This window comes from Klebsiella sp. P1954 (assembly GCF_018199955.1).
Taxonomy (GTDB): Bacteria; Pseudomonadota; Gammaproteobacteria; order Enterobacterales; family Enterobacteriaceae; genus Klebsiella; species Klebsiella pneumoniae.
Map to the genome: position 1 here is coordinate 1,017,658 of NZ_CP073373.1, position 115,343 is coordinate 1,133,000.

100 protein-coding genes, 1 tRNA gene and 2 pseudogenes (1 of these 103 running past the window's edge) are annotated in these 115,343 nt (G+C 57.5%); 55 read left to right on the plus strand and 48 right to left on the minus strand.

All coding sequences use genetic code 11. The annotated features are described in order from the left end of the window. Positions 1 to 412: 412 nt before the first annotated feature. From efeB to efeU, 3 genes are read right to left on the minus strand one after another with little or no spacing between them, the layout of a single operon-like run. Positions 413 to 1,696 carry an iron uptake transporter deferrochelatase/peroxidase subunit gene (efeB, locus tag KB890_RS05140; RefSeq protein WP_004179304.1) on the minus strand — a complete coding sequence of 428 codons (1,284 nt, stop codon included), beginning with the start codon at positions 1,694 to 1,696 and terminating at the stop codon, positions 413 to 415. Between the two features lie 4 nt (positions 1,697 to 1,700). Next, positions 1,701 to 2,828, minus strand: coding sequence for an iron uptake system protein EfeO (efeO, locus tag KB890_RS05145; protein ID WP_004157740.1), 1,128 nt, complete (start codon positions 2,826 to 2,828; stop codon positions 1,701 to 1,703). Between the two features lie 51 nt (positions 2,829 to 2,879). Further along, on the minus strand, positions 2,880 to 3,710 hold the full coding sequence (gene efeU, locus KB890_RS05150; RefSeq protein WP_004179299.1) for an iron uptake transporter permease EfeU: 831 nt from the start codon (positions 3,708 to 3,710) through the stop codon (positions 2,880 to 2,882). A gap of 270 nt (positions 3,711 to 3,980) precedes the next feature. On the opposite strand from efeU, the gene KB890_RS05155 reads away from it, so the two are divergent. Continuing rightward, complete coding sequence (locus KB890_RS05155; protein ID WP_002898911.1) at positions 3,981 to 5,165, plus strand: NupC/NupG family nucleoside CNT transporter; 1,185 nt, start codon at positions 3,981 to 3,983, stop codon at positions 5,163 to 5,165. A 31-nt stretch (positions 5,166 to 5,196) separates the two neighbouring features. Here the strand turns inward: KB890_RS05155 and KB890_RS05160 are convergent, their stop codons facing one another. Further along, on the minus strand, positions 5,197 to 5,631 hold the full coding sequence (locus KB890_RS05160; protein WP_004150827.1) for a DUF3574 domain-containing protein: 435 nt from the start codon (positions 5,629 to 5,631) through the stop codon (positions 5,197 to 5,199). Between the two features lie 134 nt (positions 5,632 to 5,765). Further along, positions 5,766 to 7,274, minus strand: a complete 1,509-nt coding sequence (gene putP, locus KB890_RS05165; protein WP_004147889.1) for a sodium/proline symporter PutP — start codon at positions 7,272 to 7,274, stop codon at positions 5,766 to 5,768. A 421-nt stretch (positions 7,275 to 7,695) separates the two neighbouring features. On the opposite strand from putP, the gene putA reads away from it, so the two are divergent. Further along, positions 7,696 to 11,658 (plus strand): trifunctional transcriptional regulator/proline dehydrogenase/L-glutamate gamma-semialdehyde dehydrogenase, encoded by a 3,963-nt coding sequence (putA, locus tag KB890_RS05170; RefSeq protein ID WP_020323713.1) that lies wholly within the window; start codon positions 7,696 to 7,698, stop codon positions 11,656 to 11,658. A 185-nt stretch (positions 11,659 to 11,843) separates the two neighbouring features. Next, complete coding sequence (locus KB890_RS05175; RefSeq protein ID WP_020323716.1) at positions 11,844 to 12,239, plus strand: lysozyme inhibitor LprI family protein; 396 nt, start codon at positions 11,844 to 11,846, stop codon at positions 12,237 to 12,239. Here the strand turns inward: KB890_RS05175 and rutR are convergent. After that, positions 12,236 to 12,874, minus strand: a complete 639-nt coding sequence (gene rutR / locus KB890_RS05180; protein WP_002898883.1) for an HTH-type transcriptional regulator RutR — start codon at positions 12,872 to 12,874, stop codon at positions 12,236 to 12,238. The genes KB890_RS05175 and rutR overlap by 4 nt on opposite strands. A gap of 284 nt (positions 12,875 to 13,158) precedes the next feature. Here rutR and rutA point away from each other — a divergent pair, with 284 nt between their 5' ends. The 7 genes from rutA to rutG are packed head-to-tail and all read left to right on the plus strand — an operon-like array spanning position 13,159 to position 18,581. After that, positions 13,159 to 14,250: a pyrimidine utilization protein A gene (rutA, locus tag KB890_RS05185; protein ID WP_004179293.1), complete on the plus strand. Its 1,092-nt coding sequence runs from the start codon at positions 13,159 to 13,161 to the stop codon at positions 14,248 to 14,250. Continuing rightward, positions 14,250 to 14,960, plus strand: coding sequence for a pyrimidine utilization protein B (gene rutB, locus KB890_RS05190; protein WP_004224061.1), 711 nt, complete (start codon positions 14,250 to 14,252; stop codon positions 14,958 to 14,960). Before rutA ends, rutB begins: the two co-directional genes overlap by 1 nt. Then, positions 14,953 to 15,345 (plus strand): pyrimidine utilization protein C, encoded by a 393-nt coding sequence (gene rutC, locus KB890_RS05195; RefSeq protein ID WP_020323714.1) that lies wholly within the window; start codon positions 14,953 to 14,955, stop codon positions 15,343 to 15,345. The genes rutB and rutC overlap by 8 nt, the downstream gene beginning before the upstream one ends. Continuing rightward, positions 15,342 to 16,145 carry a pyrimidine utilization protein D gene (rutD, locus tag KB890_RS05200; protein ID WP_020323712.1) on the plus strand — a complete coding sequence of 268 codons (804 nt, stop codon included), beginning with the start codon at positions 15,342 to 15,344 and terminating at the stop codon, positions 16,143 to 16,145. The genes rutC and rutD overlap by 4 nt, the downstream gene beginning before the upstream one ends. Next, positions 16,142 to 16,732 (plus strand): malonic semialdehyde reductase, encoded by a 591-nt coding sequence (locus tag KB890_RS05205; RefSeq protein ID WP_004179287.1) that lies wholly within the window; start codon positions 16,142 to 16,144, stop codon positions 16,730 to 16,732. The genes rutD and KB890_RS05205 overlap by 4 nt, the downstream gene beginning before the upstream one ends. 10 nt (positions 16,733 to 16,742) lie before the next feature. Further along, entirely contained in the window at positions 16,743 to 17,237 is a 495-nt protein-coding gene (gene rutF / locus KB890_RS05210) for an NADH-dependent FMN reductase RutF (protein ID WP_004176611.1), read from the plus strand. A 21-nt stretch (positions 17,238 to 17,258) separates the two neighbouring features. Further along, positions 17,259 to 18,581 (plus strand): pyrimidine utilization transport protein G, encoded by a 1,323-nt coding sequence (rutG, locus tag KB890_RS05215; protein ID WP_004211313.1) that lies wholly within the window; start codon positions 17,259 to 17,261, stop codon positions 18,579 to 18,581. Positions 18,582 to 18,987: 406 nt separating this feature from the next. On the opposite strand, the gene KB890_RS05220 is transcribed toward rutG, so the two are convergent. Together KB890_RS05220 and KB890_RS05225 are read right to left on the minus strand one after the other, a co-directional pair. Next, the gene (locus KB890_RS05220; protein WP_020323709.1) at positions 18,988 to 19,926 is read right to left on the minus strand and encodes a DMT family transporter; all 939 of its coding nucleotides are present in this window, start codon (positions 19,924 to 19,926) and stop codon (positions 18,988 to 18,990) included. A gap of 163 nt (positions 19,927 to 20,089) precedes the next feature. Further along, the gene (locus KB890_RS05225; RefSeq protein ID WP_002898708.1) at positions 20,090 to 20,263 is read right to left on the minus strand and encodes a con-10 family general stress protein; all 174 of its coding nucleotides are present in this window, start codon (positions 20,261 to 20,263) and stop codon (positions 20,090 to 20,092) included. An 87-nt stretch (positions 20,264 to 20,350) separates the two neighbouring features. Between KB890_RS05225 and KB890_RS05230 the strand changes: the two genes are divergently transcribed. The 3 genes from KB890_RS05230 (at position 20,351) to KB890_RS05240 (ending at position 21,543) form a co-directional block, all read left to right on the plus strand. After that, positions 20,351 to 20,482, plus strand: a complete 132-nt coding sequence (locus tag KB890_RS05230) for a hypothetical protein (protein WP_020323707.1) — start codon at positions 20,351 to 20,353, stop codon at positions 20,480 to 20,482. Positions 20,483 to 20,698: 216 nt separating this feature from the next. Next, positions 20,699 to 21,295 carry an NAD(P)H:quinone oxidoreductase gene (wrbA, locus tag KB890_RS05235; RefSeq protein ID WP_002898704.1) on the plus strand — a complete coding sequence of 199 codons (597 nt, stop codon included), beginning with the start codon at positions 20,699 to 20,701 and terminating at the stop codon, positions 21,293 to 21,295. A 20-nt stretch (positions 21,296 to 21,315) separates the two neighbouring features. After that, positions 21,316 to 21,543 (plus strand): YccJ family protein, encoded by a 228-nt coding sequence (locus KB890_RS05240; RefSeq protein WP_002898701.1) that lies wholly within the window; start codon positions 21,316 to 21,318, stop codon positions 21,541 to 21,543. A gap of 68 nt (positions 21,544 to 21,611) precedes the next feature. On the opposite strand, the gene agp is transcribed toward KB890_RS05240, so the two are convergent. Continuing rightward, complete coding sequence (gene agp / locus KB890_RS05245) at positions 21,612 to 22,859, minus strand: bifunctional glucose-1-phosphatase/inositol phosphatase (protein WP_022631254.1); 1,248 nt, start codon at positions 22,857 to 22,859, stop codon at positions 21,612 to 21,614. A 152-nt stretch (positions 22,860 to 23,011) separates the two neighbouring features. On the opposite strand from agp, the gene KB890_RS05250 reads away from it, so the two are divergent. Continuing rightward, positions 23,012 to 23,461, plus strand: coding sequence for a winged helix-turn-helix transcriptional regulator (locus KB890_RS05250; RefSeq protein ID WP_004141456.1), 450 nt, complete (start codon positions 23,012 to 23,014; stop codon positions 23,459 to 23,461). Between the two features lie 115 nt (positions 23,462 to 23,576). After that, the gene (locus tag KB890_RS05255; RefSeq protein WP_004214503.1) at positions 23,577 to 24,365 is read left to right on the plus strand and encodes an SDR family NAD(P)-dependent oxidoreductase; all 789 of its coding nucleotides are present in this window, start codon (positions 23,577 to 23,579) and stop codon (positions 24,363 to 24,365) included. Between the two features lie 20 nt (positions 24,366 to 24,385). On the opposite strand, the gene KB890_RS05260 is transcribed toward KB890_RS05255, so the two are convergent. Next, a complete protein-coding gene (locus tag KB890_RS05260; RefSeq protein ID WP_002898602.1) occupies positions 24,386 to 24,607 on the minus strand; it encodes a hypothetical protein in 222 nt (73 codons plus the stop codon). 256 nt (positions 24,608 to 24,863) lie between these two features. Here KB890_RS05260 and KB890_RS05265 point away from each other — a divergent pair, with 256 nt between their 5' ends. Then, on the plus strand, positions 24,864 to 24,986 hold the full coding sequence (locus KB890_RS05265; RefSeq protein WP_002898600.1) for a small membrane protein: 123 nt from the start codon (positions 24,864 to 24,866) through the stop codon (positions 24,984 to 24,986). A gap of 118 nt (positions 24,987 to 25,104) precedes the next feature. On the opposite strand, the gene KB890_RS05270 is transcribed toward KB890_RS05265, so the two are convergent. Both KB890_RS05270 and KB890_RS05275 read right to left on the minus strand, forming a co-directional pair. Further along, complete coding sequence (locus KB890_RS05270) at positions 25,105 to 26,496, minus strand: APC family permease (RefSeq protein WP_019705941.1); 1,392 nt, start codon at positions 26,494 to 26,496, stop codon at positions 25,105 to 25,107. A gap of 353 nt (positions 26,497 to 26,849) precedes the next feature. Continuing rightward, positions 26,850 to 28,271: a glutamine synthetase family protein gene (locus KB890_RS05275; protein ID WP_002898595.1), complete on the minus strand. Its 1,422-nt coding sequence runs from the start codon at positions 28,269 to 28,271 to the stop codon at positions 26,850 to 26,852. 225 nt (positions 28,272 to 28,496) lie between these two features. On the opposite strand from KB890_RS05275, the gene puuD reads away from it, so the two are divergent. From puuD to KB890_RS05295, 4 genes are all read left to right on the plus strand, one after another. Further along, positions 28,497 to 29,249, plus strand: a complete 753-nt coding sequence (puuD, locus tag KB890_RS05280; protein ID WP_020802183.1) for a gamma-glutamyl-gamma-aminobutyrate hydrolase — start codon at positions 28,497 to 28,499, stop codon at positions 29,247 to 29,249. Between the two features lie 25 nt (positions 29,250 to 29,274). After that, positions 29,275 to 29,832 (plus strand): HTH-type transcriptional regulator PuuR, encoded by a 558-nt coding sequence (puuR, locus tag KB890_RS05285; protein ID WP_002898590.1) that lies wholly within the window; start codon positions 29,275 to 29,277, stop codon positions 29,830 to 29,832. A 320-nt stretch (positions 29,833 to 30,152) separates the two neighbouring features. After that, the gene (gene puuC / locus KB890_RS05290; RefSeq protein ID WP_020323708.1) at positions 30,153 to 31,640 is read left to right on the plus strand and encodes an aldehyde dehydrogenase PuuC; all 1,488 of its coding nucleotides are present in this window, start codon (positions 30,153 to 30,155) and stop codon (positions 31,638 to 31,640) included. Positions 31,641 to 31,642: 2 nt separating this feature from the next. Next, complete coding sequence (locus KB890_RS05295; protein WP_002898585.1) at positions 31,643 to 32,923, plus strand: NAD(P)/FAD-dependent oxidoreductase; 1,281 nt, start codon at positions 31,643 to 31,645, stop codon at positions 32,921 to 32,923. Here KB890_RS05295 and KB890_RS05300 read toward each other — a convergent pair. After that, positions 32,920 to 33,882, minus strand: a complete 963-nt coding sequence (locus tag KB890_RS05300) for a LysR substrate-binding domain-containing protein (RefSeq protein ID WP_014907871.1) — start codon at positions 33,880 to 33,882, stop codon at positions 32,920 to 32,922. The genes KB890_RS05295 and KB890_RS05300 overlap by 4 nt on opposite strands. Before the next feature lie 82 nt (positions 33,883 to 33,964). Between KB890_RS05300 and KB890_RS05305 the strand changes: the two genes are divergently transcribed. The 5 genes from KB890_RS05305 to KB890_RS05325 all read left to right on the plus strand — a co-directional run bounded on the left by KB890_RS05305 (position 33,965) and on the right by KB890_RS05325 (position 40,862). Next, positions 33,965 to 35,050: a tartrate dehydrogenase gene (locus tag KB890_RS05305; protein ID WP_020323711.1), complete on the plus strand. Its 1,086-nt coding sequence runs from the start codon at positions 33,965 to 33,967 to the stop codon at positions 35,048 to 35,050. Between the two features lie 553 nt (positions 35,051 to 35,603). Continuing rightward, the gene (locus KB890_RS05310; protein ID WP_020324394.1) at positions 35,604 to 37,211 is read left to right on the plus strand and encodes a BCCT family transporter; all 1,608 of its coding nucleotides are present in this window, start codon (positions 35,604 to 35,606) and stop codon (positions 37,209 to 37,211) included. Between the two features lie 36 nt (positions 37,212 to 37,247). Continuing rightward, the gene (gene yeaW, locus KB890_RS05315; protein WP_002898571.1) at positions 37,248 to 38,372 is read left to right on the plus strand and encodes a carnitine monooxygenase, oxygenase subunit YeaW; all 1,125 of its coding nucleotides are present in this window, start codon (positions 37,248 to 37,250) and stop codon (positions 38,370 to 38,372) included. Positions 38,373 to 38,390: 18 nt separating this feature from the next. Then, on the plus strand, positions 38,391 to 39,839 hold the full coding sequence (locus tag KB890_RS05320; protein ID WP_004150833.1) for an NAD-dependent succinate-semialdehyde dehydrogenase: 1,449 nt from the start codon (positions 38,391 to 38,393) through the stop codon (positions 39,837 to 39,839). A gap of 57 nt (positions 39,840 to 39,896) precedes the next feature. After that, complete coding sequence (locus tag KB890_RS05325) at positions 39,897 to 40,862, plus strand: PDR/VanB family oxidoreductase (RefSeq protein WP_004183612.1); 966 nt, start codon at positions 39,897 to 39,899, stop codon at positions 40,860 to 40,862. A 37-nt stretch (positions 40,863 to 40,899) separates the two neighbouring features. Here KB890_RS05325 and ptsP read toward each other — a convergent pair whose 3' ends face one another. Further along, the gene (gene ptsP / locus KB890_RS05330; RefSeq protein WP_004179266.1) at positions 40,900 to 43,401 is read right to left on the minus strand and encodes a phosphoenolpyruvate--protein phosphotransferase; all 2,502 of its coding nucleotides are present in this window, start codon (positions 43,399 to 43,401) and stop codon (positions 40,900 to 40,902) included. A 309-nt stretch (positions 43,402 to 43,710) separates the two neighbouring features. Here ptsP and KB890_RS05335 point away from each other — a divergent pair, with 309 nt between their 5' ends. Genes KB890_RS05335 through KB890_RS05355 form a run of 5 tightly spaced genes read left to right on the plus strand, consistent with a single transcriptional unit; the run spans position 43,711 to position 48,673 of the window. Further along, positions 43,711 to 44,787 carry a PTS fructose transporter subunit EIIC gene (locus tag KB890_RS05335; RefSeq protein WP_004183610.1) on the plus strand — a complete coding sequence of 359 codons (1,077 nt, stop codon included), beginning with the start codon at positions 43,711 to 43,713 and terminating at the stop codon, positions 44,785 to 44,787. 20 nt (positions 44,788 to 44,807) lie between these two features. Beyond that, the gene (locus KB890_RS05340; RefSeq protein ID WP_004179264.1) at positions 44,808 to 45,128 is read left to right on the plus strand and encodes a PTS fructose-like transporter subunit IIB; all 321 of its coding nucleotides are present in this window, start codon (positions 44,808 to 44,810) and stop codon (positions 45,126 to 45,128) included. 49 nt (positions 45,129 to 45,177) lie between these two features. Beyond that, on the plus strand, positions 45,178 to 47,475 hold the full coding sequence (locus KB890_RS05345) for a formate C-acetyltransferase (protein ID WP_004183609.1): 2,298 nt from the start codon (positions 45,178 to 45,180) through the stop codon (positions 47,473 to 47,475). Then, positions 47,441 to 48,316 carry a [formate-C-acetyltransferase]-activating enzyme gene (locus KB890_RS05350; protein WP_004179261.1) on the plus strand — a complete coding sequence of 292 codons (876 nt, stop codon included), beginning with the start codon at positions 47,441 to 47,443 and terminating at the stop codon, positions 48,314 to 48,316. The genes KB890_RS05345 and KB890_RS05350 overlap by 35 nt, the downstream gene beginning before the upstream one ends. 15 nt (positions 48,317 to 48,331) lie before the next feature. Next, entirely contained in the window at positions 48,332 to 48,673 is a 342-nt protein-coding gene (locus KB890_RS05355) for a PTS fructose-like transporter subunit IIB (RefSeq protein ID WP_004179260.1), read from the plus strand. Positions 48,674 to 48,686: 13 nt separating this feature from the next. Here the strand turns inward: KB890_RS05355 and KB890_RS05360 are convergent, their stop codons facing one another. Next, positions 48,687 to 49,454 (minus strand): phytanoyl-CoA dioxygenase family protein, encoded by a 768-nt coding sequence (locus KB890_RS05360; protein WP_004179258.1) that lies wholly within the window; start codon positions 49,452 to 49,454, stop codon positions 48,687 to 48,689. Positions 49,455 to 49,715: 261 nt separating this feature from the next. Between KB890_RS05360 and KB890_RS05365 the strand changes: the two genes are divergently transcribed. Further along, entirely contained in the window at positions 49,716 to 50,549 is an 834-nt protein-coding gene (locus KB890_RS05365; RefSeq protein ID WP_004183598.1) for a helix-turn-helix transcriptional regulator, read from the plus strand. Here the strand turns inward: KB890_RS05365 and KB890_RS05370 are convergent. From KB890_RS05370 to KB890_RS05390, 5 genes are all read right to left on the minus strand, one after another. After that, the gene (locus tag KB890_RS05370) at positions 50,546 to 51,466 is read right to left on the minus strand and encodes a GGDEF domain-containing protein (protein ID WP_020806235.1); all 921 of its coding nucleotides are present in this window, start codon (positions 51,464 to 51,466) and stop codon (positions 50,546 to 50,548) included. The genes KB890_RS05365 and KB890_RS05370 overlap by 4 nt on opposite strands. Before the next feature lie 243 nt (positions 51,467 to 51,709). Then, positions 51,710 to 52,738, minus strand: coding sequence for an ABC transporter ATP-binding protein (locus tag KB890_RS05375; RefSeq protein WP_020324400.1), 1,029 nt, complete (start codon positions 52,736 to 52,738; stop codon positions 51,710 to 51,712). 1 nt (position 52,739) lies between these two features. After that, entirely contained in the window at positions 52,740 to 54,314 is a 1,575-nt protein-coding gene (locus tag KB890_RS05380) for an ABC transporter permease (protein WP_022631252.1), read from the minus strand. Positions 54,315 to 54,335: 21 nt separating this feature from the next. After that, positions 54,336 to 55,352 carry an iron ABC transporter substrate-binding protein gene (locus KB890_RS05385; protein ID WP_004179245.1) on the minus strand — a complete coding sequence of 339 codons (1,017 nt, stop codon included), beginning with the start codon at positions 55,350 to 55,352 and terminating at the stop codon, positions 54,336 to 54,338. 64 nt (positions 55,353 to 55,416) lie between these two features. After that, positions 55,417 to 56,114, minus strand: a protein-coding gene (locus tag KB890_RS05390; protein ID WP_095033700.1) for an IS1-like element IS1B family transposase whose coding sequence is annotated in 2 segments (ribosomal slippage) — positions 55,417 to 55,865 and positions 55,865 to 56,114 — 699 coding nt in all. Because the reading frame shifts where the segments join, the coding sequence is not laid out codon by codon here. A 414-nt stretch (positions 56,115 to 56,528) separates the two neighbouring features. Between KB890_RS05390 and KB890_RS27540 the strand changes: the two are divergent. Together KB890_RS27540 and KB890_RS27545 are read left to right on the plus strand one after the other, a co-directional pair. Next, positions 56,529 to 57,140, plus strand: a pseudogene (locus tag KB890_RS27540) (CSS-motif domain-containing protein); the annotation flags it as partial. Positions 57,141 to 57,302: 162 nt separating this feature from the next. Next, positions 57,303 to 58,064 (plus strand): annotated as a pseudogene (locus KB890_RS27545) (EAL domain-containing protein); the annotation flags it as partial. Between the two features lie 43 nt (positions 58,065 to 58,107). On the opposite strand, the gene KB890_RS05400 reads toward KB890_RS27545, so the two are convergent. The 4 genes from KB890_RS05400 to KB890_RS05415 form a co-directional block, all read right to left on the minus strand. Beyond that, entirely contained in the window at positions 58,108 to 58,449 is a 342-nt protein-coding gene (locus tag KB890_RS05400) for an STAS domain-containing protein (protein WP_004179242.1), read from the minus strand. Between the two features lie 64 nt (positions 58,450 to 58,513). Beyond that, complete coding sequence (locus KB890_RS05405; protein ID WP_020324392.1) at positions 58,514 to 60,940, minus strand: glycogen/starch/alpha-glucan phosphorylase; 2,427 nt, start codon at positions 60,938 to 60,940, stop codon at positions 58,514 to 58,516. Positions 60,941 to 61,243: 303 nt separating this feature from the next. Then, positions 61,244 to 61,331 (minus strand) — tRNA-Ser (locus KB890_RS05410). A 119-nt stretch (positions 61,332 to 61,450) separates the two neighbouring features. Then, entirely contained in the window at positions 61,451 to 63,103 is a 1,653-nt protein-coding gene (locus KB890_RS05415; RefSeq protein WP_022631251.1) for an ABC transporter substrate-binding protein, read from the minus strand. A gap of 269 nt (positions 63,104 to 63,372) precedes the next feature. On the opposite strand from KB890_RS05415, the gene yccA reads away from it, so the two are divergent. Beyond that, a complete protein-coding gene (gene yccA, locus KB890_RS05420) occupies positions 63,373 to 64,032 on the plus strand; it encodes an FtsH protease modulator YccA (RefSeq protein WP_002898458.1) in 660 nt (219 codons plus the stop codon). Between the two features lie 88 nt (positions 64,033 to 64,120). After that, positions 64,121 to 64,450: a sulfurtransferase TusE gene (gene tusE / locus KB890_RS05425; RefSeq protein WP_002898457.1), complete on the plus strand. Its 330-nt coding sequence runs from the start codon at positions 64,121 to 64,123 to the stop codon at positions 64,448 to 64,450. Here tusE and yccX read toward each other — a convergent pair. The 3 genes from yccX to KB890_RS05440 are packed head-to-tail and all read right to left on the minus strand — an operon-like array spanning position 64,447 to position 66,137. Beyond that, positions 64,447 to 64,728, minus strand: a complete 282-nt coding sequence (yccX, locus tag KB890_RS05430) for an acylphosphatase (RefSeq protein ID WP_004150835.1) — start codon at positions 64,726 to 64,728, stop codon at positions 64,447 to 64,449. The genes tusE and yccX overlap by 4 nt on opposite strands. 48 nt (positions 64,729 to 64,776) lie before the next feature. Next, positions 64,777 to 65,565 carry an AraC family transcriptional regulator gene (locus KB890_RS05435; RefSeq protein ID WP_004183586.1) on the minus strand — a complete coding sequence of 263 codons (789 nt, stop codon included), beginning with the start codon at positions 65,563 to 65,565 and terminating at the stop codon, positions 64,777 to 64,779. Positions 65,566 to 65,582: 17 nt separating this feature from the next. Beyond that, positions 65,583 to 66,137 (minus strand): YbhB/YbcL family Raf kinase inhibitor-like protein, encoded by a 555-nt coding sequence (locus KB890_RS05440; RefSeq protein ID WP_020324397.1) that lies wholly within the window; start codon positions 66,135 to 66,137, stop codon positions 65,583 to 65,585. 190 nt (positions 66,138 to 66,327) lie between these two features. Here KB890_RS05440 and rlmI point away from each other — a divergent pair, with 190 nt between their 5' ends. Together rlmI and hspQ are read left to right on the plus strand one after the other, a co-directional pair. Then, positions 66,328 to 67,530 (plus strand): 23S rRNA (cytosine(1962)-C(5))-methyltransferase RlmI, encoded by a 1,203-nt coding sequence (gene rlmI, locus KB890_RS05445; RefSeq protein WP_020324398.1) that lies wholly within the window; start codon positions 66,328 to 66,330, stop codon positions 67,528 to 67,530. 59 nt (positions 67,531 to 67,589) lie between these two features. After that, entirely contained in the window at positions 67,590 to 67,907 is a 318-nt protein-coding gene (hspQ, locus tag KB890_RS05450) for a heat shock protein HspQ (RefSeq protein ID WP_002898441.1), read from the plus strand. 30 nt (positions 67,908 to 67,937) lie between these two features. Here hspQ and KB890_RS05455 read toward each other — a convergent pair whose 3' ends face one another. Beyond that, positions 67,938 to 68,351, minus strand: coding sequence for a CoA-binding protein (locus tag KB890_RS05455; RefSeq protein WP_004144085.1), 414 nt, complete (start codon positions 68,349 to 68,351; stop codon positions 67,938 to 67,940). A gap of 154 nt (positions 68,352 to 68,505) precedes the next feature. Here KB890_RS05455 and mgsA point away from each other — a divergent pair, with 154 nt between their 5' ends. Further along, the gene (gene mgsA, locus KB890_RS05460; protein ID WP_002898432.1) at positions 68,506 to 68,964 is read left to right on the plus strand and encodes a methylglyoxal synthase; all 459 of its coding nucleotides are present in this window, start codon (positions 68,506 to 68,508) and stop codon (positions 68,962 to 68,964) included. An 11-nt stretch (positions 68,965 to 68,975) separates the two neighbouring features. On the opposite strand, the gene helD is transcribed toward mgsA, so the two are convergent. Beyond that, complete coding sequence (gene helD / locus KB890_RS05465; protein ID WP_020324408.1) at positions 68,976 to 71,030, minus strand: DNA helicase IV; 2,055 nt, start codon at positions 71,028 to 71,030, stop codon at positions 68,976 to 68,978. Between the two features lie 124 nt (positions 71,031 to 71,154). Between helD and KB890_RS05470 the strand changes: the two genes are divergently transcribed. Together KB890_RS05470 and yccS are read left to right on the plus strand one after the other, a co-directional pair. After that, positions 71,155 to 71,601, plus strand: a complete 447-nt coding sequence (locus tag KB890_RS05470) for a YccF domain-containing protein (protein WP_002898425.1) — start codon at positions 71,155 to 71,157, stop codon at positions 71,599 to 71,601. A 17-nt stretch (positions 71,602 to 71,618) separates the two neighbouring features. Further along, complete coding sequence (gene yccS / locus KB890_RS05475; protein WP_004147856.1) at positions 71,619 to 73,754, plus strand: YccS family putative transporter; 2,136 nt, start codon at positions 71,619 to 71,621, stop codon at positions 73,752 to 73,754. Between the two features lie 13 nt (positions 73,755 to 73,767). Here the strand turns inward: yccS and KB890_RS05480 are convergent, their stop codons facing one another. Next, entirely contained in the window at positions 73,768 to 74,364 is a 597-nt protein-coding gene (locus KB890_RS05480) for a TfoX/Sxy family DNA transformation protein (RefSeq protein ID WP_004179217.1), read from the minus strand. 348 nt (positions 74,365 to 74,712) lie between these two features. Between KB890_RS05480 and sulA the strand changes: the two genes are divergently transcribed. Next, complete coding sequence (sulA, locus tag KB890_RS05485; protein ID WP_004893150.1) at positions 74,713 to 75,222, plus strand: SOS-induced cell division inhibitor SulA; 510 nt, start codon at positions 74,713 to 74,715, stop codon at positions 75,220 to 75,222. Positions 75,223 to 75,574: 352 nt separating this feature from the next. Continuing rightward, entirely contained in the window at positions 75,575 to 76,645 is a 1,071-nt protein-coding gene (ompA, locus tag KB890_RS05490; protein ID WP_002898408.1) for a porin OmpA, read from the plus strand. A gap of 131 nt (positions 76,646 to 76,776) precedes the next feature. Here the strand turns inward: ompA and matP are convergent, their stop codons facing one another. Then, the gene (gene matP, locus KB890_RS05495) at positions 76,777 to 77,229 is read right to left on the minus strand and encodes a macrodomain Ter protein MatP (protein ID WP_002898404.1); all 453 of its coding nucleotides are present in this window, start codon (positions 77,227 to 77,229) and stop codon (positions 76,777 to 76,779) included. A 185-nt stretch (positions 77,230 to 77,414) separates the two neighbouring features. On the opposite strand from matP, the gene KB890_RS05500 reads away from it, so the two are divergent. Further along, the gene (locus KB890_RS05500) at positions 77,415 to 79,172 is read left to right on the plus strand and encodes an AAA family ATPase (protein ID WP_020324406.1); all 1,758 of its coding nucleotides are present in this window, start codon (positions 77,415 to 77,417) and stop codon (positions 79,170 to 79,172) included. A gap of 69 nt (positions 79,173 to 79,241) precedes the next feature. Then, on the plus strand, positions 79,242 to 79,760 hold the full coding sequence (gene fabA, locus KB890_RS05505; RefSeq protein ID WP_002898398.1) for a bifunctional 3-hydroxydecanoyl-ACP dehydratase/trans-2-decenoyl-ACP isomerase: 519 nt from the start codon (positions 79,242 to 79,244) through the stop codon (positions 79,758 to 79,760). Positions 79,761 to 79,828: 68 nt separating this feature from the next. Here fabA and rmf read toward each other — a convergent pair whose 3' ends face one another. The 6 genes from rmf to rlmKL all read right to left on the minus strand — a co-directional run bounded on the left by rmf (position 79,829) and on the right by rlmKL (position 87,750). Next, complete coding sequence (rmf, locus tag KB890_RS05510) at positions 79,829 to 79,996, minus strand: ribosome modulation factor (RefSeq protein ID WP_002898396.1); 168 nt, start codon at positions 79,994 to 79,996, stop codon at positions 79,829 to 79,831. 255 nt (positions 79,997 to 80,251) lie between these two features. After that, on the minus strand, positions 80,252 to 80,815 hold the full coding sequence (gene pqiC / locus KB890_RS05515; protein ID WP_002898392.1) for a membrane integrity-associated transporter subunit PqiC: 564 nt from the start codon (positions 80,813 to 80,815) through the stop codon (positions 80,252 to 80,254). After that, the gene (gene pqiB / locus KB890_RS05520; RefSeq protein ID WP_002898390.1) at positions 80,815 to 82,452 is read right to left on the minus strand and encodes an intermembrane transport protein PqiB; all 1,638 of its coding nucleotides are present in this window, start codon (positions 82,450 to 82,452) and stop codon (positions 80,815 to 80,817) included. The genes pqiC and pqiB overlap by 1 nt, the downstream gene beginning before the upstream one ends. Further along, entirely contained in the window at positions 82,442 to 83,710 is a 1,269-nt protein-coding gene (gene pqiA, locus KB890_RS05525; RefSeq protein ID WP_004147849.1) for a membrane integrity-associated transporter subunit PqiA, read from the minus strand. The genes pqiB and pqiA overlap by 11 nt, the downstream gene beginning before the upstream one ends. Positions 83,711 to 83,724: 14 nt before the next feature. After that, positions 83,725 to 85,632, minus strand: a complete 1,908-nt coding sequence (locus KB890_RS05530; RefSeq protein WP_020324390.1) for an ABC transporter ATP-binding protein — start codon at positions 85,630 to 85,632, stop codon at positions 83,725 to 83,727. 12 nt (positions 85,633 to 85,644) lie between these two features. Further along, entirely contained in the window at positions 85,645 to 87,750 is a 2,106-nt protein-coding gene (gene rlmKL, locus KB890_RS05535) for a bifunctional 23S rRNA (guanine(2069)-N(7))-methyltransferase RlmK/23S rRNA (guanine(2445)-N(2))-methyltransferase RlmL (RefSeq protein WP_014907888.1), read from the minus strand. A gap of 99 nt (positions 87,751 to 87,849) precedes the next feature. On the opposite strand from rlmKL, the gene KB890_RS05540 reads away from it, so the two are divergent. After that, the gene (locus KB890_RS05540; protein WP_004179196.1) at positions 87,850 to 88,959 is read left to right on the plus strand and encodes a YcbX family protein; all 1,110 of its coding nucleotides are present in this window, start codon (positions 87,850 to 87,852) and stop codon (positions 88,957 to 88,959) included. Here KB890_RS05540 and zapC read toward each other — a convergent pair. Then, positions 88,956 to 89,498, minus strand: coding sequence for a cell division protein ZapC (gene zapC / locus KB890_RS05545; protein WP_020324401.1), 543 nt, complete (start codon positions 89,496 to 89,498; stop codon positions 88,956 to 88,958). The genes KB890_RS05540 and zapC overlap by 4 nt on opposite strands. Positions 89,499 to 89,667: 169 nt before the next feature. Next, the gene (gene pyrD, locus KB890_RS05550) at positions 89,668 to 90,678 is read right to left on the minus strand and encodes a quinone-dependent dihydroorotate dehydrogenase (RefSeq protein ID WP_002898303.1); all 1,011 of its coding nucleotides are present in this window, start codon (positions 90,676 to 90,678) and stop codon (positions 89,668 to 89,670) included. A gap of 249 nt (positions 90,679 to 90,927) precedes the next feature. On the opposite strand from pyrD, the gene ssuE reads away from it, so the two are divergent. The 5 genes from ssuE to ssuB are packed head-to-tail and all read left to right on the plus strand — an operon-like array spanning position 90,928 to position 95,172. Further along, a complete protein-coding gene (ssuE, locus tag KB890_RS05555; RefSeq protein WP_002898296.1) occupies positions 90,928 to 91,503 on the plus strand; it encodes an NADPH-dependent FMN reductase in 576 nt (191 codons plus the stop codon). Beyond that, complete coding sequence (locus tag KB890_RS05560; RefSeq protein WP_004224027.1) at positions 91,496 to 92,458, plus strand: sulfonate ABC transporter substrate-binding protein; 963 nt, start codon at positions 91,496 to 91,498, stop codon at positions 92,456 to 92,458. The genes ssuE and KB890_RS05560 overlap by 8 nt, the downstream gene beginning before the upstream one ends. Continuing rightward, positions 92,455 to 93,600, plus strand: a complete 1,146-nt coding sequence (ssuD, locus tag KB890_RS05565; protein ID WP_014907889.1) for an FMNH2-dependent alkanesulfonate monooxygenase — start codon at positions 92,455 to 92,457, stop codon at positions 93,598 to 93,600. The genes KB890_RS05560 and ssuD overlap by 4 nt, the downstream gene beginning before the upstream one ends. Before the next feature lie 10 nt (positions 93,601 to 93,610). Beyond that, complete coding sequence (gene ssuC / locus KB890_RS05570) at positions 93,611 to 94,402, plus strand: aliphatic sulfonate ABC transporter permease SsuC (RefSeq protein ID WP_004141755.1); 792 nt, start codon at positions 93,611 to 93,613, stop codon at positions 94,400 to 94,402. Beyond that, positions 94,399 to 95,172: an aliphatic sulfonates ABC transporter ATP-binding protein gene (gene ssuB / locus KB890_RS05575; RefSeq protein WP_020324393.1), complete on the plus strand. Its 774-nt coding sequence runs from the start codon at positions 94,399 to 94,401 to the stop codon at positions 95,170 to 95,172. Before ssuC ends, ssuB begins: the two co-directional genes overlap by 4 nt. A 204-nt stretch (positions 95,173 to 95,376) precedes the next feature. On the opposite strand, the gene pepN is transcribed toward ssuB, so the two are convergent. Further along, positions 95,377 to 97,992 (minus strand): aminopeptidase N, encoded by a 2,616-nt coding sequence (gene pepN, locus KB890_RS05580; protein ID WP_020324405.1) that lies wholly within the window; start codon positions 97,990 to 97,992, stop codon positions 95,377 to 95,379. A 326-nt stretch (positions 97,993 to 98,318) separates the two neighbouring features. Here pepN and pncB point away from each other — a divergent pair, with 326 nt between their 5' ends. Continuing rightward, positions 98,319 to 99,521, plus strand: a complete 1,203-nt coding sequence (gene pncB / locus KB890_RS05585) for a nicotinate phosphoribosyltransferase (RefSeq protein WP_002898217.1) — start codon at positions 98,319 to 98,321, stop codon at positions 99,519 to 99,521. Positions 99,522 to 99,563: 42 nt separating this feature from the next. Here the strand turns inward: pncB and KB890_RS05590 are convergent, their stop codons facing one another. The 4 genes from KB890_RS05590 to dpaL all read right to left on the minus strand — a co-directional run bounded on the left by KB890_RS05590 (position 99,564) and on the right by dpaL (position 104,635). Beyond that, complete coding sequence (locus tag KB890_RS05590) at positions 99,564 to 100,730, minus strand: M20 aminoacylase family protein (protein WP_004147828.1); 1,167 nt, start codon at positions 100,728 to 100,730, stop codon at positions 99,564 to 99,566. An 18-nt stretch (positions 100,731 to 100,748) separates the two neighbouring features. Then, on the minus strand, positions 100,749 to 101,987 hold the full coding sequence (locus KB890_RS05595; RefSeq protein ID WP_004141764.1) for a Zn-dependent hydrolase: 1,239 nt from the start codon (positions 101,985 to 101,987) through the stop codon (positions 100,749 to 100,751). 24 nt (positions 101,988 to 102,011) lie between these two features. Then, on the minus strand, positions 102,012 to 103,301 hold the full coding sequence (locus tag KB890_RS05600; RefSeq protein WP_004176676.1) for an aromatic amino acid transport family protein: 1,290 nt from the start codon (positions 103,299 to 103,301) through the stop codon (positions 102,012 to 102,014). A gap of 122 nt (positions 103,302 to 103,423) precedes the next feature. Further along, positions 103,424 to 104,635: a diaminopropionate ammonia-lyase gene (gene dpaL / locus KB890_RS05605; RefSeq protein ID WP_071604878.1), complete on the minus strand. Its 1,212-nt coding sequence runs from the start codon at positions 104,633 to 104,635 to the stop codon at positions 103,424 to 103,426. 311 nt (positions 104,636 to 104,946) lie between these two features. On the opposite strand from dpaL, the gene KB890_RS05610 reads away from it, so the two are divergent. The 4 genes from KB890_RS05610 (at position 104,947) to KB890_RS05625 (ending at position 110,033) form a co-directional block, all read left to right on the plus strand. Further along, positions 104,947 to 105,408 carry an Lrp/AsnC family transcriptional regulator gene (locus tag KB890_RS05610; protein WP_002898209.1) on the plus strand — a complete coding sequence of 154 codons (462 nt, stop codon included), beginning with the start codon at positions 104,947 to 104,949 and terminating at the stop codon, positions 105,406 to 105,408. Between the two features lie 175 nt (positions 105,409 to 105,583). Then, positions 105,584 to 106,984: an asparagine--tRNA ligase gene (gene asnS / locus KB890_RS05615; protein ID WP_002898206.1), complete on the plus strand. Its 1,401-nt coding sequence runs from the start codon at positions 105,584 to 105,586 to the stop codon at positions 106,982 to 106,984. 591 nt (positions 106,985 to 107,575) lie between these two features. Continuing rightward, on the plus strand, positions 107,576 to 108,655 hold the full coding sequence (ompK35, locus tag KB890_RS05620; RefSeq protein WP_004141771.1) for a porin OmpK35: 1,080 nt from the start codon (positions 107,576 to 107,578) through the stop codon (positions 108,653 to 108,655). Between the two features lie 187 nt (positions 108,656 to 108,842). Next, the gene (locus KB890_RS05625; protein WP_002898202.1) at positions 108,843 to 110,033 is read left to right on the plus strand and encodes an amino acid aminotransferase; all 1,191 of its coding nucleotides are present in this window, start codon (positions 108,843 to 108,845) and stop codon (positions 110,031 to 110,033) included. Between the two features lie 68 nt (positions 110,034 to 110,101). On the opposite strand, the gene KB890_RS05630 is transcribed toward KB890_RS05625, so the two are convergent. The 4 genes from KB890_RS05630 to mukB form a co-directional block, all read right to left on the minus strand. Then, complete coding sequence (locus KB890_RS05630; RefSeq protein WP_002898200.1) at positions 110,102 to 110,749, minus strand: MBL fold metallo-hydrolase; 648 nt, start codon at positions 110,747 to 110,749, stop codon at positions 110,102 to 110,104. Positions 110,750 to 110,762: 13 nt separating this feature from the next. After that, on the minus strand, positions 110,763 to 111,314 hold the full coding sequence (locus tag KB890_RS05635; protein ID WP_002898198.1) for a YcbK family protein: 552 nt from the start codon (positions 111,312 to 111,314) through the stop codon (positions 110,763 to 110,765). 302 nt (positions 111,315 to 111,616) lie between these two features. Continuing rightward, positions 111,617 to 113,407, minus strand: a complete 1,791-nt coding sequence (gene ldtD / locus KB890_RS05640) for a L,D-transpeptidase (RefSeq protein ID WP_020324391.1) — start codon at positions 113,405 to 113,407, stop codon at positions 111,617 to 111,619. Between the two features lie 200 nt (positions 113,408 to 113,607). After that, positions 113,608 to 115,343, minus strand: the end of a protein-coding gene (gene mukB, locus KB890_RS05645; protein WP_004176682.1) for a chromosome partition protein MukB. It continues 2,713 nt past the right edge of the window; the window shows 1,736 of its 4,449 coding nt (coding positions 2,714-4,449); the start codon falls outside the window, past its right edge — the gene reads right to left on this strand; its stop codon occupies positions 113,608 to 113,610.

The following is a 115,343-nucleotide window of genomic DNA, read 5'->3' on the forward strand; positions in this document are numbered from 1 at the left end:
CATTGCTTGCCGGTAGAACTGACAACGAGTCGCGGCTACGCGCACCGCGTACCCTGCCAAGGTTGTAATAATGCGAAGCGGAGAGAGAAAGAGTAAGAAAATCGCTGCCGGAAGCGAGGCTTCCGTGCTGAAGAGTACGGTCTGAGGTTTTACGTTGTCCGGTACGGGACCTTACCATTCGCGATCTCCATAGTGAAACGTCACACTGCCGGGAACTACCGCGTATGTAATAAGTACATCAAAAAAGATTCTTAATGCAACTTATTTTTCACAATGACGCAACAAATAGTTCTTAAGCAAGTGTAGGAGACTATCGGTCATTTGTATTACAGAAATATAACACATGGCAGGAAATATAAGAAAAATGAGAAAAACAGCAGAAAACGCCCTGCCCTTACGGGCAGGGTCGGTATCAGGCCTGCAGCAGCGACTCTCCCAGATAGTGTTTTTCATCCACTACGCCGGGTAAAACAAAGAAGTAGCCCCCGCCGATCGGTTTGACATACTCCTCCAGCGCCTCGCCGTTAAGCCGTTTCTGCACCGTCAGAAAACCCTTTTCCAGATCGTGCTGATAGCAAACGAATAACAGCCCCATATCCAGTTGTCCGGCGTTAGTAACCCCCAGCGAATAGCTGTAGCCGCGGCGCATCATCAGGCTGGACTGGGTTTCCGGCGTGCGGGGATTGGCCAGACGAATATGGCTATCCAGCGCAATGACTTCGCCGTTAGGATCTTTACTGTAATCCGGGGTATCGTGTTCGTTTTTCATCCCCAGCGGCGCACCGGTGTGCTTGTCGCGACCAAAGATCGTCTGCTGCTCCTTGAGCGGCGTCCGATCCCAGAACTCGACGTGAAACTGGATAATTCGCGCCGCCTGATAGCTGCCGCCCACGGTCCAGGTCGGCTCGTCCTGATCGGCTGTCACCCACACTACCTTATCCATCAACGCGCTGTCGTGGCTCGCCGGGTTAGCGGTGCCGTCCTTAAACCCCAACAGGTTGATAGGGGTCTCTTTGCCTTTGCTGCGCGCCGCGCTGTCGGAGATAAACCCTTCCCGCTTCCAGCGCACGCTGAGCAGATCCGGCGTATGTTTGATGACATCACGCAGGGCGTGGATCACCGTATCCTGAGTATTGGCGCAGATCTGCAGCAGCAGGTCGCCATGGCACAGCGCGGCATCCAGCGAATCGTTGGGGAAGCGGGTCATCGGCTGCAGCTTTTTCGGTGCTTTATCCGCCAGGCCAAAACGCTCATCAAATAGCGAATGGCCGACCGAGACGGTGATGGTCAGGTTATCTGGCGCAATCCACGGCCCCAGGATGCCGGAATCCATCGGCGGCAGCCGCGGATTCGGCGTGTCCGGCGCCGGGCCGCCCTGGGTTAAAAAGGCGATACGCTGGGTCAGCAGTCGAAACAGCCGCTCGAGGTCGGCTTTATCAGCCGCCAGCACATCGAAGGCCACCAGCATCATCGAAGCCTGCTGCGGCGTCAGAATGCCCGCCTGATGCCGGCCATAGAATGGCTGCTTTTCCTGGCGCGCGTCGGGTGTGAGCGTCCCCGGGGAACTTTCCGCTTTTGCCGCATGCGCTACCGGGCAGCCACCGGTGATGGCCAGCGCGCCGCCAAGCGCGCCGATCCCTTTCAGTAAGCGACGACGTGACGGCTCGTTCACGTCGTGGGGTTTCTGCTGTGCCATCGACTTAGTCCAGCCCCAGGATCCCGCGCAGCTGAGCCAGATCTTCCGCCAGGGTGGTGATCGGCCCTTTCAGCGCATTACGGTCGGCGGTGGTCAGCTTATCGTAGGTCTCGAAACCGTCTTTGGTGCGATATTTGCTGAGGATGCTGTCCACTTTCTTAAAGTTGGCGTCCACTTTCGCCAGCAGCGCGCTGTTCTCTTTTTGCAGCTGCGGGCGCAGCAGGTCGACAATTTTCTGCGCGCCGTCAATGTTGGCCTGGAAGTCCCACAGATCGGTATGGCTGTAGCGATCTTCTTCACCGCTGATCTTGCTGGCCGCGACTTCCTCAATTAATCCTGCCGCGCCGCCCACGACTTTTGACGGCGGGAACGCCAGCTCGCTGATACGCTTTTGCAGCTCCAGCACATCGCTGTTCAGCTGATCGGCATATTTTTCCATCCCTTTGACGCTGTTATCGCCAAACAGCGCTTTTTCCAGACGGTGGAAACCGGTAAATTTCGGATCTTCCGCTTTTTTCTCGAAGTCGTCTTCGCGGGCGTCGATGCTGCCGTCAAGGTCAGAGAACAGCTCGGCAATGGGCTCGATGCGCTCGTAATGCTGACGCGTCGGGGCGTACAGCGCTTTCGCTTTTTCGATATCGCCGGCTTTCACCGCGTCGGTAAAGGCTTTGGTGCCGCTAACCAGCTGCGCGGTTTCCGCCGTCACATAGGCTTTATAGGCGGTGATCGCGTCGCCGAGGCTCAGCACCGCATCCGCTTTCGCCGCGTCTTTGGTGGCGGCGCCGGTGACGATCAGTTTGCCTTTCGGGTTGGTGAGCAGGCCACAGGTCATGTCATATTCGCCCGGCTGCAGGTTCGCGGTGAGCTTCTGAGTAAAGCCCGGCGCGATGTTTTCGCGCTCTTCCACCACCATCACCCCTTTCAGAATCTCCCACTCCAGCGCTTTCTGGCTGTGGTTCTGAATAATAAACTGGGTTTTACCCGCGTTAACGGTCACCTGCATCGGCTCGCACTGCTTGTCGTTGACGGTGACTTTGACCTGCGGGATATCCGCAGCCTGAGCACCGAATGCAGAGCTGAGCAGCGCGGCCACGGTCACCCGCAGCGCATTACGGCGAAAATGAATCATCATGATCATCCCTTTCGGTAAGTAGAGTGTCGCTTATAAGCTCGCAGCGCCCGGTCAGGCAGCCCGCGAGGCAGTGGTATTATTCCGCGGCGGCAGGGCAAACAGCACCAGCGCCGGGATCAGATAAAGCAGATAGACAGCCACTTCGCTGACGCTCGGCGTCTCCTGATAACCGAAGATCCCTTCCAGCAGCGTGCCGAACAGCGTATGCGTCGACAGCAGGTTGCTCAGATCGAAGGCGGTATCCTGGAACAGGTTCCACAGGCCCGCCTCGTGGAAGGCGCGGATCGCTCCCGCGGCCAGGCCAGCGGCCACCAGCAGAATAAACAGGCTGGTCCATTTGAAGAACACGCCAAGGTTAAGGCGGATACCGCCCCAGTAGATCAGGAAGCCCAGCACGATAGCGGTAGCCAGACCCAGCAGCGCCCCCAGCGGCGGCCAGATGCCGACATCCTGCTGGAAGGCCGCCAACAGAAAGAAGACCGACTCCAGCCCCTCACGGGCGACCGCGAAAAAGACCATCATCACCAGCGCCCAGCCGTGGTGATTACCGCGCTGCAGCGCCTTGTCCACGGCCTGCTCCAGCTGCTGCTTGACGTTGCGTGAGACATTGCGCATCCAGAAGACCATCCACGTCAGGATCACCACCGCAATGACCGCGACGATCCCTTCGAACAGCTCCTGTTCACGCTGAGGAAATTCACCGGTGGTTTCGTTGATAAAAATGCCTAAGCCAAGACATAGCGCCGCCGCGAGGATCACGCCAATCCACATCACGCCAATCCAGTTGCCGCGCTGGGTGCGTTTCAGATAGCTGGCGATCAGGCTGACAATCAGCGCCGCCTCCAGGCCTTCGCGTAACATAATGAGAAATGGGACAAACATGCCAATACCCTTAAATGTAAAGCACCGTCAACGAATGCAAAAACAGGTAATATTTATGATAGTGATTATCATTACAATGCTCAGAAACACAAGCGAAATGTGCAGAGAATGATGATCAGTTGTAAATAAATCGCTGACAAATAATGACTTATGAAAATATTCGCCTGTTATGAAGGGAAAGAATAAGCAAAGGATTTTTTACGCCAGATATTTACCCGCCGTAGCGGCTATGGCTAAATGGCGGCCTTATTGACTTGCGAAAAGAACAACATGACTGCATTTTTTCATTTCCTGCTGGCGCTGGCGGTGATCCTCGCCCTGGCCTGGCTTGTCAGCTACGACAGACAAAAAATTCGTATTCGTTATATTCTCCAGTTGATTATTATCGAAATAGCGCTCGCTTTCTTTTTCCTGCACGCCGAAAGCGGCCTGTGGCTGGTAAAAAATATTTCCGGCTTTTTTGCTTCGCTGTTAGGCTTTGCCGCCGAAGGGACCAATTTCGTCTTTGGCGGCATGAGCGAAAAAGGCTTAGCCTTTATTTTCCTGGGCGTCCTGTGTCCGATTGTGTTTATTTCCGCGCTGATTGGTATTCTCCAGCACTGGCGGATCCTGCCGATTTTTATTCGCGTGATTGGCACCCTGCTGTCGAAAGTAAACGGCATGGGTAAGCTGGAATCTTTCAACGCCGTCAGCTCGCTGATCCTCGGCCAGTCGGAGAACTTCATTGCCTACAAGGGCGTACTGGGCGACCTCTCCTCACGGCGACTGTTCACTATGGCGGCGACGGCCATGTCGACCGTATCGCTGTCGATTGTCGGCGCCTATATGACCATGCTGGACGCCAAATATGTCGTCGCAGCGCTGATCCTCAATATGTTCAGCACCTTTATCGTGCTGTCGGTAATTAACCCGACGCGGCCGGGCAGCGAGCAGGAAATAAAACTCGAGAAGCTGCATGAATCGCAGAGTTTCTTTGAAATGCTCGGGGAATATATTCTGGCCGGCTTTAAAGTGGCGATGATTATTCTGGCGATGCTGATCGGTTTTATCGCCCTGATCAGCGCCATTAACGCGCTGTTCGCCACCCTGTTTGGTCTCAGCTTCCAGCAGATCCTCGGCTACGTCTTTTATCCGCTGGCGTGGCTTATCGGCATCCCGCTGAGCGATGCGCTAAACGCCGGCAGCATCATGGCCACCAAACTGGTCGCTAACGAATTTGTGGCGATGATTGAGCTGCAAAAGATTGCCGCCAGCATGACCCCTCGCGGGCTCGGCATTCTCTCGGTATTCCTGGTGTCGTTTGCCAACTTTGCCTCGATCGGCATTATCGCCGGGGCGATCAAAGGCCTGAATGAACCGCAGGGCAATATCGTCTCCCGCTTCGGCCTGCGGCTGGTGTATAGCGCCACGCTGGTAAGCCTGCTTTCCGCCAGCTTCGCCGGGCTCGTGCTGTAAAACAAACGGCGGGGCTGCCCCCGCCGTTTACTCAGAACTGCACGCAGACCGGCTGGTCGACACGCATCACCGACTCCTGCGCGAAGCGTGATTTATAGCCCTGGCGCAGAGCCTCAATACCCGCCTCGCTCTGCGCGTCATGCCCATGGATCACCATCAGCGCCTTGCTCTGCTCCCGCACCACCTGACCATTCTGGCCAAGCCACTGGCCGTGGGCATCAAACACCGTCAGCCCGTCGCGAAAGCGCGGCGTGACGTCACGGTCGACAAACTGTTGCCACTCTTCAGCGGTGATGTCTTTCCCCGCCGGGCGGCTCAGACCGAAGTAAAGCGTGGTTTGCACCATGGACTTATCCGCCGGGCAGACGCCGGGCTTCGGCGCGCTGGTCGATGAACTTCCACCCGCCACGCAGCCGCTGAGTAACCCTGCCAGCACCAGCGCCATTGCACCCTGTCTGAACGTCATCTTTGCTATCCTCATTGTTATTAGTCAGGAAATATCAGCGGATTTTCAGATAATTAGCAAGGGTTATAATATTCCGGCACGGCACCAGGCAATAAAAAGCCCGCCAGCGGCGGGCTCGTGAGCATTAGATGATCTTACTCAGCCGTGGCGCGTACCGGCGGCGGCGTATGGTAGTGGGCATCCGCTTCGGCAAAGCGCTGCTGCATGCTGGCCGACGGCGCTTTATCCAGCAGGCTAAAGACCACAATCCCGATGCTGCCGAAGACAAAGCCCGGAATGATTTCATACAGGCCCAGCCAGCCAAACTGCTTCCAGACGATCACGGTCAGGGCGCCAATCACCATCCCGGCCAGCGCGCCGTTACGGGTCATGCGCGACCACATTACCGAGAACAGGACCACCGGGCCAAAGGCGGCGCCGAAGCCAGCCCAGGCGTAGCTCACCAGACCCAGCACGCGGTTTTCCGGATTGGCCGCCAGGGCAATGGCCACCAGGGCAACCACCAGCACCATCATACGGCCCACCCACACCAGCTCTTTCTGACCGGCGTTTTTACGCAGGAAGGCTTTATACAGGTCTTCGGTAATTGCGCTCGAGCAGACCAGCAGCTGACAGCTCAGGGTGGACATCACCGCCGCCAGAATCGCCGACAGCAGGATCCCGGCAATCCACGGGTTAAACAGGATTTGCGCCAGTTCGATAAACACGCGCTCGGCGTTCTGGTTAACCGCGCCCGCCAGGCTCGGGTTGTTATTGAAGTAGGCGATGCCAAAGAAGCCGACGGCCACCGCCCCGCCGAGGCAGAGGATCATCCAGGTCATACTAATGCGACGTGCGTGAACGATGCTGTGGTGCGAATCCGCCGCCATAAAGCGCGCCAGAATATGCGGCTGACCGAAATAACCCAGCCCCCAGCCCATCAGCGAGATAATCGCCACGAAGTTCAGCCCTTTCAGCATGTCGATATTTTCGATGCTCTTCTGCTTAATCACTTCCAGCGAATCGCCAAAGCCGCCGACGGAAATAATCACGATCACCGGGGTGAGGATCAGCGCGAAAATCATCAGGCTGGCCTGCACGGTATCGGTCCAGCTAACCGCGAGGAAGCCGCCGACGAAGGTATAGATAATCGTCGCCGCCGCCCCGGCCCACAGTGCGGTTTCATAACTCATGCCGAAGGTGCTTTCAAACAGACGCGCCCCCGCGACAATTCCTGAAGCGCAATAGATGGTAAAGAACAGCAGAATAACCAGCGCCGAAATAATTCTCAGCACCCGGCTTTTATCTTCAAAACGGCCGGTAAAATAATCGGGCAGCGTCAGGGCGTTATTATTCACCTCGGTATGCACGCGCAGGCGACCGGCCACCAGCTTCCAGTTAATCCACGCCCCCAGCGTTAAGCCAATGGCGATCCAGCTTTCGGAAATCCCGGAGAGAAAAATCGCCCCTGGCAGGCCCATCAGCAGCCAGCCGCTCATATCCGACGCCCCTGCGGAAAGCGCGGTCACAAATGGCCCCAGACTCCTTCCCCCGAGAATATAATCATCGAAGTTTTTGGTCGAACGCCAGGCAATAAACCCTATCAATACCATACCAAAAATATAAACAATAAATGTCACCAGCATCGGTGTGCTAATAGCCATGCAAAGTCTCCAGAATTTTTATCGACAGCGTCCAACTTCGTCGTTTTTTTCCACTACCGGAACGGGGTAATGGCGCATTGTTTAATTGGGCGACCGTATCCTGACGGAAGCTTCGGTTTTTCACAAACGATTTAACACAGCATTTACACGAAAAACCGACGGCGCAAAACGTCAATTTGTTAGAGGTTGCACTCTCTCACGTTTTTAAAGGTTGCACCAAACAAAAGTGTTAACTCACGCATACAAATACCCTATGAGCCCGGGGTTAAATTTCTGCTATTTTAGGGGTTATTTTTAACAAATTAGCCATTTCACGGCTTCCGTCACAAGCCACAATTAACAAGGTTGCACAAAGTTGCAACATAGTGGATATTTCCATGCAACCGCATAAGCCTAACGATAAATGACAGGAGTTTTGAGCATGGGCACCACCACCATGGGTGTTAAGCTTGACGACGCAACCCGCGAGCGCATTAAATCCGCCGCGAGCCGTATTGACCGCACGCCGCACTGGCTGATTAAGCAGGCCATCTTTAATTATCTGGAAAAACTGGAGAACGACGAGACGCTGACTGAGCTGCCGGCCCTGCTCTCCGGGGCCGCCAACGAAAGCGATGACGCCAGCGAACCAACGGAAGAGCCCTATCAGCCGTTCCTCGAATTCGCCGAGCAGATCCTGCCGCAGTCGGTGAGCCGCGCGGCGATCACCGCCGCCTGGCGACGTCCGGAAACCGACGCGGTACCGATGCTGCTGGAGCAGGCCCGTCTGCCGCAGCCGCTGGGCGAACAGGCGCACAAGCTGTCGTATCAGCTGGCGGAAAAACTGCGCAACCAGAAAACCGCCAGCGGCCGCGCCGGCATGGTGCAGAGCCTGCTGCAGGAGTTCTCCCTCTCTTCACAGGAAGGGGTGGCGCTGATGTGCCTGGCGGAAGCCCTGCTGCGTATTCCGGATAAAGCCACCCGCGATGCGCTGATCCGCGACAAAATCAGCAACGGCAACTGGCAGTCGCACATCGGCCGCAGCCCGTCGCTGTTCGTCAACGCCGCCACCTGGGGGCTGCTGTTCACCGGAAAACTGGTGTCGACCCATAACGAGACCAGCCTCTCCCGCTCCCTGAACCGCATCATCGGCAAGAGCGGCGAACCGCTGATCCGCAAAGGCGTGGATATGGCGATGCGCCTGATGGGCGAGCAGTTCGTCACCGGGGAAACCATCGCCGAAGCGCTGGCCAACGCCCGCAAGCTGGAAGAAAAAGGGTTCCGCTACTCCTACGATATGCTCGGCGAAGCCGCCCTGACCGCCGCTGACGCCCAGGCCTATATGGTCTCTTATCAGCAGGCGATTCATGCCATCGGCAAAGCCTCCAACGGCCGCGGCATTTATGAAGGTCCGGGTATCTCCATTAAGCTCTCCGCGCTGCACCCGCGCTACAGCCGCGCGCAGTATGACCGGGTGATGGAAGAGCTTTACCCGCGGCTGAAATCGCTGACCCTGCTGGCGCGCCAGTATGACATCGGCATCAATATTGACGCCGAAGAGGCAGACCGTCTGGAGATCTCCCTCGACCTGCTGGAAAAACTGTGCTTCGAGCCGGAACTGGCCGGCTGGAACGGGATTGGCTTCGTGATTCAGGCCTACCAGAAGCGCTGTCCGTTTGTCATTGATTACCTGATTGACCTCGCCACCCGCAGCCGCCGTCGCCTGATGATCCGTCTGGTGAAAGGCGCCTACTGGGATAGCGAAATTAAACGCGCGCAGATGGAAGGTCTCGAAGGCTATCCGGTATACACCCGCAAGGTTTACACCGACGTCTCCTACCTCGCCTGCGCTAAGAAGCTGCTGGCGGTGCCGAACCTGATTTACCCGCAGTTCGCCACCCATAACGCCCATACTCTGGCGGCTATCTACCAGCTGGCGGGCCAGAACTACTACCCGGGCCAGTATGAGTTCCAGTGCCTGCACGGTATGGGCGAACCGCTGTACGAGCAGGTGGTGGGCAAGGTCGCCGACGGCAAACTGAATCGGCCGTGCCGGATCTACGCCCCGGTGGGCACCCACGAGACGCTGCTGGCGTATCTGGTGCGTCGTCTGCTGGAGAACGGCGCCAATACCTCTTTCGTCAACCGTATCGCGGACAATACCCTGCCGCTGGACGAGCTGGTAGCCGACCCGGTCAGCGCGGTAGAAAAACTGGCGCAGCAGGAAGGCCAGGCCGGCCTGCCGCATCCGAAAATCCCGCTGCCGCGCGATCTCTACGGCAGCGGCCGGAGCAACTCCGCCGGTCTCGATCTGGCGAACGAGCACCGTCTGGCCTCCCTCTCCTCTTCCCTGCTCAACAGCGCGCTGCATAAATGGCAGGCATTGCCGATGCTGGAGCAGCCGGTGGCCGAAGGCGAGATGCAGCCGGTGGTTAACCCGGCAGAGCCGAAAGATATCGTCGGCTACGTCCGCGAAGCCAGCGACGCTGAAGTGCAGCAGGCGCTGACCAGCGCTATCAACAATGCGCCGATCTGGTTCGCCACTCCGCCGCAGGAGCGCGCCGCCATTCTTGAGCGCGCCGCGGTGCTGATGGAAAGCCAGATGCCGACCCTGATGGGGATCCTGGTGCGCGAGGCGGGTAAAACCTTCAGCAACGCCATCGCTGAAGTGCGCGAAGCCGTTGACTTCCTGCACTATTACGCCGGCCAGGTGCGCGACGATTTCGATAATGAAACTCACCGCCCGCTGGGTCCGGTGGTCTGTATCAGCCCGTGGAACTTCCCGCTGGCGATCTTCACCGGCCAGATTGCCGCCGCGCTGGCGGCCGGCAACAGCGTGCTGGCGAAACCTGCCGAGCAGACGCCGCTTATCGCCGCCCAGGGCGTGGCGATTCTGCTGGAAGCCGGCGTGCCGCCGGGCGTTATTCAACTGCTGCCGGGTCGCGGGGAGACCGTGGGCGCCGCGCTAACCTCCGATGAGCGCGTACGCGGCGTGATGTTCACCGGCTCCACCGAAGTGGCCACCCTGCTGCAGCGCAATATCGCCAGCCGCCTCGATCCCCAGGGCCGCCCGACGCCGCTGATCGCCGAAACCGGCGGGATGAACGCGATGATCGTCGATTCGTCGGCGCTCACCGAGCAGGTAGTGATCGACGTGCTGGCTTCCGCGTTCGACAGCGCCGGCCAGCGCTGCTCCGCCCTGCGCGTGCTTTGCCTGCAGGAAGAGGTCGCCGATCACACCTTAACCATGCTGCGCGGCGCCATGAGCGAGTGCCGGATGGGCAATCCGGGGCGCCTGACCACCGATATCGGTCCGGTTATCGATGCGGAAGCGAAAGAGAATATCGAACGCCATATTCAGGCGATGCGCGCCAAAGGCCGCACCGTCTACCAGGCGGTGCGTGAGAATAGCGAAGACGCCCGCGAATGGCGTCACGGGACCTTCGTGCCGCCGACGCTTATCGAACTCGACAGCTTCGACGAGCTGAAAAAAGAGGTCTTCGGCCCGGTACTGCACGTGGTGCGCTACAACCGTAACGAGCTGGACAAACTGGTCGAGCAGATTAACGCCTCTGGCTACGGCCTGACCCTCGGCGTGCATACCCGTATCGACGAAACCATCGCCCAGGTCACCGGCAGCGCCAAGGTGGGCAACCTGTACGTCAACCGCAATATGGTTGGCGCGGTGGTCGGCGTGCAGCCGTTCGGCGGCGAAGGGCTGTCCGGTACCGGTCCGAAAGCCGGCGGTCCGCTGTATCTGTACCGTCTGCTCTCCAGCCGTCCACAGGACGCGGTTGGCGTAACCTTCGCCCGCCAGGATGCGGAGCGTCCGCTGGACGCCCAGCTGAAAACGCTGCTGGAAAAACCGCTGCAGGCGCTGCAGCAGTGGGCCGCGGGCCGTCCTGAGCTGCAGGCGCTGTGCCAGCAGTACAGCGAGCAGGCGCAAAGCGGCACTCAACGCCTGCTGCCGGGGCCAACCGGCGAGCGCAACACCCTGACGCTGATGCCGCGCGAGCGCGTGCTGTGCGTAGCGGATAACGAACAGGATGCGCTGATCCAGCTGGCGGCTGTGCTGGCGGTGGGTTGTGAAGTACTGTGGCCGGACAGCGCCCTGCAGCGCGATCTGGCGAAGAAACTGCCGCGGGAGGTCAGCGAGCGCATTCGCTTTGCCAAAGCGGAGCAGTTGCCTGCCCAGGCCTTCGACGCGGTTATCTACCACGGCGATTCCGACCAGCTGCGCGAGCTGTGCGAGCAGGTGGCGGCGCGCGACGGGGCGATTGTCTCCGTGCAGGGTTTCGCCCGCGGCGAAACCAATCTGCTGCTGGAGCGGCTGTATATCGAGCGTTCGCTGAGCGTTAACACCGCGGCGGCAGGCGGTAACGCCAGCCTGATGACCATCGGCTAAAACGGGCTCCCCGGTGGCGCTGCGCTTACCGGGGCTACCTTCCACCGCCAAAGGGTAGCCCGGATAAGGTGCGGTGCGCCGCCATCCGGGCAATCAGTCTGCGCTGCGATCAGCTAATGACAGCCGACGTCAGCTGTGTTTAATTAAGGCTCCCGGACGGGAGCCTTTTTTATGGGAGCAGAACAATGAAACGCACGTTATTTGCCGTGCTGGCCCTGCTGGCCAGCGGCGCGGCGCTGGCGGACGAGTGCAGCAGCGCCAACACCCAAACCGAAATGAATCAGTGCGCGGCCGCGCAGTATCAGGCGGCCGATAAAAAACTGAACGACACCTGGCAGCAGGCCCTGCAGCGGGCGGTGGGTAAACAACAGACATTACTGAAGCAGGCGCAGCAGGCATGGATCGCCTTACGCGACGCCGACTGCGCCTTTCTCGCGTCCGGCGCCGAAGGCGGCAGCATGCAGCCAATGCTGGTCAGCCAGTGCATGACCGATAAGAGCGTGGAGCGGGAGTCTTTCCTCGCCTCGCTGCTACAGTGCGAGGATGGCGATCAAAGCTGCCCGCTGCCGCCCGCCAATTAACGGACGCGAATGCCTTCGATAATCATCCGCTGGACATTATCGACCGTTTGTTCAAAAAAGGCCGCATCCTGCAGCGTGGCGCCGGTGACCGCCTCCACCTGGGTGGCGAAGTCGGCGTAATGCTGGGTGGTAGCCCAGATCATAAAGATTAAATGCTGTGGATCGACCGGCGCCAGCTTGCCGCGGTCGATCCAGCCGGAGACTATCGCCGATTTTTCGTCGACCAGCGCTTTCAGATCCCCGGTCAGTTCGCCCATCAGCAGCGGCGCCCCCTGCAGCATCTCGAGGCAGAAGAGCTTCGAGGCCTGGGGGTGATCGCGGGACACCTCCAGCTTCAGGCGAATATATTCGCGGATCGCCACCAGCGGGCTGATATCCTCACGAAAGGCCTTCAGTGGCGCCAGCCAGATGGCGAGGATCTGCTGCAGGACAGCCACATACAGCGCCTCTTTCGAAGGGTAGTAATAGAGCAGATTGGTTTTCGATACCCCGGCGCGCTCAGCCACCTGCTCCAGCCGCGTACCGTGAATACCAAATTGCGAAAATGCCTCCAGCGCGGCGGCCAGGATGGCCTCCTTTTTGGCGCTGACCGCTTGTGAACGTTTGCCGCTTTTCTTCACCGCGCCCTGTGCCATACATCCTCTCCTTCAGTTGACGCCACCAGCATAGCAAAAGCCCTGCGCCGACACGACCCCATGCACCCTGATTGCGCATGACTGCCGTTTTTTCGTGCACTGATTTTGACCATCCAGTCCACTTTTTTATCGTCCTTTTTAGCAACTCAAAAGTAACACATTAATAACATTAGCATTTATAAAACTGGCATCGCCTTTGCTTTACCTTTTCTGCGAGGTGGTCCAGGGAGAGGCAGGATGCCGCACCATCGCAACCCATCTTCCATGACTGCAGAGAGGTAGGTATGAAAATTGGTGTTTTCGTTCCCATTGGCAACAACGGCTGGCTGATCTCCACCCATGCCCCGCAGTATATGCCGACCTTTGAACTGAATAAGGCCATCGTGCAGAAGGCCGAGCACTACCATTTCGACTTCGCGCTCTCCATGATCAAACTGCGCGGCTTCGGTGGGAAAACTGAATTCTGGGATCACAACCTGGAGTCCTTCACCCTGATGGCCGGCCTGGCCGCGGTGACCTCGAAGATCCAGATCTACGCCACCGCCGCCACCCTGACGCTGCCGCCGGCGATTGTCGCCCGGATGGCCTCCACTATCGACTCCATCTCCGGCGGCCGGTTTGGCGTCAATCTGGTGACCGGCTGGCAAAAACCGGAATATGACCAGATGGGCATGTGGCCGGGAGATGACTATTTCGCCAGCCGCTATGACTATCTCACCGAATACGTCCAGGTGCTCCGTGACCTGTGGGGCACCGGGCGCAGCGATTTCAAAGGTGACTACTTCACCATGAACGACTGCCGGGTCAGCCCGCGCCCGTCGCAGCCGATGAAGGTGATCTGCGCCGGGCAGAGCGATGCCGGGATGGCCTTCTCCGCCCAGCATGCGGACTACAACTTTTGCTTTGGCAAAGGGGTCAACACGCCAACGGCCTTTGCCCCGACCGCCGCACGCATGATGCAGGCGGCGGAAAAAACCGGCCGCGACGTGGGGTCCTATGTGCTGTTCATGGTGATCGCCGACGAAACCGACGAGGCGGCGCGCGCCAAATGGGAACATTACAAAGCGGGCGCCGATGAAGAAGCGCTGGCGTGGCTCACCGAGCAGAGTCAGAAAGATACCCGCTCCGGCAGCGATACCAACGTGCGTCAGATGGCCGACCCCACCTCGGCGGTCAACATTAACATGGGCACCCTGGTCGGATCGTATGCCAGCGTCGCCCGTATGCTTGATGAAGTAGCGAGCGTGCCCGGCACCGACGGCGTGCTGCTGACCTTTGATGATTTTCTTGCCGGCATTGACGCCTTTGGCGAACGCATTCAGCCGCTGATGCGCTGCCGGAACCACATTGCTTCTGTTACCCGTGAGGTGGCCTGATGATTACCCTTCCCGCTCGCCCGGAATCCCTGACCTTCGCGCCGCAGCAGAGCGCGCTGATTGTGGTCGATATGCAGAACGCCTACGCCAGCCAGGGCGGTTATCTGGATCTCGCCGGCTTTGACGTCTCCGCTACCCGGCCGGTTATCGACAATATTAATACCGCCGTCGCCGCCGCTCGCGCCGCGGGTATGTTGATTATCTGGTTCCAGAATGGCTGGGATGACCAGTATGTTGAAGCCGGCGGCCCGGGCTCGCCGAACTATCACAAATCCAACGCGCTGAAAACGATGCGTCAGCGTCCGGAGCTGCAGGGCAAGCTGCTGGCGAAAGGCGGCTGGGATTATCAGCTGGTGGACGAGCTGACGCCGCAGGAAGGCGATATCGTGTTGCCGAAACCGCGCTACAGCGGCTTCTTTAACACCCCGCTCGACAGCATTTTGCGCAGCCGCGGCATACGCCACCTGGTGTTCACCGGGATCGCCACCAACGTCTGCGTCGAATCGACGCTGCGCGATGGCTTCTTTCTCGAATACTTCGGCATCGTGCTGGAGGATGCCACCCATCAGGCCGGCCCGGCCTTCGCCCAGCAGGCGGCGCTGTTCAATATTGAAACCTTTTTCGGCTGGGTCAGCGACGTCGAGAGCTTCTGCCACGCGCTCTCCCCCGCCACCCCGCTGGCTTTAGCCAAGGAGAAACGTTATGCCTAAACAGGTGATTATTCCGCCAGGCACCACCGCGCCGATTGCCCCCTTTGTTCCGGGGACGCTCGCCGACGGGGTGGTCTACGTCTCGGGCACCCTGCCGTTTGATAAGCAAAACAATGTGGTGCACATCGGCGACCCAAAGGCGCAAACCCGCCACGTGCTGGAGACCATCAGGAGCGTTATCGAAACGGCGGGCGGGAGTATGGCGGATGTGACTTTCAACGGCATCTTTATCACCGACTGGACAAATTACGCCGCGATTAACGAGGTCTACGCCGAGTTCTTCCCCGGCGATAAACCGGCGCGCTTCTGCATTCAGTGCGGACTGGTGAAGCCCGATGCGCTAGTGGAAATCGCCAGCGTCGCCCATATCGGGACCCCGACATGATGAGGCTCAATATTGCTCCGGCACCATGGTCCGGCGCGCCGGTGGTGGTCCTCAGCGCCGGTCTGGGCGGGGGCGGCGGCTACTGGCTGGCGCAGCGCGCGGCGCTGGAGGAACAGTATCAGCTGGTGAGTTATGACCATAACGGGACCGGGGAGAACGCCGGTCCGCTGCCCGCCGGCTACAGCCTGGCGACGATGGCCGGGGAGCTGTTCAGCGCTCTGCAGGCGGCGGGGATCGCCCGCTTCGCGCTGGTGGGCCACGCCCTGGGGGCGCTGATTGGCCTGCAGCTGGCGCTCGATCGCCCCGAGGCGGTGAGCGCCCTGGCGCTGGTCAACGGCTGGCTGTCGCTGTCGCCGCATACCCGCCGCTGCTTCCAGGTGCGCGAGCGTCTGCTGCATGCCGGCGGCGCGCAGGCGTGGGTCGAAGCGCAGCCGCTATTTCTCTACCCGGCGGAATGGATGGCCGCGCGCCTGCCGCGCCTCGAAGCGGAAGATGCGCTTGCCATCAGCCATTTTCAGGGCAAAGAGAATCTGCTGAAGCGGCTACAGGCCCTGAAGCAGGCTGATTTTTCACGCCGTGCGGCGGCCATCGCCTGCCCGACGCTGATTATCAGCGCCGCTGACGACCTGCTGGTCCCCGCCTCCTGCTCCCGCGTGCTGCAGACGGCGATCCCCGGCAGCCAGCTCGTGGAAATGCCGTGGGGCGGCCATGCCTGTAACGTCACCGACGCCGATACCTTTAATACCATTTTACGCGACGGGCTGTCCGCTATGCTGCCGGTCGCCAGGGAGACCCGATGAACGACGCGATAAACCACACGGCCTGCGAGACGCTGTTTACCCAGGCCCGGACCCACAACGGCTGGCTGGATAAGCCGGTGAGCGATGCGCAGCTGCAGGCCGTCTGGGACCTGATGAAAATGGGGCCGACTTCCGCCAACTGTTCGCCAGCGCGCATCGTGTTCGTGCGCAGCGCGGAAGGCAAAGAGAAACTTCGCCCGACGCTCTCCAGCGGCAATCTGCAGAAAACCATGCAGGCGCCGGTGACCGCCATCGTGGCGTGGGATAGCGCCTTCTACGACCGGCTGCCGACCCTGTTTCCCCACGGTGACGCCCGCAGCTGGTTTACCTCCAGCCCGCAGCTGGCGGAAGAGACCGCGTTTCGCAACAGCTCCCTGCAGGCGGCGTATCTGATTTTTGCCTGCCGGGCGCTGGACCTCGACACCGGGCCAATGTCCGGTTTTGACCGGGAAAAAGTCGACGCGGCATTTTTTGCCGACAACGGCTGGAAAAGCAACCTGCTGGTGAACATCGGCTATGGCGACCCCGGCAAGCTGTACGGCCGCCTGCCGCGTCTGTCCTTTGATGAAGCCTGCCTGCTGGCATAAGGAGTTTACGATGGAGTTAACGGACAAAGCGAGTTTCCGTGACGCCATGGCCCACGTCGGCGCCGCGGTTAACATTATTACCACCGATGGCCCGGCGGGCCGGGCGGGGTTCACCGCCAGCGCGGTCTGCAGCGTTACCGACACGCCGCCGACCCTGCTGGTCTGCCTGAACCGCTCGGCTTCGGTGTGGCCGGTGTTCAGCGAACACCACACGCTGTGCGTCAATACCCTGGCGGCCGGACAGGAGGCCCTGTCGACGCTGTTTGGCGGTAAAACGGCAATGGACGAGCGTTTTGCCGCCGCCGACTGGCAGACCGGCGCCACCGGCTGTCCGCGGCTGGAGGCGGCTCTGGTCAGCTTTGACTGCCGCATCGACCAGCGCGTCAGCGTCGGGACGCACGACATTCTGTTTTGTCACGTCGTGGCCATTACCCGTCACCCGGAGCCCCGGGGACTGATGTGGTTTGACCGCGGCTATCACACGCTTATGCGACCCGCTTGTTAACCTTTAACCCGGGATATCATCATGGCACTCTTCGATTTTCCTCGCTGGAAGCTGACCTCTCCTGCCGCCGAATCCGGCGTTGTCGCCCCCGATGAACGCTTGTCGGCCGGGCAAACGCTGGTGATGGGCGTGCAGCACGCCGTTGCGATGTTCGGCGCGACGGTGCTGATGCCGTTGTTGATGGGGCTCGACCCGAACCTGTCTATTCTGATGTCGGGCGTCGGCACCCTGCTGTTCTTTGTCGTCACCGGCGGACGGGTGCCGAGCTATCTCGGCTCCAGCGCCGCTTTTGTCGGGGTGGTGATCGCCATTACCGGCTTTAACGGCCAGGGGCTGAACCCTCATCTGAGCGTCGCCCTTGGCGGGATCATCGCCTGCGGGCTGGTCTACACCCTGATTGGTCTGGTGGTGATGAAGATCGGCACCCGCTGGATCGAGCGCCTGATGCCGCCGGTGGTGACCGGTGCGGTGGTGATGGCTATCGGCCTGAACCTGGCGCCGATTGCCGTGCGCAGCGTCTCCGCCAGCGCCTTCGACAGCTGGATGGCGGTGTTAACTGTGCTCTGCATCGGCATAGTGGCGGTATTTACCCGCGGGATGCTGCAGCGACTGCTGATCCTGGTCGGCCTGATCGTCGCCTGCGCGCTGTACGCCCTGCTGGCTAACGGCCTGGGCCTTGGCAAACCGCTGGACTTCTCCCCCCTCGCCCAGGCGGCGTGGTTCGGGCTGCCGCACTTTACCACCCCATCCTTTAACGGCCAGGCGATGATGTTGATTGCGCCGGTCGCGGTGATCCTGGTGGCCGAGAACCTCGGGCACCTGAAGGCCGTCGCCGGGATGACCGGGCGCAATATGGACCCGTACATGGGGCGCGCCTTCGTCGGCGACGGGCTGGCGACCATGCTCTCCGGTTCGGTGGGCGGCAGCGGGGTCACCACCTATGCGGAGAACATCGGCGTCATGGCGGTGACCAAGGTCTACTCAACGCTGGTGTTTGTCGCCGCGGCGCTGATTGCCATGCTGTTGGGTTTCTCGCCGAAGTTCGGCGCATTAATCCACACCATTCCCGGGCCGGTGATCGGCGGCGCCTCGATCGTGGTCTTTGGCTTAATTGCCGTCGCCGGGGCGCGGATCTGGGTGCAAAACCGGGTGGATCTGAGTCAAAACAGCAATTTGATCATGGTGTCGGTGACCCTGGTGCTGGGCGCCGGCGATTTCGCGCTGTCGCTGGGCGGCTTTACGCTGGGCGGGATTGGCACGGCCACCTTCGGGGCGATCCTGCTGCACGCGCTGCTTCATCGCGGGACGCGCGAGGCGAAGGAGGCCAGGGTAACGCCGGTGTAAGCCACGTTAGCGCGGCGTTGGCGCAGGGAGCGGTGTGGGCCTGGGTGGTGTGATCCTGTAGGCCGGATAAGGCATTTATGCCGCCATCCGGCACCACCACGGGCACGGAACCTGACCGCCCGGCGGCGCTGCGCTTGCGCGGGCCTGGAGACTGCCACGGCCTTCCGGGAAGGTCTCAGCGATTTTGAGGCCGTCAGCACCGGCAGTTTCAGCAACAATGGTGAATAAATTAACGGCAGGTCGTACGAACGCAGGCCGGGTAAGGCGCAGCCGCCACCCGGCATAAAAGCGACGCCGTGCCTGATGCCATCGCCCGGCGGCGCTGCGCTGGCACGGGCCTGGAGACAATCAGAGCCGGACGAATACCAGCCAGGATAAGCGTCGCTGTCGGGTCAGAAGGAAAATATTATGGCTCGCGGCGATCGGCCAGGTCCGTGAGCGGCTGCGCATCGTCATTCGTTGCAATCTGCGGCGGCGACTTGCGCTTCCACTTCAGCTCGCTCACCAGCACCCCCGCGAGGATCAAAACGCAGCCGAGCAGGGCCAGCAGCGGCAGACGCTCACCGGCCAGCCGGCCAAAAATACCGGCCCATACCGGTTCACCGGTATAAATAAGGGTGGCCCGCGTCGGCGAGACGCTGCGCTGCGCCCAGTTCATGGTCACCTGAATGATCGCGCTGAAAATCCCCAGCCCCAGCGCGACGCCGAGCAGGGCCGGCGTCAACGACGGCACCGATTCACCCGCCGGCTTCATGGCGGCGAAAGCCACCAGCGACGCGGTCGCCAGCTGCACCACCGTCACCCGGCGGACATCGACTTTTCCGGCCCAGGCGCTGATAAGGATAATCTCCGCCGCGATCGCCACCGCGCTTGCCAGAGTGATCATCTCCCCCACGCCAAGCGCCAGCAGATTATTTTCCGGCCCGGCCAGCAGAATTAAACCAATAAAGGCCAGCACAATCCCCACGCAGGACATCACCCCCGGCATACGTCCCAGGCACAGCCACTGCAGCAGCGGCACCAGCGGCACATACATCGCGGTGATAAAGGCAGATTTACTGCTGGAGATGGTCTGTAGTCCCCAGGTCTGCAGGCCATACCCCAGCGCAATCGCCACGCCAATCGCTACCCCGGCCTTCACCTCCAGCCACGTCAGACCGAGCAGAGTGCGCAGCGAAAGCAGGCCCACCGCCAGCGCGGCGGTCGCGAAACGCAAACCGACAAAAAACAGCGGCCCGCTGAGGCTCACCGCGTACTGTACGGCAAGGAACGTCCCTCCCCAGAACATGGTGATCATGATAAGGAGCGCTTCCTGGCGGCTAACGGAGAATTTTAACGAAGACATAAGACAGCCATGACGATTAACGGGCGACCAGTGTGCAATCCGCCCGGCGGGAGCGCAACCACCGACAGATAAAAAAAACCGCCGGCAGATGCCGGCGGCGAGGGCGATGCGGTTGGGTCGGGGAGATTAACACCGCATCAAAGAGAACAGTGCGAGTCGCGCGTTAACTTTCACGACTACCATGACTGTTTTTACCCCCTTTTTTGCCAGCCTCTGAGGCGCGCTGAGGGTCATTTTTAAAATTCCCCCCGCTATGCTGGCCACCTTTACGTCCTGCTTCTGATGCTCTTTCACGGTCTTCAGCAAAGTTGCCGGAACCGCCACGATGGTTTGCCATTACTGACCTCCATTAGGTTAGACATCATAGTGCATTACGCGGGAGCGGCGACGCCGCTGTCCTGCCGCGTATCTATAAGGTTAGTGAATGACTACGGCTGACGGCGGCGAATGTAATATCCAGAAACAAAGCCGGGCGAAAAAAGCTTCCTCGCGCCGCCAACAGCTCCTAACCGACTCTGCTGGCGAAGAAAAAATAGTCAGCAAAAATGTATCCTGATGCTACATCCTCGCCGCAGCGGCCAAAATAGCAGACGCAACGCTTCCTCCTTCACTTCCTTTCAGGCCGCGCGGTGCAAGGAAAAGTAAATAACGCTTTGTCATTTTGTTATAAATCAAACAAATGCCCGTTGGATTTGCACTCTCCGGCGGAGGCTTTATCTTTAAAGGTACCAGCTATTTTGCTGGCTTATAATGCAACCGAGGAGTGATGGAAATGGCTAAAATTCTGGTGCTTTATTATTCCATGTATGGACACATTGAAACCATGGCTCACGCCGTCGCCGATGGGGCGAACCGGGTGGACGGCGTTGAGGTGGTTGTGAAGCGCGTGCCGGAAACCATGCAGGCTGAAGCATTCGCCAAAGCAGGCGGGAAAACGCAAAACGCGCCCGTCGCCACGCCGCAGGAGCTGGCAGAGTATGACGCCATCATCTTTGGTACCCCGACGCGCTTCGGCAACATGTCCGGTCAGATGCGTACTTTCCTCGATCAAACCGGCGGTCTGTGGGCGTCCGGCGCTCTGTATGGCAAAATCGCCAGCGTATTTAGCTCAACCGGTACCGGCGGCGGCCAGGAACAAACCATTACCTCGACCTGGACGACGCTGGCCCACCACGGCATGATCATCGTCCCGATCGGCTATGGCGCCCAGGAGCTATTCGATATCTCCCAGGTACGCGGCGGTACCCCTTATGGCGCAACCACCATCGCCGGCGGCGACGGCTCGCGGCAGCCGAGCGAGGAAGAGTTAGCCATCGCCCGCTATCAGGGTGAACATGTCGCCAAACTGGCCGTTAAACTGCACGGCTAATCTTCTGCAGGAGGAGCACTATGCCAACTCAAGAAGCAAAAGCACATCGCGTCGGCGAATGGGCAAGTTTACGTAACACCTCACCGGAAATTGCCGAGGCGATTTTCGAAGTCGCCCACTACGATGAGAAACTGGCGGAGCAAATCTGGGAGGAAGGCAGCGACGAAGTGCTGGCGCTGGCCTTTGCCAAAACCGATAAAGACAGCCTGTTCTGGGGCGAACAGACGATTGAGCGTAAAAACGTCTAGGAGGTTTATCCCCACCTGGGCTCACCCTAACCTGCTAAAAAAACCCGGAGTGCTCCGGGTTTTTTTCGTTATTTCGCCGCCTCGTTGATCACCTTTTTAAAGGTCTCCAGCGGGCAGAATCCCTGGTCATCAACCGGACAGCCGTTAAGCGCCAGAGTGACCCGCTGCGGCGGGGCCTGCAGGGTTAACGCGTCGGCGTTACGCAGTTGCTCGGTACTTTGATAGACATACTCAATCTTCATCAGATCGCGATTGCCGGCGCTGTCATGCCAGCGCTGAAACAGCAGTTTGCCGCCGATAGGAGTGCGCTCATACTGGCCGGGCAGTTGATAGGGCTTAAAGTCCAGGGCGGTGAGCAGCGAGGCGATATTCGAGTCGTGTCCGACTAGCAGCGTGACTTTCGCCTTGCTGGCTCCCTCGCCCACCAGCGCGTTATCGATATATTTAACCAGCGGTTTGGCGACGTTTTGCGCCACCGCCACCGAGGTAAACAGACTATCCTGATAGCCATTTTTCAGCTTCGACAGCACTTGCCACTGCTTATCGCTGGCGATCTCCCCCCACGCCACCTGATCTTTCGGGAAGCCTTCATAATATTGCAGGGTGAAGGCGTCTACCAGCGAGTTGCCCACCTTCAACGGTCCGGACACTCCCGGCTCCTGCTGATAACCGGCGCTAAAGGTATCTTTACCCTCGCTCAGGGAACAGACCTTCTTCTCTTTGCAGGAGGGCGAGTTGCGGTAATCGATCATCGTCTCCAGCAGCTTGTAGCTCTCGGTCAACTGCATTCCCTGGCGCTCTTTTTCCATCGCCTGCAGCGCTTTCTCGCGAAACGCCGGGGAGTCGTCGGTAATAACCGGGTTGAAGGTCGGGTCCATGGTGCCCATCTGCGGCTGGTGATGCACCGGGATGCCGCAGCCCGGGAACGCGCCGGTGATAAAGAACTGCGCGGTGGCGACGGTGCGCTGCAGGCTGTTAGCGTAGGCATAAACCGCGTTTTCCGGCGGGCACTCGCCGCTGGTCACCAGCTTCTGCTGCGCCAGCCATTCGCGCATATAGTGGCCCATATACACCTCCAGCACACCGCCTTTGGTGGTCAGCTGGCCGCCCGGCACATCCCACTGCGGCCAGGCCTTGGCGGTGGACTGCTCCAGCACGCTGCCGTTATTGGCCAACGGCGCACGCAGGTTGTGACGACTCATGATCAGCACCTGCTGCAGCTGATACCCCTCCGGGGCGGCCGTGTCCTGCGCCTGAGCGCCAGCGGATAAAATCACCGCGCCGGCAACGGCGGCGGCAAGTAGACGTTTTTTCATCCCTTCATCCTTAGTCATTTATTATCATCGCGTTAATTGTGCCGGATTTATGACATTTTTCCTGGTAATCGCTCGCAAACTTAGACCGTAGCCGAAAATTTCCCCTGCCGGGCAAAGAGTTTTATAATGAAACAATTAACCTGGAGGCTTTCGTGAAACGTACCCGTCTGGAAAACAGCTGTTGCCCTATCGCCCGCTCCCTCGACGTTATCGGCGACTGGTGGTCGCTGCTGATCGTCCGCGATGCTCTGCGCGGGGTGCGCCGTTTTAGCGAATTCCAGAAAAACCTCGGTATCGCCAAAAACATGCTCGCCGGGCGGCTGAAAATGCTGGTGGATGAAGGCATCCTGCGCCTGCAGCCGGCCTCCGACGGCAGCGCCTGGCAGGAGTATGTCCTGACCGATAAGGGCCGTGCCCTGCAGACGGTGCTGGTCGCCCTCTCCCAGTGGGCAGACGACTATCTGTTCGATCCTGACGAACCGGCGACCCGGCTCATTGACCGCCAGCAGCGCCAGCCCCTGCGTAAGCTGGTCCTGCAGGCGGCAGATGGCCGTGAGCTGGCCCCGGCGGACATCACCATCGCTATCCCGCTGAACGACTAAACGCTGCCCGCGACAAGCAAAAATGAAAAAGTCCTGGCAAAATGGTTGCATTATTAAACCTAATATCTCATGCTGAATTTGGTTTAATAATGCAACCTTTTACGAGGCATTTCTCATGACCCAACCATCGCACACAGCTTTTATCACCGGCGCGTCCTCAGGTATCGGCGCGATCTATGCCGAACGACTCGCCGCCCGCGGCTACAACCTGATCCTCGCCGCCCGTCGTGAAGACCGTCTGCAGGCGCTCGCCGACCAGCTGCAGGCGCGCTACGCCATCCAGGCAAGCATCCTCAAAGCCGATCTTAGCGAAGAGCACGGGATTGCCGCCGTAGAGCAGCGTCTGCAGCAGGATCCCGCCATCGACCTGTTCATTAACAACGCCGGCACCGCGAAATTGGCGGGTTTTCTCGCCAGTACGCCACGCGAGCACCAGGCGATTCATACGCTCAACACCACCGCGCTGCTGCGTCTGAGCTATGCCGCGCTGGCCGCTTTCACCCCACGACGCCGGGGGACGCTGATCAATATTGCCTCTATCCTCGCGCTGCATACGCTGCCGGGCAGCGCAGTCTACAGCGCCAGCAAAGCCTGGGTGTTGAGCTTCACCCGCGGCCTGCAGGAGGAGTTTGCCGACAGCGGCGTGCGTATTCAGGCGGTATTGCCGGCGGCGACCGCTACCGATCTGTGGCCGACCTCCGGCGTGGCGCTGGACGCTCTGCCCAGCGGCACGGTAATGACCACCGAGGATCTGGTTGACGCCGCTCTCAGGGGGCTGGAGATGGGGGAACAGGTCACCTTACCACCGGTTCATGACCTGGGACTGTGGGAGACTTTTGAGCAGTCCAGAGTGGCGCTGTTTACCAGCGCGCGAACCGGACAGCCTGCGCCGCGGTATCGATAAGCGGCACCGTGCGGCAGGCGCTACTCCGGTAGCGGAACCGCCGTCAGGGTACAGATCGCCTCGTGCTCGCCGCCGCGGCGATCGGTAATCACCACCTTATCGCCCGCCTTTTTGCCTTCACACGGCTTGAGGACCTGCTCCACGATCCGCTCGCGGCTCGCCTGACGTTCACTTTCAGCCTGACTGGCGAAGGCAGACAGCGCCAACGCTACGCCCAGCAGGCTGAGGGTTTTCTTATACATGACTGACTCTCAGATCGTTCTTATTCGCGGTCAGCGTAACTCGCTGTAGGCCGCACTTCTGTAAAATCACTTAACGGAGTGTTACGCCATTTCAGGTGAAACCCAGGCGGTCACATCCCTGCGGGAAATATTTTATCACAACCCCGCCGCCGGATATTCTCGCAATGAGGCGTCATCTTTCAGACATATCCCGATGTTATCTTCACACAGAGCCCTGTATCTTTTTCCCTTTCCAAACAGAATATTAGGTTGGTCTATGTCGGGTCTTATTCTCTTTATCGTCGCGGTGGCGCTGCTGGGCGTCGCCATCTACAGCCTGGTGTCGTACCTCAAAGAGCGGCGCGCCAGTCAGTTACCTGTCCATAAAAAGAAGAAATAATACCTTCCGTTCCCCACCGTTTTCTGCTGATTTCTTTACCGTCCTGTACTGTCCCTTACCGAAGCCAAAACGAAAGCAGGCCTGCGGGCCTGCCTTCGTTCAGTTTATGCCTCAGAACCTATGACTCCCAGGCCTGCTCCGCTTTAGCGGCATCAAACTGCGGCGGCGGTTTGCGGAAGCGTCGGGTCAGATAAGTCAGGTACAGCAGACCAAGCGCCGCCCACACCAGGCCGAGCGTCAGGGAGGTGGCCTCGAGATTGATCCACAATACCCCGACCGTCAACGCCCCGATCATCGGCAGCAGCAGATAATGCAGTCGATCCTTCCAGGTTTTGTTGTACCCCTTGCGCCGCCAGAAGTGGTTGAACACCGACAGGTTAACGAAGGTGAAGGCCACCAGCGCACCGAAATTAATCAACGCGGTGGCGGTCACCAGGTCGAAGAACAGCGCCGACAGCGCAACGATGCCCACCATAATCACGTTCAGCGCCGGGGTACGCCATTTCGGATGCACATAGCCAAAAATGCGCTCCGGGAAGACGTTGTCGCGGCCCATCACGTACAGCAGACGGGAGACGCTGGCATGGGAGGCCAGGCCGGACGCCAGGGTGTTAACAAAGGTGGTGCACAGGAAAATCGACTGGAACAGCTTGCCGCCCACGTACAGCGCAATCTCCGGCAGCGCGGCATCGGGGTCTTTAAAGCGATGAATATCCGGGAAGAACAGCTGCATAAAGAACGACGCGACGATAAAGATAATGCCGCCGTACATCGCGGTGAGAAAAATTGCCTTCGGGATCACCCGCGCGGCGTCAGGGGTCTCTTCCGACAGGGTGGTCACCGCGTCGAAACCGAGAAACGAGAAGCAGACAATGGTCGCGCCGGTAATAATCGGGATCAAATGCGCATTCTGGCTGATAAACGGCTGCAGCGACCAGACGGTACCCACCCCCTCGCCTTTATGCAGCCCCTGCACCACCAGAATGACAAACACCACCATGATCGAAATCTGCACCAGCACGAACAGGGTATTGAAGTTGGCCACCAGGTTAACGCTTTTCAGGTTCGCGGCGGTCAGAATAGCGACAAAGGTCACTACCCACACCCACGGCGGCACTTCGGGGAACAAGGCCGAGAGATAGATCTTCGCCAACAGGACGTTGATCATCGGCAGAAACAGATAATCCAGCAGCGACGACCAGCCAACCATAAAGCCGACGTGCGGACTGATGGATTTTTGCGCGTAGGTATAGGCGGAACCGGCTTCCGGAAACTGACGCACCAGTTTGCCGTAGCTGATGGCGGTGAACAGCACGCCAGCCAGCGCCAGCAGATAAGACGCCGGAACGTGGCCATTGCTGATGCCCGAGACGATGCCGAAGGTATCAAACACCGTCATTGGCGTCAGATAGGCCAGCCCCATCATCACCACTTGCCAGAGTTTGAGGGATTTACGCAGACGCGGTCTGCCCGCCTGAGCGGCGTTATGCGCCGGAGGATTAATAGCCATCGCCCATCCCCCCCTTGCTGTTAACAGTTTGCGGGCCCAACGTCCGCGTGACAAACCTGCTTAGCAAAGGGGTAAGGCGTAGATAAAAGGGTAAGACGGACCGGTAAGCGGTAGCTGGCTGGCATCCAATGCGGCCTGAGCGGCCTCCCTCTCCCTGCGGATATTTGAACATCTGCATCATCTCATTTCCTCGTCACACACTGTGTCGTTAACTGAAGCCCCGTTGCCGCCTGCGCTCCTTAACGCGACATCCGGGAAATGGCTGGGCTCCCAGCAAAAACGTCGGCCAGGCTCCGCTCAGGCCGTATGATGCTACTGATTACCAAACTTATGGGCCCCTCGCGGGGCGACCATCAGGCGTTTTTCAACATCCACTCAATTTCGGTTTCTGTGATAAGACGCTCAAACTGCAGTAATTCATCATGCTTACAGGCATGGAAAACATGGCAGAAACGCTCGCCGAGACGCTCACGCAAGTGATCGTTCTGCATAAACTCCCACAGCGCATCGCTCTGGCGGATCGGGAATGGCAGGCCCTCTTGTTCCAGACCGTTACCTTCCACCTCTTCCTGTAAAGGCAGCTGGGGGTTATCCAGCCCGTGCAGAATGCCGGCAAAAATCGCCGCCATCACCAGATACGGGTTGGCGTCCGCCCCCGCGACGCGATACTCCACGCGGTGGTTCTGCCGCTCGCCGCACGGAATACGCAGCGCGACGGTGCGGTTGTTATGCCCCCACGAAGCCTGCGTCGGGACGTACATCCCCGGCTGGAAGCGGCGATACGAGTTCACGTTCGGCGCCAGCAGCGCCATCGAGGCCGGCATCAGATCGATCATCCCGGCCAGCGCGCGTTTGAGCAGCGCAGAGTCTTCCCCATCGCCGTCCACCAGCACGTTTTCCCCTTTATTGTTCAGCATGCTGATGTGGATATGCATCCCACTGCCGGCATGCTCTTCATAAGGCTTCGCCATAAAAGTGGCGTGCATCTTATGCTTCTCCGCCATCAAACGCACGAGACGTTTTAACGCCAGCGCATCATCGCAGGCGTCCAGCACGTTATCGGTATGGTGAAGGTTGATTTCAAACTGGCCCGGCGAGGCTTCCGCCACCGCGCCATCGGCGGGGATCAGCTGCAGTTTGGCCAGCTCGTCGATGTCGTTGAGCACGTCAGCGAAGTGGTTAAGGTTATCGACCGAGTAGACCTGGCTTTGGGTGTTGCGATCGTCAGTGCCCGGCGCACACGGCGGCTGCAGGTAGCCTTCGGCATCGCGTTTGCGGTCCAGTAAATAGAACTCCAGCTCTACCGCTACCACGGGGAACAGCCCGCGCTGGCGCAACTGCTGCCAGAGGCGGTTGAGTACGTTCCGCGGCTCAACGTCAAAGGGAGCGCCATCTTCATCAACCATGGTTAGCTGTACCTGGGCTATCGATTGTGGGTCAGCCGCCGAAGGGGTTAAGGTGCCGGGTACCGGGATGCAGCTGCGATCCGGCTCGCCCATCTCCTGGCCCAGACCGGCCTCTTCCACCACATTGCCGAGAATATCCATCGCAAACACCGAGGCCGGGAAATAACAGCCTTTCTCCAGTTTGCTCAGGCCGGCAACCGGGATGCGCTTGCCGCGGAAGCAGCCGTTCAGGTCAGTGAGGAGGACATCGACATACTGGGTATCAGGGTAGGTTTCGAGGTAGCGCTTCACTTCTTTCGCGAACGCGCTAACCCGTCTCTCTTCCGTTTGCTGAACAAAATTCTCAACTTCTACGATATTGGTTTCCATGATTCACCGCCGTTGGTTGGGTTTCGGTCCTGCACTCAGACCGTTAAATATAATGTCCACCCCATCGACTGTGTATGCAAATAAATTGTTTGTCAAATGTTAAATTAAGTTTGCAAAGGGCTATTTCCACTGCTAGATTGAGAAAATATTGAACGATATGGCCGTTAAACCCGCTATAGCGGTCATAATTTAGTCCACTTTGTGAGGGCGATCATGGAAAATATAATGTACAAGCCAGTTATTGGCGTCGTGATGTGTAGAAACAGGCTTAAGGGTCACCAGACCCAGACCTTGCAAGAAAAGTACCTGAATGCAATTGTGAACGCCGGCGGACTGCCGATTGCCCTGCCGCATGCGCTGGCGGAGCCGGAGCTACTGAACGCGGTCGTTGATAAACTGGACGGGATCTACCTGCCAGGCAGCCCCAGCAATGTGCAGCCGCACCTTTATGGTGAAAACGGCGATGAGCCTGACGCCGACCCCGGGCGTGATCTTCTGAGCATGGCGCTGATTAACGCCGCGCTCGAAAGGCGCATCCCCATTTTCGCCATCTGTCGTGGACTGCAGGAACTGGTTGTCGCCACCGGCGGGACTCTGTATCGTCGTCTGTTCGAGCAGCCTGAGCTCCTTGAACATCGCGAAGATCCTGAACTGCCCGTCGAGCAGCAGTATGCGCCGTCCCATCAGGTTGAGGTTCAGGAAGGAGGATTGCTGTCGCAATTGATACCGGGCTGCAACACGTTTTGGGTAAACTCGCTACATGGGCAAGGGGCAAAAACCCTCAGTCCGCAGCTGCGCGTGGAGGCGCGAGCGCCGGATGGACTGGTGGAAGCGGTCAGCGTGAACGATCATCCTTTCGCGCTGGGCGTACAGTGGCATCCAGAATGGAACAGTAGCGAATACGCCCTGTCGCGTATGTTGTTTGATGGTTTTATCACCGCCTGTCAGGGCCATCATGCTGAAAAGCGGCGGCGCTGACCACTACCGTTAAGGAAATGCAAATATGAGCGATGACGGACTGGCGCCAGGGAAACGTCTGTCAGAGATCCGCCAACAGCTGGGTCTCTCACAGCGTCGTGCCGCCGAACTGTCTGGGTTAACACATAGTGCCATCAGCACCATAGAGCAGGATAAAGTCAGTCCTGCCATCAGTACGCTGCAAAAGCTGCTGAAAGTCTATGGGCTGTCGCTCTCGGAATTCTTTTCTGAACCCGAAAAGCCGGACGAACCCCAGGTGGTCATTAATCAGGATGACCTGATTGAGATGGGAAGTCAGGGCGTTTCCATGAAGCTGGTTCATAACGGAAATCCGAACCGTACGCTGGCGATGATTTTTGAAACTTACCAGCCTGGAACCACGACCGGGGAGAGGATTAAGCATCAGGGTGAGGAGATAGGCACCATACTGGAAGGTGAGATCGTGCTGACCATTAACGGTCAGTCGTACCACCTGGTGGCTGGACAGAGCTATGCCATTAATACCGGCATTCCGCACAGCTTCAGCAACACCTCGGCAGGCATCTGCCGCATCATCAGTGCCCACACCCCCACCACATTCTGATTATTTCGCCTGAACGAGGTTCAGGCTTACTTCAGGCCTGTCGCGACGGAAAATCTATTTTCGTCGCGGCGAAGAACTCGTAGTAATAACTTCTGCGCCGTACGGAATATTATTTCCTGTTGGCCCTGAAATAATTAACGCCAGTGAATGGCGACTCGCTCCTGAATAATTCGGGTTGCAAACAACCCGTCAAAACTCAGGAGAATAAAACGGTATTCAACTCCGGGGATACGCTATGCCCTGCGCCCGGCGCAGTGCCCCCGTGCAGCCTGAAAACACCGCACTGATTAATTTGCCGATAATGTTTTTAAGGAGTCATGATGAATTTTCAGCACCTGGCTTACTGGCAGGAAAAAGCGAAAAACCTGGCCATTGAAACACGCTTATTTATTAACGGCGAATATTGCGCCGCGGCCGATAATACCACCTTTGAGACTATCGACCCCGCCGCGCAGCAGACATTAGCCCAGGTCGCCCGCGGTAAAAAAGCCGACGTCGAACGGGCGGTGAAAGCCGCGCGCCAGGCTTTTGATAACGGCGACTGGTCGCAGGCCTCCCCCGCACAGCGTAAAGCGATCCTCACTCGCTTTGCTGATCTGATGGAGGCCCATCGTGAAGAGCTGGCGCTGCTGGAAACGCTGGATACCGGCAAACCGATTCGCCACAGCCTGCGCGACGATATTCCCGGCGCCGCCCGCGCCATTCGCTGGTATGCCGAAGCGCTGGATAAAGTCTATGGCGAAGTGGCCCCCACCGGCAGCAACGAGCTGGCGATGATCGTTCGCGAACCAATTGGCGTGATCGCCGCGGTGGTGCCGTGGAACTTCCCGCTGCTGCTGGCCTGCTGGAAACTCGGCCCGGCGCTGGCGGCGGGCAATAGCGTAATCCTCAAACCCTCGGAAAAATCGCCGCTCACCGCCCTGCGTCTGGCCGGGCTGGCGAAAGAGGCCGGCCTGCCGGACGGCGTGTTGAACGTGGTCAGCGGCTTTGGCCACGAGGCCGGGCAGGCGCTGGCCCTGCATCCTGATGTTGAAGTCATCACCTTCACCGGCTCCACCCGCACCGGCAAGCAGCTGCTGAAAGACGCCGGCGACAGCAATATGAAGCGCGTGTGGCTGGAAGCGGGCGGCAAGAGCGCCAACATTGTCTTCGCCGATTGCCCGGATCTGCAACAAGCGGTTCGCGCCACCGCCGGCGGCATCTTCTACAACCAGGGACAGGTGTGCATCGCCGGGACCCGTCTGCTGCTCGAGGAGAGCATCGCTGACGAGTTCCTGGCGCGGCTGAAAGCTGAGGCGCAACACTGGCAGCCGGGCAACCCGCTCGATCCGGACACCACCATGGGCATGCTGATTGACAATACCCATGCCGACAACGTGCATAGCTTTATTCGCGGCGGCGACAGCCAAAGCACCCTGTTCCTCGACGGACGGAAAAACCCGTGGCCTGCCGCCGTTGGCCCGACCATTTTCGTTGACGTCGACCCGGCATCAACCCTCAGCCGGGAAGAGATCTTCGGCCCGGTGCTGGTGGTGACCCGCTTCAAAAGCGAAGAAGAGGCGCTAAAGCTCGCCAATGACAGCGACTACGGCTTGGGCGCCGCGGTGTGGACCCGCGATCTCTCCCGCGCCCACCGCATGAGCCGCCGCCTGAAGGCCGGCTCGGTCTTCGTCAACAACTATAACGATGGTGATATGACCGTTCCGTTCGGCGGCTACAAGCAGAGCGGCAACGGGCGCGATAAATCGCTGCACGCACTGGAAAAATTCACCGAACTGAAAACCATCTGGATTGCCCTGGAGTCTTGATCATGACTGAACATACCACTAGCTACTATGCCGCCAGCGCCAACAAGTATGAACCGTTCCCGACGCTGGAGGGATCCATCAACTGTGACGTCTGCGTCGTCGGCGGCGGCTACACCGGCCTCTCGTCTGCCCTGCATCTGGCCGAAATGGGCTACGACGTGGTGGTGCTGGAAGGGGCGCGCATCGGCTTCGGCGCCAGCGGCCGCAACGGCGGTCAGCTGGTCAACTCCTATAGCCGCGATATCGACGTCATTGAAAAGAACTACGGCCCGGATGCGGCAAAAATGCTCGGCAGCATGATGTTCGAAGGCGGCGATATCATCCGCGAACGCATCCAGCGGTATCAGATCCAGTGCGATTACCGCCCGGGCGGCCTGTTCGTGGCGATGAACCATAAACAGCTGGAAACCCTGGAAGAACAGAAAGCCAACTGGGAGCGCTACGGCAACACCCAGCTGGAGCTGCTGGACAGAGAGGCCATTCGTCGCGAAGTGGACAGTGACCGCTACGTCGGCGCCCTGCTCGACCACAGCGGCGGCCATATTCACCCGCTGAACCTCGCCATCGGCGAAGCGGATGCCATTCGCCTGAACGGCGGCCGGGTGTATGAGCAGTCGCCGGTCACCCGCATCCAGCACACCAGCCCGGCGGTGGTCAGCACCGCGCGCGGCCAGGTCACCGCGCGCTACGTGATCGTCGCCGGCAACGCCTATCTTGGCGATAAACTGGAGCCGGAGCTGGCGAAACGCAGCATGCCGTGCGGCACCCAGGTGGTCACTACCGCTCCGCTGTCGGAAGAGGTCGCCCGCTCGCTGATCCCGAAAAACTACTGTGTGGAAGACTGTAACTACCTGCTGGACTACTACCGTCTGACCGGCGACAACCGTCTGCTGTACGGCGGCGGCGTGGTCTACGGCGCGCGCGATCCGGACGACGTGGAGCGGCTGATTATGCCGAAACTGCTGAAAACCTTCCCGCAGCTGCAGGGGGTGAAGATTGACTACCGCTGGACGGGCAACTTCCTGCTAACCCTGTCGCGGATGCCGCAGTTCGGGCGTCTCGATAACAATATTTACTACATGCAGGGCTACAGCGGCCACGGCGTGACCTGTACCCACCTTGCCGGACGCTTGATTTCAGAGCTGCTGCGCGGCGACGCCGAGCGTTTCGACGCCTTCGCCAAACTGCCGCACTACCCGTTCCCGGGCGGCCGCAGCCTGCGCATTCCTTTTACCGCCATGGGCGCCGCCTACTACAGCCTGCGCGACCGCCTTGGGGTTTAATCGCCTCTGCCGACGGCGCTGGCCGTCGGCTCATGCTGCGGATAGTGCTGCTGAAAGTAGTGGCGCAGAAACTCCACGGTGGTGCGAATTTTAGCCGACGTCGCCAGCCGGGAGACGTAAACCGCCCAGACGTTGGCCGGCTGCCAGTAGTCCGGCAGCACCTGCACCAGATGTCCGCTGGCGATATTCTCCCGGACGTCCCACCACGAACGGAGCGCAATCCCCTGCCCGTCCAGACACCACTGATGCACAATTTCACCATGGTTGGAAGAGAGCGGCCCGGTTACCTTGATGGCGTGCTGGCCCTCTTTGCTATGCAATTGCCAGACGCCGAACGGGTGATCGCGCTCTTTAATCACCAGACAGGGTAACGCGGCCAGATCGCTCAGCTGTTTCGGCGGCGCATGGCGGGCAAGGAACTGCGGCGAGGCGCAGAGTACGCGGTGATTGGCCGCCAGCTGGCGGGCAATCAGATTCGGTGCGATATCGTCGCCGACGCGAATATCGAGATCCACCCCTTCATTGACTAAATCCACCAGCCGGTCCTGGACATCGAAACGCAGCTCCAGCTGCGGGTACTGGAGAGCCAGCGCCGACAGCGCCGGGGCGACAACCCGACGGCCAAAGCCGAAGCTACTGATAATACGCAGCGTTCCCTGCGGTACCTGGCGCACGTCGGAAAGCTCATCCATCATCTCATCGACATCCTGCAAAATGCGCTGCGCCCATTCATAGATCCGCTCCCCCTCTTCGGTAATGGTGACCCGGCGGGTGGTCCGGTGCAGCAACATCACATTCAGGGTTTGCTCCAGCAGCGAAACCCGCTTGCTGACGAACGCCGGCGATACGCCAAGCTCCTCGGCGGCGGCGGCGAACCCGGCCCGGCGAGCGACCAGCATAAAGACGCGTAAATCATTTAGCAGCGGCAGATTATTCATGATCTGTGTTTTATGTTTCACCAGTTAGCGTGATTAATTATGAACCAGTCAATTATAGGATAGGCAGGTGGTCAAACATCATCGTTGAAAAGTGAGAACCGGAATGAAAAAAACCTGTCGTATTGCCGCCATCCCGGGTGACGGAATTGGCAAAGAAGTGCTGCCTGAAGGGATTCGCGTGCTGCAAGCCGCCGCGCAGCGTTGGGATCTGTCGCTGAGCTTCGAGCAGATGGAGTGGGCAAGCTGCGAATATTACGCCCATCATGGCAAGATGATGCCGGACGACTGGCGCGAGCAGCTGCAGGGCTTCGATGCTATCTACTTCGGCGCCGTCGGCTGGCCGGATACCGTTCCCGACCACATTTCGCTGTGGGGGTCGCTGCTGAAGTTCCGCCGCGAGTTCGATCAATACGTCAACCTGCGCCCGGTGCGCCTGTTCCCCGGCGTCCCCTGCCCGCTGGCGGGTAAAAAGGCCGGCGATATCGATTTTTACGTGGTGCGCGAAAATACCGAAGGCGAATATTCCGCCCTCGGCGGCCGCGCCAATGAAGGCACCGAGCATGAAGTGGTAATTCAGGAGTCGGTCTTCACCCGCCGCGGCGTTGACCGGATCCTGCGCTACGCCTTTGAGCTGGCGCAAAGCCGCCCACGCAAAACGCTGACCTCCGCAACCAAATCCAATGGCCTGGCCATCAGCATGCCCTACTGGGATGAGCGGGTGGAAGAGATGGCCAAAAACTATCCCGAAATTCGCTGGGACAAGCAGCATATCGATATCCTGTGTGCCCGCTTCGTGCTGCAGCCGGAGCGTTTCGACGTGGTAGTGGGTTCTAACCTGTTCGGCGATATTCTCTCCGATCTCGGCCCGGCCTGTACCGGCACTATCGGTATTGCGCCATCGGCCAATCTCAATCCGGAGCGCAATTTCCCGTCGCTGTTCGAACCGGTTCACGGGTCGGCGCCGGATATTTACGGTAAAAATATCGCCAACCCGATCGCCACCGTTTGGGCCGGGGCGATGATGCTCGATTTCCTCGGCAACGGCGATGAGCGCTACCACGCCGCTCACGATGGCATTCTGGCGGCGATTGAGCAGACGATCGCCTGCGGACCGAAAACTCCGGACATGAAAGGCAGTGCCTCAACGCAGCAGGTTAGCGAGGCTATCTGCAAGGCCATTTTGGCGTAATTACCCCGCCGCTCCCCGGTGGCGCTGCGCTTACCGGGGCTACAATCGCGCGATAATGTAGTGTGTAGGCCGGGTAAGGCACAGCCGCCACCCGGCAAAAAAAACGGCACAGCAAGTAGCCCGGGTAAGGCGCAGCCGCTACCCGGCAAAAAACGGCACAGCAAGTAGCCCGGGTAAGGCGCAGCCGCTACCCGGCAAAAAACGGCACAGCAAGTAGCCCGGGTAAGGCGCAGCCGCTACCCGGGAAAACCCGCGCGCCTGGTCCGCCAACTCCCCTCTCTTTTCGCTATGCAGAATCCCCCACGATTGACAAGTGAACCGCATCACAGCGGTGAACTTTATTAATTCCTGAAAGGACAGAACCTGCGCCAATTCACCTTTTATTATTTCCGTTTCGTGTTTTATTGCTTCACGAAACGGCCAATTGTTTAATTCATGTAACGAAGAAATAATCCAATTGTTAATAGCATCTTGCTACGAACCCTGACCCTACAGCGTGATAACAACGACAGGCTAAAGCCACCGACGGGCAATCATGCCCAGGAGATCACTCATGTTGAGCAACGTAAAGAAAAAAGATGTGCCGCTGATTGCCATCAGCCTGGCGGCCATTGTTTTCATCGCCGCTACATTAAGTCTCTTCCCCCAGCAAACCGCGCAGGCGGCTGATTCGATTTTTAACGGCGTGACCCGCCTGCTGGGTTCCACAGTACAGGTACTGGTGCTGCTGGCGCTGGGACTGGTGTTGTATCTGGCCATCAGCAAATACGGCAATATCCGTCTCGGCGAAGGTAAAGTCGAATACAGTACCCTCTCATGGCTGTTTATGTTTATCTGCGCCGGTCTCGGCTCCTCCACGCTGTACTGGGGCGTTGCCGAATGGGCTTATTACTACCAGACCCCGGGCCTTAACATTGCCCCGCAATCGCCGAAAGCGCTGGAATACAGCATCCCTTACTCTTTCTTCCACTGGGGGGTTAGCGCCTGGGCAACCTATACCCTCGCCTCGCTGATCATGGCCTATCACTTCCACGTGCGGAAAAATAAAGGCCTCAGCCTCTCCGGGATCGTTTCGGCGATCACCGGCGTTAATCCGCAAGGTTTCTGGGGCCGTCTGGTCGATCTGATGTTCCTGATCGCTACCGTCGGCGCGTTAACCATTTCGCTGGTAGTCACCGCCGCCACCTTCACCCGCGGCCTGTCAGCGCTGACCGGACTGCCGGATAACTTCACCGTGCAGGCATTTGTGATCCTGCTCTCCGGCGGTATTTTCTGCATGAGTTCGTGGATTGGCATCAACAACGGCCTGCAGCGCCTGAGCAAAATGGTCGGCTGGGGGGCGTTTCTGCTGCCGTTGGTGGTATTACTGGTTGGCCCGACCGAATTCATCACCAATAACATCATTAACGCCGTCGGCCTGACGACCCAAAACTTCCTGCAGATGAGCCTGTTTACCGACCCGCTCGGCGACGGCGCCTTTACCCGCAACTGGACCGTCTTTTACTGGCTGTGGTGGATCTCCTACACCCCAGGCGTGGCGATGTTCGTCACCCGCGTCTCCCGCGGGCGCAAAATCAAAGAGGTGATCTGGGGACTGCTCCTCGGTAGCACCGCCGGCTGCTGGTTTTTCTTCGGGGTGATGGAAAGCTACGCCATGCACCAGTTCGTTAACGGCGTGATTAACGTACCACAGGTGATGCAGACTCTCGGCGGCGAAACCGCCGTCCAGCAGGTCCTGATGTCGCTGCCGGCAGGTAAGCTGTTCCTCGCCGCCTATCTGTTCGTGATGATTGTTTTCCTCGCCTCGCACATGGATGCGGTGGCCTACACCATGGCGGCGACCAGTACCCGCAACCTGCGCGAAGGCGAGGATCCGGATCGCGGCATGCGCCTGTTCTGGTGCGTGGTGATCACCCTCATCCCGCTGTCGATTCTGTTTACCGGCGCTTCGCTTGAGACCATGAAAACCACCGTGGTGCTGACCGCCCTACCGTTCCTGGCCATTTTACTGATTAAAACCGGCGGCTTCGTGCGCTGGTTAAAACAGGACTACGCCCACGTTCCGGTCCATCAGATAGAAACCCATACCCCCGAGCCCATTATTAAAGCCGAGACGCTGCCGGTTGGCGCGGTACTCAAAGGCGACGGCCAGTCGCTGTAAAACCTCTTACTGACAATAATCACAAGGAGACCCTACATGAGCAATTTGAGCCCTGACTTCACCCTGCCGATTAACTTTTGCGCTAATCCGCAGGATGCCTGGACCATTCCGGCCCGTTTTTATACCGACAGCCAGGCGTTTGAGCACGAGAAAGAGCGCATCTTCGCCAATAGCTGGATTTGCGTCGCCCACGGCAGCGAGGTCGCCCGGCCGAACGATTACATTACCCGGGAGATCATCGGCGAAAACATCGTTATCGTCCGCGGCCGCGACAACATTCTGCGCGCCTTCTATAACGTCTGCCCACACCGCGGCCACCAGCTACTGAGCGGCGAGGGCAAAGCCAAAAACGTGATTACCTGCCCCTATCACGCCTGGGCCTTCAAGCTGGACGGCAATCTCGCCCACGCCCGCAACTGCGAAAACGTGGCGAATTTCGATAGCGAAAAGGCAACGCTGGTGCCGGTTCGCCTGGAAGAGTATGCCGGCTTTGTGTTTATCAATATGAATCCGGAAGCGGAGAGTGTGGAAACGCAGCTACCGGGGCTGCAGGACAAAGTGCTGGAAGCCTGTCCGGACGTGCATGATCTGAAACTGGCGGCGCGCTTTACCACCCTCACCCCGGCGAACTGGAAAAATATCGTCGATAACTATCTGGAATGTTACCACTGCGGTCCGGCGCACCCGGGCTTCTCGGATTCCGTCCAGGTTGACCGCTACTGGCACACCATGCACGGCAAATGGACGCTGCAGTATGGCTTCGCCAAACCGTCCGAGCAGTCGTTTAAATTCGAAGAGGGTACCGACGCCGCGTTTCACGGTTTCTGGCTGTGGCCGTGCACCATGTTCAACGTCACGCCGATCAAGGGCATGATGACCGTTATCTATGAATTCCCGGTGGATGAAGAGACCACTCTGCAGAATTACGACATCTATTTCACCAACGAAGAGCTGACTGACGATCAGAAAGCGCTGATTGAGTGGTATCGCGACGTGTTCCGCCCGGAAGATTTACGCCTGGTGGAAAGCGTGCAGAAGGGGCTGAAGTCCCGCGGCTATCGCGGCCAGGGGCGCATTATGGCGGATAACAGCGGCAGCGGTATCTCCGAGCACGGGATCGCGCATTTCCACAATCTGGTCGCCCAGGTGTTCCAGCCGTAATCGTTGAAGGAGCTTGCTATGTCTGTGTTTCACTCAGATCTGTTTCGCCAGCAGGCGCTGATTGCCGGAAGCTGGCGCGACGCCGCCGACGGCACGACGCTTGCCGTCAGCAATCCTTCCACCGGCGCGACGCTCGGCCAGATCCCCAATATGGGGCGTGCGGAAGCGCAACAGGCAGTGGATGCCGCCGCGGCCGCGCTGCCGAACTGGCGCGCGTTCACCGCCGCCCAGCGCGCCGCGCTATTGAAAAACTGGCACCGCCTGATCCTCGAAAACAAGACCGCGCTGGCGCAGATCATGACCGCCGAGCAGGGCAAGCCGCTGGCGGAAGCGGAAGGCGAAATCGCCTATGCCGCCTCGTTTATCGAGTGGTTTGCCGAACAAGGGAAACGCGCCAACGGCGAGATAATCCCCTCCCCCGGCGCCGATAAACGCCTGATGGTGATCCGCCAGGGGGTAGGCGTCTGCGCGGCGATCACCCCGTGGAACTTCCCGGCGGCGATGATCACCCGGAAGGCCGGCCCGGCGCTGGCCGCGGGTTGTACGATGGTAATTAAGCCTGCCAATGAAACGCCGTTTACCGCGCTGGCGATGGCGGAGCTGGCGAATCAGGCCGGGATCCCGCAGGGCGTCATTAACGTCGTTACCGGCCAGTCGCGAGAAATTGGCGCGGTGTTCACCGGCGATGAGCGGGTGCGTAAGCTCTCCTTTACCGGTTCGACCGAAGTTGGCCGCGTGCTGATGCGCCAGTGCGCGGAATCCATCAAAAAGCTCTCCTTAGAGCTCGGCGGTAACGCGCCGTTTATCGTCTTTGACGACGCCGATATCGATAAAGCGGTCGAGGGCGCGCTGATCGCCAAGTTCCGCAACGCCGGACAAACCTGCGTCTGCGTCAACCGCTTCTATATTCATCGCGCCATCTACGACCAATTCTGCGATAAGTTCGTCGCTCGCGTCGCCGCCCTGAAAGTGGGCGATGGCAGCGAGTCCGATGTACAGATTGGCCCGCTGATCAACGCCGACGCCGGGCGCAAAGTGCAGTCCCTGCTCGACGACGCCCTGAGCCGCGGCGCCACGCTGTTAACCGGCGGTAAAGCGCATCCGCTGGGCGGTAATTTCTTCACCCCTACGGTGATCGGCGACGTACAGCCGGGGTCACTGCTGCTGCAGGAAGAGATTTTCGGCCCGGTGGCGGCGCTGGTGAAATTTGACGATGAGCAGCAGGTCATCGAGCAGGCGAATAACACCATCTACGGCCTCGCCTCCTATTTTTACAGCAACGATGCCGCCCGTATCTGGCGCGTCTCCGAGCAGCTGGAATACGGCATGGTCGGCATCAATACCGGACTGATTTCCAACGAAGTCGCACCGTTTGGCGGGGTAAAGCAGTCCGGTCTTGGCCGCGAAGGGTCGGAACACGGAATCGAAGATTACCTGGAGATGAAGTATCTCTGCCAGGGGTTGTAAATGTGCTCTCCCGGCGATGGCGCTAGCCACGCCGGGATTTTTTGATGGAGTTCAGCGATGTCTGATTATCAAATGTTTGAGGCGGTCGTTCGCGATGTTGAACAGATCACCCCTCTTGTGAAGCGTTTTACGCTGGTGTCGCCGACCGGCGCCCCGCTGCCGGCATTCAGCGGCGGCAGCCATATTATCGTCCAGATGCAGGATGGCGAGCAGCGCTACAGTAACGCCTATTCGCTAATGAGCTCGCCGCTGGATACCACCAGCTGGCAGATTGCGGTGCGTCTTGAGTCGCCTTCCAAAGGCGGCTCGCGTTTTATGCACCAGCGGGTGCGCCCGGGCGATACCCTGACGGTGTCCACGCCCAACAATCTGTTCGCCATCGAACCACAGGCGCGAAAACATCTGCTGATCGCCGGCGGCATCGGCATTACGCCATTCTTATCGCATATTCCGGAACTGGAACAGCGGCAGGCCGACTGGCAGCTGCATTACTGTTTTCACGACGCCGACAGTAATGCTTTCGTCGATACGCTACGCGCTGCGCCATGGCGCGATCGGGTCAATGTTCATGTATCAGCGCTCGGCAGCCGTCTCGACCTACCACGCCTGTTCGCCGACCTTGAGCCAGGAACCCACGTGTATACCTGCGGCCCAGCGGCGCTTAACGAGGCGGTGAAAGCCGCCGCCGAACGCCATCAGGTGCCCGCCAGACAGTTGCACTTTGAGCAGTTTATCCTTGAGGATAAAAGCGGAGAGGCATTTACCCTGGTGCTGGCGCGTTCCGGACGCGAATTTACCGTGCCGCAGGATATGACCATTTTGCAGGTGATCGAGAATAACAAAGCGGCAAAGGTCGAATGCCTGTGCCGAGAAGGGGTGTGCGGCACCTGCGAAACGATGATTCTGGAGGGGGAAGCCGACCACCGCGATCAGTATTACAGCGAGGAAGAGAAAGCCAGCCAGCAGAGTATGCTGATCTGCTGCTCACGCGCTAAAGGCGGCCGGTTAGTGCTGGATTTATAGCTCGCTCTCCGGCCAGCGGCGCTGGCCGGAGAGACAATTACAGTTCCAGCTCGCGGCGCAGCAGGTCGGCAATATCCTCGCTGCTCTCCGCGGATACCAGAGATTGACGGAACTCCGCGTGCATAATGCGCCGCGCCAGCCGCGAGAAGATACGCATATGCTGATCGCCCGCCGAGTGCTTATTCAGCGTCAGCATAATCACAAACTGCGCCTCTTCATCGCCCCATATCACCGGCTGCGCCAGCCGCGCGACGCTGATAGTCGACTGCTCAATATGCTCGGATTTACTGTGCGGAATGGCGAAGCTAAAGCCCAGACCGGTGGAGAACACCGCCTCGCGGGCCCACAGGTCGGCCTCCAGCTTACGCGGATAGCGACAGCGGCCGGCCAATAGTAGATTATCCGTCATCCCTTTCAGCACCTCCTCCTTACTGCGCCAGTCGCTATTCAGCGTAATGCACTCGGCGCTCACCAGCGGGACATCCTGCTGACGCATGCGGAACTGGGCCAGCAGATGCTCCACTTCCAGTGAGGTACGGCACTGCATGGCCTGATTCAGCAGTTGGCGGCAGGCGCGGCTGTCCAGCTGGGCCAGGCGCGATTTGGTTGCCGGGATCGCCGGTGCGCTCATGCTCAATTCATCTAAACCGAGGCCTACCAGCAGCGGTAGCACCGATCCTTTGGCCCCCAGTTCGCCGCACAGACCAATCCATTTCCCCTGCCGATGCACCGCCTGCACGGCATAGTCCAGCGCGCGCAGGAAGGCCGGATTCAGGCTGTTGTAGTGGCGCGTCACTTTCGCGTTATCGCGATCCACCGCCAGCAGATACTGCGTTAAGTCGTTGCTGCCGATGCTAAAGAAATCCACCTCTTCACAGCACTGATCGATGATAAACATCACCGACGGCACTTCCAGCATGATGCCGAGCGGGATCTTTTCATCAAACGGGATCTGCTCGACGCGCAGCGACTGTTTGGCCTCCGCCAGTCGCTCTTTCACCCACAGGATCTCTTCCATTGATGAAATCATGGGGATCATAATCTTCAGCGAGCCGTGTGCCGAGGCGCGTAAAATCGCCCGTAGCTGAGTGTGAAACAGCGCCTGATACTCTTCATAAATGCGCACCGCGCGGTAGCCGAGGAACGGATTGTTTTCCGCAGGGATGTTGAGATAGGCCACTGGCTTATCGCCGCCGATATCCATAGTCCGCACGATAATGCTGCGCCCGGCAGCGGGTTCCAGCGCCTGGCAGAAGATGTTGTACAGCTCATCTTCCGACGGCGCGCTCGGGCGATCCATATACAGCATTTCAGTGCGGAACAACCCTACCGACTGCGCGCCCTGGTTGAATGCCGCCACCGCTTCCACCGAATGGGCGATATTGGCGGCGATTTCCACGCGGATACCGTCTTGCGTCTGCCCGGCTTTATCCAGCCATACCTGCTGCTGTTGCCGGATTTGCGCCTGTAGCCAGGCCTCCTGCTGATAGTAGCGCGCTACCGCCGGACTCGGATCCACCACCAACAGCCCGGCGTTGCCGTCAATCTGCACCTGCGTATCCACCCACGGCAGCAGCGCGGCTAAATCCACGCCCACCAGAGTAGGGATATTGAATGAGCGTGCCAGAATCACGGTATGCGAGGTGGTGCCGCCGCTGCGCAGCAGCAGTCCTTTGAGATGCGTTTTATCCAGTTCCAGAAACTGGCTGGGGGTCAACTCGTCGGCAAGGCAAATGGCCGCTTCCCGCAGCTGGCCCGGCGCCGGGAAACGAGCTTCGCCGTAGATATGCTGTAACAGCTGGAAGCAAACGTCGCGTACATCCAGTACCCGCTCCTGCAGATAGCTGTTGCCGGAGTCGCGGAACTGGGCGCAGAAGTGGTCGCCGGTGGCGACAATCGCCTGGGCGCAACTGAGGCCGGTGAGGATGCCACCAAGCAGGTGCTGGCGCAGCGAGGCATCCGTCGCCAGCGAACGGTGAGCTTCCAGGATCGCGCTGGCGGTGCCGTCATTGTCCAGCAGCCGCAGCTCGATATCTTTCACCAGCAGGCGCAGGCCATTATCCAGCGCCGCCTGCTCCTGTTCGGGACTGACGGCGACGGGCAGTTCGCCCAGCTCGTGCAGATCGCGTGATTTGAGATGAACCAGCGTCCCTCCCGCGCTGCCGGCGCACACCGGGTGGGCATGAAACAGCGTCGGGTTCAGCCGCGAAAGCGACTCTGGCACCGGCTGGACATCCAGCGTTGGCGCAGCGGGCAGCGGCGCGTCACAGTGAGGAAACTCATCGCGCATAAAGGCCGTTATCGCGGCGAATGCCTCAGCTTCATCTTCGCCGCTGATAAGCAGCTGGCAGGCGTCGCCCTTCAGGGTATTGCTGCCGATAATCGCCAGCGCGCTTTTGGCATTTCCGCCGGTCCCGCGGCGCAAGTTCCGCCACTCAATCGCTGATGAAAAACGGTTACACAGCGTTTCGACCAGACTGGCCGGACGCGCATGCACGCCGTTGGGCAAATCACATGTAAATTCAATGACCAGAGCCATCGCCTTCCTCCAGAGCAATCCATTATTTCCTCAAAAAGTAATAAAAGACAGCCCCAGGCACTAGGTGATAAAACTGGCAATTACTGGACTATTGTACACACAATATTTTTTTATGCCCGCCATCACAATTCCACCCTGTTAGCGCTCATCTCTCCTGTCATCACTAAGATTTGAGGTGGATCGCAATTCTTTTCTCATCTTACAAATATCCAGTAAATGCACTTTTTCTCTACTGTTTTATGCGACGCCCTTTTTCTAATGTTGAGCCATCCATACTGTCACGGGCCCTACAGCGCTCAGGAGCAAGCAATGAACGAACTGGTGCAAATACTAAAAAATACCCGCCAGCATCTGATGACCGGCGTGTCACATATGATCCCCTTCGTGGTCTCCGGCGGGATCCTGCTGGCGGTGTCCGTCATGTTGTATGGCAAAGGCGCGGTACCCGATGCTGCCTCCGACCCCAACCTGAAGAAACTCTTTGATATCGGCGTCGCCGGGCTGACGCTGATGGTGCCCTTTCTCGCCGCCTACATCGGCTACTCCATTTCTGACCGCGCCGCGCTGGCCCCCTGCGCCATCGGCGCCTGGGTGGGCAACAGTTTTGGCGCCGGGTTCTTCGGCGCGCTGATCGCCGGCATGATTGGCGGCCTGGTGGTCTATTACCTGAAAAAAATCCCCGTACATAAAGTTCTACGCTCGGTGATGCCGATTTTCATCATTCCCATCGTCGGCACCTTTATCACCGCCGGGATCATGATGTGGGGGCTTGGCGAGCCGGTTGGCGCGCTGACCGCTAACCTGACCGGCTGGCTGCAGGGGATGCGCGAGGGCAGCATCGTGGTGCTGGCCATCATTATGGGTCTGATGCTGGCCTTTGATATGGGCGGCCCGGTGAACAAAGTTGCCTACGCCTTCATGCTGATTTGCGTTTCGCAGGGCGTCTACAGCGTGGTGGCTATCGCCGCCGTCGGTATCGCCGTACCGCCGCTGGGCATGGGGCTGGCGACGCTGATTGGCCGCAAATATTTCACCGCCGAAGAGCGGGAAACCGGCAAAGCCGCGCTGGTGATGGGCTGTGTCGGCGTGACCGAAGGGGCGATTCCCTTTGCCGCCGCGGATCCGCTGCGCGTCATTCCGGCCAATATGATTGGCGCCGCCAGCGGCTGCGTCACCGCCGCGCTGATGGGCGCCCAGTGTTACGCCGGCTGGGGCGGGCTTATCGTGCTGCCGGTGGTCCAGGGCAAGCTCGGGTTTGTTGCCGCGCTGCTGGTCGGCGCCTGCGTCAGCGCTGCCTGCGTCATCCTGCTGAAAGCCTTCGCCAAAAAGAAACCCACTAACGTCGCCACTGACGATGAACTGGACCTTGATTTCGAAATTAACTAACAGACTGGAAGGAACAGATTATGACCCACATTATCGCTGTCACCGCCTGCCCGTCGGGCGTGGCTCACACCTACATGGCCGCTGAATCGCTGGAAAGCGCCGCCAAAGCCAAAGGCTGGCAGGTCAAGGTTGAAACGCAGGGTTCTATCGGCATTGAAAACGAACTGACGGCGGAGGAGATTGCCGCCGCCGATATGGTCATTCTGACCAAAGATATCGGCATCAAATTCGAAGAGCGTTTTGCCGGGAAAACTATCGTGCGCGTCAATATCAGCGATGCGGTCAAGCGCGCCGACGCCATCATGAACAAGATAGACAGCCACCTTTCCCAGAGCGCCTGAAGCCTTAAAAGGGCGCCTTCGCGCCCTTCGCCACAACATGGAGTTTATCATGACGAATCGTACCCAACGCCTGAAAGCCAGCCTGTTCGCCCAGCCGCGCGAAATCTCCCTTGAGCGCGCATTACTCTACACTGCCAGCCATCGGCAGACGGAGGGCGAGCCGGTGATTATCCGCCGGGCGAAAGCCACCGCGTGGATCCTCGATAAGGTGATGATTTCGATTCGTGAGGATGAACTGATCGCCGGCAACCGCACCGTCAAACCGCGGGCAGGGATTATGTCGCCCGAGATGGACCCCTACTGGCTGCTCAACGAGCTCGACGCCTTCCCGACCCGCCCACAGGACCGCTTCGCGATAAGCGAAGAAGATAAGCAAATCTACCGCGAAACGCTGTACCCCTACTGGGAAAAGCGTTCAATGAAAGATTTCATCAACGGCCAGATGACCGAAGAGGTCAAGGCCGCCGTCAACACCCAGATATTTAGCGTGAACCAGACCGATAAAGGCCAGGGCCATATCATCATCGACTATCCACGGCTGCTGAATCATGGCCTTGGCGCCCTGGTCTCCGAGCTCAAAACGCACTGCGCCCGGCAACCGGAGAACCCCTTTTATCAGGCGGTACTGATCCTGCTGGAAGCTTCCCAGCGCCATATTCTGCGCTACGCCGCGCTGGCCGAGGAGATGGCAGGGCACTGTCAGGACCCGCAGCGTCAGCAGGAGCTGTTAACCATCGCCGCTATTTCGCGCCACAACGCGCAGCATCAGCCAACGGACTTCCCCCAGGCCTGCCAGCTGTTCTGGTATATGAATATCATTCTGCAATACGAATCCAACGCCAGCTCGATTTCACTCGGACGCTTTGACCAGTACATGCTGCCGTTTTATCAGGCATCGCTGAATCAGGGTCAGGATCCCGCATATCTCAAGGAGTTGCTGGAGTCGCTGTGGGTGAAATGCAACGATATCGTCCTGCTACGCTCCTCCAGCAGCGCGCGCTATTTCGCGGGTTTTCCCACCGGCTATACCGCCCTGCTCGGCGGGCTGACGGACACCGGGCGCAGCGCGGTCAACGTGCTGTCATTTTTGTGCCTCGACGCCTATCAAAACGTTCAGCTGCCGCAGCCGAATCTGGGCGTGCGGGTCAACGAGCTGATTGATCGCCCGTTCCTGCGCAAAACTGCCGAAACCATCCGCCTGGGCACCGGCATCCCGCAGATTTTCAACGATGAGGTGGTCGTGCCGGCCTTCCTTAACCGCGGCGTGTCGCTGGAAGATGCCAGAGATTACGCGGTGGTCGGCTGCGTGGAGCTCTCTATTCCAGGGCGCACCTACGGCCTGCATGATATCGCCATGTTTAATCTGCTGAAGGTGATGGAAATTGTGCTTCAGGAAAATGAACATCAGCCTGACGTCAGCTGGGACGGCCTTATCTGCCAGATCCGCGACAAAATCCGCCATTACATCAAGCTGATGGTCGAGGGCAGCAACATTTGCGATATCGGCCACCGCGACTGGGCGCCGGTCCCGCTGCTCTCCTCGTTCATTGAAGATTGCGTGCAGCACGGCAAAGATATCACCGCCGGCGGCGCGCGCTATAACTTCTCCGGCGTTCAGGGTATCGGAATCGCTAACCTGAGCGATTCGCTGTACGCCCTGAAGGGTATGGTCTTCGACCAGCAGCGTCTCAGCTTTGACCAACTGATGGCCGTGCTGAAAGCCAATTTCCAGACGCCGGAAGGGAAAAAGATCCGCGCCCGGCTGATTAACCGTTTTGACAAGTACGGCAACGATATCGACGATGTCGACAATATTAGCGCCGATCTGCTGCGTTTTTACTGCAAAGAAGTCGAGCAGTATCTGAACCCGCGCGGCGGTCATTTTACCCCTGGCTCCTACACCGTCTCCGCGCACGTGCCGCTGGGTTCGGTGGTGGGCGCCACCCCGGACGGGCGGCTGGCCGGAGAACAGCTGGCGGACGGCGGCCTGTCGCCGATGGTTGGTCAGGATTCCCAGGGGCCGACGGCAGTGCTGAAATCGGTCAGCAAGCTGGATAACTATCTGCTGTCGAACGGTACGCTGCTGAACGTCAAATTCACTCCGGCAACGCTGGCCGGCGACGGCGGCCTGAACAAACTGGCCGATTTTTTACAGGCCTTCTGCAAGCTCAAGCTGCAGCATATTCAGTTCAACGTGGTCAATGCCGACACCCTGCGTGAAGCGCAGCAGCGGCCGCAGGACTTTGCCGGTCTGGTGGTAAGGGTCGCGGGCTACAGCGCCTTCTTTGTTGAGCTGTCGAAGGAGATTCAGGATGACATTATCCGCCGCACCGCGCATCAGCTGTGAGGTCATCGACACGCGCGCCGACCGGGCGCGTATTTTTAACCTCCAGCGCTACTCGCTCAATGACGGACAAGGGATCCGCACGGTGGTCTTTTTTAAAGGCTGCCCTCATACCTGTCCGTGGTGCGCCAATCCCGAATCAATTTCACCCAGGATTCAGACCCTGCGCCGGGAGAGCAAATGCCTGCGCTGCACCCGTTGCCAGCAGGACGTTGCCGAATGTCCATCCGGAGCGTGGGAACAGATTGGCCGCGATGTGACGCTGGATAACCTGTTGCAGGAGGTGCTGAAGGATGAGGTCTTCTTTCGCGCCTCCGGCGGCGGAGTCACCCTCTCCGGGGGCGAAGTGCTCATGCAGGCCGGGTTTGCCGCCCGCTTTCTCCAGCGCCTGCGCCAGTGGGGGATCCGCACCGCCATCGAAACCGCGGGCGACAGCGCTTTTGACCGCTTTCTGCCGGTGGCCGAAGCCTGTAATGAAGTGCTGTTTGATTTTAAAATCATGGAACCTGAGCGGGCGCGGTCGCTGCTGCGAATGAATCAGCCACGGGTGCTGGACAATTTTCGCCAGCTGGCGGCGAGAAAAATCAACCTGATCCCGCGGGTGCCGCTGATCCCCGGCTACACCCTGAATACCGATAATTTTCGCCAGATTCTGGCGTTCCTCGCCCCTTTCGCGCTAAAAGAAATGCACCTGTTGCCGTTTCATCAATATGGCGAGCCCAAATACCGTCTGCTGGGCAAACCCTGGACGCTGGCCAGCGTGAAAGCGCCTGACGAAGCGGAAATTCAACCATATCGGGTGATGGCCGAAGCGGCCGGTTTCCACGTCACTATCGGCGGTTAACGCCAGGAGGATGTTATGGACTTCAATATTGTCGCCGTCACCGCCTGCGTCAGCGGCGTGGCGCATACCTACATGGCCGCCGAACGACTGGAAAAGGTCGGTCATCATGAAAAATGGCACCTGAAGGTGGAAACCCAGGGGGCGCTCGGCGTAGAAAATCGGATCACCGCGGAAGATATCGCCCGCGCCGAAGTGGTGCTGCTGGTGACGGATATCGAAATCGACGACCCTCATCGCTTTCGCGGCCTGCGGACGATTAAAACCAGTATCAAGAGCTTCCTGCTGCAGCCGCAGCAGATCGTCGAGGCCGTGAAAAGCATCATGAAAAAGCCGGTCGTCTATGTAGAACTTCCCTGACCGGCAACAGGCCTTATTCTACATCCAGCAGCCACTTTTGCGCCGGCGTCAGGCGACTTGCCGTCTCCGGCGTGAGCCAGCGCCGCTGGTCCTGCTGCGGCGTATCCGCACGATCGATATATAACCCATGCAGTACGCGTCGTCTGCTGCCTTCACGATTACGGGTGCCGCCGTGCCAGGCGTGGGCGTTGTAGATCATCACGCTGCCGGCCGGCGCGGCAAACACAATCTCATCGGGATGGGCCTGTTCCGGGTCGGCCAGCACCTCCTCCGGTAACTCGGGGCGGAGGTGGGTACCAGGAATGATCCGCGGTGCACCGTTGGCGGCGCTCAAATCGTCTATCGCCCAGATGGTATTCACCAGGTGGACTTTGGGAAAATCCGGGCGCGGCTTTTTCCAGTCGGCGTGCAGCGGCTGGTGGCCGCCGTTATACAGCGCCTCGCGGGCGTTCAGGCTGGAGACTTTAAAATCCCCGTTGAAGATATAGCGACAAGCGGAGAGGATCAGCGGGTGTGACCAGACTTTCTCCCAGATAACCCCCTTATTAATCAGGTTAGCGATCCGCGTCGCCGTCGCCTCCTGATGGTGCTCCATCGCCAGATTATCGCCTTCGCGTTCAACCAGGGTGTCAATGAGCAGGCGCATTTCGCTCAGCCACTGGGCGTCAACGACGTTATGCACGACGGTGTAGCCGAGGGTGTCGAGCTCGTGTTTCATTTGCGCGCTGAGCGCCTGGCTGGCGCCTAACGCATCGAGAAAGTTAGCCGATGATGAGTTCATTTTGCGTTCCTTTTTAACGTTCTGATAACACAAAAAAACTCTACTGGTCCCTCCGCGGCATGACACGAGGCGAGCGCTACAAAAAACTGGACATACGTACGCGAGCCCACAAAGTGTGATGGACATCAACAATCTCTTTTCCGGCGATGCATGCGCTGCAGCTGGCCGGCAATCCGCTGCGCAAAATGGCTAAACTAACGCTGCCGGGAAGGAAAAAATAGATTACCATCAACAGGATAATGCGCATGCTGAGGGCAAAGAATGATTGAAGATCTGCCGGATATACTGCATCGGTTAATCGGTCAAAAAGATCACCTACAGGTGAGATTTCCTGAGCCGGATATCTCCGTGCCTGCCCTCGCCTTCAACGTGCCGTTTCCGCGTCTGGAAATTGTGCTGGAGGGCCAACTGAATGAACAGGGACTGCCGCTGGCCGCCTCGACGTTAACCACGCTGCAGGTACTGTACGTGCAGGCGGGGAAGTGGACGCTGCCGCAGTGGACCGGCCCGGCCACTACCCTGAGCATTCTGTTTGGTCGGCAGAAACTGGGATTCAGTATTCAGCGCTGGGACGGAAAAAGCCTGCACACGGAAAAACAGAGCGTTTCCCGGCTTGGGCCGCGCGTGGGTTCCTACCTGTTGCTGAGCCTGAATGAAGTCAGCCTGCAGCCCGATCCGCTGACCGCGCGACTGGTGGTTGCCGCGCTGCTGAGTCATTGTCGTGAACAGCTGGTCGGGCTGGAGATGCGCGTCAGCCGCAGCCGGGATCTGTTTCTCGCCGTCCAGGACTACCTCGAGGAAAATCTCAGTCTACCGCTGACGCGGGAATCGGTAGCCAAACGTTTTCACATCACGCCCAACTATCTTTCGCATATTTTTCAGAAATCAGGCTCGGTGGGATTTAATGAATATCTGACCCGTGTCCGTCTGGAAAAGGCGAAGCAGCTATTGCGCGGCTATGACCTGAAGGTGAAAGAGATTGCGCATAATTGCGGCTTTGTCGACAGCAACTATTTTTGTCGGGTTTTTAAACGCTACACAGAACGCTCGCCATCGGAGTATCGGCGACACTGCCGTAGCGCGCAGCAGGCCTAACCTGCCGCACCGGCAGATGGCGCCCACTCCACGCGGCCGCGGCCGTTATGCTTGGCCTTGTACAGCGCCTCGTCGACTTTACGGATAAACGTCTCCTGCGCTTCGCCTGGCCGCCAGGTTCCGACGCCAATGCTGATCGACAGCGGCGTCTGATGATTGATCAGGATGGTGCGGGCGTTAGCAAGGATCGCCTGCGCCAGAGCGTGCAGCTCGGGCTCCGACAGGCCATCGACGATAATGGCAAACTCTTCCCCACCGATCCGCGCCGGCTGGACCTGCTCGCTGGTTAGTTTCGCCAGCTGTTTCCCCAGTGAAAATAACACTTCATCCCCCACCAGGTGGCCCCAGCTATCATTGATTTTCTTAAAAAAATCGATATCCAGAATCATGAGTCCCAGCGCATGCCCGGACTTCTCGCGAATGGTATCAATGAAAAAACGCCGGTTGGGTAACTGGGTCAGTTCATCCTTCAGGGATTGCGAGCGCGCATCGACGTACAGCAAATTGATTCGCTCAATAATTTTGTAGACCCCCACCACGGTCAGCAGCATCCCGGAGAGGCGCAGCAGATCTTCGCAGTAATAGCCCATCCAGCGCGGCTGAACCACGATCTCATCCATCACGTCAAAGGTGCCGCCGGCAATCCACAACAGCAGCCCATAGCGTACCCAGTTGACGGCAATGTGGCTCATCCGCACCTTCGCCGAGCTCCACAGCATAAACACCAGAAACAACAACGCCAGCAGATCGATATAGAGGCCGGGGTTATTCAGGATCTCGTGTCGTGTACCGACCGGAGGCGACACCAGGGCGCAGCCGGCAGCAACAGCAATGATAATCAGCAGCGCAGGCAGGAGCGTCACCCGGGCCACAGCGGCCGGGCCGGGGCGATTCGCAGGAGTATGGAGTTCAGGCATAGCGGTGTCTCATGGTAACAACAGGGCCGATCGCGAGACAGGATAACAGTTAAGCGTAGAGGGACGAATGAAAAAGCGACGGTTCGGTAAAATGGCGGGAACTGGACTGACCCCGCGGAATTGTTCCAACGTACTACCACTCCATGGCGACGAGGTCAGTGGCGCGGATACTATCGGCTTCATCCTCCGCCTGATTAGCTTTCTGTGCGGCACCGGCGATAGCCGGCGCCGCCTGCTCAGGGTTTAGCCGCTAAACACTCGCGCCTTGCCGCTGACCGTCAGTCTCACCATCGCGCCGGGCTGCCACGCCGGCTGGCTCACGGTTCGCAGGACAATCGGCCGCTCGTGCCCAGCCATCGACAGCGTCAACGTGGAAAGCTGGCCTGAGAAATCGACATCGCGGATAATGGCGGTACTTTCCTGCGGCCCGCTCACACTGACGCTCAGCTGTTCCGGACGCAGCATCACCCTACCTTCGCCAGCAGGATGCAGTGCGTCCGTCGCCAGGTCCCCCAGCGCGCAGCTTGCCCGGCCGGGGCTCAGGCATGCGGGGAGGATCAGGGCATCGCCAAGAAATAACGCCGTCTCTTCATCCACCGGCTGCGAGTAAACCGTCAGCGGGGTTCCAACCTGGGCGAAGCGCCCCTGACGCATTACCGCCACCTGCGTAGCGAACGACAGCGCCTCGTTCTGGTCATGAGTCACCAGAATCGAGGCGATCCCCGTCTCGGCCAGCAGGTCCGCCGTCGCTTTGCGTGTGCTGGCGCGCAGCCCGGTATCCAGTGCAGAAAACGGCTCATCCAGCAGCATCAGCGCCGGCTGCTGAGCCAGCGCGCGGGCCAGGGCAACACGCTGCTGCTGGCCACCGGAAATTTCGTGTGGCCAGTGACTCGCCAGACCAGCGTCGAGGGCGACCATCTCCATTAGCGCCCCCACGCGGCGACGCTTCTCCTCACGGCTGGCGTCGAGCCCCCAGGCGATATTGTCCGCAACATTAAGATGAGGAAACAGCGCCCCTTCCTGCGGAACATAGCCGATCCGTCGCTGGTGGGCGGGGACAAACACACCGTCGGCAAACAGAGACTTACCGTGCATGACGATCCGCCCGCGATCGGGCGTTTCAAAACCGGCGAGAATGCGCAGCAGCGTGGTTTTTCCCGAGCCGGACGGACCAACAATGGCCGTCCGGCTCCCCGGCGCTACGGTCAGATTGAGATTATCGAGGACCAGCGCATCAGCGAAGGATTTCGAAATAGAAGACAATTCCAGCATGTTACAACCCTGCCATTTTTTTCGACTGCATATAAAGAACCGCGGTCAGCGGCAGCGAAATGACGATCATCAATAGCGCGTACGGTGCCGCCGCTACGTAGTCGATCTCACTGGTTAACGCCCAGAAACCGGTCGACAAGGTGCGGGTGCCTAACGGCGAAAGCAGTAGTGTGGCGGTGAGCTCATTGCTGACGCCAAGGAACACCAGCGCGGCACCTGCAGCCGCGCCCGGCGCGGCAAGCCGCATAGTGATACTCCACAGGGCGCGGGCCGGACTGCGTCCGAGACTACGGGCAACGTTTTCCAGCTCCACCGGCGCTTGCGCGATACCGGCGCGCAGGTTAATCAGCGCTCGCGGCATAAACATCAACAGATAGGCCAGAAACAGCGTCACTTCGGTCTGGTACACCGGACGGGCGTAGTGGATGGTGACCGTCACCAGCGCCAGCGCGGTGACGATGCCGGGCAGCGAGCTGGTGATGTAATTACACCCCTCCAGCAGGCGAAACAGTGGACGCGGGTAGCGCACGCCGAGCCAGGCGATGGGGATCGCGCAGACCGTTGTCAGCAGCGCCCCGCCCGCCCCCAGGAGCAGGGTCTGGCGCAGAGAATGCCAAAGATCGGCATGCAGCCAGTTGTCGATGCCGCCCAGCCATAGCCAACGGCACAGGACCAGTAAGGGAACCCCCATCGCCAGCATCACCAGCAGCAGAAGCAGTAGCTGCGCGCCAAAAGCGGCCCCTTTACCCAGCACAAGCCGCTTCTGCTCGCGGGCCGCCCCGGCGCCGATACGCGCGTAACGCGCTTTACCGCGTGAGGCGCTCTCCAGCAGCAGGATCGCCAGGCAGCACAAGGCCAGCACGCCTGCCAGCATATTGGCGGCCGGACCGCTGAAGGTCGACTGGAACTGATCGTAAATAGCGGTCGTGAAGGTATCGAAGCGGATCATCACATACAGGCCATATTCCGCCAGCAGATGCAGGGCCACCAGCAGCGCACCGCCGCAGATTGCCAGACGCAGCTGCGGGAGCACCACCCGGAAGAACACTTTCCACGGCGGCGTGCCCAGCGACGCGGCGACATCTTCAAGGGTGGGATCGAGGCGGCGCAGCACGGCCGCCACCGGCATATAAATAAACGGATAGTAGGCGAGCACCGAGAGAAACACCCCGGCGGAGAGGCCATGCAGCGAAGGCACGGCACTGACCCAGGCGTAGCTCTGGACAAAGGCCGGGATCGCCAGCGGGGCAACCGCCAGCGCCGACCACAGCTGCCGACCGGCAAGGGCAGTACGTTCCGTCAGCCAGGCCAGCGTCACGCCGAGCACAATACTGATGGGGACCGCCACCACCGTCAGCCACAGGGTATTGCTGAGCAGCTCCCCTACCCGCGGACGAAAGACCAGCGCTTTAATGGTCGGCCAGCCGGTGTCGAACCCAACCGCCACCACAAACCCTAACGGCAACAGCGCCAGCAATGAAAACAGCAGCGCTAACGCCACCATCGGAAATGCAGGACGCCTGCGCTCGGGCAGGCGTCCTGTTTTCTTTCCGAGCGACAAACTCAGAACAGACATAGCAACATCACTTCCTCAGGATCAGAGCAGGCCAGCCTGCGTCATCAGCTCAATGACCTTTTTACTGTTCAGCGAGGAAGGTTCTACCTTCGGTGCATCCAGATCTTTCAGCGGGGTCAGTTTCGGGTTAGAGGCCGCATCTACCCCCACGGCATATTCGAAGGCGTTATTGGTGCGCAGTGCATCCTGCCCCTGCTTGCCGGTGATCCATTTAATAAAGGCCTGCGCCTGCGCTTTATGTTTGCTGGAAGCCAGCACACCGCCACCGGAAATGCTGACGAAGGCGCCCGGATCCTGGTGTTTGAAGTAATACAGTTGGGTGTTTTTGCTGTTTTCGCCGGTTTTTGACTGATCGACGAAGCGGTAATAGTGGTAGATCACCCCGCCGTCGATCTGCCCGGCGTTGACCGCTTTCATCACCGTGCTATTGCCTTTGTAAGCGACAAAGTTGGTTTTCATCGCCTTCAGCCAGTCGAGAGTCGCCTGCTCACCCTTCAGCGCCAGCATCGCGCTGACGATAGCCTGGAAATCAGCCCCCGATGGCGAAGCCGCCCAGCGCCCTTTCCACTCCGGTTTTGCCAGATCCATCAGGGAATGCGGCAGCTGCGCCTCGCTGATTTTCGCCGGGTTGTAGACAAAAACGGTGCTGCGCGCGGCAATGCCGATCCAGCGCCCATGCTGCGGACGGTACTGCGCCGGAACCTGCTGCAGGGTGGCGGCATCCAGCGGGGCGAAAAGTTTGGCATTATCGACCAGCACCATCGACGGCGAGTTCTCGGTCAGAAACACATCGGCCGGCGACGCGGAGCCTTCCTGAACCAGCTGATTACCCAGTTCACTGTCATCGCCATTGCGCAGCGTGACCTTAATACCGGTCTCTTTGGTGAATCCATCCACCCACGACTTCACCAGATTTTCGTGCTGGGCGTTGTAAACCACAATCCCGTTCTGAGCGTCAGCCGCCATCCCCTGCGGCGCCAGAAACAGAGAAGCGGCAACCAGCGCTGCCGTACGGAGGGGCGATAAGCGAAATTTCATGAACGCATCCTTAATGAAATAGGGCAATAAACGGTAAATAGCCTGAGCGGGTAATGACTCCAACTTATTGATAGTGTTTTATGTTCAGATAATGCCCGATGACTTTGTCATGCAGCTCCACCGATTTTGAGAACGACAGCGACTTCCGTCCCAGCCGTGCCAGGTGCTGCCTCAGATTCAGGTTATGCCGCTCAATTCGCTGCGTATATCGCTTGCTGATTACGTGCAGCTTTCCCTTCAGGCGGGATTCATACAGCGGCCAGCCATCCGTCATCCATATCACCACGTCAAAGGGTGACAGCAGGCTCATAAGACGCCCCAGCGTCGCCATAGTGCGTTCACCGAATACGTGCGCAACAACCGTCTTCCGGAGCCTGTCATACGCGTAAAACAGCCAGCGCTGGCGCGATTTAGCCCCGACGTATCCCCACTGTTCGTCCATTTCCGCGCAGACGATGACGTCACTGCCCGGCTGTATGCGCGAGGTTACCGACTGCGGCCTGAGTTTTTTAAATGGCGGAAAATCGTGTTGAGGCCAACGCCCATAATGCGGGCGGTTGCCCGGCATCCAACGCCATTCATGGCCATATCAATGATTTTCTGGTGCGTACCGGGTTGAGAAGCGGTGTAAGTGAACTGCAGTTGCCATGTTTTACGGCAGTGAGAGCAGAGATAGCGCTGATGTCCGGCGGTGCTTTTGCCGTTACGCACCACCCCGTCAGTAGCTGAACAGGAGGGACAGCTGATAGAAACAGAAGCCACTGGAGCACCTCAAAAACACCATCATACACTAAATCAGTAAGTTGGCAGCATCACCGCCTGAGCGGAGAGGATTAAATCACAGCAAAAAAAGAATGATAATGAAAACAATTATCATAAACTTAAAAAAGCAAAAAATAACGTCGGCGCACCACTCTGGATGGGAAAATGCTTAAAAACATACCGCACCGGAATTTATATTAAGAAAACATTAAATTTCGATTTTTTATTGTCGGTGGAAAAATCTGCCGTTGTTACATGCGGTAAGCGGCCTTGCCAGTGGGTATTGTGATATGGATCATATTTTTAATATGCTCAATCATCGCGAAAGATTTCCCCCTTCTACGATCATTGAAAAGCCTTTAACGCCAGATGGACGGTTCCCTTTATGCCTAATTACCTTAGCACGCTAAATAAATGAAAGAGATAAAGCGGCGAAATGCATGGATTGCCTTTTCTCTGGCACTGGTGGTATTTCTTGCTGGCGTGTTTGTCATTAACTGGCAATTGTGGCATTCAGACCAGGCCACCCATGTCGCCGCCGCCCGTCAGGCGGCGAAAAAGATCGCAGCCATTCTGGATGAGGCTCGTGAAGCGACGGCCACGGCGCTGAACGTTAGCCGCAGTGGTTGCTCCGGCCAGGGTCAATTTCAGCTCGGAACGGAAGCCGCCCTGCAGCCGCACCTGCGTACCATTCTGCTGATAAAAGATGGCCAGGTGTGGTGCTCGTCCCTGCCCGGCAATCGGGTCCTGACGCTCAGCCCTGAGTCTTTGCCTGACGAACCTCTGCTGCTGCTCCCGGCCAGAATGATGGTCAATAAACGGCCGGTACTGATCTATCAGGCGCGCGTAGCGGCGATCCGGGTGATTGTCACTATCAGCGACATCCATCTGCGTGATGCACTATATAGCGATACCGATAACAACGGGCTGGCACTCTGGGTGCAGAACCAAATGATTGCCAGATATGGCGATGTTAAGCCGCTGGCTGCTGACCCACACCAGGGCGTCTTTACCTCACCTGCCTATCCATTTCGCATTACCTACCCTGATTCACTTTTCTTTAGCCCCGGCCGCTTAGTCCATAATGGCTCCGGTCTGTTGATCTTTATTTTCTCAGTTTCGCTGCTGTTTTATTTCCTGATGCGTAAATATCTCAATGTTTATACCTCTGAAGAGGAAAGACTGCGCTACGCCATCAATCAGGGCTATATCGTTCCCTACTATCAGCCGCTGGTGAATGGGAAAACCGGAGAGATATACGGCGTGGAAATTCTCGCCCGCTGGCAAAACAGCACGACGCCATCGCGCTCGCCAGCGGAATTTATTCCGCTGGCCGAACGTACCGGCTTAATTATTCCCCTAACCCGCAGCCTGATGGCGCAGGTCAACGCGCAGATGAGACCACTCTTTAGTAAACTACCGGATGGGTTTCATATTGGCCTGAATATCAGCGTGTCACACATTAACGCCCCGTCGTTTATCGATGACTGCCTGCACTATCAGCGCGGCTTTGAGGGGAAAGCGGTGAAGCTGATGCTGGAGATCACGGAGCAGGAGCCGCTGTTGCTCAACGACGCGGTCGTGGACAAGCTCAATACGTTACACTCCCGCGGGTTTTCCATCGCGCTGGACGACTTTGGCACCGGCTATTCCGGGCTTTCCTGTCTCCACGAGCTGATTTTCGACTATATCAAAATCGATCAGAGTTTTGTCGGCCGGGTAACCGGGGAGGCGCCGTCAAGCAAGCTGCTGGACTGCGTGATAGAGATGGCCCGGACGCTGTCACTGCGCATCATTGCCGAGGGCGTCGAAACCCAGGCCCAACTGGAATATCTTAATCGCCAGAATATTCATCTGCTGCAGGGCTATTATTTCTGGAAGCCGATGCCCTACGTCGCGCTGGTGATGCTCCTGCTGAGCAAACCGAAGGCGCGGATTATCGAACAATAAGCGGGCGCTCCCTAACCCGCTGGCAACCCTGACCGCATAAACGTTATAACGAGGTGAACGCGTTTAACGCATCCTGTCGGGTCTCCTTAATGGCAAAGATGCGATCCATACGGGTGAGCTTAAACAGGTTTTTAATCGTGTCATTGAGCGAACACAGCGCCAGCTCGCCCTGACCATTGACGCTTTTCAGAATGGATACCAGCGCGCCAAGACAGCTACTGTCAATGAAATCGACGTGACTCAGATCCAGCAGCACATTTTTGGTATCCGGATCGATAGCCTCCAGAACCTGCTGCTTAAACGCCTGCACGACGGAAGCATCCAGTCGGCGCACCAGTGGCACAATAATTTTTACGCCCTGCTCGGTGTGTAATTCAACGTTCATGCTCATCCTCAATAGTGACTGATATTCGTCGACGAGTCCCTTTTTAGCCCGGCGTGTTCGCTCTTTAGCTGGTGATACCCCAAATATCCCGGGCGTAGCCACGTATGGTTCTGTCGCTGGAAAATTCGCCCATCCGGCAAATATTGAGTAAGGCCTGACGGTGCCATTGTTCCGGCTGTTCAAAATCGATCATCGCCTGCTGCTGCGCCTGGCAATAGCTGTCGAAATCCAGTAAATGACAGTAATGATCGCCCTCAGTCAACATGTGGTGAAGGGGTGCAAACAGCTCACGATCGCTGGTGAACAACCCAGACACGAGGGTATCGACAACACGCGCCATAGCCGGGTTCTGATGATAGAAATTATGGTGATGCCCAAGGCGCCGGCTCTCTTCAATCTCTTCCGCCACGGCGCCAAACAGATAAAAATTATCGATCCCCACGGCCTCGCGAATTTCGATATTCGCCCCATCATAGGTGCCGATGGTTAACGCGCCGTTCATGGCAAACTTCATATTGCTGGTGCCGGACGCCTCGGTCCCGGCGGTGGAAATTTGCTCGGAGAGGTCTGTGGCCGGAATGATTTTTTCCGCCAGCGAGACTTTGTAATCTTCGAGAAAAACCACTTTAAGCTGTCCGGCGACCTGCGGGTCGCGGTTAATTTTCCGGGCGACGGTATTAATCAACTGAATAATCAGCTTCGCCATCCGATAGCCCGGCGCCGCTTTACCCGCAAACAAATGCGCCTTAGGCGCGATAGTTTTCCCTGTCTCTTTGATATCCAGGTAAAGCGCGATCACATGAAGAATATTGAGCAACTGACGCTTATATTCATGAATACGTTTGACCTGACAATCAAACATCGCCAGCGGATCGAGGACGATGCCATAGCGTTGAGCGACCAGCTGGCTGAGCGCGGTTTTGTTGGCAAATTTAATGGCCCGGATATTATCAATAACAGCAGTATCATCGGCCAGGCTTTCCAGACTGGACAGCAAGGGTAAATCGGTTGGCCACCCTTCCCCCAGCTGTTGGTGCAAAAAAGCGGCCAGGCCGGGGTTAGCCTGCTGCACCCAGCGTCGCGGCGTGACGCCGTTGGTCTGATTAATGAATTTCTCCGGGGTCATAAAATAGAAGTCGGGCACCAGTTGTTTCTTGACCAGTTCCGAATGCAGCCATGCTACCCCGTTCACGCGATGGCTACCGACAATCGCCAGATTGGCCATACGGATTTGCTTATCGTGATGTTCGTCGATTAAAGACAGCGAAGATAACAGATGATTTTTATCCGGCCAGCGCCGGGCCACCTCTTCAAGGAAACGATGGTTGATCTCAAATATAATTTGCAAATGACGCGGCAGCAGTTTTTCAAACAGCGTCACCGGCCAGGTCTCCAGCGCTTCCGGCATCAACGTATGATTCGTGTAGGCACAGGTGTTTTGCGTTATCTCCCACGCCTGCTCCCAGGGCAGCCGGTATTCATCGACGAGGATACGCATCAGCTCCACCACCGCTAATGCCGGATGGGTGTCATTCAGCTGAATCGCCACATGCTGCGGCAGGAAAGTAATATCGTCATTAACCTCGGCATAGTCGCGAAATATATCCCGCAGCGTACAGGCCACCAGAAAATACTCTTGCGTCAGCCGCAGCTCTTTTCCGGTCAGCACCTCATCGGATGGATAGAGTATTTTTGAAATATTCTCCGACGCGATTTTATCACTCACCGCCTTGATATAATCACCGCGATTGAAAATATGGATATTAAAGGAGTCAGAGGCCACCGCGCTATAAAGCCGCAGCTTGTTGGTCGTCGTATCCCGGTAACCGGAAACGAAATAGTCATGGGGTATACCGATAATCGTTTTCCAGCCCAGCCACATTGGATTGTAATTGCCATCAACATCTTCGCTGTGTTCAATATAGCCTCCCAGCGGGATCAGGATTTGCTGAGCGTGATGTTCGACCAGCCACGGGGAGTGCATGGAATGCCAGTCATCCGGATGCTCGATCTGCTGGTCATTTTGAAAGGATTGGCGAAAAAGACCATATTCGTATTTGATGCCATGCCCGGATGCGGCAATATCAAGGGTGGCCATCGAATCGATAAAACAGGCGGCTAAGCGCCCTAACCCTCCGTTACCCAGCGCGGCGTCGGGCTCTTCGTCAAGAAGGTGGTCAAGATCAAACCCCAGGTCATTCACCACCTGGTGCATCTCCGCCAGTAAATTCATATTCAAAAGGTTATTACGCAGCGACTGTCCCAGTAAAAACTCCATCGACAGATAGTAAACGCGCTTTTTACGTTCTTCACGTTGCCGCTTCTGGCTCAACAAAAAATGGTCCTGTTGAAAATGACGAATGGCCAGCGCCACCGCGTTAAAAATATCGCCATGCGTAGCTTTATTTAAGCTAACACACAATGTGTACTGTAATTGCTGTTCAACCAACGCCCGTAATTCTTTGATATTTTGCGGGTTAATGTCAGGCATGCTGACCTCTCTGGTCTCTGTATCTGCGTAAAAACCATGGCAGGTAAATCATCATTTTTCCAAGTATAGACGAAGATATTTTACCGCATGGTTTTTATTCCTCAGCACCATTGCCGTTTATAAAAAGAGGCTGAATAATTAAAATAACAACCATTTGCAATGGATTGATCGTCACCTTTTCGCCAGCGATAACACTACAGACATGGCGGGTTTGCGGAGTCGGGAGGTGAAGGTGAAGTGCAGTCAGGACGGCTACAGGTAAAAGCAAAAAGGGGTTACCTTTCGGTAACCCCTTCTTTTATATGGCGGAAGCGCAGAGATTCGAACTCTGGAACCCTTTCGGGTCGCCGGTTTTCAAGACCGGTGCCTTCAACCGCTCGGCCACACTTCCGGTGTGAGGCGCACTATAAACACCTCGGCGGATGCTGTAAAGCATCATTTTGATCAACTGTCTTAAAAACAAACAATTTTGTGTTATTCGTCTGAATTTCAGGCAGTTTGCACAGAAAATCAACGCCCATCGCCGCTGGCGGATGGGTGTTTTTTAATGTACATGTCTTTGGTGTAGTAATACCCCAGCTTATCCGGCGTGAAGCCCCCTACCCAAGGTTTCACCAGATGGGTACGTACATAGTGATAGACCGGAATGGCGGGAACATCCTGCGCCAGCAGATCTTCCGCCTGCTGATAGTATTTGCCCCGGGTCGCCACGTCGGAGGCTTGCGCCGCGTTGCGCAGCGCCGCGTCGTAAGCAGGGTTGCTGTACTGACTGGTGTTCTCGCTATCCCCGGTACGGAAAGTATTGAGGAAGGTGGCGGCATCGTCGTAGTCGGCAATCCACGCGTAGCGGACGGCGTCGAAGTTATGCGTATGCATGGTATCCAGCATCGTCTTCCACTCCTGGTTCTGTAGCTTCGCCTCGACGCCGAGGTTTTTCTTCCACATAGAGCTGGCGGCAATGGCGATACGCTGGTGCGACTCAGAGGTGTTATAGAGCAGGGTAAAGACCAGCGGATGGCTTTCATCATACCCCGCCTGCGCCAGCAGTTTTTTCGCCTCGGCAATCCGTTTCTCACGCGGCCAGCTGGCGTAGTCCGGGTTATGCAGCGTCACGCCGCCGATATCCGGCTGACCGATCAGCCAGGCCGGGCGCTGGCCCTGGCCAAGCACTTTTCCGGCAATGATATCTTTATCAAGCGCCATATTCAGCGCGCGACGCACACGGGCGTCGTTAAACGGCGGCCGGGTAGTATTGAATTCGTAGTAATAGGTCGCCAGCTGCGGCGAAACGTCCAGCTGGTCGCCCATGGTTTTCTGCAACTGCGCAAACTGATTGATCGGCACCGTATAGACAATATCAATCTCCCCTGCTTTGTAGCGGTTGACATCAGCGGCCTCCGAAGAGATTGGCAGGTAAGTCACTTTATTAATAACGGTATGCGCATTATCCCAGTACTTTGCATTACGTTCAGCCACCAGCCGCTCATTCACCACCCATTGGGACAGCTTATACGGGCCGCTGGTGACGATATGCTCTGGTCGGGTCCATTTATCGGCATACCGCTCCACCAGCACTTTGTCGATCGGTACCAGCGAAGGGTGCGCCAGCATCGCCAGGAAGGCGGCATTCGGCTGGGTCAGAGTGACCTGCAGCGTGGTGTCGTTCAGCGCTTTCACCCCCAACGTCTCGGGTCCCTTTTGCCCGAGGGCAATCTCGCGGGCGTTGGCGATATGCATATTGCCAGGGTAGCTCGCGTAGGGGGAGGCTGTTGCCGGCGAGACCAGCCGTTGCCAGCTCCAGACGATATCCTGCGCCGTGATGGCCGTGCCGTCAGACCAGGTCAGACCGGGGCGTAAATGAAAGGTCCATAACAGGTTGTCCTTGTTTTCCCAGCGCTCCGCCAGTCGGGGCTGGATCGCCCCCGCAGGCGTCACGCTGACCAGTCCTTCAAAGAGATCGCTAATGATGTTGAATTCAATGTCGCTCTCGACTTTATGCGGATCGAGTGAGGCAGGTTCACTGCCGTTATTTCTGACCAGCTCCTGCTTTTCCGCCAGCTGGGTGCCCGGCGGCACCTGCGCCGCCAGCGCCCCGCCGCTCATAGCCAGCATACTGACAGCCAGGAGTGTTCGGGTGATGTGATTTTTTTTGTGTAATGTCATTTCCCTTTGCCTTTGACGTACGGGGTAATCCCCCTCTTCCACACTTAGTCGCAGAACTGCAATAAGGCAATATATTTCAGTGACCTATAAGATTTCGATCGGCTCAGCGACGCGAAAAGCGAAAATATATCGCTTTTCCCTATCTATATAGAATTTTATGCCAGGCAAAAGCGGTAAAAACTAAGTAAAGATGGGTAAAAGCATTAGGGCTTCACGCTTGTTTTTCTTATTCTTTATCCCTAATTACATCTGTCATAAGAGAGTGACTCATGGATCGCATAATTACATCATCGCGTGACCGTTCCTCGCTGCTCAGCACGCACAAGGTTCTGCGTAACACCTACTTCCTGCTCAGCCTGACGCTGGCGTTTTCCGCTATCACCGCCACCGCCAGCACAGTGCTGATGCTCCCTTCGCCGGGTCTCATTTTGACCCTCGTGGGGATGTACGGTCTGATGTTCCTGACCTACAAAACGGCGAATAAACCCACCGGGATTATTTCCGCCTTCGCCTTCACCGGGTTCCTCGGCTATATCCTTGGGCCGATGCTGAACGCGTATCTTTCTGCCGGCATGGGCGATTTAATCGGCCTGGCGCTGGGCGGCACGGCGCTGGTCTTCTTCTGCTGCTCGGCCTATGTGCTGACGACGCGTAAAGACATGTCATTCCTTGGCGGGATGCTGATGGCCGGCGTGGTGGTCGTCCTGATTGGTATGGTCGCTAACCTGTTCCTGCAGCTGCCGGCGCTGCACCTGGCGATTAGCGCGGTGTTCATCCTGATCTCTTCGGGCGCCATCCTGTTCGAGACCAGCAACATTATCCGCGGCGGTGAAACCAACTATATCCGCGCGACGGTCAGTCTGTATGTCTCGCTGTACAACATCTTTGTCAGCCTGCTGAGCATCCTGGGCTTCGCCAGCCGGGACTAACCGCTCCCCTGCTTAACAGAGGCCTCGCTTATGCGGGGCCTTTTTTTTTGCTACACTGCGGCCAGTTTCAGGCGGTATGTGAAAAATCATGTTTATTTTTGAAGGCAACGAAATTGAAACGGATAGCGAAGGCTATCTGAAAGATACCACCCAGTGGAGCGAGGCGATGGCGGAAGTCATTGCCGCGCAGGAAGGGATAACGCTCGCCGTTGAACACTGGGAAGTAGTGCGCTTTGTGCGCGAGTTTTACCTTGAATTTAACACCTCTCCGGCGATCCGTATGCTGGTCAAGGCGATGGCCAACAAGTTTGGCGAAGAGAAAGGCAACAGCCGCTATCTCTATCGCCTGTTCCCGAAAGGACCCGCCAAACAGGCGACTAAAATCGCCGGCTTGCCGAAGCCGGTGAAGTGCATCTAATAGAGGATCGCGAATTTGTCCCAGCTGCGGGTGGGTTGATGGGGCTCGGTTAACACTCGGTCAACCCGCGCGCTGCGCGGCCCCCCGGCTTTCAGCCAGGCGATGAGTTTTTCTACCTGCTCCGCCTCGCCGCAGGCAAGCACTTCCACCCCGCCGTCATCCAGATTACGGGCATAACCGGTCACCCCCAGCTGCAGCGCTTCCCGCTGCGTGGAATAGCGAAATCCCACGCCCTGAACCGAACCGTAAACCCATGCCATTGTGCAGATACTGGCCATAATCATCTCCTTTTCGCTCACGCTATACGCTGAGGATAGCAAATTCGCTCAGCGTACATGCTTCGGCAGTAAACCATAATGCTGACGGAAGCGCGCGGTAAAGCGCGATCCCGACTGATATCCGCTGTTCTGCGCAATTTCGCCTATTGGCCGCGAGGTGGTCTGCAGCTGCCCCAGGGCGTGGGCCATCCGCACCTCCTCGACGATCTGGCGAAAACTCTGCGATTCCTGCTGCAGCCGACGGCGCAGCGTGGACTCGCCGAGAAAGAGCATTTTCGCCACCCGCGACACGCTCCATGCCTGCGCCGGCGACAGCATAATCAGCTGCCGCACCTGCGCCGACAGATCCTGCTGCCGCTCGACGAGCAGCGGGCCCGCATAGCCAGCCTCATGCAGGGCCAGCAGCAGCCCCATGGTCTGGTGCTGCTGCAGCGCGACGGACAATCCCTCCCGCACCGCCTGCAGAACGCTTTGCCACATAAACGCCAGCTCTGTCGTCACCGGTGCGCAGAGCGAGGTCAGGCGCCCTGGCGGTGGTTCGCTGAGATAACGAGTCTTAAACCTCGTCAGCAGCTCGGGCGTCAGCGATAGCAGATCGGAGCAAAAGAGGCCATTCTCCGGCTGGTTAATCACCTCCAGTTCCACGTCAGCTGGCAAAACAATCAGCTGTTGCGGAGTCGCCAGCACCCGGCTCTCCCCTTGCACAATCACTTTGCTGCCGCGTTTCACCCGACAGAGCGCCGGGGAGAACAGCCGCACGCGATGCAGTCTGCATAGCCGTCGGGTGGTGATCTCCGCCGCGGTTAAGGCGTTATGCTGAAAGTGGATACTCTCCATCAGACCGACCTTTTATTTTAACGCCCGGCCATCGCCGTCAACTGTGCGCTGGCGAGAGCATGGCTATGTAACAGATAGCCGACCAGCGCCCCGCTGGCCCCGGCATCCACCGGCAGCGTGGGGACATCCAGCGCCCATACCGTAAAGCGATAGCGGTGCGGTTTATCTCCCGCCGGCGGACAGGCGCCGCCGAAGCCGGCATAGCCAAAATCGTTGCGGCCCTGGATCGCTCCGCCCGGCAGTGTAGCGCTGTTTTTATCTCCCGCGCCAGCGGGCAGCGAAAAGACGCTGCTGGCGATATTGACCACCGTCCAGTGCCACCAGCCGCTGCCGGTAGGCGCATCGGGATCCCGGACGGTGACCGCGAAGCTGCGCGTACCCGCCGGGGCGTTTTTCCATGCCAGCTGCGGAGAGACATTGCCTCCGGTACAGCCGAAACCGGCAAACCAGTGCTGCTGGGCCAGCGGCTGCCCGTCACGCATATCATTGCTGCTTACGCTAAACGGCGCGGCCATCGCGCCGCTGCTCACAGCCGTTACCATCGCCACAGCCATGCGGATACCTGTTTTCATCGTCTGCTCCTCGTTGGGGTGAGAAAACAGGGTATGAGAGTCCGCACCAGCTGAATGTGCCGAAGCGCCTGCATTTTGTGCCGAAACGCTCACCTGTGCCTGCCGGGCGAAAGATGCTTGCGTGCGCCAGGTGTGCTAATCTACGCGCCATTTTTCGGTGCCGACATTCCCGTTGCTTAAAGGTAGCCCCATGACAGATTCCCTATTCCCCCGCTTAGTGTTAGCCAAAGGACGCGAGAAATCCCTGCTGCGTCGCCATCCGTGGATATTCTCCGGCGGCGTCGCCCGCATGGAAGGTAAAGCCCGCAGCGGTGAAACCATCGATATCGTTGACCATCAGGGAAAATGGCTGGCCCGCGGCGCTTACTCGCCGTCGTCGCAGATCCGCGCCCGCGTGTGGACCTTCGACCGCAATGAAGACATCGATAGCGCCTTCTTTGAACGCCGTCTGCAGCAGGCGCAAACCTGGCGTGCCTGGCTGGCCGAGCGCGATGGCCTCGACAGCTACCGCCTGATCGCCGGCGAGTCCGATGGCCTGCCGGGCGTCACTATCGACCGCTTTGGCAACTTTTTCGTGCTGCAGCTGCTCAGCGCAGGCGCCGAATACCAGCGCGCCGCCATCATCAGCGCCCTGCAGAACCTGTTCCCGGACTGCGCCATTTACGATCGCAGCGATGTCGCCGTGCGTAAAAAAGAGGGACTGGAGCTGGCCCAGGGGCCGGTGGTGGGCGAACTGCCCCCGGCGCTGCTGCCGATCACCGAGCACGGCATGAAGCTGTTGGTCGATATCCAGGGCGGGCACAAGACCGGCTACTACCTCGACCAGCGCGACAGCCGCCTGGCCACCCGCCGCTATGTCGCGGATAAACGGGTGCTGAACTGCTTCTCCTACACCGGCGGCTTTGCGGTGTCGGCGCTGATGGGCGGCTGCCGCCAGGTCACCAGCGTGGATACCTCGCAGGAGGCGCTCGACGTTGCCCGCCAGAACGTGGAGATCAACGGACTGGATCTGTCCAAAGCGGAATTTGTGCGCGACGACGTGTTCAAACTGCTGCGCAAATACCGCGATCAGGGAGAGAAATTCGACGTGATCGTGATGGATCCGCCGAAGTTCGTGGAAAATAAAAGCCAGCTGATGGGCGCCTGCCGCGGCTATAAAGATATCAATATGCTGGCGATCCAGCTGCTGAACCCCGGCGGCGTGCTGCTGACATTCTCCTGCTCCGGGCTGATGACCACCGATTTATTTCAGAAAATCATCGCCGATGCCGCAATTGATGCCGGGCGTGATGTACAATTTATAGAACAGTTCCGTCAGGCTGCCGACCACCCGGTGATCGCAACCTACCCGGAAGGGCTGTATCTGAAGGGGTTTGCCTGTCGCGTCATGTAACTTGAAAAACGAAACATGAGCCTCATATAGGGAGTATTCATGTTTCCCAGGAGGTGCCTATGATAGCCAGCAAATTCGGTATCGGCCAACAGGTCCGCCATACGCTCTTGGGCTACCTGGGCGTCATCGTCGATGTCGATCCCGAGTATTCGCTCGCGGAGCCGGAAGAGGATGAAATTGCCGCCAATGACGAACTGCGCGCGGCGCCCTGGTACCATGTGGTGATGGAAGATGATGATGGCCAGCCGATTCACACCTATCTGGCAGAAGCGCAGCTGAGCAGCGAAACCCGCGACGAACACCCGGAACAGCCGTCCCTTGACGAACTGGCCAAAACGATTCGTCAGCAGCTGCAGGCTCCGCGCCTTCGCAACTAAAATAAAACCCCGCTAACGCGGGGTTTTATTTTATTTCGCCAACCCTAGTCGCGGTAGTTCAATGGCCGGGCAGCGATCCATCACTACGCTCAATCCGGCTTCCCTGGCCAGCACCGCAGCCTGCTCATTGATCACCCCCAGCTGCAGCCATAGCGTTTTCGCGCCGATGGCTATCGCTTCCTGCGCTACGCCCCACGCCGCTTCTGAATTACGGAAGACATCAACCATGTCGACCTTTTCCGGAACGTCGGCGAGCGTCGCATACCCCTGCTGTCCCAGCAGCGTCTTGCCCGCCACCTTCGGCGAAACCGGGATAACGTGATACCCCTGATCCAGCAGATACTTCATGACCCGGTAGCTCGGACGGTCAGGCTTGTCGCTGGCTCCGACCAGCGCAATCGTCCGTGTCGAGGTCAGGATGCCAGCAATATCATTCTCTTTCATGGTTTCCTCCTGCTATTTCACCTAAGTGTATGCTAATCCGCAGCAGGGGGCCATCCAGCCTAACCCACAGATTCAGCAAAATTTTCATCCCCGATGCTTGCAGCGACAGCCACATTCAGTAATCTGTTTGCAGGTCAAAATGTGGAATGAAAATATGGAACTGACAACACGTACCCTGCCTGCGCAAAAACATATCGCGCTGGTGGCTCACGATCACTGCAAAGATATGCTGATGAAATGGGTTGCTCGCCATCAGGCGCTGCTGGCGCAACATATTTTGTATGCTACCGGCACTACCGGTAATCTCGTCTCCCGGGCTACCGGCCTGGAGGTTAATGCCATGCTAAGCGGTCCGATGGGCGGCGACCAGCAGGTGGGTGCCCTGATTTCAGAAGGCAAAATCGACGTGCTGATCTTCTTCTGGGATCCGCTGAACGCCGTTCCCCACGACCCGGATGTCAAAGCGTTGCTGCGCCTGGCCACCGTCTGGAACATTCCGGTCGCCACTAACGTCTCCACCGCTGACTTTATTATCCAGTCGCCGCACTTCGGTCAACCGCTCGATATTCTGATCCCGGATTATCCACGCTATCTTGCCGAGCGCCTGAAATAATCGAGCCGCGATTACGGCTTCCTGGCCACGGGCACATCCAGCGCCTGCAGGATCTCGACAAACGGCGAAGGTTGCGCCTTGTTAAATAACAGCCATACCCGGTGACGAGCGCGGGTGAGCGCCACGTACAACAGTCTACGCTCCTCCGCATCCGGAAAATCTTCCGGCTGCGGCAGGAGCGCCTGCTCCATAATCGACTCGCGCGCCGGGGCCGGAAACGCATCCTCCCCCTCCTGCAGTCCCAACACAATGACAAAGTCAGCCTGCTGACCTTTGCTGGCATGAATGGTCATAAAATCAAGCTGCAGGTGCGGCCAGCGCGTCGCCGCTTTGTTGAGCGCCTCAGGCTTCAGATGGTGATAACGGGCAAGCAGCAGGATGCGCTGCTCGGGCTTAACGTAACCGCTCAGCTTATCCAGAAGATCGTCCAGCTTGTCGTCGGCTAACAGCGTGACGGCCTTTTTATCACCTGCCGTAAGGCTGTTCAGCGGTTTGCTTAACTGATGCGGATTTTGCTGGATAAAGCCATTGGCTATTTCGCCGATACGCCCGTTAAAGCGATAGGTGGTATCCAGCGCACAGCAATCCCCTTCGCCAAAGTAGTGGTTGAATGCGGTGGTCAGAGAAAGCTGCGCCCCGCTGAACCGATAGATCGCCTGCCAGTCATCCCCGACGGCAAAGAGCGTGGTTTGGCTATTCTGCCGGCGTAACGCGGCCAACAGCGAGGCTCGCTGCGGCGAAATATCTTGAAATTCATCCACCAGAATGTGTTTCCATGGGCTGACGAAGCGGCCTTTATCGAGAATATTGACCGCCTGATGGATCAGGCCGGAAAAATCGACCGCATTCTCGGCCTTGAGCGCCGCCTTCCAGTCTTTCATCAGAGGCGACATCAGCTTCACCCGTTTACTGAACAGGTCGCGTACCGCTTCCGGCGCCCCGGCAATCATCTCCGCCTGGGAGCCGCCGTGCATGCGCATCAGGCTCACCCAGCGGTCAAGCCGGCTGGCCATCCGCCGCTGCACCTTTTTGTCCTGCCAGAAGTCCCCCTCCGGCAGTTGCCAGCCCATCTCTTCTTCCAGCCACAGGCGCCAACCTTTCGCCTGCGCTTTTTTCTCCTGGCACTGCTTTTGCCAGCTTTTCAGCAGCAATGCGTGGCGGGCCGCAGTATCGCTTTCCAGCTTACTGATAGTGGGCACTTTTTTGCTGCCCTGCTGAATAATATGCAACGCCAGCGAATGGAAAGTACGCGCGGTAATATCATCTGATGCCAGACGCTCGCGGATCCGCTCATCCATTTCCTGCGCCGCCTGGCGGCCGAATGCCAGCAGCAAAATTTGATCTGCCGCGGCTTCTCCCCGCGCCAGCAGCCAGCCCGCTCGCGCCACCAGCACCGAGGTTTTACCGCTGCCCGCTCCCGCCAGCACCAGCAGGGAGCGCTCGCCGTTCACTACCGCACGCGCTTGTGACGCATTGAGCGGGGACGACTCAACGCTATCAAAAAATTCGCGATATTGCTCCAGCATCGCCTCGGTAAAGGCCTGGTTATGGGCCAGACGCGTCGCTTCAATATCGCCTAACCAGCGCTGACACTCCCGCCACAGCTCCCGGCAGTTATCAAAGGCATCAAGCCGACTGGTGGGCATCGGCAAACCAGTCAACGCATGGCGTATATTATCCTGAACATCCGCCACCTGCTGACGGGTTAGCCACTTGCCTTCTGCGCGAGTGTGCTCGATCGTCGCCAGCTGCTGCTTCAGCACGCCGGCGGCGATATCGCTCATCTCCGTGCTCCACTGCTGCCAGAGCGTATGTAAATGATGATAAAAGCGCTGCGTTTCGCTCCACTCGGTACCGTGCAAACGCACGACTTTCCCGTCCGGTAGCACAAACTCCAGTTCGCCCCAGACCAGACCGCGCTTACAATGCACTGACAATAACTGATTGAAAGGGATAAGATACTCATGACGATCGCCGGAAACTTTTACCCCGGCGTTCAGTAGCTGCACCCGATCATAAGGGTGCTGAGCCATGCGTTTGCCCAATGTTGTCGCTTTAAGTTCCATATAATGTCGATTTTCAATCAGGGTGGATTGTTTTTCAGTTTAACCGCCCCGGACCAGGTGCTCCAGCGCAAAAAAACGTTACAATCATCAGGTCTTATTATCCACCGGGCAAAACCGAGGCTTTATGCGTACCATTCTGAATATTTTGAACTTTATCCTTGGCGGTTTCGCCACCACTCTAGGCTGGCTACTCGCCACCCTGGTCAGCATCATTCTGATTGTCACGCTGCCGCTGACTCGTTCCTGCTGGGAAATCACTCGCCTTTCGTTATTTCCCTACGGTAACGAGGCGATTCATGTTGACGAGCTCGAGCCGGGGCGCAAAAACGGTCTACTGAACGCCGGCGGTACCGTTCTGAACATTCTGTGGTTCATTTTTTTCGGCTGGTGGCTCTGCCTGATGCACATTTTCAGCGGTATAGCTCAGTGCCTGACTATCATAGGCATCCCGGTGGGGATCGCGAATTTCAAAATCGCCGCCATCGCCCTCTGGCCGGTGGGTCGCCGGGTCGTTTCTGTGGAAACCGCGCGTGCTGCGCGTGAAGCCAATGCGCGTCGTCGCTTTCAGTAACCGAACGGAACACGGACATGATTAGCCCCCTGCTACGCCGCTACACCTGGAACAGCGCCTGGCTTTATAACGTACGAATTTTTATCGCGCTCTGCGGCACAACGCTGTTTCCCTGGTGGATCGGCGAAGTCAAACTGACCATCCCCCTCACCCTCGGCGTCGTGGCTGCGGCTCTGACCGACCTTGACGACCGTCTGGCTGGCCGTCTGCGTAATCTTGCCATTACTCTGGTTTGCTTTTTTATCGCCTCCGCCTCCGTGGAGCTGCTGTTTCCGTGGCCGCCGCTGTTTGCCCTTGGTTTAACCGTGTCTACCATCGGCTTTATTTTGCTTGGCGGCCTCGGTCAGCGCTATGCGACCATTGCCTTCGGCGCCCTGCTTATCGCCATCTACACCATGCTCGGCGTCACGCTGTACGATCATTGGTATCTGCAGCCGTTGTTCCTGCTGGCGGGGGCAGTGTGGTACAACCTGCTGACGCTGTCCGGGCACCTGATCTTTCCGATTCGTCCATTGCAGGACAACCTGGCGCGTAGCTATGAGCAACTGGCCCGCTATCTTGAGCTCAAATCCCGGCTGTTTGATCCTGACCTTGAGGATGAGAGCCAGGCGCCGCTGTACGATCTGGCGCTCGCTAATGGCCAGCTGGTAGCTACGCTTAACCAAACCAAGGTCTCGCTGCTAACCCGACTGCGAGGCGATCGGGGCCAGCGCGGCACCCGCCGCACCCTGCAGTACTACTTTGTGGCCCAGGATATTCATGAACGCGCCAGCTCATCGCATATTCAGTATCAAACCCTACGCGATCAATTTCGCTATAGCGATGTGATGTTCCGTTTCCAGCGAATGCTTTCGATGCAGGCGCAGGCCTGCCAGAAACTGTCGCGGGCGATTCTGTTACGCGAACCCTATCAGCATGATGCCCATTTTGAACGGGCGTTCATGCATCTCGATGCGGCACTTGAGCGCGTGCGCGCCGGCGGCGCATCCGACGAGCAGCTCAACGCCCTAGGGTATTTACTGAATAACCTGCGCGCTATCGATGCTCAGCTGGCCACCATTGAATCGGTGCAAACCACCGCGCCTGCCGGGAGTAATACCGAGACGCTGCTGGCCGACGACAGACTCGGCGGTCTGAGCGATATCTGGCTGCGCCTGCAGCGCAATATGTCGCCAGAGTCGGCCCTTTTCCGCCACGCAGTACGTATGTCGTTGGTGCTCTGCGCCGGCTATGCCTTTATCCAGTTTACCGGGCTCCAGCATGGCTACTGGATCCTGCTAACCAGCCTGTTCGTCTGTCAGCCGAACTATAGCGCCACCCGCCATCGCCTGGCGCTAAGGATTATCGGCACGCTGGTTGGGGTGGCGATCGGCCTGCCGGTCCTGCTGCTGGTTCCCTCTGTTGAAGGGCAACTGCTGTTGATCGTCCTGACCGGCGTGCTGTTTTTTGCCTTCCGTAACGTGCAGTACGCCCATGCCACGATGTTTATTACGCTGCTGGTGCTGCTGTGCTTTAACCTGCTTGGCGAGGGCTTTGAAGTCGCGCTGCCGCGTATCATTGATACGCTGATCGGCTGTGCCATCGCCTGGGCAGCGGTCAGCTTCATCTGGCCGGACTGGAAATTCCGCAACCTGCCGCGGGTGCTGGACCGGGCAATGAACGCGAACTGCCGCTATCTGGACGCGATTCTGGAGCAGTATCATCAGGGCCGCGACAACCGGCTGGCCTACCGTGTCGCGCGTCGTGACGCCTACAACCGTGATGCTGAGCTGGCCTCCGTCGTCTCGAACTTATCGACTGAACCACGCGCGGATGCCACCCAGCGAGAAACCGCCTTTCGTCTGCTATGCCTTAACCACACGTTCACCAGCTACATCTCCGCTCTTGGCGCGCATCGGGAAAAACTGTCCACGCCGGAAATCCTCGCCCTGCTGGATGATGCAGTCTGTTATGTGGATGACGCCTTGCATCATACCCCCGCGGATGAACAGCGGGTGCAACAGGCTTTGAACAGCCTGCAAAGCCGGATCCATCATCTGGAACCGCGCGCGGACAGTAAGGAACCCTTGGTCTTACAGCAGATTGGCCTGCTGCTGGCGCTGCTGCCTGAAATCTGCCGCCTGCAGCAACGGGTCCACGCCCAAACCGAATAACAAGGCTTTTCCGCTACCGGGTAGCCGCCCATTCGAGAAGCTCCTGACGCCGTGGCGTCGGGAGCGCGGCGGCATGTACCCCGGCAATCGCCCCCTCCAGCGCCAGCAATACGCTCAGCGATAAAGAAGCATTATTTACGCGTAGCCTCAGCCATGCCTCCTGCGCACCAACTTCCCGCAACGTCCTAACGTCCGGTATGCCCGCGTGAATCAGCTGCAATTCCATATGAAAGCTGATATTGGGTAAATCCTTCAGGCGGCCCGACGCCCGTCGGCAGTTCTTTTCGCGCTGCGCACTCTGCCACGACAGTAGCGATAGCCGAAAAAGCTGCTGCTCATCGCGCCATAAAGTGTCGTCAATTTGATAATACTTCAGCGGCACTATGCGGCCGTGTCGGCGCAGCGTTAACAGAGGATTACGATGTTCCACCCGATAAGCAGCGCTCTGCTCGCAGGCCTTCAGATAAATGTTTCCCTCGGCCACCATCGCAAACACCGTATCATCAATAGCCAGGCTGTAGCCGCCAAAGAGCGGACGAGTATGCAGTTGACCCAGCGGTGAGACGCAGGCCTGAAATTGCGGGAGCCGCGGACAAACTAGTTTTCTCATGATCATTCCTTTGTTAATCATGTAATTAAACTTAAGTTGTTAACGGATCCGCTAAGAGAAAACATAAGGGACTTCCCGGGCAGCAGCAAGATGATTTTCGCCGACTTTTTCACCAGAATGCGGTTTTGCGAGACGCTTTCAGAAAATCGCAAGCGTTGCAGCAATCGACAGGGAGAAATGAAACCATTAGCGCGCGTTAAGGATTGGATAATGCAGGGGCTTCTCTTGACAGATACGGAACCACGAGAAGCGATTAAATTCCCGGCAGCAAAATGGCAAATTGCGGTTGATCTTTTCCCCTGGCGAAGATACTGTATATGCATACAGTAACTAAAGGCGGGATAGACTATGTTTACTTCAGCTCACGCAAACCGTTCAGCACAGGCTTCTGCTCCGGCAGGCCACTACGCTCATCGTTCTGGCGACCAGAACACCAATGGGCTGATCAGTGAAATTGTCTATCGTGAAGATCAACCCATGATGACGCAGTTATTGCTGCTACCTTTATTACAGCAGCTGGGTCAACAGTCGCGCTGGCAGCTGTGGCTCACGCCGCAACAAAAGCTCAGCCGCGAATGGGTTCAGTCCGCCGGTCTGCCGCTGTCCAAGGTCATGCAAATTAGCCAGCTCTCTCCCTGCCATACCATAGACTCAATGATCCGTGCCCTGCGCACGGGTAATTATAGTGTGGTTATCTGCTGGCTGGCGGAGGAGTTAACCGCTGACGAACACGAACGTCTCGTTAACGCTGCCCAGGTAGGGTCCGCGATGGGATTCATCATGCGCCCGGTGCGAAATCAGGGCACGCTCGGCAGACAACTCAGCGGGCTAAAAATTCACTCAAATTTGTATCATTGAGTGAAATTAGGATTATTCCTGGAATTTTTTTTACCGCTGGGAAAGGTACAGCGTTTTTTATGGTCTTTTTCGCGGAATGCCTGCCACACGGGGATTTCTGTCTTTTTTTCGTGTACGAAAATCAACCATATTTGTTAAATATTGTGTACACAACCCTTTTTTTTCATATGCCTGACAGAGTTCACACTTGTAAGTTTCGAACTAAGTTGTAGACTTTACATCGCCAGGGGTGATCGGCTTACGCTGCATGTATCAGCATAGTTAACAACAAGTCACGCCCCCGGTGAAGGATTTAACCGTGAGGTCTTTTGTAACTTCATGGCGAATTTTGGATGATAATGAGGCGCAAAAAATGAAAAAGACAGCTATCGCGATTGCAGTGGCACTGGCTGGCTTCGCTACCGTAGCGCAGGCCGCTCCGAAAGATAACACCTGGTATGCAGGTGGTAAACTGGGTTGGTCCCAGTATCACGACACCGGTTTCTACGGTAACGGTTTCCAGAACAACAACGGTCCGACCCGTAACGATCAGCTTGGTGCTGGTGCGTTCGGTGGTTACCAGGTTAACCCGTACCTCGGTTTCGAAATGGGTTATGACTGGCTGGGCCGTATGGCATATAAAGGCAGCGTTGACAACGGTGCTTTCAAAGCTCAGGGCGTTCAGCTGACCGCTAAACTGGGTTACCCGATCACTGACGATCTGGACATCTACACCCGTCTGGGCGGCATGGTTTGGCGCGCTGACTCCAAAGGCAACTACGCTTCTACCGGCGTTTCCCGTAGCGAACACGACACTGGCGTTTCCCCAGTATTTGCTGGCGGCGTAGAGTGGGCTGTTACTCGTGACATCGCTACCCGTCTGGAATACCAGTGGGTTAACAACATCGGCGACGCGGGCACTGTGGGTACCCGTCCTGATAACGGCATGCTGAGCCTGGGCGTTTCCTACCGCTTCGGTCAGGAAGATGCTGCACCGGTTGTTGCTCCGGCTCCGGCTCCGGCTCCGGAAGTGGCTACCAAGCACTTCACCCTGAAGTCTGACGTTCTGTTCAACTTCAACAAAGCTACCCTGAAACCGGAAGGTCAGCAGGCTCTGGATCAGCTGTACACTCAGCTGAGCAACATGGATCCGAAAGACGGTTCCGCTGTTGTTCTGGGCTACACCGACCGCATCGGTTCCGAAGCTTACAACCAGCAGCTGTCTGAGAAACGTGCTCAGTCCGTTGTTGACTACCTGGTTGCTAAAGGCATCCCGGCTGGCAAAATCTCCGCTCGCGGCATGGGTGAATCCAACCCGGTTACTGGCAACACCTGTGACAACGTGAAAGCTCGCGCTGCCCTGATCGATTGCCTGGCTCCGGATCGTCGTGTAGAGATCGAAGTTAAAGGCTACAAAGAAGTTGTAACTCAGCCGGCGGCTTAAGTTATAACCGATAAAAAAACCCGCTTCGGCGGGTTTTTTTTATGCCCTCTCGCCCACTTCAGCGGCTGAGAGCTGTGAAGCAGTCCCCGGCCAGGGCAACCACCAGCAGGCGGGTCGACGCTCTTACCTGGCTATTCTTTCCCTAACAGTACCTGCAGATCGTGCTTCAGGCTCGACATTTTGCTGGCATATTTCTCTTTGTGCTCGGCATCTTCAATCAGCTGGACGATGGTTTCAGACAAGGTTTTGCCCCGCCGCTGCGCCAGGCCAGCAAGACGCTGCCAAACGACAAACTCAAGGTCGATAGACTTCTTACGCGTATGCTGATGCTCAGCGTTAAAATGGCGTTTCCGTCGCGCGCGGATAGTCTGCTTCATGCGGTTCATCAGCGCCGGATTCATATGCTGCTCAATCCAGGCATGCACCAGCACAGGTTCATTCTCGAGCGTCAGCAAGTCATCTACCGCAGCTTGCGCAGCGCTGGCCTCAATGTAGCGGGTAATCAGCTCACCTTCCCGGTGCTTCTTTACCAGATATTTCCATTTCCAGCCGCTTTCAAGATTTTCCAGTTGTTGATATTTCATTGCGATCTCAATGTGACCGTGTAACTCATTTCAGGATATCAGTTTTTTTCTGATGTGCTGAATATAAATCATTATTCGTGAAGTCTGCGACCGGGTAATCATCAGGGTAACCATAATCCTCCGTGTGCTCGGTCGCGGCATCAGGTATAATTGCGCGCTTTACATCTAACTAAAAAACAGCGACTTTGACCATTACGAAACTGACCCGAACCGACCTTGCGCCTGATCTGGAAGCTTACCAGGCGCTGTTTGCTCAAGCTGAACTTTCCCATCCGGCCCCCTCCCTCTCGGGCGATCTGCAGCCGCGTTTGTTCTATGGGCTTGAGCAGCTGCTGTACACGCCGGCAGTCTCCTCCTTCATGCTGGTGAAAGCCCCTGAAGAGCCGGAATATCTGCAATGGCTGGCGGCTGAAACCCGGACTCTGCACGAGCCTGCCGCACCGCTTTACGGCGTCCGCTATGAGGTAACCGACGCTCAGGTGACGCTCGCACCGGCGCAGAGCGCTGAGGATAATTTCGCCAGCACTGCCCCGGTCGTGATGGCCGATTGGGTAGAAGCGGAACAGCTTTTTGGCTGCGTACGCCAGTTTAACGGTGCAATCACCCTCCAGCCTGGGCTGGTCCATCAAGCCAACGGCGGCGTGCTTGTGCTTTCGCTACGTACACTGCTGGCGCAACCGCTGCTGTGGGTGCGTCTGAAAAATATGGTGACTCGTCAGCGCTTTGACTGGCTTTCTATGGATGAATCGCGTCCGCTGCCGGTCAGCATTCCCTCCATGCCGCTGAGTCTGAAAATCATCCTGGTGGGCGAACGCGAATCGCTGGCCGATTTCCAGGAAATGGAGCCGGTGCTGGCTGCGCAGGCGATCTATAGCGAGTATGAAGACACTCTGCAGTTTGCTGACGCCGACACGCTAAAGGCCTGGTGCCAGTGGGTATGGCAGAATGCGCAGCAGCTGGAGCTGCCGGGCCCGGCAGCCGATGCCTGGCCTCTGCTGATCGATGAGGGAACGCGCTATACCGGCGATCAGGAGACCCTGCCGCTCAGTCCGCTATGGATAACCCGCCAGCTGCGGGAGGCCGCCGCCTTCTGCGAAGGCGAGGAGATTAGCGGCGAAGCGATGCAGACCATGCTGGCGCGCCGGGTATGGCGTGAAGGCTACCTGGCGGAGCGTATGCAGGATGAAATCCTGCAGGAACAGATCCTGATTGAAACCGAAGGCGAATGCGTCGGGCAGATCAACGCCCTGTCGGTGATCGAATTCCCCGGTCATCCACGCGCGTTCGGTGAACCTTCACGCATCAGCTGCGTCGTGCACATTGGCGATGGCGAATTTATCGACGTCGAACGTAAAGCCGAGCTGGGCGGTAACATTCATGCGAAAGGCATGATGATCATGCAGGCTTTTCTGATGTCCGAGCTGGAGCTGGAGCAGCAGCTTCCCTTCACTGCTTCGCTGACCTTTGAGCAGTCTTACAGTGAAGTGGATGGCGACAGTGCCTCCATGGCGGAACTCTGCGCCTTAATCAGCGCCCTGGCCAACGTACCGATAAATCAGAGCATCGCGATCACCGGCTCCGTCGACCAGTTTGGTCGCGTGCAGCCGGTCGGCGGCCTGAACGAGAAAATTGAAGGCTTCTTCACTATCTGTCAGCAGCGCGGTTTAACCGGCAAACAGGGAGTGATTATCCCTGCCGCCAACGTTCGTCATCTCAGCCTGAGCCACGAGCTACGTCAGGCCGTTGCCGACAACCAGTTTGCTATCTGGGCCATTGACGATATTACCGAAGCGCTGCCGATGTTGACCCAGCTGATGTGGGACGGTGAAGGACAGACGCTGCGACAAACCATTCAGGAGCGGATAGCGCAGGCGACCCAGCAAGAGACTCGCCATCGTTTTCCGTGGCCGCTACGCTGGTTAGGTGGGACAAGTTCTAACTGATCGGACTTGTTCAGCTTACACGTGTTAGCTATCCTGCGTCCCGAACTTAAAATAAGGCTTACTGAAAACATGGTAGATAAACGCGAATCCTATACAAAAGAAGATCTTCTTGCCTCTGGTCGTGGTGAACTGTTCGGCGCGAAAGGCCCGCAGTTACCGGCACCAAACATGCTGATGATGGACCGCGTCATCAAAATGACCGAAACCGGTGGTAACTACGATAAAGGTTATGTTGAGGCAGAACTCGACATCAATCCTGACCTGTGGTTCTTCGGTTGCCACTTTATCGGCGATCCGGTGATGCCGGGCTGCCTGGGCCTGGATGCTATGTGGCAGCTGGTCGGGTTCTATCTTGGCTGGCTGGGCGGCGAAGGCAAAGGCCGCGCGCTGGGCGTTGGCGAAGTGAAATTCACCGGTCAGGTTCTGCCGACCGCGAAAAAAGTCACCTACCGCATCCACTTCAAGCGCATTGTTAACCGTCGTCTGATTATGGGACTTGCGGATGGTGAAGTGCTGGTTGACGATCGTCTGATCTACACCGCGAACGATCTGAAAGTGGGTCTGTTCCAGGATACTTCCGCTTTCTGATAACATTCAGCAGCGATTAAAAGGCGAAGCCCCCGCTATGCGGAGGCTTCTTTTTTAAAGAGACAGTGTCAGGCCGTTAGTACCCTGTCCTCCATGGCTTCTCGCCAGCCTCCCAGCCACCATGAGCGTTGATTCAGGCTCTGGTATGGACACATTTCTTTCGATCTTCCCGCGATACCCGCCTGATATCCGCGTTGGTGTGCCCGTTCCAGGCGATCTCGTTTTTGTCTCTTCATGCCTCGTTTCCCTCATTCTTTGATCTGGTGGAAAAGAAAACAGTGGTCGCAAATTGTGCAGCCACGGGTTACGAATACCGCGAAAAGAAGGCAACGTCAATGCGCAAAATTCACGCCAGTGTCATATTTGTGACCTATATAAGAGTTCATTTTTTGTTCGCTCGGCGTAGCCGCCGGTAACAAACTGACCTGGCAAAAAAAAAATGCCGCGCGGCCCAGGTGAACCGCGCGGCAGGTCATTATGATGAATTTTACTTATGGCAGACGATTAAGCTCGCTGGCAATGGCAGCCGCCTCCTGGCTCCACGCCTGCGCCAGGGTCTTGACCATCGCGTCATAACCATCCTGTTCCTGCCTGAGGACGATGTTAAACGGGCGCTTAATCAGCTGTCCCTGATGCTTCAGCAGCCACTCGCCGCTAACGATAACCCGCCCGTCATAGCGACCATGAAAGCCATTGACCGCAACGTTGAGGGTATCCTGCTCACTCCCCAGCGGCTGGGACGACACTACCCAGCCGGGCAACTGCTGGCTGAGATTTGCCACCAGCGTAGTGCGCAGCTGCTGATCCAGCGGACTGGCCCACAGATTATTATTGGCGATCACATACTGCACGTCGGTGGTCTGATAGACCACCCCGTTACCCGCCAGATAATCCGGGATGCTGACCTGCTCTACCCACAGCAGACGTGCCCCCTGACTGGCGGCGCTCTGCGCGCCGCCCTGCACAACCGGTAGCTGATAGTATGTCTTGCTTTCCCCGCCGCTACTGCACGCCGTCAGTACGCATACGGCTGCCGCCAGTAACCATTTTTTCATTATTTCGCTCCCTTCGGCTGTGGATCTTTTTTATCCTTCGCCTCAAATACCAGCGCATTGCTCTTATCATTTAGCGTTTTCAGAACCGGCTGCAGCTCACGCAGCACCTGATCCAGACGCTGCATATCGGCCACCATCTTATTGTAGGCCGCAGAGCCCGGCTGGAAGCCCTGCATGCTACGGTTCAGTTCACGCAGCGTCGTCTGCATATCGGCGGGCAGCTGCTGCATTGACTGGCTGGAGGTGATCTTATTCAGATTATCCAGCGTGGTCTGCACGTGCTGCATCGTCTTCTCGCTCTGCGCCAGGGTGCTGGTCGCCTGCTCCAGCAGCGGATTAATCGGCAGGTTATTAATCTTATCCAGCGCATCCATCAGACGCTGCTGGATCTGTGCCAGTCCACCGCTGATGGTCGGGATAATCGGATAGCCGTTAAACTCCTGTATTTTCCCGCGCGGGGGCGCCTTCGGATAGAAGTCGAGATCGATATACAGCGCGCCGGTCACCAGGTTACCGGTTTTCAGCGAGCCGCGCAGTCCGCGGTTGATCAGATCGTCAATGTGGGCGCGAATATTCGGATCGCCGCCAAGCTGATTAATCAGCCGTTGCGGTTCAACCCGCACTTCCACTGGAATACGATAGTCATCGTTCAAACGCTGCTTCAGCCCCGGAATAAAGAACGGCACTTTGCCGACGGTGCCCAGACGGATACCGCGGAACTCCACCGGCGCGCCCGGCTGCAGGCCGCGAACCGAGTCTTTGAAGAACATGACGTAATCGATATGCTCGGTAAAGACTGAATCCTGGATGCTCTTCTGATCGTCAAACAGATGGTATTCCGTTTTATTCGCCACCGGCTCGCCGAGGTCCAGTCCTTCAGGAATATCGAAGCTCACCCCGCCGCCAAACAGCGTCGACAGCGAGCCCATCTCGACGCGCATCCCCGCCGAGGTCAAATCTACAGCGATCCCGCTGTCTTTCCAGAAACGAACGTTGGTGGTCACCAGGCGATCGTTCGGCGCATTGATGAACAGCTGGTAAGTTATACGACGTTTCTGCGTGTCGAAGGTGCTGGTTTCCACTGACCCCACGCGATAGCCGCGGAACAACACCGGATCGCCCGGCGACAGCTGGCCCGCCTTGCTGCTTTCCAGTAGAATACGGATCCCCTTGGCATCCGGCGAGGCCAGCGGCGGAGAATCCAGTAGCGGATACTGCGCTGGCACCGAACCTTTCGTTCCCGGCTGCAGTTCAATATAGGCCCCGGACAACAATGTCCCAAGACCGCTGATCCCCTCGCGCCCAACCTGCGGCTTTACCACCCAGAAGACGGAATCGTTGTGCAGCAGCTTCTGCATCCCGGAATTGAGGCGGGCTTTGATTTCCACGTGGGTGAGATCGTCGGTCAGCGTCGCGCTCTCCACCACCCCAACGTCTACGCTGCGGCTCTTGATCCGGGTTTTTCCCCCTTCAATCCCTTCCGCATTGGTGGTGATCAGCGTGACCTCAGGCCCCTGATGGCTGTAATGATAAAACAGGATCCATGCCCCGATCAGCGCAGTGACGATAGGGAAGATCCACACCGGTGACCAGTTCTTCACCTTCTGCACTTTCGCTTCTCCGCTCTTATTTTCCATGTTGTTGTATTTCCTCATGGCTTGAATCTGGCTCACGATCCCACAGTAAACGGGGATCAAATGTCATGGCTGAAAACATGGTCATCACCACCACCAGCGCAAACATGACCGCGCCGATGGCTGGATAGATATTCATTAACCCTCCCATGCGGACCAGCGCAGAGAGCACGGCGATGACAAAAACGTCAATCATTGACCAGCGGCCAACAAATTCCACCACCTCATAGATCAGATGCATGCGCTCCGAATCTCGCGCGCCGTTGCCGTTGGCGTTCCAGCATAACCAGGCGATAGCGATCATCTTCAGCGTCGGCACCATAATACTGGCGATAAAGATCACCAGCGCCACCGGATAAGAACCTTCGCTCCACAGTAAAATCACCCCGGCCATAATGGTCGATGGCATTTTATCGCCCAGCAGATCGGTGATCATGATCGGCATAATGTTGGCAGGGAGATAAAGGATAAATGACGTCACCAGCAGCGCCAGCGTCCACTGCAGGCTATTTTTGCGCCGCGCCGTTCCTTTACTGTTACAGCGCGGGCAGACGGTCTGATCGACCGGCAACACCGCCGTACAGCAGGCACAGGAGCGCAGCCCCTGACGGATACCGGTCACCCCGACCTTCAGCGGCTGGGTAATGGCCGGCATGGGGGCAATATCATCCCATAGCCAGCGGCGGTCGACGCACTGAAAAGTACGTAACTGCAGCAGGCAAAACATACACCAGGGAACAAAGCTCAGACCGATGCCGATATCACCGTAGGCCATCAGCTTGACGAAGCTCACCAGCACGCCGGCAAGAAAGATCTCCGCCATGCCCCAGGTTTTCAGTTGAAAGAGAATTCGCGCAAGGAACGTCTTCAGGCCGGCAGGCATTCTGACCCGATTAACCAGCAGCAAAATGGTGACCAGGCAAAACGCCGGCACTAATTGAACAAAGAGTAAAAAGAAAGTCCCGAGACTGGCGTAATCCTCGGTAAACAGTACGTTGGGAATTTCCAGCAGCTCTATTTCGCTACTGATGCCGCCCACTTTCATATAGATAAAAGGGAACAGGTTGGCCAGCAGCAGCATAAACAGCGCGACCAGCGCATACGCCGTGGGACGCTGGCGAGGCGCGTCCCACGTGGTGGTTAACGTTGTACCGCAGCGCGGGCAGGCGGCTTTCTGGCGATGCTCAAGCTGCGGCAAAGCCACCAGCAAATCACATTGGGGACATAGAATATGTCGCGCAGCATGATGATGATCGCACATGACAACTCCTCGGCTCAGGCGCCGTTCTTTAATCCTTCGAGATATTCCCAGCGTTCAAAGGCCGCTTCCAGCGCCTGCTCCGCTTCGGCCAGCTGCGCCAGCACCTGCTGCGTGCGATCGTGCGGTTGCCCGAAGAAATCGGGATCGGCAACCTGATCCTGCAGCGTCTGCAGTTCGGCCTCGAGAGCCTCCAGCTTCTGCGGCAGTTGTTCCAGCTCGCGCTGCAGGTTATAGCTTAGTTTGTTCCCGCCGCGTTTGACAGTTTCTGCTTTTGGCTGAGCGACTTCCGTCGTTTTTTTAACGACCGTATGCTTTTGCGCCAAAGACTGGGCCTGCTGACCGCGGGCGTCGTGATAGCCGCCGACGTACTGGCCAATACGACCGCCGCCTTCGAAGATCCAGCACTCGGTCACGGTATTGTCGACAAACTGACGATCGTGGCTCACCAGCATCACGGTCCCCTGATAGCCATCGATCAGCTCTTCCAGCAGCTCCAGCGTTTCAACATCGAGGTCGTTAGTCGGTTCATCAAGGATCAGCAGATTGCTGGGTTTCAGGAACAGCCGGGCCAGCAGCAGGCGGTTACGTTCCCCTCCGGAAAGCGCACGTACCGGGGTCATCGCTCGTTTCGGATGGAACAGGAAGTCCTGTAGATAACCCAGCACATGACGTGGCTTACCGTTAACCATTACCTCCTGTTTGCCTTCCGCCAGGTTGTCCATCACCGTTTTATCCGGATCCAACTCCGCGCGGTGCTGGTCGAAGTAGGCGACTTCCAGCTTGGTGCCAACATGGATCCGCCCGCTGTCGGCCTGCAGCTGGCCGAGCATCAGCTTCAGCAACGTGGTTTTCCCGCAGCCGTTGGGGCCGATCAGGGCGATCTTGTCGCCGCGCTGGATCTGTGCGGAGAAATCCTTCACCAGCACTTTGCCGTCAACCTGATAGTTGACGTTTTCCATCTCAAAGACGATTTTGCCGGAACGGGAAGCCTCCTCAACCTGCATCTTCGCGCTGCCCATCACTTCCCGACGCTCACCGCGCTCGCGGCGCATCGCCTTCAGCGCGCGGACTCGGCCTTCGTTACGGGTCCGGCGCGCTTTGATACCCTGACGGATCCACACCTCTTCCTGGGCCAGCTTGCGGTCAAATTCTGCATTCTGCAGTTCTTCGACCCGCAGGGCTTCTTCTTTATCGAGGAGATACTGATCGTAATTTCCCGGATAGGTCACCAGCTTGCCACGATCGAGGTCGACAATGCGCGTCGCCATATTGCGGATAAAGGAACGGTCATGCGAAATAAAGATAATCGTGCCTTTAAAGGTTTTCAGGAAACCTTCCAGCCAGTCGATGGTTTCGATATCGAGATGGTTAGTGGGCTCATCCAGCAGCAGCACGCGCGGCCCACTGACCAGGGCGCGGCCCAGCGCCGCTTTACGTAACCAGCCACCGGACAGCGACGCCAGCTGCGCATTGGCGTCAAGGCCCAGCTGCTCAATCACTTCGTTAATGCGGCTGTCCAGCTGCCATAGTCCCAGGTTATCGAGCTGCTCCTGCAGGCGCGCCAGTTCATTTAAATTTTTGTCGCTCGGATCGGTCATCACCTGATGCGACACGTCATGGTAGGCTTTCAGATAAGCCGCCTGCTCGGCGATCCCTTCGGCGACAAAATCGTATACCGTACCAGCAACGTTACGCGGCGGATCCTGCTGCAGACGCGCCACGATCAGGTCCTGTTCATAAATGATGCGTCCGTCATCCAGCCCCTGTTCGCGGTTGAGGATCTTCATCAGGGTAGATTTACCGGCGCCGTTGCGTCCGACGAGGCAGACGCGTTCGTTATCTTCAATATGCAGCTCGGCATTATCCAGCAGCGGCGCATCGCTGAAGGAAAGCGAGGCGCCGTGCATACTAATCAGTGACATTATTTATTCCTTTCAGGCTGCGGTAATCAGCCAGCAGTTGTGGATCTGACGGTTGCGGGCAAAATCCTGCGACAGCGTTTTTTGCGAAATCTCTTGCGCCTTCAGGCCAAGCGCCGCCAGCCCGTCATGATCCATACGGAAACCGCGTTTGTTATTCGAGAACATAATGGTGCCGCCTTTACGCAGCAGACGTTTTAGATCGGTCATCAGGCGAATGTGATCGCGCTGGACGTCAAACGCATCTTCCATTCGTTTGGAGTTGGAAAAGGTCGGCGGATCGATAAAGATCAGATCGAACTGCTCGGTGCTCTCCCGCAGCCAACCCAGCACGTCCGCCTGCATCAGGCGATGCGCGCGGCCGGTCAGGCCATTGAGACGCAGGTTGCGTTCCGCCCACTCCAGGTAGGTGCGTGACATATCCACCGTGGTGGTGGATCGCGCACCGCCGAGGCCTGCGTGGACGCTGGCGCTGCCGGTATAGGAGAACAGGTTCAGGAAGTCCTTACCTTTACTCATCTGGCCGAGCATGCGACGTGCGATACGGTGGTCGAGGAACAGACCGGTATCCAGGTAGTCGGTGAGGTTGACCCACAGGCGCGCGTTATACTCCTGTACCTCAATAAAGTCGCCCTTCTCCGCCATCTTCTGATACTGGTTTTTCCCCTTCTGCCGTTCACGGGTTTTCAGCACCAGCTTGTTAGGCGCCATGTCCAGTACGGCGATAGTCGCAGCGATGATGTCGAACAGACGCTGGCGCGCCTTATGCGCGTCGACGGTTTTCGGCGGGGCATACTCCTGGACCACCACCCAGTCGGCATAGCGGTCAATGGCCACGTTGTATTCCGGTAGATCAGCATCGTACAGGCGATAGCATTCGATTCCTTCCTGGCGGGCCCATTTTTCAAACTTCTTCAGGTTCTTACGCAGACGGTTAGCAAAATCCTCCGCCAGCATCGCCGGCTTGCCGCCTTCGCTCTCCGCCAGGTGATAATTCTTCTGCACGCAGTCCAGCGGGCCGTTCTTGGCTTTAAACTGCTTGTCGGCACGCAGCTGCAGGCAACTCAGCAGCTCCGGCGAAGCGCTGAATACCGACAGGTTCCAGCCGCCGAACTGACTTTTCATTATCCGGCCAAGCAGGCTGTGCAGAGCGATCAGCGCTGGCTCGCTTTCCAGACGTTCGCCGTACGGCGGGTTACTGATCACCGTCCCGTACGGGCCTTTCGGCAGCGGGTTGTTCAGTTGGGCGACGTCTTTCACGTCAAAATCGACCAGCTCGCCAATGCCGGCGCGGCGGGCGTTGCGGCGCGCGCGCTCGATTACGCGCACGTCGACGTCTGAGCCGTAGAAGCGTGACTCATACGCTGCCAATCCCTGACGAGCGCGGGTTTGCGCTTCCGCCTTCACCTCTTTCCAGATGGCGTCATCGTGCTGCGCCCAGCCGCCAAAGCCCCAGTGGCCGCGGTGCAGGCCCGGCGCGCGGTCGGTCGCCAGCATCGCCGCTTCAATCAGCAGGGTACCGGAGCCGCACATCGGATCGAGCAGCGGCGTACCCGGTACCCAGCCAGAGCGCATGACGATCGCCGCCGCGAGATTTTCTTTGATCGGCGCCATTCCGGTACCATCGCGATAGCCGCGCAGGTGCAGGCCTTCGCCGCTCAGATCCAGCGAGATGTGCGCCGTCTCTTTGTTCAGCCAGACGTTGATCCGCAGATCGGGCGACTCACGATCGACGTTCGGGCGCGGCAGATTCTTACGGGTGAAGCTGTCGACAATGGCGTCTTTAACCTTCAGCGCGCCGTACTGGCTGTTACGGATCTCGTCATTGAGGCCGCTAAAATGCACCGCGAAGGTGGCGCCAGGGTTGAACATCTCCGTCCACGGAATGGCCTGTACGCCGAGGTACAGATCCAGATCGCTGTATACGCGACATTCGCCCAGCGGCAGCATGATGCGCGAAGCCAGCCGGCTCCACATCAGGCTTTGATACAGCAGGCGCGTATCCCCCTGAAAATGGACCCCGCCCTGGACTACCTGGCAGTCCGTCGCGCCAAGCCCTTCCAGTTCAGTTTTTAACAGCTCTTCCAGCCCACGAGCCGTACTGGCAAACAGAGAATTCATATCGTCACTTTTACTTAAAGAAAATTGGTGCGCATTATAGCCAATATGTGCCCTATGTCATAAAGTTATAGGCTTATTTTTGGAACCCGGAGGCAGCGTATGGTAACGCTATCGCGACTTTTTATTCATCCTGTTAAATCCATGCGCGGCATGGGCCTGACCCACGCCTTTGCTGATATCAGCGGCCTGGCCTTCGATCGCCTGTTTATGGTCACCGAAACCGACGGGACCTTTATTACCGCTCGCCAGTTTCCGCAAATGGTGAAATTTATTCCGGCGCCGCTGCATGATGGCCTTCACCTGACCGCACCGGACGGCAGCAGCGCCGTGGTGCGTTTTAGCGATTTCGCCACGCAGGCCGAGCCGACCGAAGTCTGGGGCAACCATTTTACCGCCCTCATCGCGCCCGCCGCCGTTAACCAGTGGCTCAGCGGCTTTTTCAAGCGCGATGTCCAGCTGCGCTGGCTGGGGCCGCAGCTAACCCGCCGGGTAAAGCGCCATGATGCGGTGCCGCTCTCCTTCGCCGACGGCTACCCTTACCTGCTGGCTAACGAGGCCTCCCTGCGCGATCTGCAACAGCGCTGCCCGGCCAGCGTAAGCATAGAACAGTTTCGCCCTAACCTTGTGGTCACCGGCGCGGCGGCCTGGGATGAAGATAGCTGGAAAGTGATCCGCATCGGCGAGGTGGTGTTTGACGTCGCTAAGCCGTGCAGCCGCTGCATTTTTACCACCGTCAGCCCGGAGCGCGGTCAGAAGCATCCCGCCGGGGAGCCGCTGGAAACCTTAAAGCGTTTTCGTACCGCGCTGGACAATGGCGATGTCGATTTTGGCCAGAACCTGATTGCCCGCAACAGCGGGGTGATCCGGGTGGGAGATGAAGTGGAAATCCTTACCCGCGGCCCGGCGAAAGCCTACGGGGCAGGTGAAAGCGACGATACCCCGGCTCCCGAGGCGCAGCAGCAGGCTACGGTTGCCATCGAATGGCAGGGTCAACAGTTTACCGGCAATAACCAGCAGGTGCTGCTGGAGCAACTGGAACAACAGGGCATTCGCGTACCCTATTCGTGTCGGGCGGGGATCTGCGGCAGCTGCCGCATCCGGCTGGAAGAGGGAGAAGTGAGTCCGTTAAAGAAAAACGCGGTTGCCGGAGATGGCACTATTCTCGCCTGCAGCTGTGTACCGAAAACAGCGCTACGCCTGGCGCCTTAAACCGCCTGCCCCAGACTGTAGCTGACCGCGCTCTGCGCCGGCTGCAGTCTGTCATTCATGATTTTAATGACATCGCCCAGCTGCATGACGCGGCCGGCAAGGGTGAGACCCGGCTGAGCCAACAGACAGAGCGCGGCGTTATCGCCCGGCTCCACCACCAGTAAATTCACCTGCTCGCCGGTATCGCTCAGCCAAACGCAGGCGGCGTCGCCGCCGCTCGGCTGCCAGTGATGGGTATGGGCGATAAAGTGCCAGCTTTTCGGCATCTGCGGTTTGAGAAAACGGATGGCGGTGAGCGCGTTAAGGACAAATTCCGCCCGCTGCTCTTTCGATAGCTCGAGATCGCGACATTTTTCTTCAAAAGAGAAATAGAGCGCGGCGTCATCAACGCAAAATCCCGAAGGGGCAAAGGCATCCGGAGTCAGCATGCGCCGGGCGAAGCGCGAGCGAAATAACATGCCATTGGCCAGATCGAGCATCATGCGGTCGTGCTCTTCATCGTAATACCAACGCCAGTTATCGTCAGGTTTAATCCGCATTTTTCCCCCTGTCCCCTTTCATACGCCTCTGCAAAGTTGTTGCGACTTACCGCAGAATATTTTCTAAAATTAAGAAAAGTCTAAAATGTTTAAATAAGCAACAGTGAGGGAATATAAAACAACCAGGGCCGGAAATAAAGCCCTGGGTGGGATTCAGAGGAGGAAAAGATTAGATGTGGGTAACAATTTCTTTAATCAGCGGCGGACCTTTAAAAATAAATCCAGAATAGATCTGCACCAGCGATGCCCCGGCGGCAATCTTTTCCCGCGCGGCAATCACCGAATCAATGCCGCCCACGCCGATGATAGGCAAACGGCCATTCAGTTCAGCGGAGAGCATACGGATAATTTCAGTGCTTTTTAATTGTAATGGACGACCGCTAAGCCCGCCGGTCTCATCGCAATGTTTCATTCCCTGAACCAGGGAACGATCGAGGGTGGTATTGGTTGCAATCACGCCATCAATATTATGACGCACGAGGCTATCGGCAACCTGGATCAATTCCTCAGGCAAAAGATCCGGCGCGATCTTTACGGCGACCGGGACATATTTTTGATGCTTCTGCTGCAGCTCGAGCTGCTTATTTTTAATACCGGAGAGTAAATCATCCAGCGCTTCGCCGTATTGCAGCGTGCGCAGCCCTGGGGTATTCGGCGAGGAGATATTAATGGCGATATACCCGGCGTACGGATAGACTTTTTCCATACAAATCAGGTAATCATCTTTCCCGTGCTCAACCGGCGTATCTTTATTTTTGCCGATATTGATACCCAGCACGCCGTCAAAATGCGCCTTTTTCACATTCTCAACCAGGTTATCGACGCCATGGTTATTAAAGCCCATGCGGTTGATCAATCCCTCGGCATCAACCAGACGGAAGATCCTTGGCTTATCGTTGCCCGGCTGCGGACGCGGCGTCACGGTGCCGATCTCAATCGAACCAAACCCCATCGCGCCCAGCGCGTCAATGCATTCCCCATTTTTATCCAGCCCGGCCGCCAGACCCAGCGGGTTTTTAAAGGTTAGCCCCATGCAGGTGACAGGCCTGGCCGGTACCTTCTGGCGAACCAGCATTTCCAGCGGCGTCCCGGTGACACGGCGTAATTGTTGAAAGGTAACTTCATGAGCGCGCTCAGGATCGAGCTGAAAAAGGGCTTTACGAACGAAGGGGTAGTACATGAACTCTCCTGGATTCCCGGTGTGCAAACCGGGGGCGTATTATGTGCGATCTGTTGCGGAAAGGGAATTGACCTGCGACAAAAAATCCCCCATCAGCGCAAACGATTACCTACCCCGCGCGCCATTATGCGCTTTTCGGCTATCTAACCGCGGATAAATCATTTAGGGAAATAATGGCCCTCTGTCACACTCACTATAAATGTTATCAATTATAGATAAATGCAAACATTTAGTTATAAGGAGAGAGAGATGCGCGTCATTACGCTTGCGGGCAGCCCGCGTTACCCTTCCCGTTCCAGTGCCTTGCTGGAATACGCCAGAGAGACGCTCACCGCCGCCGATATCGAAGTCTGCCACTGGCATCTGCAGAACTTTGCCCCGGAAGACCTCCTGTACGCTCGTTTTGACAACCCGGCGCTGCAGACGCTCAATGAACAGCTGGCCGGGGCTGATGGCCTGATCATCGCCACGCCGGTGTATAAAGCCTCGTTCTCCGGCGCGCTGAAAACGCTGCTCGACCTGCTGCCTGAGCGAGCGCTGGAGGGCAAAATTGTGCTGCCGCTGGCCACCGGCGGCACCATCGCCCACATGCTGGCGGTGGACTACGCGCTGAAGCCAGTGCTGAATGCCCTCAAGGCCCAGGAGATCCTCCATGGCGTCTTCGCTGATGACAGCCAGGTGACCGATTACCAGCATAAGCCGCAGTTTACCGCGAATCTGCAGCGGCGCCTTGATGACGCCCTGGAGACCTTCTGGCAGGCGCTGCATCGCCCCAGCAGCCGTGCGCCGTCGTTAACATCTCTGCGTGGGGTGGAGCATGCTTAATCCTCTCCGCGCCCTGACTCTGGGCGGACTGCTGCTATTCTCTACGCTGGGTCACGCCGCCCCGGCGGCGCCTGACGCTCTGCGCATCGGCTACCAGAAAGGCAGCGTCAGCATGGTGCTGGCGAAGAGCCATCAGCTGCTGGAGCAGCGCTATCCGCAAACCCATATCTCGTGGATTGAGTTCCCGGCCGGTCCGCAGATGCTGGAGGCGCTGAACGTCGGCAGCATTGATATCGGCAGTACCGGCGATATTCCGCCTATATTTGCCCAGGCGGCAGGCGCCGATTTGGTCTATATCGGCGCGGAGCCGCCCAAGCCCAAGGCGGAGGTGATCCTGGTGGCGCAGGGCAGCCCGATTCATAACGTTGCTGAATTAAAAGGGAAAAAGGTCGCTTTTCAGAAAGGCTCCAGCTCCCACAATCTGCTGCTGCGCGCCCTACAGCTCGCAGGTCTGAAATTTAGCGATATTCAGCCGGTTTACCTTGCCCCCGCCGATGCGCGCGCCGCCTTCCAGCAGGGCAATGTCGACGCATGGGCTATCTGGGATCCGTACTACTCCGCCGCGCTGCTGCAGGGCGGCGCCCGGGTACTCACTGACGGAACAGATCTGAAACAGACGGGATCCTTCTATCTTGCTTCCCGGCCCTACGCTGAACGCAATGGCGCTTTCATTGAAGGCGTACTCGACACCTTTACTCAGGCCGATGCCCTGACCCACAGCCAACGCGCGCAAAGCATTACGCTGCTGGCGAAAACGATGGGCTTACCGGAGGCGGTGATCGCCAGCTATCTGGACCATCGTCCCCCCACCGCGGTTACCCCGGTGAGCGCCGAAACCGCCGCTCGCCAGCAGCAGACGGCAGACCTGTTCTACGAGAACAAGCTGGTGCCACAAAAAGTTGATATCCGGGCCCGCATCTGGCAGCCCACCGCCACACAAGGAGCGAAATCATGAGTCTGAATATGTTCTGGTTTTTACCGACCCATGGTGATGGTCGTTATCTGGGTACCGAAGAGGGTGCCCGTCCGGTCGATTATGGCTATCTGCAGCAAATCGCGCAGACGGCGGATCGGCTGGGCTTCACCGGCGTGCTGATCCCGACCGGACGCTCTTGTGAGGATGCGTGGCTGGTCGCGGCCTCAATGATCCCGGTGACGCAGCGGCTGAAGTTCCTTGTCGCCCTCAGGCCAAGCGTGGTATCGCCGACGGTGGCCGCGCGTCAGGCGGCAACCCTGGACCGGCTGTCAAACGGCCGGGCGCTGTTCAATCTGGTCACCGGCAGCGATCCTGCCGAACTGGCAGGCGACGGCGTCTTCCTCGACCACACCGAGCGCTATGAGGCCTCGGCTGAATTTACCCACATCTGGCGCAAGCTGATGGAGGGAGAAACCGTCACCTTTAACGGCAAGCATCAGCGCGTTCGCGACGCCAAACTGCTGTTTCCGCCACTGCAGCAGCCGCGTCCACCGCTCTATTTCGGCGGCTCGTCTGAGGTGGCGCAGGAGCTGGCCGCTGAGCAGGTCGATCTTTATCTTACCTGGGGAGAACCTCCGGCCCAGGTGGCAGAGAAAATAGCTCAGGTGCGAGAGAAAGCCGCCCGGCATGGTCGCCAGGTGCGTTTTGGCATCCGTCTGCACGTGATCGTCAGGGAAACCAACGAGGAAGCGTGGCAGGCGGCGGACAGCCTTATCTCCCATCTTGACGACGAGACGATCGCCCGCGCCCAGGCGGCTTTCGCCAGAACCGACTCCGTCGGCCAGCAAAGGATGGCGGCCCTGCACAACGGGCGACGCGATAAGCTGGAAATCAGCCCCAACCTGTGGGCTGGCGTGGGTTTAGCGCGCGGCGGCGCCGGGACCGCGCTGGTGGGCGATGCCGCCACCGTTGCCGAACGGATCAATGAATACGCCGCGCTGGGTATCGATAGCTTTATCTTTTCCGGCTATCCGCATCTGGAAGAGGCGTACCGGGTCGGAGAGCTGCTGTTCCCCCTGCTTGACGTCGCGGTGCCGTCCATCCCGCAGCCGCAAAACCTGCGCGTGCAGGGGGAAGCGGTCGCCAACGAGTTTATTCCGCGTAAAGTAGCGCAAAGCTGAGGAGACCGTGATGGCAAAATCAACCCATCCCCTGTTGTTACGCCTCGCCCCCTGGCTGCTGCCGGTAGGGACGGTCATTGTCTGGCAGCTCGCCTCGTCCGTCGGCTGGCTGTCGACGCGGGTGCTGCCCTCGCCGGAGGGGGTATTGAAAGCGTTCTGGACCCTCTCGGCCAGCGGTGAGCTGTGGCAGCATCTGGCCATCAGCTCATGGCGGGCGCTGGTCGGCTTCGCCATCGGCGGCTCGATCGGGCTAATACTCGGCCTGATCAGCGGCCTGTCTCGCTGGGGCGAGCGTCTGCTGGATACCTCGATCCAGATGCTGCGCAATGTCCCGCATCTGGCGCTGATCCCGCTGGTGATCTTGTGGTTCGGCATCGATGAGACCGCCAAGATCTTCCTTGTCTCGCTGGGCACCCTGTTCCCGATCTATATCAACACCTGGCACGGGATCCGCAATATTGACCGTGGGCTGGTTGAGATGGCGCGCAGCTATGGCTTATCCGGCTTCGCCCTGTTCCGTCACGTGATATTACCCGGCGCCCTGCCCTCAGTTATGGTCGGCGTGCGTTTTGCCCTTGGTCTGATGTGGCTGACGCTTATTGTCGCCGAAACTATCTCGGCGAATGCCGGCATCGGTTATCTGGCGATGAACGCGCGTGAATTTCTGCAAACCGACGTGGTGGTAGTGGCGATCATTCTTTACGCCATCCTTGGCAAACTGGCCGACGTCTGCGCCCAGCTGCTGGAACGGCTCTGGCTGCGCTGGAATCCGGCGTATCATCTTCAGGAGGCTAACGCATGAACACTGCCCGTCTCAACCCAGGTATCCCGCTGCTGCTGAACGGGGTGACGAAACGCTATGGCGACAACACCATTCTTAACGAGCTGGATCTGCATATTCCCAGCGGCCAGTTTGTGGCGGTGGTGGGTCGCAGCGGCGGCGGCAAAAGTACCCTGCTGCGCCTGCTGGCAGGTCTGGAAAAACCAAACGCCGGCGAACTGCTGGCTGGCGCGACGCCCCTGGCGTCGATCCAGGACGACACCCGGATGATGTTTCAGGATGCGCGCCTGCTGCCGTGGAAAACAGTGATTGATAACGTGGGGCTGGGGCTAAAAGGCGCCTGGCGCGACGCCGCCCTGCAGGCGTTGGCCAGCGTCGGACTTGAAAGCCGCGCACAGGAGTGGCCGGCCGCGCTGTCGGGTGGGCAGAAGCAGCGCGTTGCGCTGGCCCGCGCGCTGATCCATCGCCCGCGCCTGCTGCTGCTGGACGAACCGCTGGGGGCGCTGGATGCCCTCACCCGTCTGGAGATGCAGGAGCTGATCGTCTCCCTGTGGCAGGAGCATGGCTTTACGGTCCTGCTGGTCACGCACGACGTCAGTGAAGCGGTGGCCATGGCCGATCGGGTGCTGTTAATTGAAGAGAAGAAGATTGGCCTCGATTTAAGCGTGGATATCCCGCGACCGCGGCGCACCGGTTCGGCGAAGCTGGCCGAGCTGGAGGCTGAAGTACTGGATCGGGTGATGAAACGCGGCGACAGCGAGCGTGCGCCGCGTTTGTTTAGTCATGGCTGACCGGCGTAACTGTCTGCTGTCTGAACGGGGGCATATCGTCATCCGACATGTCCCCGGCTCGCGCGTTGCACAGCCGGGCTACCAACGCCAAATCAGCCGTGTATTCCAGGTCGGGTAAGCATCGCGCCGCCCGACAACATCACCGCGCTAACGGGTAACCCGGACAGGGCGCAAGGCGCGCCGCAGCCCGGGGTTATGCCACCGTTACGCCAGCGCCTTACTGATTTTCTCGAACAGGTCGCCAGAGAGATTTTCCAGCCCCTTCAGCTGCTCCAGCGCGGCGCGCATCAGCGCCTGTCGCTTCTCATCATAACGCTTCAGACGAATCAACGGCTCAATCAGGCGCGACGCCACCTGCGGGTTACGCTGGTTAAGCTCGGTCAGCATCTCCACCAGGAACTGATAGCCGCTGCCATCTTCAGCATGGAACGCCGCCGGGTTGCTGCTGGCGAAAGCGCCGATTAACGAGCGCACACGGTTCGGGTTGCTCATGCTGAACGAACGGTGGTTCAGCAGACCGCGCACGGTTTCCACCACGTTGGCTGCCGGGCTGGTGGACTGCAGGATAAACCACTTATCCATCACCAGACCGTCCTGATGCCATTTGTCATCGTACTCCTGCATCAGCGCATCGCGGCACGGCAACTCAGCGGCAACCGCCGCCGACAGGGCGGCCAGCGCGTCGGTCATGTTATCTGCCTGGTGATACTGCGTCGCCACCAGCTTATCGCCCAGCGTCGGTTCCGCAAACGCCAGATAGCGCAGGCAGGTATTGCGCAGAGCACGTTTACCAATATCGGCGTGCTCCACCCGATAGCTGTCGAGCTTATTGGCGTTATAAACCGCGAGGAATTCGTCCGCCAGTTCGTTCGCCAGGGTGCGGGTGAGCGCTTCGCGCACGGCGGCGATGGCGATCGGATCGATAATCGCGAACATCTCGGCGATTTCGTTGGCTGACGGCAGGGTTAAGATCTCAGCGGCCAGCGCCGGATCAATCTTCTCATCCAGCAGGATGGCGCGGAAGGCATCCGCTACGTGCACCGGCAGCGACAGCGGCTGCCCCTGCTGATGGCGGTTGACGTTCAGCTTGATGTAAGTCGCCAGCAGGCTCTGCGCCGCATCCCAGCGCGAGAAATCATTCCGCGCGTGACGCATCAGGAAGGTCAGCTGCTGATCGCTCCACTTGTATTCCAGTTTCACAGGCGCTGAAAATTCGCACAGCAGCGCCGGCACCGGCTGGAAATAAACGTTATCGAAGACAAACGTCTGCTCGGCCTGGGTCACATTAAGCACCGGGTGTACCGGGTGACCGCCCTTCTGCAGGGGGATCACCTTGCCCTCGTTATCGTACAGCTCAATGGCAAACGGGATATGCAGCGGCTGCTTCTCGGCCTGCTCGGCGGTCGGCGGCGTACGCTGGCTTATGGTCAACGTATACTGCTCGGTCTCCGGATTATAGTCGTCATGCACGGTGACGATTGGCGTACCGGACTGGCTGTACCAGAGGCGGAAGTGCGACAGGTCGACGTTAGAGGCATCTTCCATCGCCTGCACGAAATCGTCGCAGGTGGCGGCGCTGCCGTCATGGCGTTCAAAGTACAGCTGCATCCCTTTCTGGAAGTTTTCTTCACCCAGCAGGGTGTGCAACATGCGGATCACTTCGGCACCCTTTTCATAGACCGTCAGGGTGTAGAAGTTGTTCATCTCGATAACCATATCCGGACGGATCGGGTGCGCCATCGGGCTGGCGTCTTCGGCAAACTGCAGCCCGCGCATGGTGCGCACGTTGTTGATGCGGTTCACCGCCCGTGAGCCGAGGTCGGAACTGAACTCCTGATCGCGGAACACGGTCAGCCCCTCTTTCAGGCTGAGCTGGAACCAGTCACGACAGGTGACGCGGTTGCCGGTCCAGTTATGGAAATATTCATGACCAATCACGCGCTCAATATCGAGGTAGTCTTTATCGGTGGCGGTATCGGTACGAGCCAGAACATATTTGGAGTTAAAGACGTTGAGTCCTTTGTTCTCCATGGCACCCATATTAAAGAAGTCGACGGCGACAATCATATAGATATCGAGGTCGTACTCGAGGCCAAAGCGCTCCTCATCCCACTTCATAGAGTTTTTCAGCGAGGTCATCGCCCAGGGCGCGCGATCGAGGTTGCCGCGATCGACGTACAGCTCCAGCGCCACTTCGCGGCCAGAGCGGGTGCGGAATGAATCGCGCAGGACGTCAAAATCACCGGCCACCAGCGCAAACAGGTAGCACGGCTTCGGGAACGGATCCTGCCACTGTACCCAGTGACGACCGTTCTCCAGCTCCCCTTCCGCCATACGGTTGCCGTTGGAAAGCAGGAACGGGTATTTCGCTTTATCGGCGATAATTTTGGTGGTAAAGCGCGCCAGCACATCCGGACGGTCCAGATACCAGGTGATATGGCGGAAACCTTCCGCTTCGCACTGGGTGCACAGCGCTTCGCCTGACTGATACAGGCCTTCCAGCGCGGTGTTAGCCGCCGGGCTGATCTCATTGACGATGGTCAGGGTGAAATGCTCCGGCAGGCCGCCGATCACCAGCTGATTGTTTTCTTCTTTATAGTCACTCCACGGCTGGCCGTTCACCTGCAGAGCGATCAGGGTCAGATCTTCGCCGTCCAGGCACAATGGCACATCAGACGCAGCCGCGTGGCGGGAGACCTTGCTCTCGGCCGTAACAACGGTTTTTGCGGCATCCAGGTCAAAGGTCAAATCGATATCGCTAATCAGATACTCCGGCGCACGATAGTCGTGGCGGTATTTGGCTTGGGGCTGTTGTGTCATAAAAAACCTTTAGCATCTTCGGTAAAGTGTCGTCCCAGTCTATTCCTGTTGTGTCAATCGCGCTATGCAGAATCTTCATCTTTTCAACGTGAAACACGGAAATCGCTACATTTTGTTAACACTCGCGGCACGAAATGCCCTCGACCCGACGCAAAGCTTGTGGTGTGATCCATGTTCAATATATTAAACTAGGCCTCGCAAATGACCGTCAGCGTCACCATTGCTCGCCATCGCGGGACAGAGTCGGGTAATAAAGGTATACTCCGCCTCCATTTTCCGCGTTGGTTTCGATGGAACGCTCCAGTGAGAGGATGCTACTGCGCACCATGACACAATTCACTTCTCCTGTACTGCACTCGCTGCTTGATACGGATGCCTATAAGCTGCACATGCAGCAGGCTGTCTTCCACCGCTACGGCGATGTGCATGTAGCGGCGGAGTTTCGCTGCCGCGGAGACGACCTGCTCGGCATCTATGCCGACGCGATCCGCGAGCAGGTGGAGTCCATGCGCGATCTGAGGCTGCGGGATGATGAATATCGCTGGCTGTCCACCCTTCCCTTTTTTCGCCAGGATTACCTCAACTGGCTGCGCGATTTTCGCTATGACCCGAGCCAGGTCACGGTCAGCAATGACAATGGTAAGCTGAACATTCGCCTTACCGGCCCATGGCGGGAAGCCATCATGTGGGAAGTCCCGCTGCTGGCGGTAATAAGCGAGTTGGTCCATCGCTATCGTTCACCAGAGATGGGCGTCGATCAGGCGCTCAACACGCTGGAACATAAGCTAGGCGACTTCGCCACCATGACCGCTGACCTCGACATGAGCGCCTTCCGTCTGATGGACTTCGGCACCCGCCGTCGTTTCTCACGCGAGGTGCAGGAAGGTATTGTGCGGCGTCTGCAGCAGGAACCATGGTTTGTCGGCACCAGCAATTACGATCTGGCGCGCCGTCTCAATTTAACCCCGATGGGTACCCAGGCCCATGAGTGGTTCCAGGCCCACCAGCAGATCAGCCCCAGCCTTGCCAGCAGCCAGCGGGCGGCTCTTGCCGCCTGGCTGGAAGAGTATCCCGACCAGCTGGGCATCGCGCTGACCGACTGCATCACTATGGATGCGTTCCTGCGCGATTTCGGTCCGGAATTCGCCACCCGCTATCAGGGGTTGCGCCACGATTCCGGCGACCCGGTGGAATGGGGAGAAAAAGCTATCGCCCATTATCAGAAGCTGGGTATCGATCCGCTGAGCAAAGTGCTGGTCTTCTCCGATAATCTCGACCTGGCCAAAGCCGTCGATCTGTACCGCCACTTCGCCTCGCGGGTGAAGCTCAGCTTTGGGATCGGCACCCGTTTAACCTGCGATCTGCCGCAGGTTAAACCGCTCAATATCGTGATTAAGCTGGTGGAATGTAACGGCAAGCCGGTGGCGAAACTCTCCGACAGCCCGGGGAAAACCATCTGCCACGATAAGGCCTTCGTCCGCGCCCTGCGCGAGGCTTTCGACCTGCCGCCGATTAAAAAGGCAAGCTAAAAAACATGGCCCGACGGCATTCTGCTATCGGGCCAATCAATATCACTCCTGCGGCAAACGGGCTCTGACGACCTCGGCAAAATACTCCGCGCCAGTTAGCAATATCTCATCATTAAAGTCGTAGCAGGCATTATGCAGCGGTGTATTGCCCTGAGCATCTGAACTATCGCCGTTGCCTAAAAAGATGAAACAGCCGGGGATTTTTTGCAGAAAAGCGCCAAAATCCTCCGAAATCATCATCTGTGCGACGTTGCCGTCCACCTTCTCAGCCCCTACCACGTTAATCGCAGCGGTGACCGCCACATCAACGCATTGCTGCCAGTTCACCGTTGGCGCAAATTCATGGGTATAGCTGAACTGGCACGTCGCACCGTGCATCGCGCAAATCGCTTCGCTAATGGTACGCATTCGTTCTTCGAGCAGCATCTGCACCTCCGGTGCAAAGCTGCGCGTATCCCCTTTGATTTCGACGTGCGTCGGAATCGCATTGCGGATGCCATCGGTGTGCAGTTCAGTACAGGAAATGACCGCTGGCACGTTCGGATCAACATTTCGCGAAACAATTGTCTGCAAAGCCAGGATGATTTCCGCCGCAATGACCAGCGGATCTTTCGCCATATGCGGCCGCGCCGCATGCGCTCCCTGCCCTTTAATACGAATAATAAAGTTATCTTCACTGGCCATAATGCCACCGACTCGCGTGGCGATAGTCCCGGCTTTCATACCCGGCATATTATGCAGACCGTAGATTTCCTCTATGCCAAAGCGTTCAATAACGCCATCGTCCATCATCGCTCTGGCGCCATAGCCAGGTTCCTCAGCAGGCTGAAAAACAAAGCAGACCGTGCCGTTAAAATTCTGCCGCTGCAATAGCAACTGCGCCGCGCCCAGCGCAATGCAGGTATGACCATCATGTCCGCAGCCGTGCATCCGCTCGGCGGTCATGGAGCGGTAAGACCAGTCTCCCTGTTCGGTCAATTGAATGGCATCGATATCGGCACGAATAGCGATAACGCCCTTCCCGTCGCCGCATTTCAATCTCCCCACCACCCCGGTTTTGCCAATATCGCGGTGCACCTCAATGCCCATAGCTTCGAGCTTTTCGGCAATAAACCGTGAAGTATTCTGCTCCTCGAAGGCGCTTTCCGGATGGGCATGCAAATAGTGACGCCAGGCGATAAGCTGCTGCTTTAGCTGTTGCTGATTCATTCTCTGCTCCTGTAAACATTAGTCCATACGCTGGGCGCGCTGTAAAACCACCTGCAGCAGCACATTGGCGCCAGCAATCAGATCTTTGGCTGCGCTATGTTCTTTGACGTTATGGCTAATGCCATCGACGCAGGGGACAAAAATCATCCCGGCGGGACATACCGACGCCATAAATTGTGCATCGTGTCCGGCGCCGCTTGGCAAACGTCGGTAACTGAGCGCCTGACGCTCCGCCTCGGCTTCCACCGCATTGACGATCTCATCGGCAAAAATGACCGGATTAAAGCGCACCAGTGAGCGGCTGGTTATCTCCACGCCCTCTTCCTGCGACGTTTTCGCGACAAATTCGGCCAATTGCTGCTCCGCCAGACATAAGATCGCATTATCGGTATTGCGGAGATCCACTGACATGACGACATGGTTGGGAATGACGTTGATCAGATTAGGCTTCACGCTGAAATGTCCAACGGTAGCTACCTGATTACCACCAAGGCTTAGCGCCAGCTCACGGGCAAAAACAGCGATTTTCGCAGCCGCCAGCCCGGCATCACGTCTCATGGACATTGGGGTAGTACCCGCATGATTCGATACGCCTCTCAGGGTAAATTCCTGCCACGAAATACCCTGTACGCCGGTAACCACGCCAATATCAATCTGCTCTTTATCAAGAATTGGTCCCTGTTCGATATGCAGCTCAACGTAGCTATCTACCGCCATATCTCCCGGCTGACGTTCGCCTTTATAACCAATGTTACGCAGCGCTTCATCGAGCGTGATACCGTCGAGATCTTTTGCCGCGAGCGCCTGCGCCAACGGATACTCGCCGGCAAACACCACGCTGCCCATCATATCGGGCTGAAATCGCACCCCCTCCTCGTTAGTAAAGAAGGTTACCGCCAACGGTCGTCGGGTGCGGATCCCGGCATCCTGGAGGGTGGCAATCACCTCAAGGCCGGCCATAACGCCGTAGTTGCCATCGTATAACCCACCTGTGGCGACGGTATCGATATGTGACCCCATCATCACCATCGGCAACGTCTCCTCGCCGTGATAAACGCCGGTGACATTGCCGATAGCATCAATTGACACGCTCAGGCCCAGCGCCTTCATGCGGGCTACAACAAAGTCCCTGCCGGCTTTATCTTCGGCAGTCGCTGCCAGGCGGCATACACCGCCGCCTGGCAGCGCACCATGTTCGCCAAGTGCATACAGGGAATCGATAAGCCGTTGGCCGTTAATCTGCAGATAATGACTCATATAACATCTCGCTAATAATGGTGGTTATTGGAACATGCCGTAAAAAATGGCAGATACGGTGATAAGACCGATCAGGGTGACGAAAACGTTGCTCGCTTTACCGCGCCAGGGGGCAAGCACCGGTAATTTATGAATGGCGTACATAGGCAACAGCAGCAGAATTGCCGCCCCGGTGGGGCCGCTGATGCATTCGATAATACCGAGGATACTGGGGTTCTTGTACGCGGCGAACCAGCAGGTAAGCACCATAAACACCAGGATGACCGCGTCGACGAGGCGAATACCAGGTTTTTTCCCGCGTGCGGCGGCGGCCTCCAGAATCAGGTCGCGCAGCGATTCATAGGCGCCGATGTAGTGGCCAAGAAATGATTTAGTAATAGCGACAAAGGCGATAATCGGCGATAGCCAGGCAATAATCGGTGTATCGTACTGATTGGCCAGATAGGACAAAATCGACAGATTCTGGGCTTTGGCTTCCGCCAGTTGCTGCGGCGACAGGCTTAACACGCAGCTGAGAACAAAAAACAGCACCACCACCGTCATGAGCAGGATACCGTAGCGCTGGATCTGCGCACATTTACCCTCAGCGAGCGCCAGACCGTAACGCTGCTTCTGGCGCACCACCATCGGCGAAATGATGGGATAGTGGTTAAACGACATCACCAGTACCGGGAAGGTCATCCACAGGGATAACATGATCCCCTGCCCATCGCCCGTGGCGCTGAAGCTTACGGTTTGCAAAATTGCGCCGTTCCAGTGCGGAATCAGAAAAAGTGCCATAAAAATAAGCGAGATGATGAAGGGATAAACCAGGGTGCTCATCACCCGCATTATCAAACGCTGTCCGAAACGGACGATAAACATCAACCCGAGGATCAGAACGATGGCCACCAGCGACCGGGGAGGCTCGGCCATCGCCAACTGGTGGGTGATAAAGCTCTGCGCGGTGTTGGTGATAGCCACCGCATACATAATCAGAATGGTATAGACGGCGAAGAAATAGATGACGGTAAATACTTTTCCCGCCAGCGCGCCAAAATGCTCGCCAATAACATCGGTAATACTGCTTTCCGGCGTATTGGAAGAGTAAATGAATCTCGCCAGACCGCGGTGAGCCAGATAAGTAATAGGAAAAGCGAGGACAAAAACAATCAGCAGCGGCCAGAAGCCGCCAATTCCGGCATTAATCGGCAGAAACAGCACCCCGGCGCCAATGGCTGTACCGAACAGGCCAAGGACCCAAACGGTATCTTCGCTATGCCACTTTGCGGGATCGGAATATCCTTTATTGATAATTATATTTTCAGTATTCATCGGTCAGGTTCTCTCTATGCATGACGCGAAAGCGCGTATGTTTTCGTTATGAGTCAGAACGCTTGTCATACCGAGGGCTTGTAGGGTAGGTAAGATGGCCCCCTTGTTATTGTCGATAGCGCTCAACCATTACGGCCAAACCAGACGATGTCTTCATAGACATCGGGTGATGTATCTCCTTCCGTGCTGATTAACAGAACCTGTGCATCGGCATTCAGGCGCAGCGATTCGGCAAGCTCGCGATACGCCGGTTGAGTCATCAGCGCATAAAGCACTCCTGTGCCAATAGCGCCGGATTCCCCGGAGACAAAAGGTTCGTCAGTACCTGGTCGCGGAGCGGCCAACAGGCGCATGCCGTTGGCCGCCAGACAATCGTCGGCGGAAATAAAACAGGTGGCATGGTCGCGGAGCATTGGCCAGCTGGTGATATTAGGTTCACCACAGGCAAGCCCGGCCATCAGGGTTGACATATCCCCGCCGACGCTGTGCGGCAGTCCGTCATTAATGGTTGCCGAGCGAAACAGGCAGTTCGCCTTGTGCGGCTCAACGATGATGATGGTGGGAGCCTGCTGCTGCATCTTTTCGATGAAATATCCCATGATGCTACCGGCAAACGACCCGACCCCGGCTTGTAAAAACAGATGCGTCGGCATCGACGCTCCGCTTTCTGCCAGCTGCTGCCAGATTTCAACAGCGAGGGTCATATAGCCTTGCATGATCCATGTGGGGATCTGCTCGTAGCCCTGCCAGGCGGTATCCTGGAGTAGAACCCATCCCTGCTCGCGCGCGGTTTTGGCCGCCAGCCGAACTGTGTCGTCGTAGTTCAGTTCAGTAATCGTGCATTCGGCGCCATGCCGGCGAATATTCTGCGCGCGTACCGGTGACGAGCCCTTTGGCATATACACCACCGCACGCAGCCCAAGCTGCTCAGCCGCCCACGCCACGCCACGTCCGTGGTTACCGTCGGTAGCAGTCACAAATACGATGTCCTTGATACGCGCCTTAATCACTGGTGAATTAAGCTCGGCAAAGCTCAACGTATTAATATCTCGCTCAAGCAGAGCGGCGAGATATTTCCCCATCGCATAAGATCCGCCTAATCCTTTAAACGCATTCAAACCGAATCGCTGCGCTTCATCTTTTATATGGATCGATCCCAGCCCCAGCCGCTGGCTTAAAAATTCCAGCTTACGCAGCGGCGTGACCCGGTAATCAGCAAATTTTTGATGGAATGCCAGCACTTCGTTCCCCACGCTTTCATTCAGCAGACTCAAGTCTGCTCCCTGGCCATAGGGCTGCCGCCGGGCGTTAAGTTGAAATTTAATTGTGTCCACTATTCAGGCACCTCTATTTTCATATCGTCCTGCGACGATAACGTTATTTGCGACCATTCCGCCTAAACGACGGGTGCACGGATCCGTGCGGCCTGAGACAGGACGGTCGCTTTAAATTGGTTAAGTCAGAATGTGAGAGGCTTTTTGTCGCGATATACCGCTTTCCCACTGCCTGTGATGGTACACTGCGCCAGGCGGTTAATTGGCGCAAAGTTGCCCATCGCGCCGCAATTTTCACTCTGTTTTATCATTCTCACGCAACAACGTTGCATTAGTGAGGTTGATCACAGGCTTGCAGGACGAGATATATGATGAAACTTGACGCATGGGATAAAAAAATTCTTACGCTCTTGCAGCGTAATAATCGCTTGTCGCAACGGGAGATCGCCGATCGGATCAGCCTGTCTCCTTCGGCAGTCAATCGGCGTATCGCTGCACTGGAGGATGCAGGGGTGATTAAAGGCAGTGTTAGCTTAGTGGACGCCAGTAAAGTGGGAAGACCAATCACCATTATGGTGCAGGTGACCATTGAGAATGAACGTCTCGATCTGCTTGAGGAGGATAAACAGCGTTTCGTAACCTGTCCGCAAGTGCAGCAGGTCTACTATGTCACTGGCGACTTCGATTTCCTGCTCGTGATCAACGTCCGTGATATGGCGGAATACGAAGCGCTAACCCGTGAACTCTTTTTTGCCTCGGGAAATATCAAGTCTTTCCGGACCATCGTGTCGATGCAAAATGCGAAGCAGGAAATGACGGTCATTATCGAGTAAGTCGTGTAAAAGTCGAAATGGGGAGCCAAAGAACACCCCGGAGGTGTATTTATTTCCGAAATCCACCCTTCCCTGTGCGAAATCTACTTGTCTGATGGAAGATGACAGGTAACATAGATATCCCCCCGCTGTTGGGGGAAGAGACTTTTTTATTGGACTACATAGAGAGATTATTATGAGCGTTGTGCCTGTAGCCGACGTACTCCAGGGCCGCGTTGCCGTTGACAGCGAAGTCACGGTCCGCGGATGGGTGCGTACCCGCCGAGATTCTAAAGCTGGCTTTTCTTTCCTCGCCGTCTATGACGGTTCCTGCTTTGATCCTGTACAGGCCGTTATTAATAATTCTCTGCCCAATTACAATCAGGAAGTGCTGCGTCTGACCACCGGCTGCTCGGTGATTGTCACCGGTAAAGTCGTGGCTTCTCAGGGTCAGGGTCAAAGCTTTGAGATCCAGGCGACCAGCGTGGAAGTGACCGGCTGGGTGGAAGACCCGGACACCTACCCGATGGCGGCCAAGCGCCACAGCATCGAGTATCTGCGTGAAGTAGCGCACCTGCGTCCGCGCACCAACCTGATTGGCGCGGTAGCCCGCGTGCGTCACACCCTGGCGCAGGCGCTGCACCGCTTCTTCAACGAACAGGGCTTCTTCTGGGTTTCCACCCCGCTGATCACCGCCTCCGATACCGAAGGCGCCGGCGAAATGTTCCGCGTGTCGACGCTGGATCTGGAAAACCTGCCGCGTAACGATCAGGGCAAAGTCGATTTCGACAAAGACTTCTTCGGTAAAGAGTCGTTCCTGACCGTTTCCGGGCAGCTGAACGGCGAAACCTACGCCTGTGCGCTGTCGAAGATTTATACCTTCGGCCCGACCTTCCGCGCCGAGAACTCCAACACCAGCCGCCACCTGGCGGAATTCTGGATGCTGGAGCCGGAAGTGGCCTTCGCCAACCTGAACGACGTTGCCGGCCTGGCGGAAGCGATGCTCAAGTACGTCTTCAAAGCGGTACTGGAAGAGCGTGCGGACGACATGCAGTTCTTCGCCGAGCGCGTGGATAAAGACGCTATCGACCGTCTGCAGCGCTTTATCACCGCTGATTTTGCCCAGGTGGATTACACCGACGCCGTCACCATTCTGGAAAACTGCGGCAAACAGTTCGAGAACCCGGTGTACTGGGGCGTGGATCTCTCCTCTGAGCACGAACGTTACCTGGCCGAAGAGCACTTCAAAGCGCCGGTGGTGGTGAAAAACTACCCGAAAGACATTAAAGCGTTCTATATGCGCCTTAACGAAGACGGTAAAACCGTCGCGGCAATGGACGTTCTGGCGCCGGGCATCGGCGAGATTATCGGCGGTTCCCAGCGTGAAGAGCGTCTCGACGTGCTTGACGCGCGTATGGCAGAGATGGGTCTTAACAAAGAAGACTACTGGTGGTATCGCGACCTGCGTCGCTACGGCACCGTGCCGCATTCCGGCTTCGGTCTGGGCTTCGAACGCCTCATCGCTTACGTGACCGGCGTGCAGAACGTCCGCGATGTTATTCCGTTCCCGCGGACGCCGCGCAACGCGACATTCTAAATTTTTCTGACATCAATCTGAAAGGCCAGCGCAAGCTGGCCTTTTTTTATGTCAATTACTGTTAGTAAAATTCAACAACCTTAAACATCAAGACCTGGAAATCACAATTATGTTACGCACTGTTTCGGTGCATCCTGGTGATGTAGATCGCACTTTATGTTCATAACAGAGCAAAATGGCTGATAAATTTGCTCATTTTTTGACCTTTGCCCGCACATCTTGCAAAGACAGAGACTGAATAAAAAGAATACGAATTCAATACACAAAATGAACGAATTGCCGCTTAGCCAAATTAATCATAAATAATTCATATAGATAGATAAGCAATCGCGTTTTCCCTTATCCGGTGGAACGGAATTTTGATTAAGTTCACAAAGTTCCGTTAAATACACATTTAGTTACATGATTTTTCGTTTTGTTACTCATATGAGATATTCGTAGCATTTTCCGGCTAGCGAAACGTTGTCGCGGATGGAAAGATGCCTTCAGACACCAAACTCTCATCAATGGTTCTGTAAGTTTTTATTGACAGAACTTATTGACGGCAGTGGCACGTGTTCATATAAAAAATATTAATGAGGGTAATAAATAATGATGAAGCGCAATATTCTGGCAGTGGTGATCCCTGCCCTGCTGGTAGCCGGTGCAGCCAACGCTGCAGAAATCTATAACAAAAACGGCAACAAACTGGACTTCTATGGAAAAATGGTCGGCGAGCACGTCTGGACCACCAATGGCGACACCAGCAGCGACGATACCACCTATGCCCGTATCGGCCTGAAAGGCGAAACTCAGATTAACGATCAGCTGATCGGCTACGGTCAGTGGGAATACAACATGGACGCGTCCAATGTTGAAGGTTCCCAGACCACAAAAACCCGTCTGGCGTTCGCGGGCCTGAAAGCGGGCGAATACGGTTCATTCGACTATGGCCGTAACTACGGCGCGATCTACGACGTCGAAGCGGCAACCGATATGCTGGTTGAATGGGGCGGTGACGGCTGGAACTACACCGACAACTACATGACCGGTCGTACCAACGGCGTCGCAACCTACCGTAACTCCGACTTCTTCGGTCTGGTTGACGGTCTGAGCTTCGCGCTGCAGTACCAGGGTAAAAACGACCACGACCGTGCGATTCGCAAGCAGAATGGCGACGGCTTCAGCACCGCAGCCACCTACGCGTTCGACAACGGTATCGCACTGTCTGCAGGCTACTCCAGCTCTAACCGTAGCGTCGATCAGAAAGCTGACGGCAATGGCGACAAAGCCGAAGCCTGGGCGACCTCTGCAAAATATGACGCTAACAACATCTATGCGGCCGTCATGTACTCCCAGACTTACAACATGACTCCGGAAGAAGATAACCACTTCGCTGGTAAAACTCAGAACTTTGAAGCAGTTGTACAGTATCAGTTTGACTTCGGCCTGCGTCCGTCCATCGGCTACGTACAGACCAAAGGCAAGGACCTGCAGTCGCGTGCTGGCTTCTCCGGCGGCGATGCGGATCTGGTTAAATACATCGAAGTGGGTACCTGGTACTACTTTAACAAGAACATGAACGTCTACGCTGCGTATAAATTCAACCAGCTGGACGACAACGATTACACCAAAGCGGCTGGTGTCGCCACTGACGACCAGGCGGCCGTGGGTATCGTTTACCAGTTCTAATCTGCAGTACACCCCTTCGTGATATGCCTTCAAAGCAGGACTTCGGTCCTGCTTTTCTGTATTCGTGAGACAAAGATCGTCTCTTTCGAAAACCTTCGCGCTTTTTGTCGCAAACGGTTGGCAATTCGTTATTCTCCCGTTAACCTGATAGCGGATTTCCCTTCAGTAATCACAATGGAACCTCGTCATGTTTGAGAACATTACCGCCGCCCCAGCCGACCCGATTTTAGGTCTGGCCGATCTGTTTCGTGCCGATGACCGCCCTGAAAAAATTAACCTCGGAATTGGTGTTTACAAGGATGAAACCGGTAAAACGCCCGTTCTGACCAGCGTCAAAAAAGCAGAGCAGTATCTGCTGGAAAATGAAACGACTAAAAACTATCTGGGCATCGATGGTATTCCTGAATTTGGTCGCTGCACCCAGGAGCTGCTGTTCGGTAAAGGCAATGCGATTATCGCTGATAAACGCGCCCGCACCGCGCAGACACCGGGCGGTACCGGTGCGCTGCGTGTCGCCGCAGACTTCCTCGCCAAAAACACCGACGTGAAACGTGTGTGGGTAAGTAATCCGAGCTGGCCGAACCATAAAAGCGTATTCACTTCTGCCGGGCTGGAAGTGCGCGAATACGCATACTACGACGCGGCTAACCACGCGCTGGACTTTGATGGTCTGCTGGCCAGCCTGAACGAAGCCCAGGCGGGCGACGTGGTACTGTTCCACGGCTGCTGCCACAACCCGACCGGTATCGATCCGACGCTCGATCAGTGGCAGCAGCTGGCGCAGCTGTCGGTGGAAAAAGGCTGGCTACCGCTGTTCGATTTCGCCTACCAGGGCTTCGCCCGCGGTCTGGAAGAAGATGCTGAAGGGCTACGCGCTTTTGCTGCTCTACATAAAGAGCTGCTGGTCGCCAGCTCCTACTCGAAAAACTTTGGCCTGTACAACGAGCGCGTCGGCGCCTGCACTCTGGTCGCCGCGGATCAAGAGACTGTAGACCGCGCCTTCAGTCAGATGAAGTCGGTGATCCGCGCCAACTACTCGAACCCGCCTGCGCATGGCGCCTCCGTGGTCGCCACCATTCTGAGCAACGATGCGCTACGGGCAATCTGGGAGCAGGAACTGACCGATATGCGCCAGCGCATCCAGCGTATGCGTCTGCTGTTCGTCAATACCCTGCAGGAGAAAGGCGCGAGCCGCGACTTCAGCTTTATCAGCCAGCAGAACGGCATGTTCTCATTCAGCGGCCTGACTAAAGAGCAGGTGCTGCGCCTGCGTGAAGAGTTCGCCATCTATGCGGTAGCTTCCGGACGTATCAACGTGGCCGGGATGACGCCTGACAATATGGCGCCGCTGTGCGAAGCCATCGTCGCCGTACTGTAAGCGATAGTATTCGGTATAAAGAAAAAGGCCGCGAATGCGGCCTTTTTTATGTGTTCGCGTCATGTCTGTTACCAGACCGGCATCTCATCCTGCAGAAACGGGTTATTACGGCGTTCCTCACCCAGCGTCGACAGCGGACCATGGCCGGGAATAAAGGTCACATCATCGCCCAGCGGCAACAGCTTTTCCTTGATAGCCGCAATCAGCTGCCCATGGTCGCCGCGCGGAAAATCGCTGCGTCCCACCCCGCCTTTGAAAATCACGTCTCCGGAGATCAGCAGTCGGGAGGCGTCATCAAAAAAGACCACATGGCCCGGCGTATGGCCCGGGCAGTGCAGCACCTGCAGCGCCACATTCCCCACATTGACCACATCGCCTTCATTGAGCCAGCGATCCGGACGCAGCGGTTGGCAATCCTCCAGGCCGAACATCCGGCTTTGCGCCGGTAATCCTTCCAGCCAGAACTCATCCTCTTTTTCCGGACCAATAACCGGTACGCCATAATGCTGCGCCAGTTCAGCCGCGGCGCCAACGTGATCGAGGTGGCCATGCGTCAGCAGGATCTGCATCAGCGTGACGCCAGCCTCCGCCACCACCGCTTTGATACGTTCAGCATCGCCGCCAGGATCGACCAGCGCCGCCAGCCGGGTTTGCCCGCACCAGATAAGAGAACAGTTCTGCGCGAACGCGGTAACCGGAATAATACGATAGTTCATGACGCTCCTTTCGTTACCAGTGCCTTACGGGACCGGTATCAATATGCACAAAGTTACTACGTGGGTAATATCCTACACCACCTGCGCGCATAGATAACGCCGCTTTGCGAATATTGCTTAACGAAATACCTTCAATATGGAAATCCATCGCCTGCCCCTTGGTGTGATAGCTGTGTTTCGCTACACCACGGCTTCGTGCGCGAAGCTCATCGTTGGTATCGAGGGAACGATAGCCAGAGATAAGCTGGACAGGTTTGTTGGTGCCAAGTAGTCCCTGCAACCGATAAAGATGATCGAACAGATTTGGATCGATGGACTTAATTTTATTCGCGCGATAGTCACGGAAAAAATGGTTAAGTCTTGCTAATTCATCCTGAATATAGCCTCTGCCATCGAAAAACTCCGCCCTGAGCGATTCACCGGTATGCAGGTTATTCAGCGTCAAAATACGCGGACGGGGGGTCGAGAGGGTGGCAAATGCCGGCGCAGGGAGAATGGCGGCAGCACCCAGCGCAGCGCCACCCAACGCCAGCAATCTGCGGCGATTAGCGTCAAATTTGTCCATGATAATCAGGTCTACAGTCAATGAATCGTTATATACTTTTTCCGCTTTGCGCGATGCCAGGATCAGCTCGCTATCGCTCGCCACGACCGAGATGTTGCCCGGCAAAGGAGAGCGTTCGCGCTAACCGCGCTACGCATTGAGCGGAATGATATGTATATGCACTTCTGGCGCACGAAAGGCACCTTACCGGGCATTATTGCCAACGTCAAGGCAGCCTCACCCCAGGAAAATCGGGCGCTGCAGAGGTGCAGCGCCCTTTTTTACCCAGTGCTAGGACAACAAAATCCATTGAACTACTTCATTTACCTGATTAATTGTTCCGCTTTCGTCAGAATTTGTGCGCTGGATCGCGCGGTGATATCGTAATTGTAAATATCTGTTCGATATTGTGTACGTCCATCAGCGTCCACAAACGCCGTTAAGTAATATAAATTCACCGGTATATTTTGCCGAATATTGACATAGCGCGTATCCCCCTGCTTCAGGGCGTCGGAAATGCGCGTGTCATTCCAGCCCGCGTCCTGCAGCAGCATATTGGCCAGCTCCGAGGCTTTATTGACCCTGACGCAGCCGGAACTGAGCGCACGGACATCCTTCTGAAACAGATTATGATTCGGCGTATCGTGCAGATAGATAGCATCCGAACTCGGCATATTAAACTTGTAACGCCCCAGTGAATTACGTGCCCCAGGCGCCTGCTGAAAACGGAACGGTAAATTGTTCTCGGTGATGGTTGACCAGTCAACCCGGTAAGGATCGATGGTCTCTTTACTGTTCCAGCCGCGCATCACGGTGTAGCCATGCTGCTCCAGATAGCCAGGATTATTACGCACCTTCGGCAGAATATCTTTGCGCGCCAGGGTGGGCGGTACGTTCCACGGCGGATTGACCACTACGTTGTTCAGCGCGCTGCTCATCATCGGCGTCTTGCGGTCCGGACGTCCGACGATCACCCGCGAGGCCAGCACCTGACTGCCGTCCTGGTAATAGACCAGCGAAAACGCGGGAATATTCACCATGATACCGGTCGATAGTTTGCCTGGCAGCAGACGTAGACGCTGAATGTTCAGCGCCAGCACGCCAGCGCGCTGCGCCGATGAGACATTGAGCCAGTCACGGGTGGATTGGCCGATGACCCCATCCGCCCCCAGCCCCTGCATGGCCTGAAAGCGCTTAACGCCCTCCACCAGCTGGCGATCGTACACACCGCGCGCCGCGGGCTTGCTCTTTTTCTTCGCCGAAGGACTCACCACGTCGCCGGGCAGAACGATATTGGCGGAATTTTCCAGCATCCCGGTACGCTGGAGGATCTCGCGCAGCGCGCCGATATCATTGCTCCATTCTCCCGGGCGCAACGAGCCGCTGCCGGTCATCTGCGGCCATGGACGTGAATCAGCCACCAGCGCCAGCAGCGACTGATGCATGGCCTCATACTGCGGATGACGCGGCGCCAGGCCGGCGATAAACGCCGGCAGGGAGCCATTATCCAGCGCCAGCTGCCACTGGTTAATCACCGACAGCGGCGGGGTCGCCATCTTGTACGGTGTCGAGCTATATAACCAGCGGGTCCCCTGGGTGGGGATGCCGCTGATAAAGTGCAGATAGCCCATCATGGCATCAGACAACACCACATCGCGCGCCATGCCGCTGACGGCAGGATCGGTCAGCAGACTGACCCAGGTGGTAAACTGCGGCTGAAAACCGGCGATGGCGATCTCCGCCAGCTGCTGCTGGAACGCCTGCACCGCCTCGCGGTTTTCCCACATCGGTTTCATATCCCTGGCGGCGTATAGCGAGACCAGCGGATTCATAAAGACGGGTTTGTAGCCAGCCGGCAATAGCGCTTCGATCTGGGCGCGACTGTTCGCCGCGGCTTCCATCGACAGCGGCTGCTCACCGGCCAGCTTCGCGACCGCCGGCGATTGCCCGTCGCTTTGCGACAGCGCGACGGAAAGCTCTCCAGGCGTAGCGGAGCTATCACCTGGTACGACTTCAGGCTCTGCGGCCTGGACATTGAACAGCGGAGCAAATGCCAGTGCCAGGCTCAGACTGAGCGCTGACAATGGACGACCATACCGTTTCTTAAGCAACATCCCTTGCCCCCTGTTGTCACACATTGCCGCCCACAAATTCGTGGGCTTTAACACAGTATATAAAGACGAAAAGGCTTTTGCCTTACCTAATGTAAAGAAGCTTAAAGATTATACCATCCTGGCATAGCAAGCTGGATAGCAAAAAGGGCAACTTAACGTTGCCCTTTTCAGCGCTTACCCGCCAGTAGTGAGCTGCATCGTCAGGAGGCGTCGGCCGTTCCCGGCAGCGCTTCCGGCAGCGGCGCGGCAAACCCGCGCAGCCCCACGACGTGCACATGTTCGTGATTATTGAACACCTTACGCACCAGTTTATAGGTAGTGCCTTTTTCCGGACTGATGTTCTCCGGCGCTGCGATAATCAGCTGCATCTCCAGACGTTCGCACAGCTCGAACAGGGTGGCGATGGAGCGGGCGTCAAGACGCGCCGCTTCATCGAGGAACAGCAGACGGCAAGGCGAGATATCCTTGCCGCGCAGGCGACGGGATTCATCTTCCCAACTCTGCACCACCATCACCAGAATCGACATCCCGGTACCGATAGCTTCCCCGGTAGACAGCGCGCCGGACTCCGCGCGCAGCCAGCCGTCGGAGCCGCGGTTAACTTCCACTTCCATCTCCAGATAGTTGCGGTAGTCGAGCAGCTCTTCACCGATGGTTTGCGGCGTACGCTGCCCCATGTCGATCTGTGGGTTGAGACGCTGATAGAGCTTGGCCAGCGCCTCAGAGAAGGTCAGACGATTGCTGTTAAACAGATCCTGGTGCTGCTCATGCTGCTCGGAGAGCACGTCGAGCAGCATCGAGTGGGTCTCACGCACATTGACGTTCAGACGCACGCTGTTGACCTGGCCGAAGGAGACACTCTGCAGACCCTGGTTGAGCATCCGGATACGGTTCTGCTCGCGCTGAATGGTTTTGCGAATAATGTTGGCCACGCTGCGGGAACTGATCGCCAGCTTCTGTTCACGGTTGGTCAGCTCTTCGGTCAGGCGGCTGAGCTCGATCTCCATCTGCTCGATCGCTTCCACCGGATCATCGGTGCGAATAATATCCTGACGAATACGCTCGCGCAGATGCTGGTATACGGCAACGAAGAACTGAATTTTGCGCTCCGGACGCTTCGGATCTTCCGAGATACGCAGCACGTCACGCAGGTGTTCGTTATCGGCGACCGCCAGACGCAGCGCCCCCAGCGCCTTATCCGACATTGAGCGCAGCTCATCGGCGGAGAGATAGGCCAGCTCGCGGCGATGCAGACGACGTTCGACGCCGTTGTCTTTCACCAGACGCATCACCGCGCACCAGCCCGCCTTGGCGGTCACCACCTGCTCGCGCATTTCGCAGTAATCGCGCTCCAGCTTGCGCAGTTTACGGGTCAGGTTGTCCATTTCCGCTTCGCAGAAGGTCAACGCTTTCTCCAGCTGATTGCGTCGGGAGCGGTTATTGCTCAGCTGCATGTGCAGTTCATCGCGACGCGCGCGAGCACGCTCTTCCGCGCCGGCGTCGGCGCGCACGCCAATGTCCTGCAATTCTTTATACAGATCGTTGAGCAGCTCTTTCTTGGTGTCATACGAGCTCTTCAGCGAGGCCAGCACCTGATTGTACTGACTAAGCTGCGCCGCATGGGCACGCATCGCGTCGCGCGCGCGGCTGCGTTCGGACTCCGCCTGCTCCAGACGCTGGCGCAGCTTCTCGTTGAGATCGCTGTTGCCGCTGAGCATTTCCGCCGAATCGGAGTAGCTGAAGTGGGCCCTGCGCTGCACAACTTCCGCCAGGGCAAAAGCCTGCTGACGTGCATCGCGCTGGGTTTGCTGCGCATAGGCGTAATCTTCTTTCAGCTGCTCAAACTGCTCCGGATCGCTCTGCAGCACCGAAACAATAGGCTCCAGCTTCGCCAGCTGGTTACCGTGCTGCTGAATAAAGCGCGCGGCTTCCTGCG

Coding starts and splice junctions, on each gene's coding strand:
- KB890_RS05380 (WP_022631252.1), bottom strand. CDS start 54,314: ATGTCTGTTCTGAGTTTGTCGCTCGGAAAGAAAACAGGACGCCTGCCC.
- KB890_RS05540 (WP_004179196.1), top strand. CDS start 87,850: ATGGTAACGCTATCGCGACTTTTTATTCATCCTGTTAAATCCATGCGC.
- KB890_RS05220 (WP_020323709.1), bottom strand. CDS start 19,926: ATGTCTTCGTTAAAATTCTCCGTTAGCCGCCAGGAAGCGCTCCTTATC.
- hspQ (WP_002898441.1), top strand. CDS start 67,590: ATGATAGCCAGCAAATTCGGTATCGGCCAACAGGTCCGCCATACGCTC.
- rlmKL (WP_014907888.1), bottom strand. CDS start 87,750: ATGAATTCTCTGTTTGCCAGTACGGCTCGTGGGCTGGAAGAGCTGTTA.
- KB890_RS05340 (WP_004179264.1), top strand. CDS start 44,808: ATGACCCACATTATCGCTGTCACCGCCTGCCCGTCGGGCGTGGCTCAC.
- pqiC (WP_002898392.1), bottom strand. CDS start 80,815: ATGAAAAAATGGTTACTGGCGGCAGCCGTATGCGTACTGACGGCGTGC.
- agp (WP_022631254.1), bottom strand. CDS start 22,859: ATGAAAAAACGTCTACTTGCCGCCGCCGTTGCCGGCGCGGTGATTTTA.
- KB890_RS05365 (WP_004183598.1), top strand. CDS start 49,716: ATGATTGAAGATCTGCCGGATATACTGCATCGGTTAATCGGTCAAAAA.
- KB890_RS05590 (WP_004147828.1), bottom strand. CDS start 100,730: ATGAATCAGCAACAGCTAAAGCAGCAGCTTATCGCCTGGCGTCACTAT.
- KB890_RS05375 (WP_020324400.1), bottom strand. CDS start 52,738: ATGCTGGAATTGTCTTCTATTTCGAAATCCTTCGCTGATGCGCTGGTC.
- KB890_RS05325 (WP_004183612.1), top strand. CDS start 39,897: ATGTCTGATTATCAAATGTTTGAGGCGGTCGTTCGCGATGTTGAACAG.
- KB890_RS05320 (WP_004150833.1), top strand. CDS start 38,391: ATGTCTGTGTTTCACTCAGATCTGTTTCGCCAGCAGGCGCTGATTGCC.
- KB890_RS05345 (WP_004183609.1), top strand. CDS start 45,178: ATGACGAATCGTACCCAACGCCTGAAAGCCAGCCTGTTCGCCCAGCCG.
- ompK35 (WP_004141771.1), top strand. CDS start 107,576: ATGATGAAGCGCAATATTCTGGCAGTGGTGATCCCTGCCCTGCTGGTA.
- matP (WP_002898404.1), bottom strand. CDS start 77,229: ATGAAATATCAACAACTGGAAAATCTTGAAAGCGGCTGGAAATGGAAA.
- KB890_RS05405 (WP_020324392.1), bottom strand. CDS start 60,940: ATGCCTGACATTAACCCGCAAAATATCAAAGAATTACGGGCGTTGGTT.
- KB890_RS05270 (WP_019705941.1), bottom strand. CDS start 26,496: ATGGCTATTAATCCTCCGGCGCATAACGCCGCTCAGGCGGGCAGACCG.
- KB890_RS05175 (WP_020323716.1), top strand. CDS start 11,844: ATGAAACGCACGTTATTTGCCGTGCTGGCCCTGCTGGCCAGCGGCGCG.
- KB890_RS05205 (WP_004179287.1), top strand. CDS start 16,142: ATGAACGACGCGATAAACCACACGGCCTGCGAGACGCTGTTTACCCAG.
- KB890_RS05260 (WP_002898602.1), bottom strand. CDS start 24,607: ATGTATAAGAAAACCCTCAGCCTGCTGGGCGTAGCGTTGGCGCTGTCT.
- KB890_RS05440 (WP_020324397.1), bottom strand. CDS start 66,137: ATGAAAACAGGTATCCGCATGGCTGTGGCGATGGTAACGGCTGTGAGC.
- KB890_RS05435 (WP_004183586.1), bottom strand. CDS start 65,565: ATGGAGAGTATCCACTTTCAGCATAACGCCTTAACCGCGGCGGAGATC.
- puuD (WP_020802183.1), top strand. CDS start 28,497: ATGTACAAGCCAGTTATTGGCGTCGTGATGTGTAGAAACAGGCTTAAG.
- fabA (WP_002898398.1), top strand. CDS start 79,242: ATGGTAGATAAACGCGAATCCTATACAAAAGAAGATCTTCTTGCCTCT.
- KB890_RS05455 (WP_004144085.1), bottom strand. CDS start 68,351: ATGAAAGAGAATGATATTGCTGGCATCCTGACCTCGACACGGACGATT.
- KB890_RS05635 (WP_002898198.1), bottom strand. CDS start 111,314: ATGGACAAATTTGACGCTAATCGCCGCAGATTGCTGGCGTTGGGTGGC.
- pqiA (WP_004147849.1), bottom strand. CDS start 83,710: ATGTGCGATCATCATCATGCTGCGCGACATATTCTATGTCCCCAATGT.
- yccA (WP_002898458.1), top strand. CDS start 63,373: ATGGATCGCATAATTACATCATCGCGTGACCGTTCCTCGCTGCTCAGC.
- KB890_RS05370 (WP_020806235.1), bottom strand. CDS start 51,466: ATGCCTGAACTCCATACTCCTGCGAATCGCCCCGGCCCGGCCGCTGTG.
- rutF (WP_004176611.1), top strand. CDS start 16,743: ATGGAGTTAACGGACAAAGCGAGTTTCCGTGACGCCATGGCCCACGTC.
- ompA (WP_002898408.1), top strand. CDS start 75,575: ATGAAAAAGACAGCTATCGCGATTGCAGTGGCACTGGCTGGCTTCGCT.
- asnS (WP_002898206.1), top strand. CDS start 105,584: ATGAGCGTTGTGCCTGTAGCCGACGTACTCCAGGGCCGCGTTGCCGTT.
- KB890_RS05610 (WP_002898209.1), top strand. CDS start 104,947: ATGAAACTTGACGCATGGGATAAAAAAATTCTTACGCTCTTGCAGCGT.
- KB890_RS05595 (WP_004141764.1), bottom strand. CDS start 101,987: ATGAGTCATTATCTGCAGATTAACGGCCAACGGCTTATCGATTCCCTG.
- KB890_RS05470 (WP_002898425.1), top strand. CDS start 71,155: ATGCGTACCATTCTGAATATTTTGAACTTTATCCTTGGCGGTTTCGCC.
- yccS (WP_004147856.1), top strand. CDS start 71,619: ATGATTAGCCCCCTGCTACGCCGCTACACCTGGAACAGCGCCTGGCTT.
- KB890_RS05240 (WP_002898701.1), top strand. CDS start 21,316: ATGCCAACTCAAGAAGCAAAAGCACATCGCGTCGGCGAATGGGCAAGT.
- mgsA (WP_002898432.1), top strand. CDS start 68,506: ATGGAACTGACAACACGTACCCTGCCTGCGCAAAAACATATCGCGCTG.
- rutA (WP_004179293.1), top strand. CDS start 13,159: ATGAAAATTGGTGTTTTCGTTCCCATTGGCAACAACGGCTGGCTGATC.
- efeB (WP_004179304.1), bottom strand. CDS start 1,696: ATGGCACAGCAGAAACCCCACGACGTGAACGAGCCGTCACGTCGTCGC.
- puuC (WP_020323708.1), top strand. CDS start 30,153: ATGAATTTTCAGCACCTGGCTTACTGGCAGGAAAAAGCGAAAAACCTG.
- efeO (WP_004157740.1), bottom strand. CDS start 2,828: ATGATGATTCATTTTCGCCGTAATGCGCTGCGGGTGACCGTGGCCGCG.
- efeU (WP_004179299.1), bottom strand. CDS start 3,710: ATGTTTGTCCCATTTCTCATTATGTTACGCGAAGGCCTGGAGGCGGCG.
- pqiB (WP_002898390.1), bottom strand. CDS start 82,452: ATGGAAAATAAGAGCGGAGAAGCGAAAGTGCAGAAGGTGAAGAACTGG.
- KB890_RS05295 (WP_002898585.1), top strand. CDS start 31,643: ATGACTGAACATACCACTAGCTACTATGCCGCCAGCGCCAACAAGTAT.
- KB890_RS05600 (WP_004176676.1), bottom strand. CDS start 103,301: ATGAATACTGAAAATATAATTATCAATAAAGGATATTCCGATCCCGCA.
- KB890_RS05385 (WP_004179245.1), bottom strand. CDS start 55,352: ATGAAATTTCGCTTATCGCCCCTCCGTACGGCAGCGCTGGTTGCCGCT.
- KB890_RS05160 (WP_004150827.1), bottom strand. CDS start 5,631: ATGACGTTCAGACAGGGTGCAATGGCGCTGGTGCTGGCAGGGTTACTC.
- KB890_RS05275 (WP_002898595.1), bottom strand. CDS start 28,271: ATGGAAACCAATATCGTAGAAGTTGAGAATTTTGTTCAGCAAACGGAA.
- KB890_RS05255 (WP_004214503.1), top strand. CDS start 23,577: ATGACCCAACCATCGCACACAGCTTTTATCACCGGCGCGTCCTCAGGT.
- ldtD (WP_020324391.1), bottom strand. CDS start 113,407: ATGTTGCTTAAGAAACGGTATGGTCGTCCATTGTCAGCGCTCAGTCTG.
- KB890_RS05305 (WP_020323711.1), top strand. CDS start 33,965: ATGAAAAAAACCTGTCGTATTGCCGCCATCCCGGGTGACGGAATTGGC.
- KB890_RS05400 (WP_004179242.1), bottom strand. CDS start 58,449: ATGAACGTTGAATTACACACCGAGCAGGGCGTAAAAATTATTGTGCCA.
- pncB (WP_002898217.1), top strand. CDS start 98,319: ATGACACAATTCACTTCTCCTGTACTGCACTCGCTGCTTGATACGGAT.
- tusE (WP_002898457.1), top strand. CDS start 64,121: ATGTTTATTTTTGAAGGCAACGAAATTGAAACGGATAGCGAAGGCTAT.
- ssuD (WP_014907889.1), top strand. CDS start 92,455: ATGAGTCTGAATATGTTCTGGTTTTTACCGACCCATGGTGATGGTCGT.
- rutR (WP_002898883.1), bottom strand. CDS start 12,874: ATGGCACAGGGCGCGGTGAAGAAAAGCGGCAAACGTTCACAAGCGGTC.
- KB890_RS05360 (WP_004179258.1), bottom strand. CDS start 49,454: ATGAACTCATCATCGGCTAACTTTCTCGATGCGTTAGGCGCCAGCCAG.
- yeaW (WP_002898571.1), top strand. CDS start 37,248: ATGAGCAATTTGAGCCCTGACTTCACCCTGCCGATTAACTTTTGCGCT.
- yccX (WP_004150835.1), bottom strand. CDS start 64,728: ATGGCCAGTATCTGCACAATGGCATGGGTTTACGGTTCGGTTCAGGGC.
- helD (WP_020324408.1), bottom strand. CDS start 71,030: ATGGAACTTAAAGCGACAACATTGGGCAAACGCATGGCTCAGCACCCT.
- KB890_RS05630 (WP_002898200.1), bottom strand. CDS start 110,749: ATGAACTATCGTATTATTCCGGTTACCGCGTTCGCGCAGAACTGTTCT.
- pyrD (WP_002898303.1), bottom strand. CDS start 90,678: ATGTACTACCCCTTCGTTCGTAAAGCCCTTTTTCAGCTCGATCCTGAG.
- KB890_RS05415 (WP_022631251.1), bottom strand. CDS start 63,103: ATGACATTACACAAAAAAAATCACATCACCCGAACACTCCTGGCTGTC.
- rlmI (WP_020324398.1), top strand. CDS start 66,328: ATGACAGATTCCCTATTCCCCCGCTTAGTGTTAGCCAAAGGACGCGAG.
- wrbA (WP_002898704.1), top strand. CDS start 20,699: ATGGCTAAAATTCTGGTGCTTTATTATTCCATGTATGGACACATTGAA.
- ssuC (WP_004141755.1), top strand. CDS start 93,611: ATGGCAAAATCAACCCATCCCCTGTTGTTACGCCTCGCCCCCTGGCTG.
- KB890_RS05335 (WP_004183610.1), top strand. CDS start 43,711: ATGAACGAACTGGTGCAAATACTAAAAAATACCCGCCAGCATCTGATG.
- pepN (WP_020324405.1), bottom strand. CDS start 97,992: ATGACACAACAGCCCCAAGCCAAATACCGCCACGACTATCGTGCGCCG.
- rutG (WP_004211313.1), top strand. CDS start 17,259: ATGGCACTCTTCGATTTTCCTCGCTGGAAGCTGACCTCTCCTGCCGCC.
- rmf (WP_002898396.1), bottom strand. CDS start 79,996: ATGAAGAGACAAAAACGAGATCGCCTGGAACGGGCACACCAACGCGGA.
- KB890_RS05355 (WP_004179260.1), top strand. CDS start 48,332: ATGGACTTCAATATTGTCGCCGTCACCGCCTGCGTCAGCGGCGTGGCG.
- KB890_RS05530 (WP_020324390.1), bottom strand. CDS start 85,632: ATGTCACTGATTAGTATGCACGGCGCCTCGCTTTCCTTCAGCGATGCG.
- KB890_RS05350 (WP_004179261.1), top strand. CDS start 47,441: ATGACATTATCCGCCGCACCGCGCATCAGCTGTGAGGTCATCGACACG.
- putP (WP_004147889.1), bottom strand. CDS start 7,274: ATGGCTATTAGCACACCGATGCTGGTGACATTTATTGTTTATATTTTT.
- KB890_RS05560 (WP_004224027.1), top strand. CDS start 91,496: ATGCTTAATCCTCTCCGCGCCCTGACTCTGGGCGGACTGCTGCTATTC.
- rutB (WP_004224061.1), top strand. CDS start 14,250: ATGATTACCCTTCCCGCTCGCCCGGAATCCCTGACCTTCGCGCCGCAG.
- ssuE (WP_002898296.1), top strand. CDS start 90,928: ATGCGCGTCATTACGCTTGCGGGCAGCCCGCGTTACCCTTCCCGTTCC.
- rutD (WP_020323712.1), top strand. CDS start 15,342: ATGATGAGGCTCAATATTGCTCCGGCACCATGGTCCGGCGCGCCGGTG.
- KB890_RS05230 (WP_020323707.1), top strand. CDS start 20,351: ATGACTACGGCTGACGGCGGCGAATGTAATATCCAGAAACAAAGCCGG.
- KB890_RS05625 (WP_002898202.1), top strand. CDS start 108,843: ATGTTTGAGAACATTACCGCCGCCCCAGCCGACCCGATTTTAGGTCTG.
- KB890_RS05155 (WP_002898911.1), top strand. CDS start 3,981: ATGACTGCATTTTTTCATTTCCTGCTGGCGCTGGCGGTGATCCTCGCC.
- puuR (WP_002898590.1), top strand. CDS start 29,275: ATGAGCGATGACGGACTGGCGCCAGGGAAACGTCTGTCAGAGATCCGC.
- KB890_RS05310 (WP_020324394.1), top strand. CDS start 35,604: ATGTTGAGCAACGTAAAGAAAAAAGATGTGCCGCTGATTGCCATCAGC.
- zapC (WP_020324401.1), bottom strand. CDS start 89,498: ATGCGGATTAAACCTGACGATAACTGGCGTTGGTATTACGATGAAGAG.
- sulA (WP_004893150.1), top strand. CDS start 74,713: ATGTTTACTTCAGCTCACGCAAACCGTTCAGCACAGGCTTCTGCTCCG.
- putA (WP_020323713.1), top strand. CDS start 7,696: ATGGGCACCACCACCATGGGTGTTAAGCTTGACGACGCAACCCGCGAG.
- rutC (WP_020323714.1), top strand. CDS start 14,953: ATGCCTAAACAGGTGATTATTCCGCCAGGCACCACCGCGCCGATTGCC.
- KB890_RS05225 (WP_002898708.1), bottom strand. CDS start 20,263: ATGGCAAACCATCGTGGCGGTTCCGGCAACTTTGCTGAAGACCGTGAA.
- KB890_RS05265 (WP_002898600.1), top strand. CDS start 24,864: ATGTCGGGTCTTATTCTCTTTATCGTCGCGGTGGCGCTGCTGGGCGTC.
- ssuB (WP_020324393.1), top strand. CDS start 94,399: ATGAACACTGCCCGTCTCAACCCAGGTATCCCGCTGCTGCTGAACGGG.
- KB890_RS05480 (WP_004179217.1), bottom strand. CDS start 74,364: ATGAGAAAACTAGTTTGTCCGCGGCTCCCGCAATTTCAGGCCTGCGTC.
- ptsP (WP_004179266.1), bottom strand. CDS start 43,401: ATGGCTCTGGTCATTGAATTTACATGTGATTTGCCCAACGGCGTGCAT.